The sequence below is a fragment of the Microbacterium sp. AC215 genome (assembly GCF_979258645.1).
On record NZ_OZ409869.1, the window covers coordinates 3,040,988 to 3,151,793 of the forward strand.

109 protein-coding genes and 1 pseudogene (1 of these 110 only partly in view) are annotated in these 110,806 nt (G+C 69.1%); 75 read left to right on the top strand and 35 right to left on the bottom strand.

Features of this window, described 5'->3' with window-relative positions:
- Positions 1-217 precede the first annotated feature (217 nt).
- Positions 218-658, top strand: coding sequence for a GNAT family N-acetyltransferase (locus ACZZZF_RS14740; RefSeq protein ID WP_463499258.1), 441 nt, complete (start codon positions 218-220; stop codon positions 656-658).
- A 73-nt stretch (positions 659-731) separates the two neighbouring features.
- Here ACZZZF_RS14740 and ACZZZF_RS14745 read toward each other — a convergent pair whose 3' ends face one another.
- The 3 genes from ACZZZF_RS14745 to ACZZZF_RS14755 form a co-directional block, all read right to left on the bottom strand.
- Positions 732-1,388 (bottom strand): hypothetical protein, encoded by a 657-nt coding sequence (locus ACZZZF_RS14745; RefSeq protein ID WP_463499259.1) that lies wholly within the window; start codon positions 1,386-1,388, stop codon positions 732-734.
- A gap of 107 nt (positions 1,389-1,495) precedes the next feature.
- Positions 1,496-3,124 (bottom strand): MFS transporter, encoded by a 1,629-nt coding sequence (locus ACZZZF_RS14750; protein ID WP_463499261.1) that lies wholly within the window; start codon positions 3,122-3,124, stop codon positions 1,496-1,498.
- Positions 3,125-3,287: 163 nt separating this feature from the next.
- Complete coding sequence (locus tag ACZZZF_RS14755; protein WP_463499264.1) at positions 3,288-4,655, bottom strand: D-alanyl-D-alanine carboxypeptidase family protein; 1,368 nt, start codon at positions 4,653-4,655, stop codon at positions 3,288-3,290.
- Positions 4,656-4,841: 186 nt separating this feature from the next.
- Between ACZZZF_RS14755 and ACZZZF_RS14760 the strand changes: the two genes are divergently transcribed.
- The 3 genes from ACZZZF_RS14760 to ACZZZF_RS14770 all read left to right on the top strand — a co-directional run bounded on the left by ACZZZF_RS14760 (position 4,842) and on the right by ACZZZF_RS14770 (position 7,167).
- Positions 4,842-5,447 carry a hypothetical protein gene (locus tag ACZZZF_RS14760; RefSeq protein ID WP_463499266.1) on the top strand — a complete coding sequence of 202 codons (606 nt, stop codon included), beginning with the start codon at positions 4,842-4,844 and terminating at the stop codon, positions 5,445-5,447.
- A 130-nt stretch (positions 5,448-5,577) separates the two neighbouring features.
- Positions 5,578-6,420, top strand: coding sequence for a lysostaphin resistance A-like protein (locus ACZZZF_RS14765; RefSeq protein ID WP_463499268.1), 843 nt, complete (start codon positions 5,578-5,580; stop codon positions 6,418-6,420).
- A 30-nt stretch (positions 6,421-6,450) separates the two neighbouring features.
- On the top strand, positions 6,451-7,167 hold the full coding sequence (locus ACZZZF_RS14770; protein WP_463499271.1) for a TIGR00266 family protein: 717 nt from the start codon (positions 6,451-6,453) through the stop codon (positions 7,165-7,167).
- A gap of 29 nt (positions 7,168-7,196) precedes the next feature.
- Here ACZZZF_RS14770 and ACZZZF_RS14775 read toward each other — a convergent pair whose 3' ends face one another.
- Together ACZZZF_RS14775 and ACZZZF_RS14780 are read right to left on the bottom strand one after the other, a co-directional pair.
- A complete protein-coding gene (locus ACZZZF_RS14775; protein WP_187250164.1) occupies positions 7,197-7,550 on the bottom strand; it encodes a hypothetical protein in 354 nt (117 codons plus the stop codon).
- 67 nt (positions 7,551-7,617) lie between these two features.
- Positions 7,618-7,935, bottom strand: a complete 318-nt coding sequence (locus ACZZZF_RS14780) for an NIPSNAP family protein (RefSeq protein ID WP_053097674.1) — start codon at positions 7,933-7,935, stop codon at positions 7,618-7,620.
- Between the two features lie 99 nt (positions 7,936-8,034).
- Between ACZZZF_RS14780 and ACZZZF_RS14785 the strand changes: the two genes are divergently transcribed.
- The 6 genes from ACZZZF_RS14785 (at position 8,035) to ACZZZF_RS14810 (ending at position 20,932) form a co-directional block, all read left to right on the top strand.
- Entirely contained in the window at positions 8,035-8,295 is a 261-nt protein-coding gene (locus ACZZZF_RS14785; protein ID WP_053097671.1) for a hypothetical protein, read from the top strand.
- Positions 8,288-8,761, top strand: coding sequence for a BLUF domain-containing protein (locus ACZZZF_RS14790; RefSeq protein WP_053097670.1), 474 nt, complete (start codon positions 8,288-8,290; stop codon positions 8,759-8,761). The genes ACZZZF_RS14785 and ACZZZF_RS14790 overlap by 8 nt, the downstream gene beginning before the upstream one ends.
- 136 nt (positions 8,762-8,897) lie before the next feature.
- Positions 8,898-11,123 carry a hypothetical protein gene (locus tag ACZZZF_RS14795; RefSeq protein ID WP_463499273.1) on the top strand — a complete coding sequence of 742 codons (2,226 nt, stop codon included), beginning with the start codon at positions 8,898-8,900 and terminating at the stop codon, positions 11,121-11,123.
- Positions 11,009-17,881, top strand: coding sequence for a DUF5979 domain-containing protein (locus tag ACZZZF_RS14800; RefSeq protein WP_463499953.1), 6,873 nt, complete (start codon positions 11,009-11,011; stop codon positions 17,879-17,881). Before ACZZZF_RS14795 ends, ACZZZF_RS14800 begins: the two co-directional genes overlap by 115 nt.
- A 93-nt stretch (positions 17,882-17,974) precedes the next feature.
- A complete protein-coding gene (locus tag ACZZZF_RS14805; RefSeq protein ID WP_463499276.1) occupies positions 17,975-19,849 on the top strand; it encodes an alkyl/aryl-sulfatase in 1,875 nt (624 codons plus the stop codon).
- 72 nt (positions 19,850-19,921) lie between these two features.
- Positions 19,922-20,932, top strand: a complete 1,011-nt coding sequence (locus tag ACZZZF_RS14810; protein ID WP_463499278.1) for an alpha/beta fold hydrolase — start codon at positions 19,922-19,924, stop codon at positions 20,930-20,932.
- A 29-nt stretch (positions 20,933-20,961) separates the two neighbouring features.
- On the opposite strand, the gene ACZZZF_RS14815 is transcribed toward ACZZZF_RS14810, so the two are convergent.
- Complete coding sequence (locus tag ACZZZF_RS14815) at positions 20,962-22,143, bottom strand: 4-hydroxybenzoate 3-monooxygenase (protein ID WP_463499281.1); 1,182 nt, start codon at positions 22,141-22,143, stop codon at positions 20,962-20,964.
- Between the two features lie 88 nt (positions 22,144-22,231).
- Positions 22,232-22,984 carry an IclR family transcriptional regulator gene (locus ACZZZF_RS14820; RefSeq protein ID WP_463499283.1) on the bottom strand — a complete coding sequence of 251 codons (753 nt, stop codon included), beginning with the start codon at positions 22,982-22,984 and terminating at the stop codon, positions 22,232-22,234.
- Positions 22,985-23,102: 118 nt separating this feature from the next.
- On the opposite strand from ACZZZF_RS14820, the gene pcaH reads away from it, so the two are divergent.
- The 10 genes from pcaH (at position 23,103) to ACZZZF_RS14870 (ending at position 32,484) form a co-directional block, all read left to right on the top strand.
- The gene (gene pcaH, locus ACZZZF_RS14825; RefSeq protein WP_187250172.1) at positions 23,103-23,921 is read left to right on the top strand and encodes a protocatechuate 3,4-dioxygenase subunit beta; all 819 of its coding nucleotides are present in this window, start codon (positions 23,103-23,105) and stop codon (positions 23,919-23,921) included.
- A gap of 2 nt (positions 23,922-23,923) precedes the next feature.
- The gene (gene pcaG, locus ACZZZF_RS14830) at positions 23,924-24,484 is read left to right on the top strand and encodes a protocatechuate 3,4-dioxygenase subunit alpha (RefSeq protein WP_187250173.1); all 561 of its coding nucleotides are present in this window, start codon (positions 23,924-23,926) and stop codon (positions 24,482-24,484) included.
- Positions 24,485-24,528: 44 nt separating this feature from the next.
- Positions 24,529-25,836 carry a lyase family protein gene (locus tag ACZZZF_RS14835; RefSeq protein ID WP_463499286.1) on the top strand — a complete coding sequence of 436 codons (1,308 nt, stop codon included), beginning with the start codon at positions 24,529-24,531 and terminating at the stop codon, positions 25,834-25,836.
- Positions 25,833-26,609, top strand: a complete 777-nt coding sequence (locus ACZZZF_RS14840; protein WP_463499288.1) for an alpha/beta fold hydrolase — start codon at positions 25,833-25,835, stop codon at positions 26,607-26,609. Before ACZZZF_RS14835 ends, ACZZZF_RS14840 begins: the two co-directional genes overlap by 4 nt.
- The gene (gene pcaC, locus ACZZZF_RS14845) at positions 26,606-26,998 is read left to right on the top strand and encodes a 4-carboxymuconolactone decarboxylase (protein WP_463499291.1); all 393 of its coding nucleotides are present in this window, start codon (positions 26,606-26,608) and stop codon (positions 26,996-26,998) included. The genes ACZZZF_RS14840 and pcaC overlap by 4 nt, the downstream gene beginning before the upstream one ends.
- On the top strand, positions 26,995-27,762 hold the full coding sequence (locus tag ACZZZF_RS14850) for a 3-oxoacid CoA-transferase subunit A (protein ID WP_463499294.1): 768 nt from the start codon (positions 26,995-26,997) through the stop codon (positions 27,760-27,762). Before pcaC ends, ACZZZF_RS14850 begins: the two co-directional genes overlap by 4 nt.
- Positions 27,759-28,394 (top strand): 3-oxoacid CoA-transferase subunit B, encoded by a 636-nt coding sequence (locus ACZZZF_RS14855; RefSeq protein ID WP_463499297.1) that lies wholly within the window; start codon positions 27,759-27,761, stop codon positions 28,392-28,394. The genes ACZZZF_RS14850 and ACZZZF_RS14855 overlap by 4 nt, the downstream gene beginning before the upstream one ends.
- Positions 28,391-29,560 (top strand): thiolase family protein, encoded by a 1,170-nt coding sequence (locus tag ACZZZF_RS14860; RefSeq protein ID WP_463499300.1) that lies wholly within the window; start codon positions 28,391-28,393, stop codon positions 29,558-29,560. The genes ACZZZF_RS14855 and ACZZZF_RS14860 overlap by 4 nt, the downstream gene beginning before the upstream one ends.
- A gap of 117 nt (positions 29,561-29,677) precedes the next feature.
- Positions 29,678-30,985: a C-glycoside deglycosidase beta subunit domain-containing protein gene (locus tag ACZZZF_RS14865; protein WP_463499303.1), complete on the top strand. Its 1,308-nt coding sequence runs from the start codon at positions 29,678-29,680 to the stop codon at positions 30,983-30,985.
- A 20-nt stretch (positions 30,986-31,005) separates the two neighbouring features.
- Positions 31,006-32,484, top strand: coding sequence for a C-glycoside deglycosidase beta subunit domain-containing protein (locus ACZZZF_RS14870; protein WP_463499305.1), 1,479 nt, complete (start codon positions 31,006-31,008; stop codon positions 32,482-32,484).
- Positions 32,485-32,500: 16 nt separating this feature from the next.
- On the opposite strand, the gene ACZZZF_RS14875 is transcribed toward ACZZZF_RS14870, so the two are convergent.
- Positions 32,501-33,442: a LysR family transcriptional regulator gene (locus ACZZZF_RS14875; RefSeq protein ID WP_187250182.1), complete on the bottom strand. Its 942-nt coding sequence runs from the start codon at positions 33,440-33,442 to the stop codon at positions 32,501-32,503.
- A 230-nt stretch (positions 33,443-33,672) separates the two neighbouring features.
- Here ACZZZF_RS14875 and ACZZZF_RS14880 point away from each other — a divergent pair, with 230 nt between their 5' ends.
- The 12 genes from ACZZZF_RS14880 (at position 33,673) to ACZZZF_RS14935 (ending at position 45,443) form a co-directional block, all read left to right on the top strand.
- Complete coding sequence (locus ACZZZF_RS14880) at positions 33,673-34,974, top strand: ABC transporter substrate-binding protein (RefSeq protein WP_120493749.1); 1,302 nt, start codon at positions 33,673-33,675, stop codon at positions 34,972-34,974.
- A gap of 86 nt (positions 34,975-35,060) precedes the next feature.
- The gene (locus ACZZZF_RS14885) at positions 35,061-36,020 is read left to right on the top strand and encodes a carbohydrate ABC transporter permease (protein WP_187250184.1); all 960 of its coding nucleotides are present in this window, start codon (positions 35,061-35,063) and stop codon (positions 36,018-36,020) included.
- 1 nt (position 36,021) lies between these two features.
- Positions 36,022-36,858 (top strand): carbohydrate ABC transporter permease, encoded by an 837-nt coding sequence (locus tag ACZZZF_RS14890; protein ID WP_187250185.1) that lies wholly within the window; start codon positions 36,022-36,024, stop codon positions 36,856-36,858.
- A gap of 89 nt (positions 36,859-36,947) precedes the next feature.
- On the top strand, positions 36,948-37,742 hold the full coding sequence (locus tag ACZZZF_RS14895) for a TIM barrel protein (protein ID WP_463499308.1): 795 nt from the start codon (positions 36,948-36,950) through the stop codon (positions 37,740-37,742).
- On the top strand, positions 37,739-39,259 hold the full coding sequence (locus ACZZZF_RS14900) for a GMC oxidoreductase (RefSeq protein WP_463499311.1): 1,521 nt from the start codon (positions 37,739-37,741) through the stop codon (positions 39,257-39,259). The genes ACZZZF_RS14895 and ACZZZF_RS14900 overlap by 4 nt, the downstream gene beginning before the upstream one ends.
- A gap of 67 nt (positions 39,260-39,326) precedes the next feature.
- Entirely contained in the window at positions 39,327-39,737 is a 411-nt protein-coding gene (locus ACZZZF_RS14905; RefSeq protein ID WP_187250188.1) for a C-glycoside deglycosidase beta subunit domain-containing protein, read from the top strand.
- Positions 39,734-40,846: a sugar phosphate isomerase/epimerase family protein gene (locus ACZZZF_RS14910; RefSeq protein ID WP_463499313.1), complete on the top strand. Its 1,113-nt coding sequence runs from the start codon at positions 39,734-39,736 to the stop codon at positions 40,844-40,846. Before ACZZZF_RS14905 ends, ACZZZF_RS14910 begins: the two co-directional genes overlap by 4 nt.
- Entirely contained in the window at positions 40,843-41,868 is a 1,026-nt protein-coding gene (locus tag ACZZZF_RS14915) for a sugar phosphate isomerase/epimerase family protein (RefSeq protein ID WP_120493742.1), read from the top strand. The genes ACZZZF_RS14910 and ACZZZF_RS14915 overlap by 4 nt, the downstream gene beginning before the upstream one ends.
- A gap of 13 nt (positions 41,869-41,881) precedes the next feature.
- Positions 41,882-42,298, top strand: coding sequence for a C-glycoside deglycosidase beta subunit domain-containing protein (locus ACZZZF_RS14920; RefSeq protein ID WP_120493741.1), 417 nt, complete (start codon positions 41,882-41,884; stop codon positions 42,296-42,298).
- A complete protein-coding gene (locus ACZZZF_RS14925) occupies positions 42,295-43,503 on the top strand; it encodes a Gfo/Idh/MocA family protein (protein ID WP_463499316.1) in 1,209 nt (402 codons plus the stop codon). Before ACZZZF_RS14920 ends, ACZZZF_RS14925 begins: the two co-directional genes overlap by 4 nt.
- 54 nt (positions 43,504-43,557) lie before the next feature.
- The gene (locus tag ACZZZF_RS14930) at positions 43,558-44,574 is read left to right on the top strand and encodes a sugar phosphate isomerase/epimerase family protein (RefSeq protein ID WP_463499318.1); all 1,017 of its coding nucleotides are present in this window, start codon (positions 43,558-43,560) and stop codon (positions 44,572-44,574) included.
- Positions 44,574-45,443 (top strand): ThuA domain-containing protein, encoded by an 870-nt coding sequence (locus tag ACZZZF_RS14935; protein WP_187250192.1) that lies wholly within the window; start codon positions 44,574-44,576, stop codon positions 45,441-45,443. Before ACZZZF_RS14930 ends, ACZZZF_RS14935 begins: the two co-directional genes overlap by 1 nt.
- A 96-nt stretch (positions 45,444-45,539) precedes the next feature.
- Here ACZZZF_RS14935 and ACZZZF_RS14940 read toward each other — a convergent pair whose 3' ends face one another.
- The 3 genes from ACZZZF_RS14940 to ACZZZF_RS14950 all read right to left on the bottom strand — a co-directional run bounded on the left by ACZZZF_RS14940 (position 45,540) and on the right by ACZZZF_RS14950 (position 48,380).
- A complete protein-coding gene (locus tag ACZZZF_RS14940) occupies positions 45,540-46,544 on the bottom strand; it encodes a restriction endonuclease subunit R (protein WP_463499320.1) in 1,005 nt (334 codons plus the stop codon).
- A 14-nt stretch (positions 46,545-46,558) separates the two neighbouring features.
- Complete coding sequence (locus ACZZZF_RS14945) at positions 46,559-46,969, bottom strand: hypothetical protein (RefSeq protein WP_315985309.1); 411 nt, start codon at positions 46,967-46,969, stop codon at positions 46,559-46,561.
- 139 nt (positions 46,970-47,108) lie between these two features.
- Complete coding sequence (locus ACZZZF_RS14950) at positions 47,109-48,380, bottom strand: ROK family protein (protein WP_187250194.1); 1,272 nt, start codon at positions 48,378-48,380, stop codon at positions 47,109-47,111.
- 130 nt (positions 48,381-48,510) lie between these two features.
- Between ACZZZF_RS14950 and ACZZZF_RS14955 the strand changes: the two genes are divergently transcribed.
- The 10 genes from ACZZZF_RS14955 (at position 48,511) to ACZZZF_RS15000 (ending at position 59,871) form a co-directional block, all read left to right on the top strand.
- On the top strand, positions 48,511-49,551 hold the full coding sequence (locus ACZZZF_RS14955) for a Gfo/Idh/MocA family protein (protein WP_463499321.1): 1,041 nt from the start codon (positions 48,511-48,513) through the stop codon (positions 49,549-49,551).
- Entirely contained in the window at positions 49,548-50,321 is a 774-nt protein-coding gene (locus ACZZZF_RS14960; protein ID WP_463499323.1) for a hypothetical protein, read from the top strand. The genes ACZZZF_RS14955 and ACZZZF_RS14960 overlap by 4 nt, the downstream gene beginning before the upstream one ends.
- A gap of 95 nt (positions 50,322-50,416) precedes the next feature.
- Positions 50,417-51,433: a VOC family protein gene (locus ACZZZF_RS14965; protein ID WP_463499325.1), complete on the top strand. Its 1,017-nt coding sequence runs from the start codon at positions 50,417-50,419 to the stop codon at positions 51,431-51,433.
- A gap of 79 nt (positions 51,434-51,512) precedes the next feature.
- Positions 51,513-52,490 carry a fumarylacetoacetate hydrolase family protein gene (locus ACZZZF_RS14970; protein WP_463499327.1) on the top strand — a complete coding sequence of 326 codons (978 nt, stop codon included), beginning with the start codon at positions 51,513-51,515 and terminating at the stop codon, positions 52,488-52,490.
- Positions 52,490-53,488, top strand: coding sequence for a cyclase family protein (locus ACZZZF_RS14975; protein WP_320490568.1), 999 nt, complete (start codon positions 52,490-52,492; stop codon positions 53,486-53,488). The genes ACZZZF_RS14970 and ACZZZF_RS14975 overlap by 1 nt, the downstream gene beginning before the upstream one ends.
- Before the next feature lie 45 nt (positions 53,489-53,533).
- Complete coding sequence (locus ACZZZF_RS14980; protein WP_120493731.1) at positions 53,534-54,670, top strand: FAD-dependent monooxygenase; 1,137 nt, start codon at positions 53,534-53,536, stop codon at positions 54,668-54,670.
- Positions 54,667-55,671, top strand: a complete 1,005-nt coding sequence (locus ACZZZF_RS14985) for an amidohydrolase family protein (RefSeq protein ID WP_463499329.1) — start codon at positions 54,667-54,669, stop codon at positions 55,669-55,671. The genes ACZZZF_RS14980 and ACZZZF_RS14985 overlap by 4 nt, the downstream gene beginning before the upstream one ends.
- Positions 55,668-56,645 carry a fumarylacetoacetate hydrolase family protein gene (locus ACZZZF_RS14990; RefSeq protein WP_463499332.1) on the top strand — a complete coding sequence of 326 codons (978 nt, stop codon included), beginning with the start codon at positions 55,668-55,670 and terminating at the stop codon, positions 56,643-56,645. Before ACZZZF_RS14985 ends, ACZZZF_RS14990 begins: the two co-directional genes overlap by 4 nt.
- A 129-nt stretch (positions 56,646-56,774) precedes the next feature.
- Entirely contained in the window at positions 56,775-58,265 is a 1,491-nt protein-coding gene (locus ACZZZF_RS14995; RefSeq protein ID WP_463499334.1) for an MFS transporter, read from the top strand.
- Between the two features lie 25 nt (positions 58,266-58,290).
- The gene (locus tag ACZZZF_RS15000; protein ID WP_463499335.1) at positions 58,291-59,871 is read left to right on the top strand and encodes a GMC oxidoreductase; all 1,581 of its coding nucleotides are present in this window, start codon (positions 58,291-58,293) and stop codon (positions 59,869-59,871) included.
- A gap of 37 nt (positions 59,872-59,908) precedes the next feature.
- On the opposite strand, the gene ACZZZF_RS15005 is transcribed toward ACZZZF_RS15000, so the two are convergent.
- The 3 genes from ACZZZF_RS15005 to ACZZZF_RS15015 are packed head-to-tail and all read right to left on the bottom strand — an operon-like array spanning position 59,909 to position 63,722.
- Entirely contained in the window at positions 59,909-61,528 is a 1,620-nt protein-coding gene (locus tag ACZZZF_RS15005) for an MFS transporter (protein WP_463499337.1), read from the bottom strand.
- Positions 61,525-62,259, bottom strand: coding sequence for an ion channel (locus ACZZZF_RS15010; protein ID WP_463499338.1), 735 nt, complete (start codon positions 62,257-62,259; stop codon positions 61,525-61,527). The genes ACZZZF_RS15005 and ACZZZF_RS15010 overlap by 4 nt, the downstream gene beginning before the upstream one ends.
- Positions 62,256-63,722, bottom strand: coding sequence for a DUF2252 domain-containing protein (locus tag ACZZZF_RS15015; protein ID WP_072591803.1), 1,467 nt, complete (start codon positions 63,720-63,722; stop codon positions 62,256-62,258). Before ACZZZF_RS15015 ends, ACZZZF_RS15010 begins: the two co-directional genes overlap by 4 nt.
- 257 nt (positions 63,723-63,979) lie before the next feature.
- Between ACZZZF_RS15015 and ACZZZF_RS15020 the strand changes: the two are divergent.
- The 6 genes and pseudogenes from ACZZZF_RS15020 to ACZZZF_RS15045 all read left to right on the top strand — a co-directional run.
- Positions 63,980-64,876: pseudogene (locus tag ACZZZF_RS15020) on the top strand (ATP-binding cassette domain-containing protein); the annotation flags it as partial.
- A gap of 31 nt (positions 64,877-64,907) precedes the next feature.
- Positions 64,908-65,750, top strand: coding sequence for a hypothetical protein (locus ACZZZF_RS15025; RefSeq protein ID WP_463499970.1), 843 nt, complete (start codon positions 64,908-64,910; stop codon positions 65,748-65,750).
- Positions 65,747-66,937, top strand: coding sequence for a sensor histidine kinase (locus ACZZZF_RS15030; protein ID WP_463499955.1), 1,191 nt, complete (start codon positions 65,747-65,749; stop codon positions 66,935-66,937). Before ACZZZF_RS15025 ends, ACZZZF_RS15030 begins: the two co-directional genes overlap by 4 nt.
- On the top strand, positions 66,934-67,620 hold the full coding sequence (locus ACZZZF_RS15035; RefSeq protein ID WP_463499340.1) for a response regulator: 687 nt from the start codon (positions 66,934-66,936) through the stop codon (positions 67,618-67,620). The genes ACZZZF_RS15030 and ACZZZF_RS15035 overlap by 4 nt, the downstream gene beginning before the upstream one ends.
- Before the next feature lie 93 nt (positions 67,621-67,713).
- Entirely contained in the window at positions 67,714-68,679 is a 966-nt protein-coding gene (locus tag ACZZZF_RS15040; protein ID WP_363520898.1) for a TIGR03885 family FMN-dependent LLM class oxidoreductase, read from the top strand.
- Positions 68,676-70,340, top strand: coding sequence for an alpha-amylase family protein (locus tag ACZZZF_RS15045; protein ID WP_463499341.1), 1,665 nt, complete (start codon positions 68,676-68,678; stop codon positions 70,338-70,340). The genes ACZZZF_RS15040 and ACZZZF_RS15045 overlap by 4 nt, the downstream gene beginning before the upstream one ends.
- A gap of 3 nt (positions 70,341-70,343) precedes the next feature.
- Here the strand turns inward: ACZZZF_RS15045 and ACZZZF_RS15050 are convergent, their stop codons facing one another.
- Genes ACZZZF_RS15050 through ACZZZF_RS15060 form a run of 3 tightly spaced genes read right to left on the bottom strand, consistent with a single transcriptional unit; the run spans position 70,344 to position 72,187 of the window.
- Positions 70,344-71,204: an ADP-dependent NAD(P)H-hydrate dehydratase gene (locus tag ACZZZF_RS15050; RefSeq protein ID WP_463499343.1), complete on the bottom strand. Its 861-nt coding sequence runs from the start codon at positions 71,202-71,204 to the stop codon at positions 70,344-70,346.
- Positions 71,188-71,916: a histidine phosphatase family protein gene (locus ACZZZF_RS15055; RefSeq protein ID WP_463499344.1), complete on the bottom strand. Its 729-nt coding sequence runs from the start codon at positions 71,914-71,916 to the stop codon at positions 71,188-71,190. The genes ACZZZF_RS15050 and ACZZZF_RS15055 overlap by 17 nt, the downstream gene beginning before the upstream one ends.
- Position 71,917: 1 nt before the next feature.
- The gene (locus tag ACZZZF_RS15060; protein ID WP_053097657.1) at positions 71,918-72,187 is read right to left on the bottom strand and encodes a hypothetical protein; all 270 of its coding nucleotides are present in this window, start codon (positions 72,185-72,187) and stop codon (positions 71,918-71,920) included.
- 109 nt (positions 72,188-72,296) lie between these two features.
- On the opposite strand from ACZZZF_RS15060, the gene ACZZZF_RS15065 reads away from it, so the two are divergent.
- From ACZZZF_RS15065 to ACZZZF_RS15075, 3 genes are all read left to right on the top strand, one after another.
- Positions 72,297-72,689 (top strand): hypothetical protein, encoded by a 393-nt coding sequence (locus ACZZZF_RS15065; protein ID WP_463499346.1) that lies wholly within the window; start codon positions 72,297-72,299, stop codon positions 72,687-72,689.
- 17 nt (positions 72,690-72,706) lie between these two features.
- Positions 72,707-73,327 carry a cyclodeaminase/cyclohydrolase family protein gene (locus ACZZZF_RS15070; protein WP_053097655.1) on the top strand — a complete coding sequence of 207 codons (621 nt, stop codon included), beginning with the start codon at positions 72,707-72,709 and terminating at the stop codon, positions 73,325-73,327.
- An 84-nt stretch (positions 73,328-73,411) separates the two neighbouring features.
- Positions 73,412-74,407, top strand: coding sequence for an NADP-dependent oxidoreductase (locus ACZZZF_RS15075; RefSeq protein WP_463499348.1), 996 nt, complete (start codon positions 73,412-73,414; stop codon positions 74,405-74,407).
- A gap of 80 nt (positions 74,408-74,487) precedes the next feature.
- On the opposite strand, the gene ACZZZF_RS15080 is transcribed toward ACZZZF_RS15075, so the two are convergent.
- The gene (locus ACZZZF_RS15080; RefSeq protein WP_463499349.1) at positions 74,488-75,204 is read right to left on the bottom strand and encodes an SDR family oxidoreductase; all 717 of its coding nucleotides are present in this window, start codon (positions 75,202-75,204) and stop codon (positions 74,488-74,490) included.
- A gap of 154 nt (positions 75,205-75,358) precedes the next feature.
- On the opposite strand from ACZZZF_RS15080, the gene ACZZZF_RS15085 reads away from it, so the two are divergent.
- Positions 75,359-75,961: a TetR/AcrR family transcriptional regulator gene (locus ACZZZF_RS15085; protein WP_463499352.1), complete on the top strand. Its 603-nt coding sequence runs from the start codon at positions 75,359-75,361 to the stop codon at positions 75,959-75,961.
- Positions 75,962-75,968: 7 nt separating this feature from the next.
- On the opposite strand, the gene ACZZZF_RS15090 is transcribed toward ACZZZF_RS15085, so the two are convergent.
- Genes ACZZZF_RS15090 through ACZZZF_RS15110 form a run of 5 tightly spaced genes read right to left on the bottom strand, consistent with a single transcriptional unit; the run spans position 75,969 to position 80,631 of the window.
- Positions 75,969-76,496, bottom strand: coding sequence for a hypothetical protein (locus ACZZZF_RS15090; protein ID WP_463499354.1), 528 nt, complete (start codon positions 76,494-76,496; stop codon positions 75,969-75,971).
- Positions 76,497-76,548: 52 nt separating this feature from the next.
- Positions 76,549-77,391, bottom strand: a complete 843-nt coding sequence (locus tag ACZZZF_RS15095; RefSeq protein WP_463499356.1) for a galactosyltransferase-related protein — start codon at positions 77,389-77,391, stop codon at positions 76,549-76,551.
- Positions 77,391-78,398 (bottom strand): glycosyltransferase, encoded by a 1,008-nt coding sequence (locus tag ACZZZF_RS15100; protein WP_463499358.1) that lies wholly within the window; start codon positions 78,396-78,398, stop codon positions 77,391-77,393. Before ACZZZF_RS15100 ends, ACZZZF_RS15095 begins: the two co-directional genes overlap by 1 nt.
- The gene (locus tag ACZZZF_RS15105) at positions 78,395-79,534 is read right to left on the bottom strand and encodes a glycosyltransferase (RefSeq protein WP_463499361.1); all 1,140 of its coding nucleotides are present in this window, start codon (positions 79,532-79,534) and stop codon (positions 78,395-78,397) included. Before ACZZZF_RS15105 ends, ACZZZF_RS15100 begins: the two co-directional genes overlap by 4 nt.
- Entirely contained in the window at positions 79,531-80,631 is a 1,101-nt protein-coding gene (locus ACZZZF_RS15110; RefSeq protein ID WP_463499363.1) for a glycosyltransferase family protein, read from the bottom strand. The genes ACZZZF_RS15105 and ACZZZF_RS15110 overlap by 4 nt, the downstream gene beginning before the upstream one ends.
- A gap of 85 nt (positions 80,632-80,716) precedes the next feature.
- Between ACZZZF_RS15110 and ACZZZF_RS15115 the strand changes: the two genes are divergently transcribed.
- From ACZZZF_RS15115 to ACZZZF_RS15130, 4 genes are read left to right on the top strand one after another with little or no spacing between them, the layout of a single operon-like run.
- Positions 80,717-81,646, top strand: coding sequence for a WcbI family polysaccharide biosynthesis putative acetyltransferase (locus ACZZZF_RS15115; protein ID WP_463499366.1), 930 nt, complete (start codon positions 80,717-80,719; stop codon positions 81,644-81,646).
- On the top strand, positions 81,643-82,617 hold the full coding sequence (locus ACZZZF_RS15120; protein WP_463499369.1) for a hypothetical protein: 975 nt from the start codon (positions 81,643-81,645) through the stop codon (positions 82,615-82,617). The genes ACZZZF_RS15115 and ACZZZF_RS15120 overlap by 4 nt, the downstream gene beginning before the upstream one ends.
- Positions 82,611-83,915: a glycosyltransferase family 2 protein gene (locus tag ACZZZF_RS15125; RefSeq protein ID WP_463499371.1), complete on the top strand. Its 1,305-nt coding sequence runs from the start codon at positions 82,611-82,613 to the stop codon at positions 83,913-83,915. The genes ACZZZF_RS15120 and ACZZZF_RS15125 overlap by 7 nt, the downstream gene beginning before the upstream one ends.
- A 16-nt stretch (positions 83,916-83,931) precedes the next feature.
- Complete coding sequence (locus ACZZZF_RS15130; RefSeq protein WP_053097644.1) at positions 83,932-84,225, top strand: DUF7882 family protein; 294 nt, start codon at positions 83,932-83,934, stop codon at positions 84,223-84,225.
- 10 nt (positions 84,226-84,235) lie between these two features.
- Here the strand turns inward: ACZZZF_RS15130 and dinB are convergent, their stop codons facing one another.
- Positions 84,236-85,432 (bottom strand): DNA polymerase IV, encoded by a 1,197-nt coding sequence (dinB, locus tag ACZZZF_RS15135; RefSeq protein WP_463499374.1) that lies wholly within the window; start codon positions 85,430-85,432, stop codon positions 84,236-84,238.
- A 60-nt stretch (positions 85,433-85,492) separates the two neighbouring features.
- Positions 85,493-86,155 carry an arsenate reductase/protein-tyrosine-phosphatase family protein gene (locus ACZZZF_RS15140; RefSeq protein WP_308418026.1) on the bottom strand — a complete coding sequence of 221 codons (663 nt, stop codon included), beginning with the start codon at positions 86,153-86,155 and terminating at the stop codon, positions 85,493-85,495.
- 116 nt (positions 86,156-86,271) lie between these two features.
- Between ACZZZF_RS15140 and ACZZZF_RS15145 the strand changes: the two genes are divergently transcribed.
- The 4 genes from ACZZZF_RS15145 (at position 86,272) to ACZZZF_RS15160 (ending at position 88,461) form a co-directional block, all read left to right on the top strand.
- Complete coding sequence (locus ACZZZF_RS15145) at positions 86,272-86,532, top strand: DUF6458 family protein (protein ID WP_053097641.1); 261 nt, start codon at positions 86,272-86,274, stop codon at positions 86,530-86,532.
- A gap of 7 nt (positions 86,533-86,539) precedes the next feature.
- Positions 86,540-87,214: a phosphatase PAP2 family protein gene (locus tag ACZZZF_RS15150; RefSeq protein ID WP_053097640.1), complete on the top strand. Its 675-nt coding sequence runs from the start codon at positions 86,540-86,542 to the stop codon at positions 87,212-87,214.
- Entirely contained in the window at positions 87,211-88,023 is an 813-nt protein-coding gene (locus tag ACZZZF_RS15155; protein ID WP_463499377.1) for a DUF1206 domain-containing protein, read from the top strand. Before ACZZZF_RS15150 ends, ACZZZF_RS15155 begins: the two co-directional genes overlap by 4 nt.
- A gap of 81 nt (positions 88,024-88,104) precedes the next feature.
- Positions 88,105-88,461 (top strand): hypothetical protein, encoded by a 357-nt coding sequence (locus ACZZZF_RS15160; RefSeq protein WP_053097638.1) that lies wholly within the window; start codon positions 88,105-88,107, stop codon positions 88,459-88,461.
- Positions 88,462-88,527: 66 nt separating this feature from the next.
- On the opposite strand, the gene ACZZZF_RS15165 is transcribed toward ACZZZF_RS15160, so the two are convergent.
- Both ACZZZF_RS15165 and ACZZZF_RS15170 read right to left on the bottom strand, forming a co-directional pair.
- Entirely contained in the window at positions 88,528-89,553 is a 1,026-nt protein-coding gene (locus tag ACZZZF_RS15165; RefSeq protein ID WP_463499956.1) for a zinc-dependent alcohol dehydrogenase family protein, read from the bottom strand.
- 41 nt (positions 89,554-89,594) lie between these two features.
- Positions 89,595-90,839 carry a multidrug effflux MFS transporter gene (locus ACZZZF_RS15170; protein ID WP_463499378.1) on the bottom strand — a complete coding sequence of 415 codons (1,245 nt, stop codon included), beginning with the start codon at positions 90,837-90,839 and terminating at the stop codon, positions 89,595-89,597.
- Between the two features lie 102 nt (positions 90,840-90,941).
- On the opposite strand from ACZZZF_RS15170, the gene ACZZZF_RS15175 reads away from it, so the two are divergent.
- From ACZZZF_RS15175 to ACZZZF_RS15225, 11 genes are all read left to right on the top strand, one after another.
- Positions 90,942-91,832 carry a helix-turn-helix transcriptional regulator gene (locus ACZZZF_RS15175; protein WP_463499380.1) on the top strand — a complete coding sequence of 297 codons (891 nt, stop codon included), beginning with the start codon at positions 90,942-90,944 and terminating at the stop codon, positions 91,830-91,832.
- Between the two features lie 107 nt (positions 91,833-91,939).
- On the top strand, positions 91,940-93,661 hold the full coding sequence (locus ACZZZF_RS15180; RefSeq protein ID WP_082297877.1) for an MDR family MFS transporter: 1,722 nt from the start codon (positions 91,940-91,942) through the stop codon (positions 93,659-93,661).
- Between the two features lies 1 nt (position 93,662).
- Entirely contained in the window at positions 93,663-94,118 is a 456-nt protein-coding gene (locus tag ACZZZF_RS15185; protein ID WP_463499383.1) for a MarR family winged helix-turn-helix transcriptional regulator, read from the top strand.
- Positions 94,119-94,242: 124 nt separating this feature from the next.
- On the top strand, positions 94,243-94,977 hold the full coding sequence (locus ACZZZF_RS15190; RefSeq protein WP_463499386.1) for an ABC transporter permease: 735 nt from the start codon (positions 94,243-94,245) through the stop codon (positions 94,975-94,977).
- The gene (locus ACZZZF_RS15195) at positions 94,974-95,744 is read left to right on the top strand and encodes an ABC transporter permease (protein ID WP_295104890.1); all 771 of its coding nucleotides are present in this window, start codon (positions 94,974-94,976) and stop codon (positions 95,742-95,744) included. The genes ACZZZF_RS15190 and ACZZZF_RS15195 overlap by 4 nt, the downstream gene beginning before the upstream one ends.
- Positions 95,741-96,688 (top strand): ABC transporter substrate-binding protein, encoded by a 948-nt coding sequence (locus ACZZZF_RS15200; protein WP_053097631.1) that lies wholly within the window; start codon positions 95,741-95,743, stop codon positions 96,686-96,688. Before ACZZZF_RS15195 ends, ACZZZF_RS15200 begins: the two co-directional genes overlap by 4 nt.
- Positions 96,689-96,772: 84 nt before the next feature.
- Positions 96,773-97,246, top strand: coding sequence for a MarR family winged helix-turn-helix transcriptional regulator (locus ACZZZF_RS15205; RefSeq protein ID WP_072591758.1), 474 nt, complete (start codon positions 96,773-96,775; stop codon positions 97,244-97,246).
- A 94-nt stretch (positions 97,247-97,340) separates the two neighbouring features.
- Positions 97,341-97,916 carry an NADPH-dependent FMN reductase gene (locus ACZZZF_RS15210; protein WP_053097629.1) on the top strand — a complete coding sequence of 192 codons (576 nt, stop codon included), beginning with the start codon at positions 97,341-97,343 and terminating at the stop codon, positions 97,914-97,916.
- A gap of 33 nt (positions 97,917-97,949) precedes the next feature.
- Complete coding sequence (locus ACZZZF_RS15215) at positions 97,950-98,585, top strand: DUF1684 domain-containing protein (protein WP_056279558.1); 636 nt, start codon at positions 97,950-97,952, stop codon at positions 98,583-98,585.
- Between the two features lie 62 nt (positions 98,586-98,647).
- Positions 98,648-99,736, top strand: coding sequence for an alkene reductase (locus ACZZZF_RS15220; RefSeq protein WP_082297876.1), 1,089 nt, complete (start codon positions 98,648-98,650; stop codon positions 99,734-99,736).
- A 60-nt stretch (positions 99,737-99,796) separates the two neighbouring features.
- Positions 99,797-100,141 (top strand): cupin domain-containing protein, encoded by a 345-nt coding sequence (locus ACZZZF_RS15225; protein ID WP_053097626.1) that lies wholly within the window; start codon positions 99,797-99,799, stop codon positions 100,139-100,141.
- Positions 100,142-100,160: 19 nt separating this feature from the next.
- Here ACZZZF_RS15225 and ACZZZF_RS15230 read toward each other — a convergent pair whose 3' ends face one another.
- Together ACZZZF_RS15230 and ACZZZF_RS15235 are read right to left on the bottom strand one after the other, a co-directional pair.
- Positions 100,161-101,564: a threonine/serine exporter family protein gene (locus ACZZZF_RS15230; protein ID WP_053097625.1), complete on the bottom strand. Its 1,404-nt coding sequence runs from the start codon at positions 101,562-101,564 to the stop codon at positions 100,161-100,163.
- A gap of 66 nt (positions 101,565-101,630) precedes the next feature.
- Positions 101,631-101,975 carry a DUF7882 family protein gene (locus ACZZZF_RS15235; protein WP_053097624.1) on the bottom strand — a complete coding sequence of 115 codons (345 nt, stop codon included), beginning with the start codon at positions 101,973-101,975 and terminating at the stop codon, positions 101,631-101,633.
- Between the two features lie 192 nt (positions 101,976-102,167).
- On the opposite strand from ACZZZF_RS15235, the gene ACZZZF_RS15240 reads away from it, so the two are divergent.
- Complete coding sequence (locus ACZZZF_RS15240; protein WP_056280245.1) at positions 102,168-103,352, top strand: alcohol dehydrogenase catalytic domain-containing protein; 1,185 nt, start codon at positions 102,168-102,170, stop codon at positions 103,350-103,352.
- Positions 103,353-103,355: 3 nt separating this feature from the next.
- Here the strand turns inward: ACZZZF_RS15240 and ACZZZF_RS15245 are convergent, their stop codons facing one another.
- A complete protein-coding gene (locus tag ACZZZF_RS15245; protein ID WP_463499389.1) occupies positions 103,356-104,180 on the bottom strand; it encodes a lysostaphin resistance A-like protein in 825 nt (274 codons plus the stop codon).
- A gap of 62 nt (positions 104,181-104,242) precedes the next feature.
- Entirely contained in the window at positions 104,243-104,680 is a 438-nt protein-coding gene (locus ACZZZF_RS15250) for an SRPBCC family protein (protein WP_053097622.1), read from the bottom strand.
- A 175-nt stretch (positions 104,681-104,855) separates the two neighbouring features.
- Here ACZZZF_RS15250 and ACZZZF_RS15255 point away from each other — a divergent pair, with 175 nt between their 5' ends.
- Together ACZZZF_RS15255 and ACZZZF_RS15260 are read left to right on the top strand one after the other, a co-directional pair.
- Entirely contained in the window at positions 104,856-106,214 is a 1,359-nt protein-coding gene (locus ACZZZF_RS15255) for a cytochrome P450 (RefSeq protein ID WP_463499391.1), read from the top strand.
- Positions 106,215-106,303: 89 nt separating this feature from the next.
- The gene (locus tag ACZZZF_RS15260; RefSeq protein WP_171821937.1) at positions 106,304-106,465 is read left to right on the top strand and encodes a hypothetical protein; all 162 of its coding nucleotides are present in this window, start codon (positions 106,304-106,306) and stop codon (positions 106,463-106,465) included.
- A gap of 115 nt (positions 106,466-106,580) precedes the next feature.
- On the opposite strand, the gene ACZZZF_RS15265 is transcribed toward ACZZZF_RS15260, so the two are convergent.
- Both ACZZZF_RS15265 and ACZZZF_RS15270 read right to left on the bottom strand, forming a co-directional pair.
- Positions 106,581-107,561 carry a cation efflux transmembrane domain-containing protein gene (locus ACZZZF_RS15265; protein ID WP_295103228.1) on the bottom strand — a complete coding sequence of 327 codons (981 nt, stop codon included), beginning with the start codon at positions 107,559-107,561 and terminating at the stop codon, positions 106,581-106,583.
- Positions 107,558-108,148, bottom strand: coding sequence for a type 2 periplasmic-binding domain-containing protein (locus ACZZZF_RS15270; protein WP_320490499.1), 591 nt, complete (start codon positions 108,146-108,148; stop codon positions 107,558-107,560). The genes ACZZZF_RS15265 and ACZZZF_RS15270 overlap by 4 nt, the downstream gene beginning before the upstream one ends.
- Before the next feature lie 39 nt (positions 108,149-108,187).
- Here ACZZZF_RS15270 and ACZZZF_RS15275 point away from each other — a divergent pair, with 39 nt between their 5' ends.
- Entirely contained in the window at positions 108,188-109,471 is a 1,284-nt protein-coding gene (locus ACZZZF_RS15275; RefSeq protein ID WP_053097619.1) for a hypothetical protein, read from the top strand.
- A gap of 350 nt (positions 109,472-109,821) precedes the next feature.
- On the opposite strand, the gene ACZZZF_RS15280 is transcribed toward ACZZZF_RS15275, so the two are convergent.
- Entirely contained in the window at positions 109,822-110,379 is a 558-nt protein-coding gene (locus ACZZZF_RS15280) for a hypothetical protein (protein WP_320490495.1), read from the bottom strand.
- Positions 110,376-110,806 carry the 3' portion of a hypothetical protein gene (locus ACZZZF_RS15285; protein WP_053097617.1) on the bottom strand. Its footprint extends 271 nt past the window's final position, so the window shows 431 of its 702 coding nt (coding positions 272-702); its start codon lies off the right edge, out of view; the stop codon is at positions 110,376-110,378. The genes ACZZZF_RS15280 and ACZZZF_RS15285 overlap by 4 nt, the downstream gene beginning before the upstream one ends.

A 110,806-nucleotide genomic window follows, 5' to 3' on the forward strand; every position in this document is an offset into this window, starting at 1 on the left:
AAGCCAGCGGATCGCTGAGCTGTCGCCGCACCCAGATCGCACCGTCGGACAGCGCCACGGATCGAGAGGCGGCGCATGATCGAAGAAAAGCTGGGGCCGGCCCCCGACTCTCCGTCGTCGCGCCAAACTGATGTGGTCTCTGTGGCGACACAAAGGCCAAGGCCGGGTCTACCGGCTCGATCGGGTGAAGGAGCAGCGGACTGTGCAGACGCGAAGATTGACCGCAGATGAAGTGCGCAGACACGCGCCGCGCCTCCTTGAGCTTCAGCACGAGGCGTACGCTGTCGAGGCTCGGCTGATCGGTGACGACCGCATTCCGCCGCTTCATGAGACGGCGTCCGACCTGCTTTCGGCTGCCTTGGAGTGGCTGGTCTGCGTCGACGAGAATCACCAGATCGCCGGAGCGGTGGGATACGTGATCGAGAATGACGTCGTCGACCTCGACCGCCTCATGATCGACCCCACCCATCACCGGAAAGGCCTGGGCGCCGCGTTGGTGGGGCAGGTCATGTCGCTCGCGCCCCAGACGGTCGTCGCGACCGGGCGCGACAATGCGCCAGCTCGAGCGTTGTACGAGTCCCTCGGCTTCGTGCACCAGTCGGATGCCGAGCCGATTCCCGGCCTCTGGGTCAGTCGCTACTCTCGCACCCGAGCGTGAGCGAGTTCGAGACGAGACCGACTCACCCTTCGCCTGACGCTCGACTCCGGATGCTCCCGCCTCGCGCCCGCGCTCACGCGCAGGATTCGTATGGCGGCTCGTCGAGGGTCGTCGCCGTCACGCCCCAGATGATGTCGGTTCCGGCGGTATAGGTCAGGAAGACCGAACCGGTGCCGGCTTCCGACTCGATCGCGAGATAGCGGCGATCGCCGACGCTCTCGACTTCGACCGCGTCAGGGTAGACGGCCAGCGCCTGGTCGAGCCGAGAACCGAGACCGATCCCCCCAGCGGTCAGCGGGCCGACGGCCGGCTTGCCTTCGAGGTCGACGGGCGAGGCGGACACCTGCACGAGGTCGACCACCGCGGGGTCCTGTTCCGAGACCTCGGGGCGCTGAACGGTGAGCATGTATCCGTCGGCCTCCGTGGACGCGAGCCACGGGCAGGCGTCAACTGGAGCGGCACCCGCCGCCGCCACGGCTTCGTCGTAGGGCGCGCCGAGTTCCACGTCTCCGATGCCCGATGGGCTGACGCCCGCGGCCGGCGTGGAGGATGCGCTGGGCGACGGACTCGGCGCAGGATCAGCGGATGCCGTCACCGTCTGCGTGACCGTCGGGGTGGGGGACGCGGGGGCTGCGCATCCGGCCAGCAGCGCAGCCGTGACCGCCATCCCGAACAGGGGCGAGAGGATGCGTGCACGGCGAACCTGGGGTCGTCTGGTGTCGATATCCATGCTTCGACGCTATCGGCGCGGTCGTGACCAGCCCGTCGATTCTCACGGGATTCCCAGATGCCCGGCATCCGAAAGGCGCAGGCCTTCTTCTGTCCCCCTGAGCCCGTTCAGCGCTGAGGTCCGGGTCTCCTGCGAGGCGGCGTGGGCTCGGGAAAGTAGTGCACCTCTGTGGGCTCGCCTTCGGTGTGCGCCCGCGCGGTCGCCTGGATCTCACGGTCGCGACCGGTCAGTCTCTGGGTCTGCTGCCGTCGGTACTCTCCCCAGGAGGGGACCATGAAGGACTCGAGCAGCAGGTCCTGCTCTTCGCCGCTGCGGAGGAGAGTCCATCGGTACCCGCCGGTTCGCCGCCGCGAACTCTCCACCAGTCGCATGGATTCTCGGAACGCGTCGATGCTGTCGGGGCGCACGGTGTAGGTGATCTGCACGAGAACGGGGCCGTCGGTCGGCTGGGGGTCGAGGACGAGAGTCGGGGTGGGCCATGACATCGAGACGGTCCGGTCGACGGTGCTGGTGCCCGGCAGAAGGGGCAGCCACATCACACTGGCTGCGATGACGACGAGCAGCGCCGCGGCCACGGCCAGCGATGTCGCCGTGCCGACTGCTCCGGCCAGGGCACCCCAGCCGAACGACCCGACGGCCATCGTTCCCATGAAGACGAGGATGTAGATCGATGCTCCTCGCGATCGCACCCACTGCGGGAGGGTCAATTGCAGTGCGGCGTTCAGCACGGTGAGCGTGCCGATCCACGCCACCCCGGCGAGAACGAGCAGCAGCAGCATGGGGACGAACGGCAGCCATGCCGCGGCGAGCGTGCCGGCTGCGAACAGCACAGCGCTCACCGCGATCACCGCGTTGTCCGAGAACCTCTTGCGGGCGATGGGCAGAACGAAGATGCCGAGCACGGCCCCGGCGCCGAGCGCTCCGAGCAGGAAGCCGTATCCGCTCGCTGTGAGGTCGAGCCGTTTGGCGGTCACGGGAAGCAGCGCCCACAGTGCGCTGGCGGGCAGGGCGAAGAGAGCGGACCTCAGAAGGATGCGGCGCACGAGGTGGGCGGATGAGACGTACCGGACTCCTGCCCGCAGCGCGGCCGTGAAAGGTTCCCTGTCGTCGAGTCCGCTCTGCGGCGGCCGTCGCCACCACAGAAGGGCGACGACTGCTCCGATGAAGCTGAGCGCGTTGATGCCGAAGACGACGGGCGCGCCGAACAGCGACAGCAGCACGCCAGCGAGCGCGGGGCCGACGGCGCGGGCACCGTTCACCGTGACGCCGCCGAGCGCGGAGGACGCGCCGATGAGCGGGCGGGGCACGAGTTCCGGTTGGATCGCCTGCCAGGCCGGGGACGTCAGCGTGGAGGTGATACCGAGCAGGAACGTGAAGCCGAGGATCGTCCACGGAGTGAGCTCGTTCAGGGCGGCGATGACGGTCAGCGCCGCGGCGATCACGGCGCTCGCCACCGACCCCCAGATCAGCAGTCTGCGGCGGTCGAGGGAGTCGGCGAGCACGCCCGCGGGGAGGGAGAACAGCACGGCCGGGGCCAGACTCGCCGTCTGCACGAGGGCGATGATGGTCGCGCTGGCCGCGGCGTCGACGAGGTACCACTGTGCGCCGACGGTCTGCATCCAGGTGCCGATGTTGCTGCCCAGCTGCGCGAACCACAGCACCCGGAATGCCGGGATGGCCAGCGGCGCCCAGGCGGAGACGGCGGCGGATCTCGGTGCCACAGGTCGAGAGGTCATCGGGTCTGCTGACATATCCGGCTGTCCTTCCGCAGAGCACATCGAGCCTGGCGCCTCGATGCAGATCGTATAGCCGGAGAACGCAGGCGGAGGTCGATCGGTCGATCTTTCGACTTTCGTCCGAAGGTCGGCACGCAGCGTTCCTATGCGCGGTCGAGCGGCCTCAGCCCTCGGCGTCCGTCGCGGAGCCGAGCTCGGACGGGTGGGTGAGCCGCCACCACTCGGTGGGCGGATCGATGGTCCCTGCGATGGTCACCGGGGCAGTGACGGTGTTCGGTCCGGCAGTCCAGGTGACGGTCCCCACGGCCGTGCCGTCGCGGTAGGTGGGAGGGGTGTCGATGTCCATCGTCAGCTCGATCGGCGTGTCCGACCAGGTGAAGATCGATGCGTCCTCGCCGATGACCAGGGTGGCGGTGGACCCCCAGGGTGTCGAGATCGTTCCGATCTCCTGGCCCTCGCTCGCGACGGGCACCTGATGGAAGCCGGAGCGGATGCTCTCGAGCTCGGCGATCACGGTGGCATTCACCGACTCGCGCGATGATCCGCCGAGGACGACGCCGGTGATCGCGAGCGGATCGGCCGCGCCCACGTCGAGGGTCGCCGTGTACAGCAGGCTGTGCGTGCCCTCGCCGAGGTTGCCGGTCTTCAGTCCCGTGATCCCGGCGGTGCCGAGGAGGGCGTTCGTGTTGATCAGCTGACCGGCGCCGGGGATCGAGACCGAGGGGGTCGCGACGATCCGAGCGATCGCCGGATGCGCGGCGGCGAGCTTCGCGATGGCCAGCAGATCGGCGGGCGTGCTCGTGTTGCGCGGACTGATGCCAGTGGGCTCGGTGACCGTCGTTCCGGTGAGGCCGTGGGATGCGAGCCAGGCGCGCGTCGCACTGAGGAAAGCGCTCTGCGACCCGAAGATCCGGGAGGACAGCGCGTCGGCGTAGTTGCTCGCGGAGGGGATGAGCATGACGGCCAGGGCATCGTGCAACGACATCGAGGTGCCGGTGGGCATCGGAGCGATGGTCGCACCCTGCACGTAGTACTGGTCGTAGAGGTCGTGATCGGCCTTGCCGAACGTGATGGTCGGTCCAGGGTCGTCTGCGGAGGCGAGCGGTGACGCGTCGAGGATGACGAGGGCGGTGATGAGCTTGGTGATGCTCGCGATCGGGAGCGGCTCGCCCGTCCCCGTCGCCGACCACGTGCCGCTCGCCCCCTCGCCCAGGTACGCGTCGGCGCCGGACACGCTGATCGCCGATGCTGCCGCGGTATGCGTGGCGACGGCAGCCGCGTCGCCGACCGGGACCTGCGGTGCGCGTGCGGTCACGGCCGGCGGACCCACCGGAGCCGTGAGCGCCCACCCGACGTACCCTCCGGTCACGGCCAGCACCAGGACCACGCAGACGGCGGTGATGATGAGTCCTCGTCGCCGGCGTCTTCTGCGCACCGCGGGGTCGACCCGATCACCGCTGAACTCCTGCTCATGCGCCATGAGCTCCACGAAATCGGACAGCCCATCCACCGGCTGCCCGGGTGCCGTCATCGAGAGCCCCTCATCGCGTCCACCCGTCGCTCGCATTCCGCAGAAAAGGCCATCCTCTCGTATGCCGGCATCCTCCGGTATCCGCCGTTCGGGGGACAGCAACCGGTTGAAAGCCGAACGGTGATCCGATGGACTGACGGGATGCGATCGACGACTCCGATGCCGGGCAACCCTTGGCCGCACGACATGTCCATCACCGTGGAGGACAGACCACAGCTCCTGCTCGAGTTGCTCTGGATTCGAGAGGCGCACGATCTGCGTCCTGTCGGCGAGACGCTGCCGCCGAGGCTGATCGAGACGCCCGCGGCTGCGGCGAACCCGGTGGATGCCGTCACCCGCGACCGCTGGTCGGCAGCCTGGTCGCGGATCTGGGAGGACGTGCTCGCTCACGCCGCCGTCGAACCCGACCGGGGGCTGCTCGACGCGGTGTTCAGCTCAGATCTGAGCTCCACGGAGCGGGAGCGCCTTCTGCGCGAGCTCGTCGGGCCGGCATGGCGAGACGAGTTCGGCGGCGATGTCTTCGACGATGAGGCATACCGAGACTGGGAGCGCCGCGGCTTCGATTCTCACGTCGAGACACGACCGACGACGCTCGCCGAGAGTCCCGAGCATCGAGACGTCGAGGCGCTCGCGGATGCCTGGCGTCGCGGCCTGTTGAAGGTAGTGACCATCCCGTGCCGCGAGTCGCACGTGCGACAGATCGGCCCTCACGCGCTGTTGGTCACTGATGAGGTGCGCAGCGACAGCGCGCAGTATCGGTCGGCTCTCGGCTCGTTCGCTCCGAAGGGGTGAGCGATGTCTCTGCGTCAGTCGGCGGACGACGAGCGGAGGGTCCGCAACCCTAGGATTGCCAAGGAGACCGGAAGCTCGCTCTCATGCGGCGCCGACGGGGCGCCGTCCGACGAATCAGGGGAGCCTCAGGATGAAGACCGCAATCGAACGTCCCCGCAGCATCTGGCTCGCCCTCGCGGTCGTGGTGTTCTACGTGCTGTGTGCGTGGGGGCTCGGGAACCTTCTCGGCGGACTGGCCAGCGAGGACGATCCTCTGGCTGAGTTCTCCTTCGGCCACTTCATCCCGCTCGCCGTCGCAATCGGCGGCATCCTGCTGTTCCTGCGCTGGACCCGCTGGGGTGCTGACGTGTGGCGAGAGCGCCCCACCCCGACGCTCACTCCGCGCCGCTGGTGGCTGATCGCCATCCCGGTCCTTGCCGTCGCCATTCCGGTGATCGAGATGTTCGACGTGCCCTGGGCTGAGCGCTCGCTCGGACTCCTGGTCGTGCTGGCGCTCGGCACGCTGATGGTCGGCTTCGGGGAGGAGCTCGCGATCCGCGGTGTTCTTCTCACGGCCGTGCGAGCACGCTTCGGAGAATTCTCGGTGTTCTTGATCACCTGCTTCGTGTTCGCTCTCGCCCACATCCCGGGGTACCTGTTCATCGATCTGCCGCTCTTCATCATCGCCTTCAACGTGATCGCCCTCATGTCCGCCGGTGCGACGTACTACTGGATCCGGCGCGTCACCGGACGCATCTGGGTCGCGATGATCGTTCACGCACTCACCGACTGGGTCCTCTACGTCGGGGACGCGGACGGGCCGCCGTCCGCTTCTGTTCCTGTCCAGCACGCCCCTGCCGACGACTCGGGCGTGGGCGCGCTCGCGTATATAGAGATCCTGCTCATGGTCCTGCTGGCGATCAGCGTGATCAGCGTCATCCGGGAGAGCCGACGCGACAAGCGCAACGCGCTCAGCGACGCGCCGGGGCGCTAGATATCGGTATATCGAGCGTATGTTGGACGCATGAAGCCGACTATCGCGGGAACGACCATGCCGATCCTCGAGGTCACGCTCGAGGCGGGAGAGAAGATCGTCGCCGAAGGCGGTGACGTCGCTTGGATGTCGCCGGGCTTCGAGCTCAACACCTCGACCGTGCATGGAACCGGCGGACAGGGCGGCTTCCTCAGTGGGCTCAAGCGCGTGCTCGGCGGAGCGCAGCTGTTCCTGACGGAGTACACCGCGCCCGCGCAGGGTGGTCTCGTGGCCTTCGCCGCGCAACTTCCGGGCACGATCCGTCAGCTCGACATCGACCCTGCTGATTCCTTCATGGTGCAGCAGGGGTCGTACTCCGCGAGCACGACGGGCGTCGAGGTCTCGGTGGGCCTGCAGAAGAAGCTCGGAGTCGGGATCTTCGGCGGAGCCGGAGTCGTGTTCCAGAAGCTGGCGGGCAACGGTACTGCCTGGGTTCAGCTCGCGGGCGAGATCACGGAGTACGAGCTCGCCGCAGGGCAATCGCTGCTCATCCATCCCGGTCATCTCGCCATGTTCGAGTCGCAGATGGAGCTGGAGTTCACCTCGGTCAAGGGCATCAAGAACAAGTTCTTCGGGGACTCGCTGTTCCTCGCCGAGATCCACGGCCCCGGCCGGATCTGGCTGCAGTCGATGACTCCGGCGAAGCTGGCCGCTGCGATCGAGCCGTACCTGCCCGACCGCTCGTCGAACTCGAGCAGCAACTCCTAGAGCGCGACGTCGATCCCGCGGAGTCCGAGCTAGTCGCGGTCGGCGTCGATCAGCTCGAGGAGTTTGCGCAGCTCGTCGCGGATCTCGGTGTGGTCGTACTGCCCGGCACGGCTCTCACCGGAGATGACTCCCGAGCGGCGTACCGAGCGGAGATCCCCGAAGGGGAAGGAGTACGCCTTCTTCGTCTCGGGGTTCTCGCTCTTGTCGATGCCCAGGTGCCAGTGGGAGAACTCGGTCCATCCGTGCTGCTCGATGAAGCGGTTCTCGTCGTCAGCGCTGGGCGCGGCCTCCGACCAGTCGTCGCGCTCGTCGCGGACGACCTTGCCGTCGCGGACCAGCGAGCGGGCGTGTTCGAGGGCGGGGTGATTCAGTTCGATAGCCATGCGCAGACGCTAGGACGGAGAGCGGCACCGTCGAACCCCCTTGACGCACCGGGCGGGAACATCCTCCTCAGTCGGCGTCGGCCGAGAAGACGGGGCTGAGGAAGCGGCGCTCGTAGCGGCGGATGCATTGGGTCCTGCGCGCGAACTCGAAGGCCTCGATGCACTCGGGGTCGGTCTTCGATGCCGTGCGGTAGACCTCGTACTCGGCCAACGAGGGGAACGTGAACAGCGCGAACGCCTCATCGCTGTCGCCTTCGCTCGGCATGAAGTAGCCGTGGTGGGTCCCGCCGTGCTTCGCCACCAGACGGATCCATGCCCTGCCGTACTCGGTGAAGTCGTCGAGCTTGTCGGGGTCGATCTCGTAGCGCAGGTGAACCGTGATCATGTCCTTGATCCTGCCAGAGCCGGACCGCGCGTTCCGATCGTCACTCCGCCTGGAGGATGATCCGGAGCCCGCCCGGAATCTCGAAGGTACGCTGAGGGCATGGGTGATCAATCGCCGACGCCTGTTCGCCCGCTCTGGGCGAGCGTGGCAGACGGCTTCTACGTGGGCAGCCAGGACGGCTCCTTCCTCGGCTACGTCGACCGTCTGTCCGACGGCGTCTGGCGCGCATTCGACGCGGCCTCGCGTTCCATCGGCGACTTCGCGGACCACCATCGAGCGATGGCGGCGGTGACAGCCACCGTCGAGGTCGGCGCGCATCGGTCGGCTCACCACGGCGGGGACGGGGTGCGGAATGACTGAACAGAATCCGCTCGTCTCGCTCGTCTACTGCAGCAGCGCCACGCAGCCGTTCGGCGAACACGAGCTCGGTGAACTGCTGGCAGTGAGTCGCGCCCGCAACAGCGACCGCGACATCACCGGCATGCTGCTCTACCGCGGCGGAGAGTTCGTGCAGATCCTCGAAGGGCCCAGGGCTGACGTCGAGGCGTTGATGGAGAGGATCGGCCGCGACCCGCGACACACGGATGTCCGCGTGCTGATCGAAGAACCGCTGCACGAACGGCGCTTCCGGGACTGGACGATGGGATATCAGTCCCTCGTCGCTCCCGAGCCTGGAACGGCCTCGGGATATCGCGACTCGTTCGACGATCTCCGCATGGGCGATCACGACATGATCGGTCGCGCGATCATGGAGCTGACGCTGTGGTTCCGAGTGCGTGAGTCGGCCAGCCGGCAGCCCGTCGAGAGCGAAGCTCGGTCGCGCTAGCCGTCATCTGAGGCGGATGGGCACGCTCGCCGCGCCACCACCCGGTGTCACCCGGGCCGGGTGAGGGCGTCCTGTCGGTCTCTTCGGGACCTTCCTACGCTGGCCTGATCCACGCAGGCTCAGGGGGGTCATCGACATGGAACGGCGACGACGGTTTCTCGCAGGACTCACCGTGCTCGCGCTCGCCGCGGCATCCTTGGTCTTCGGAGCGGCGCCGGCCTTCGCGGTGGCGGCGTTCTCGATCCAGAAGTCCGCAGTCGAGGCGGGCCCCTTCGGACCCGGCGACACGGTGACCTATCAGATCACCGTCAATTGCTCGTCGGTGAACGACCCCGGCTGCCTCGACACCGTCATCAGCGACGAGCTCCCGGATCCGCTCCTGTTCAACCCGGCGATCGCGAGTCCGGTCACGGTGCAGATCAACCCGCCAGCCGGACAGCCCGCCGGCGACTACGACCTCGACGTGGACACGGCGGGGAACAGCTTCGTCATCACCCCTGGGCTGGATCTCACCGCAGACCCGGTCATCTGGCCCGCGGGATACAGCATGACGGTGACCGTCAACGCGATCGTCGACCCTGCGGCCGATGGCACGTGGGACGGTGCGACGGTGACGAACACGGCCACGGCGGTCGCCGACAACGCGCCGGCCACGCCGGCGACCGCGGACGTCGTGCTCGCCGTGGACACGACGCTCGAGTCGAGCATCGACAAGACGGTCGCGCCGACGAGCACCCTTCCGGCGGTACCCGGTGAGGTGGTCGACTGGACGGTCACTCCCGGGAACGCCTCGAACCAGAACGTCGACACGATCGTCATCCAGGACCCGGTGACACCCCCGGGAGAGTTCGGCGGCTACCTCGATGTGACCGGCTACGACATCACGCCTCCGGACGGAACGGAGTCGACGACGACGGAGTACTTGGTCGACGGCACCTGGACGACGACAGCCCCGGATCCGATCAGCGAGTCCGGCGGTGTCCGTGTGACCTTCACCGGAACCTTCGCGCCCGGGGCCACGGGAGAGGTCGTCGTCCACACAGTCACGAACGACGCCGTCACATCGATTCCGGATGACACCGACGTGACGGTCGTCAACGATGCGTCGTCGACGGTCGCCCGCGCGGGAGAATCCAGCGACCCCACGACGGACTCGGCGTCCGTCGTGATCGCCCAGCGCCTCCCCGACGTCACGATCGAGAAGTCGTTCAGCGACAACACACTCGTCAGTGGCCAGAGCGCCACCGCCGGCATCGTCGCCACCGTCGGATCCCAGAACGTCCAGACGCTCACCGTCACCGAGCCGACTGCGGGCGCCGCGACCTTCACCGAGCAGGGGCTGCGGTTCGACGGATTCGGCGATGTGGAATGGCCCGTCGCCGCGACCGCTGCCGAGATCACCTATCAGTACAGCGACTGCGCAGCCAGCACGGAATCGACGACCACTCCCGATACGCTGCCCGAGCCCACCGACGGCTGCACGGTCGAGGGATTCACCATCGTCTACTCGGCCGAGGGGGATGCGATCGTCGCCGGTTCCTACGCGGCGATCCCCATCGACATCACGGCGCTGCCGACCGACGACGCGGTGGCGAGCACCAACGCGGTAGACACCGCCGCCGAGAACAGCGCCGGCCAGATCGGCATCGATGACGCGTCGGCCCCGTTCACGATCGACCCCCTCACGCTCGACACCTCCGTGACCAAGTCCATCGCTCCGGACACGATCTGGGGAGTGCCGGGAACCGACGCGGATGTCACGCTGACGGGCAACGTCACGCCGGAATCCACGACGGGATCCGAGCGTCTCGTCATCTCCGACCCGGCGGACCCGCAGGCCGACACGGCGTTCTGGGATGCCTTCACGGCCACGGAGATCACGAACACGGACATCCCGGCATGCACGACTCTCACCGTCCGCTACTGGCAGGAACCGGACGGGCCGTGGACCGACTTCCCGGACGCGACGGAGGTGCCGGGCCCGGAGTCGCTGTGGTCGTACGAGATCCCCGCGGATCTCCAGGACGACATCGGCGGCATCCAGCTCGAATACCTGCCGCTGGATGCGGACGGCTGTCCTGTTCTGCTCCCGCCCGGGTTCACGGTCGCCACGCACATCGGCGTCGACCTGACCGACGCGCAGGACGAGGAGGCGACCTTCGCCAACACCGCGCAGTCGCTCGTCGACAACCCCGATGCCGGGGGGAGAAGACCGCGGACGCATCGGATGACGTCGACGTGCTGCCCATCGACGGCGGGGTCGGACCGGACTTCCTCGACAAGCAGTGGTTGCAGGACGACGTTCCCGCGCTGTCGGGCGAACGCCGCACCGCCCGGCTCCTCTGGTCGACGGAGGGGCTGAACATCAGCAGCATGACCCTCACCGACATCTCCGAGACGGCGGACCCGGCCGATACGGCGGGATCGGTCTACGACGCGTGGAACCTCGTCGCCATCGATCCGATCACGACGACGACCGACCCCCTCATCGCGGGAGACGTCGTCTCCGAGGTCGCGCTGTACCTGGACGGGTCGGGATGGACGGACATCACCGCGCAGGCATGCGCGGCAGGATGTGACGGGGAGTTCGGCGGCTACACGCTCACCGAGGCTCAGAGCGCCGACGCTCTCGCGGTCCGGATCGTGATCTCGGAGGGGACGGACGGCGATGGCGTCGGGTCGTCGTACGAACGCCGTCCCCTGGATCTGCAGTTCCAGGTGCGCGACACGCTGCGGAGCGTTCCCTCGCAGGCGGTGCTGGGCAACTTCCACGACTACACGTACAACACGGGTGAGCCGGGACTCGTCGACAACACCGCCAGCGCCCGCGGCGTCAACGCAGCGACAGGAGTCGACAGCCTCGACGGCGCGGACGACACGATCCTGATCGTCGATCAGCCCATCAACGCCACGCTCACCAAGACCTTCGATCAGGATCAGCTGGGGCTGCCGGCCGTGGATCCGCCTGCGGACCCGTCCGACTATCCGCTCATCAGCGCGACCCTCGTGGCCACGAACATCTCTGCCGCCCGGGTGTCCGGCATGGTCATCGACGACCCGACCGCAGGGGAGGCGCTTGCGGACACCGCGTTCGACACCCTCGATCTTCATGACATCGACGCGATCGAGCTGCCCGCGGGCATCTCCGAAGAAGAGACCGTGGTCACTCTCGCCCGCGGTGCGGGTTCGACGGAATACTCGTATGCCGAGGCCCTCGAGCTCGACTCCACCGACCTCGCCGACGTGACGGGACTCTCCGTCGCGTTCCGCTCGGACGACGGGACCCCGGCGATCCCGACCGGCGCGTCGGGACGAGTCCTGCTGACCTGGCAGCTGCGAGACGTGCTGAGGTCGGACCCGGCACAACCCGTCACCGTGACCCCCGCGGGCGAATCGATCGTCAACGACGCCCATGTGCAGCTCGAGAGCCCGGTGCTGGAGGGATGCGCCGACAACCAGTGCGGCACGGGCATCGCGGATGCCGCTGACGAGTTCGCGATCGTCGCGGCGAGCTATGCGATCGAGACGACCAAGACGATCAGTCCCGAATCCGTCTATGAGGACGAATCGACCACGTACGTCACCGAGCTCGGCGGACGACCGAACGGGACCGCGCGCACCACGTCCTTCGAGCTCACCGACAGCACGCCGACGTTCTGGAACACGATGGACTTCGTGGGCGCGCAGATCGCGGTCCCCGCCCCGGTGAACGAAGTGGCGATGGATGTGCTCGTCGATGACGACGCCGGGCGCGACGTCGAGTACGACGAGGTCGCCGGCGATCTCGTCGCCACCTGCAACGGCGCACCGGTGACGGACGCCTCGCCGTGCTGGGAGACCGGCGAGTGGATCGCATCGCCCACGCCGTCGACCGTTCAGCTCGACCCACCGGCGGGTGTCGACGCGGACACGATCGTGGGCGTGCGCTTCAGCGCGCGTCAGGTGGACGCGGACGGCGAGATCCTGCAGTGGGAGCGTCCCTTCAACCCGCAGCTCACGTTCGCAGTGACCACCGAGCGTCGGGATTTCCTGCGCAGCGACCCCGATGTCCTCGTCTCGACCACCCGACCCGATCTGCAGCCGAACCCCGGCGAGACGGAGCTGGGCGTGATCAGCGACGACGTGCAGTCGTACAGCACGGCGCAGTTCGGTCCCGATCAGGTCTTCGAGCAGGAAGGCCAGGCATCCGATTCGACCGTGGTGCTGCATCGCCCGAACACGGTCGAGGTCACGAAGACCCGCGGATCGTCGGCGCTCGTGAGCGCCTCCGGCACGATCCCCTATGTCATCACCGTCGCCAACACCGGGCAGTGGGACATGACCGGCTTCGAGGTGGTCGACCAGATCGAGACGGATGCCGAGGGCTCGCTGCTCGTCGAACCCACTCCGCCGGCGTATGCCTTCGCGCTCAGCGGCTCCGGTGCCCCCACCGAGGACCCGGGCTTCAGCGCCGAGCTGGATGAGGCCACCGGTCTGCTCACCATCACTGCGCCCGACGACTTCGTGTTCGAGGCCGGCTGGACGCTGACGGTGACCGCGCCGCTGCGGTTCCGCGACGACCTCACCCCGGACACGACCGTCGGCAACACGGTCACCGTCAGCTCCGACCGCCTCTTCGAGACCTGCCAGGGCACGACGGTGATCGACGGTACCGATCTCGCGCCGAAGAGTCCCGAGTCCGGTGTCGCGACCTGCTCGGCCGACACGGAGGTCACGCCGCTCGCCAGTGCGGCGATCTCGGCGAAGAAGTACGTCAAGGGAACAGGCGCGGGCGACCCCGCCACAGCCGACGACGATCTGGGCGTGCTCAATGTCAGCGGCGACGCGGCGGCGTGCGACCCGTCGCTGCCGGGCGTCGTGGACGACGGCTACCACTCGTTCCCGTGCGCCCCTGTCACCCGCCCGGGAGGCGAGGAGTCGTGGCGCATCGACTTCACCAACAACGGCAACACGAGTGCCAGAGTGGTGGCGGCGGTCGACACGCTGCCCACGGTCGGCGACCAGGGCGTGATCGTCGCCGCGGACCGAGGGTCTCAGTTCCCGGTGACGCTGTCGGGCACGCTCGCCGCGAACTTCGCCTCCCTCCAGGACAGCGCGTATGCCACGTACGGCATCTATCTCTCTCCGGCTCAGCTCAGCCAGTCCTGCAACGACAACGCGATCAAGGTGTTCACCGAGGATGCCGCCGTCGAACCCGCCTGCGACTTCCAATGGGAGCTGGCGAGCGATGCCACGCCGCCCGAGACGCTGGCCGCCGCGCGCAGCGTGCTCCTCGTGCTCGAGTACGACAACCCCGACGCCCTCTCGCCGGCACCAGGACTTCGTCCGGGCGAGACGCTGCGACTCACCTACGAGACGCAGACGCCGTATGTGCTGCCGGCGGCGTCGGCCGTGCCGTCGGGTCTTCCCGTCGCCTACAACTCCTTCGCCACCGCATCCCGCTCCAACGCCACCGTCTCGCAGCCCGAGCGGCCCTCTCTCGTGGTCGAACCGCAGAAGGTGGGCGTCGCGGCGGCCACCGGCCAGCTGCTCCTCGCCAAGGACGTGCAGGCGCCGGAGTTCTCCACCGACATCGAGCTGCCGGCGAGCTACCCGCTTCTCGTGACCTGCACCTCCGGCGGCGAGGCCGTCACCCTGCTGCGTGCAGACGGCAGCGACGCGAGCCGTCCGTCGGTCGACGCCGACGGCACCGTGCTCCAGTACAACAGCGAGACCGGACCCGTGAACCTGCCCCTCTTCTCGACCTGCACCGTGGCCGAAGACCCGGTGCTCCCGGGGGTGACGGTGACCGTGGATCCCGAGACCGGAGTGACCGCCGATCGGGACTGGAGTGAAGAGCCGTCGATCTGGGACCCCTACAGCGGTGACCCCGAGCAGGCGGCGATCACCGTCATCAACGACTTCGCCGCCGGTGGGTTCTCCGTCGCGAAGAGCGTCGACAACGGCGGTGCCTCCGACGAGAACGGTGAGCCCGTCGCCTACACGCGCACGTATTCCTTCGAGGCGACGTGCAGCTATCTCGGGCAGGAGGCGATCCCCGAGGCCGACCGGCAGTTCACGCTGCAGGACGGCGACATCCGGACCTTCGCCGACCTCCCTGCCGGATCCGAGTGCTCGGTCTCCGAGACCGACGCGGCCGGCGCGGCGCAGACCACCATCGTCGTCACGGAGGACGGGGTGGTGGGCGATGAGGTCGTCACCGACGAGACCTCCTTCACGATCCTCCCGTATGCGGACGGGTCGTCGGCGGCGCTGACCGTCGTCGGCGTCGAGAACGCGTTCACCACCGGTGCCGTCGAGGTCACGAAGTCGATCGCGGGCGCCGGGGGAGACGAGTGGGGCGGTGCGACCTTCACCGTCGAGATGGTGTGCACGCTCGAGGGTGCGACCCCGGATCCGGTGTACTCGGACTCCGCCACTCTCAGTCGAGACGACCCCACCTGGCTGGTCGAGGATCTTCCCACCGGTGCCGAGTGCACGGTGACGGAGACGGCTGACGGCGGCGCCACTTCGAGCACGGGTCCCGTCGCCGTCGTGGTCGGGGACGACCCGGCGACTCCCGTCGAGGCAGATGTGACCAACACGTTCACGGTCGGCGCCCTCCAGGTGCAGAAGGAGCTCGTCGGCGCGCCGGCCGCGGAGCTGGATCCGGCGATCCAGGACGAGTACCTGATCAGCCTCGCCTGCACACGGGACGTCAACGGCGTCATCACCGACATCGAGATTCCCGGTGGACCCACCCGCATCATCGTCGGCGCGGGCAGCGCGCTCTATCAGGGCCTGCCGACCGGAGCCGCATGCACGGTCTCGGAGCCCGAGGCGGGGCACGCGACCGGCACGACGATCAGTCCGGCCCAACCGGTCATCATCGGCGACGACGTGACGCCCGTGGAGGTGTCCGTCACGAACGAGTTCGACAACGGCTCGGTGTCGGTCGAGAAGACCGTGGAGGCTCCCGACGGGTTCCCCGTGGCTGCGGAATACACCGCGACGGTGTCGTGCGACTGGTTCGGCGCCGCGGTGCCGCTGGTCGATGACGGGGTCGTCACGCTCGTCCCGGGCGCAGCCCCGGTCGTCATCCCCGACGTTCCGGTCGGCTCGGTCTGCACGGTCGCCGAGGACGACGCCGGCCAGACGGCCGCCGTCGTCACTCCCGAGGCCGTCACCGTGACGGCAGCGGATCAGGTGTTCGCGCTCACCGTCGAGAACTCCTACGAGTGGGCGGCGCTCGAGGTCGGCAAGATCGTCGAATCCGACAGCCCGTTCGTGCCCACCGGTTTCGAGTTCGACGTCGTGTGCACCTTCCGCGGAGAAGTCGTGGTGGACGACACGTTCACGCTCGATGCCGGCCAGACCGAGGTGATCTCGCCCATCCCCGCACGCTCGGAGTGCACCGTCACCGAGACGGACGACCGGGGGGCCGACGACACGATCACCGCGGCCGAGGTCGTCGGAGCAGACGGCGAGCTGGCACCGCAGATCGACCAGGAGAGCCGCACGGTGGTGATCCCCGAGCTGCAGCCGGGCACCGACACCACCGTCAACACCGTCACCTACACGAACCTGTACGACGCCACGGCGCTGCTGCTGGTGAAGGATCTCGAGGGTGCGGGTGCCGAGCAGTTCGGATCCGACGAGACCTTCACCTTCACCGTCGTCTGCGTGCTCGCCGGCGAGACGGTGCTGTCGACCTCTGTCGAGCTGAATGCGGCGAACGGATGGTCGACGCCGCTGACGGATGTCGTTCCGGGATCCGAGTGCACCGTGACCGAGGACGACCTCAACGGGGCGGATGCCGTGGTGATCGAGCCCAACGACGGTGCGGACACCTCTGTCGGCATCGGCGTGGTGCCGGTGACCGGCGGCCTCGTCACGGTGACCGCGACGAACTGGTATCTCACCGGCTCGCTCGAGGTGACGAAGACGTTCGCGGGCGACGGCGTCGAGAAGTTCGGCAACGCCGCGTATGAGCTGCGGCTCACGTGCGTCCGTGACGGAGAGGTCGTCGGCATCCCCGACGGGGCAGTGCGGGTCGTCAGCGCCGACTCTCCGACGGCACTGTGGGAGGAGCTTCCGACCGGGTCCGCCTGCCGCCTCACCGAGGTCGATGACGGCGGTGCCAGCTCGACGGCGATCCTGAACTCCGCAGGAGAGGTCGTCGCCGGTGATGGCGAGAGCTACGCGTTCACGGTGCAGACGGACCCGTCGATCCTGAGCGTCGACGACCAGCCGCAGCCGGGACTGGACGTGCAGAACACCTTCGACCTCGCACAGGTCTCTGTGTCGAAGACGGTCGATGGCGGCGGAGCCGTGGCCGCGGACGGCGAACCCGTCGCATACGGACCCTTCGAGGTGACCCTCGAATGCGTCTGGGACGAGCAGCAGGTGCAGGCGCTGGAGCCCATGACCCGGACGATCGCCGATGGAGAGACGATCACGTGGACCGAGCTTCCGCAGGGCGCCGAGTGCGGAGTCACGGAGACCGATCCGGCGGATGCCGACTACACCACCCTGGTCGTGACCGAGGGCGGACAGGCAGGCGACGCCGTCGCGGGAACCGCAGCGGAGCTCGCACCGCTCCCGGATGTGGACTCCGCGGATCAGACGTCTGTGGCGATCACCAACGTGTTCACCACCGGTGATCTCCGCATCACGAAGATCGTCGACGGATCGGGTGCGGACGCCGTCTCCCGGCTCTTCCCGGTGCAGGTGACATGCGTGCTCATCGATTCGTCCCACCCGGACCCCGGCCTCGTCGTCCTCGACTCGTCGTACGAGATCGGTGGACCGGACCGAGCGACGGCGCAGATCGAGGGAGTGCCCTCGGGCAGCGAGTGCGTGGTCACCGAGACGGACACGGGCGGGGCGACCGAGACGAGGATCACGGTCGACGGTGAAGAGGTTCCCGGAACATCGACCACGGTCACGGTCTCCGATCAGACCATCGGCCTCGTCTTCACGAACACGTTCATCGCACCTCTTCCCTCCACGGGACTCGACGCGCGGGACGCATGGCTCGCGATCGGCGTGGGCATCGCCGTGCTCGGGGGCGGGGTTCTGCTCCTCGTCCGGGCGAGAAGGCGACGGCTCGGATGGCAGCGCGCCGGGGCTCACCTCTGATGGGTGAAGCGCCGATTGCACCGCCGGTCCGCAGAAGCGAGGCTGAGTCGCACGACCACCGCGGTGACGCGGTCGCTATCCCAGGAGGAGACGATGGTGCAGAACGATGCGACGGCGGCGATCACGAAGCAGCAGGAGGCGCTGAAGGCGGCGTTGCCGTTCGACGACACCCGTGACTTCGATGCGGCGGACCGCGGTTTCCTCGGCACCATCAGCCCCGCCGTGGTGCACGACGACGAGGGCAATGTGGTGTGGGATGCCGACAGCTACGACTTCATCACCGGCGACGCCCCAGACACGGTGAATCCGAGCCTGTGGCGTCAGTCGACTCTCGTCTCCAAGCACGGGCTGTTCGAGGTCGTCGAGGGCGTCTATCAGGTGCGCGGATTCGACCTGTCGAACGTGAGCTTCATCGAGTCGGACACCGGCGTGATCGTCGTCGACCCGCTCATCTCGAAGGAGACCGCCGAAGCGGCGCTGTCGCTGTACCGCGAGCATCGCGGCGACCGCGCTGTGGTCGCCGTCATCTTCACGCACAGTCACATCGACCATTTCGGCGGGATCTTCGGCATCGTGTCGAAGGAGGACGTCGAGTCGGGTCGGGTGCAGATCATCGCCCCCGAGGGCACGGTGGCCGAAGCGGTGGCGGAGAACGTCTACGCGGGCACCGCGATGGGGCGGCGGGCCGGATACATGTACGGCGCCGCTCTCGAGCGCAGCGCGAAGGGGGCGCTCGGCGCGGGCCTGGGGCAGACCACTTCCACCGGCCACGCTGGAATCATCCCGCCCACGATCGAGGTCTCTGAGACCGGTGAGTCCCACACGGTCGACGGACTGGTCATCGAATTCCAGATGGCGCCCGGCACCGAGGCACCGGCCGAGATGCACTTCCTGTTCCCGAAGTATCGGGCCCTGTGCATGGCGGAGAACGCGACGCACACCCTGCACAACCTGTTGACCCTTCGCGGGGCGCTCGTCCGCGATCCGCACGTCTGGTCGCGCTACCTGACCGAGGCGATCGAACGCTACGGAGATCAGGCCGACGTGGTCTTCACCTCGCACCACTGGCCGACCTGGGGCAATGCTGAGATCCTCGAATTCCTCGGTCTCCAGCGCGACCTCTATTCGTACCTCCACGACCAGACTCTGCGGATGACGAACCAGGGCATGACCGGCGCGGAGATCGCGGAAGAGATCCAGCTGCCGCCGATTCTGGAGAACTCGTGGCATGCCCGGGGCTACTACGGCAGCGTCAGCCACAACGTGAAGGCGATCTACCAGCGCTACATGGGGTGGTTCGACGGCAATCCCGCGCGCCTGTGGCCCCACCCGCCGAAGGCGCTGGGCGAGCGGTACGTGGCTCTGGCCGGCGGGATCGACCGTATCGTCGACGCGGCGCAGGCGGCGTATGACCAGGGCGACTTCCGGTGGGCGGCGACGCTGCTCGATCACGCGATCTTCACCGAACCGCAGAACCCGTCCGTCAGAGAGCTCTACGCGGCCACCCTCGAGCAGCTCGCCTACGGAGCCGAGAACGGCACCTGGCGGAACTTCTACATGTCGGGGGCGACGGAGCTGCGCACCGGCAACTTCGGTACTCCGACGACCACGAACGCCCCGGAGATCGTCGCCCAGCTCACCGCCGAGCAGCTGTTCGACTCCGTCGCCATCTCGGTCGACGGACCGCGTGCGTGGGACCTCGACGTCGCGCTCGACTTCACCCTCACCGACGAGGCGCGCAACTTCCGTGTCACGCTCCGCAACGGGGTGCTCGTCTACATCGAGAAGGCCGCGGACTCCGACACGGCTCAGGCGTCACTGTCTCTGACCAAGCCTCGGCTGCTCGCCCTCGTCGCCGGGGACACGGACAGCCCTGGCGTGAAGATCACCGGCGATGCCTCGGCGTTCGCCACGCTCACCTCGGTGCTCACGGCCGGCGATCCGGCATTCGACATCGTCACTCCCTGAGGTCGTGGTGCCGTTCGCATCTCGAGGTCGGGCGACGTCGGATCGCCGTGTCCCGCGGCTGCTCTGGCTGCCATGACCGACGACACAGGCCGAGCCGTCATCGCGGATCTGTGCCGCATCCCCAACCCCGACGCGATCGATCGCACCGCGTACGTCGAGCTGGGAGGTGTCGCGCAGTTCGTCTCGATCCGAGGTCGGGATGCCCGCAACCCGGTCCTCGTCGTCTGCCACGGCGGACCGGCGCTTCCCGCTCTGCCGTCATCGTGGATCTGGCAGCGCGCTGTCGAGGACTACTTCACCGTCGTCAACTACGACCAGCGCGCCAGCGGCAGGTCTGCGGTCGGCGCGCATGACGGGATGGACCTGAGCGTCGAGCGGTACGTCGACGATCTCGTGGAGCTGATCACGTGGCTCCAGCGCGAACTGGGCGTGCGCAGGGTGGGGGTCCTCGGCCATAGCTGGGGGACGATCATCGGCATCACGGTGGCTGAGCGGCGACCCGATCTGCTCTGGGCCTACATCGGGGTCGGGCAGGTGATCTCCGGCCCCGAGAACGAGGCCGAGAGCATCGCGTTCGCGATGCGCAGTGCGATCGCCGATCAGAACGACGACGCCGTCGCCGAACTCGAGTCGCTCGGCGAGTATCCCGGAGCGCAGCCGCTCACGCTGGAGCGCATCGTGACGTGCAGGAGGTGGGCGCAGCACTACGGCGGGCTGTCTGCCTATCGGTCGGAGTCCGCGTACTTCACGGACTCCGAAGCACTCTCGCCGTACTACACGGAGGACGAGGTGGAACTCATCAGCGTCGGGCAGCAGGTGACCATGCCGCAGGTGCTGCCCGCTCTGCTGTCGTTCGACGCGAGCGACAGGACCGCGTTCGACGTGCCGATGCTCCAGTTCCTCGGACGCCATGACTGGACGACTCCCACGCCACCCGTCGAACGGTGGATCGAACGCGTGTCCGCTCCGTCGACGCACGTCGTCTGGTTCGAGAACTCGGCCCACCTCTGCATGCTCGAGGAGCCGGGGAAGTTCGTCGTGAGCCTCGTGGAGCTGGCACTGCCGCACGCGGTCGTCGCCTGACCCGGCGGGCGGCGCTCGCCGCGGAATGATCAGACCCCGTGCGGCCATCCGGTGTATGCCTCTGCGAGGAAGGTGCGACCTGCCTCCGACTCGACGACCGAGCGCAGCTCCCCGACCTGTCGACGCTGATCGAACGCGGATGCATCCGACGCGGTGTGCAGCATGCTCGTCATCCACCACGAGAAGTGCTGGGCCTTCCAGATGCGGCGCAGTGCGGTGTCGGCGAACGCATCGATGAGACGCGTGTCGTTCTCGAGCAGCAGGGCCCGCAGGGCCCGGTCGAGCAGCACGACATCGGCGACGGCGAGGTTCATGCCCTTGGCGCCGGTCGGGGGCACGGTGTGCGCGGCGTCGCCGACGAGCACGGCGCGTCCGTGGCGTAGCTCGTGCGCGACGAAGCTGCGGAAGCGCAGAACGTCCCTCTGGAAGATGGGACCCTCGGTCAGGGCCGTCCCGGGAACGCGCGCCTGCAGGGTGTCCCAGATCTCGGCTTCGGAGACGGCATGCGGGTCGGCTTCGGGGTCGCACTGGAAGTACATGCGCTGCACGGTCGCGCTGCGCTGACTGATCAGCGCGAACCCGTCCGGGGAGTTGCTGTAGATCAGCTCGTCGGAGCTCGGCGGCGCTTCGCACAGGATGCCGAACCACGCGAACGGGTACTCCCGGAAGTATCCGCCGGAGGAGGAGCCTGTGACAGCGGGGCGCACGACGCTGCGCGAGCCGTCGGCTCCGACCACGAACTCGGCCTCGATGCGCAGATCGGTGCCGTCCGCTGAGGTCGCGGTCACCCAGGGGTGATCGCTCTCGACGTCGCCGACGGCAGTGGCCTCGGTCTCGAATCGGAGATCCTGACCTGCGGCGAGCCGCGCGGCGATCAGATCCTTCAGAGCCTCGTGCTGCGGATACAGCCAGACGCTGCGGCCGGTGAGGGAGGGGAAGTCGATGCGATGACCTTCGCCCTCGAAGTGAAGCTCGATGCCGTCGTGCCGGTTGCCGACCGTCAGCACCCGGTCGCTCGCCCCGGTCTCGCTGAGCACCCGGACGGTCTCCTGCTCGAGGATGCCGGCGCGGATCGTGGACTCGATCTCGTCGCGGCCGCGTCTGTCGAGGATGATCGACTCGATGCCGGCATCGGCCAGCAGGTGCGAGAGCAGGAGCCCGGCGGGGCCGGCGCCGACGATGGCGACGCGGGTGCGGACGGTGATGGTCATGGCGTCTCCTTCGACGGATGTGTCGCCAGCCATTGTGGGCTCCTGGGCGCGGCGCCCAGCGAGTTCTACCGTTGAATGGGATTCCGCGTCAGCGGCGCCCGCCCAGTGCGCGCTCGATGTCCCGCGCCGCCGCGAGCAGTTCGCGCAGTGCCGGCTCGATCGGAGCCTCGCGGCGCAGCACGACCGAGAGCGCCGCCGCGACGCTCCTGGTCTCATCGTGCACGGGCACGGCGACACCCGTGGATACGGCCTCGATGTATCCGGGTGCTGCTGCATGCCCGACCGCCCTGACCTCGGCGAGCTTGCGACGCAGCGCGGCCGGGTCGGTGATGGTCTCAGCGGAGACCGCGGGCAGCGGACCGGCGAGGACGCGCTCCTGCACCGCCCGGTCGGCGTATGCCAGCAGGATGAGCCCCGATGACGACGCATGCAGGGGAAGACGCCCCGCCACCCGAGTGACGTTCGAGCCGGATTCCGGGCTGCTGAGGCGTTCCAGGAACAGTGCTTCGTCCTGCTCCAGGATCGCCAGCTGGGTGTGCTCGCGCACCCGCGACTGCACTCGCTCCATGAAGGGCAGCGCCGCCTGACGAAGACGCAGGGCATGGGACGACCGCGTGGCGAGCTCCCACAGACGCATCCCGATGCGGATCCTCCGGTCGTCGTCGCGTTCGAGCATTCCGGCATCGACGAGCTCGCCCACGATGCGATGCGCCGAGGACGCGGGCAGCCCGGCCCTGCGGCCGATCTCGGCGGCGCTCTGCACGGTGCGCGCGGGCGTGAACGTCTCGAGCACGCGGATCAGTCGTTCGGTGACGGAGTCGCCCGAGGAGGAGTTGGCCATGCGTCGATGATCGCACGCAGCGCGCCTCGTGTCTCATTGGATGGGAATCGGACACCATTCGTCCGCCCCGGGGATCAGGATGCTGTGAACGCAGCCCGCCGTGTCGAAGGAGACACCCATGACCGCCTCATCCGGAACGATCGCCGCCGCGCCCGAGTCGCTGCTCGCATCGCCCGTTCAGGTCAGTCAGGCCGAGATCACGCAGGAGATCGTCGACCTGCACGCGTCACTCGAGCGCCGGGAGGCCGCGGGTGAGGTGCTCCCCGCGACGATGCACGACTTCGCGCCGTATCGCTCGAGCCTGCTGCGGCATCCGACGAAGAACCCGCGCCTCGTCGACCCCGAGACCATCGAGCTGCTGTCGCCCGCGTTCGGACAGCGCGATGTCGCGGCGATCGAGTCCGACCTGACCATCCAGCATGCGGGGGAGCCCCTCGGCGAGCGGATGACCGTGCGCGGGCGGCTGCTCGACTCCTGGGGTCGTCCGATCGCCGACCAGCTCATCGAGCTGTGGCAGGCGAACTCGTCGGGCCGGTACATCCACCAGCGCGATCAGCATCCGGCCCCGCTCGATCCGAACTTCACCGGCGCCGGTCGCGCGATCACCGACGCCGACGGCGAGTACCGCTTCACCACGATCAAACCGGGGCCCTATCCGTGGAAGAACCACGCGAACGCCTGGCGGCCCGCGCACATCCACTTCTCGGTGTTCGGCTCGTCGTTCACCCAGCGGCTGGTGACGCAGATGTACTTCCCGGGCGATCCCCTCTTCGCCCTGGACCCCATCTACAACACGATCTGGCGGCAGAAGGACCGCGACGCCCTCATCGGCGTCTACGACCACGATCTGACATCGCCGGAGTGGTCGACGGGCTACCGCTTCGACATCGTCGTCGACGGCCCCGACGCCACGTGGTTCGAGCAGGAGGAGGCGTGAGCATGTCCGTTCCGACCAGGACCCGCCGACCGACGCCCGGACAGACCGTCGGTCCGTTCTTCGCGTACGGGGTCGAGTACCCCAAGATGCACGAGATCGCCTCGCCGCACTCACCAGGCGCCATCCTGCTCGCCGGCACCGTGCGCGACGGAGCGGGCCACCCGATCCCGGATGCGTTCATCGAGATCTTCGGAGCGGATGCCGACGGCACCGTGCCCCGCGCCCGCGGATCGTTCCGCCGCGACGACCACACGTTCACGGGATTCGGCCGTGCCTTCACGAACGACGAGGGCCGCTACGAGTTCTGGACGCGCAACCCGGGCCCAGCAGGCGCGCGCGCACCGTTCTTCGCGGCGATCGTCTACGCCCGAGGCCTGCCCGACAAGCTGCACACGCGCATCTACCTGCCTGAGGACTCGGCAGCTCTCGATGCCGATCCACTGCTCGCCTCGCTGTCGACGGAGGAGCGTGCGACCCTGATCGCGACGCGCACCCCCGACGGCTGGCTGACACACGACATCCGCCTGCAGGGCGACGGGGAGACGGTGTTCCTTGTCTACTGAGGCGATCGGCGGCGTCGCGCGCGTCGAGCAGGAGGAGGCGAGTCATGACGGCATTTGATGAGGGGCTGCTCTCGCCGGTGACGGCCGGGCACGACGAGGCGGTGAGCGATGCGGCCGTGCTCGAGGCGCTGGTCTGTGCCGAGCAGGCGCTGGTCACGGCCTATCGCGAGATCGGGATGCTGCCCGAGAGCGAGCATGAGGTGATCGTGCGCGCGTTGCGCGGGGATGCTTCCGCGACCGATGCGGTCGATCTGCCCGCCCTCGTCGCGGCGTCGGTCGACGGAGGGAATCCGGTCATCCCCCTCGTCGCGCAGCTGAAGGACCGCGTGCCGGAGCCTCTGCGTCCCTGGGTCCACCGCGGCGCGACGAGCCAGGACATCGTCGACACCGCGATGATGATCATCGCCCTCGCCGCGGTCGAGCGCGTGCGCGAGTCTCTGACCGGGGTCGTCGACGGGTTGCGCGGAGTCGCCGAGCGGCACGGCCGCGATGTCGTCGCGGCGCGCACGCTGACCCAGCACGCTCTGCCGATCACCCTGGGAGCTCGGGTCGCGACCTGGGTGCGAGGCGTCGACCGGGCGATCACCCGACTCGCTGCGCTGGAGTTCCCGGCGCAGCTCGCGGGAGCGGCGGGCACCCGCGCGTCGTTCGTCGAGATCACGGGCTCCGTCGACAGAGCCGAGTCGCTCGTGGAATGGTTCGCGCGGCACGCTCGGCTCGAGACTCCCGCCGAGTCGTGGCAGGTCACACGCTGGCCCATCACCGAGCTCGGCGACGCCCTGGTGCAGACCATCGACGCGCTCGGCAAGATCGCGAGCGACGTGGCGACGTTGAGCCGCACCGAGATCGGCGAGCTGAGCGAGGGACGCGGCGGCGGGTCGTCGGCGATGCCGCAGAAGCAGAATCCCGTCGCATCGACGCTGATCCGCTCCGCCGCCCTGCGGGCGCCGCACCTGGGAGCGACACTGCACCTCGTCGCAGCGCTGGCCGTCGACGAGCGGCCCGATGGCGCATGGCACGCCGAATGGCCGACGCTGCGCGAACTCCTCCGACTCGCGCTCGGCGCCTCGGCGCACGCGTCCTCGCTCGCCCGGAGCCTGCGCGTCGATCCGAGTGCGGCATCGCGGAACCTCGCGCTCACCGGCGCCCTGATCGTCAGCGAGCGGCTCGCGATCGTGCTCGTGCCCCTGATCGGGCGGGCGAGATTCGACGAGCTCATCGCGTCGGCCGCCGAGGGCGCCGATCTCGGAGGGCTCGTGCGGGCGCTGCCCGAAGCCGCGGATCTCGACCTCGACGGCCTGCTCGACCCGACGTCCTACACGGGCGCCGACGGATCGGAGGATGGCCGATGATCGAGCTCTCGTTCACCGAACCGATCGGACCATCCGGCGCCCCGCTGCTCGTCCTCGGCCCGTCGCTGGGCACTTCGACGATCCTCTGGGAGTCGGTCGCCCCGACGCTCGCGACGTCGCACCGTGTCGTCGCCTGGGACCTCCCGGGGCACGGAGCCTCGACCACGGCGACCGTGCCGTTCTCGGTGTCCGACCTCGCGGATGCGGTCGCCGCCGCGGTTCGGGATCGGGGAGCCGACCGCGTCCGCTACGCCGGCGTCTCGCTCGGCGGAGCAGTCGGCCTGGAGCTGGTGCTGCGGCATCCGACTCTCGTCGAGAGAGGTGCGATCCTCTGCTCGGGCGCGGTGATCGGCGAGGCCGCGGCCTGGCGCGAGCGCGCCGCGAGAGTGCGTGCCGAGTCCACGTCGGCCCTGATCATCGCCTCGGCGCAGCGCTGGTTCGCGCCCGGCTCCGTCGCCGCGCATCCTGATCTCACCGGACGTCTGCTGCACGCGCTGCAGGACGCGGACGACGAGAGCTACGCACGATGCTGCGAGGGGCTGGCCGAGTACGACGTGCGCGCGCGACTGCACGAGATCGACGCCCCGGTGCTCGCGATCTGGGGCGAGCACGACCAGGTGACGCCTGAGAGCTCCGCGCGAGAGATCGCCGACGGCGTGCGCGACGGACGGACTGCCGGTGTCGCGTCCGCGTCGCACCTCGCACCGGTCGACGCCCCTGCCGAGATCTCCGCCCTGCTCGATGACTTCCTGAACGAGAGGAGCCGGCGATGACCGGTCTCAGCGATGACGAACGTCGGACCCAGGGGTTCGCGGTGCGGCGAGCGGTGCTCTCGGATGAGCACGTCGACCGTGCGATCGCCGCCACAACCGACCTGACCGCCGACTTCCAGGACTTCATCACGCGCGTCGCCTGGGGCGAGGTCTGGTCGCGTCCAGGGTTGGATCGTCGCTCGCGGTCGATCGCCGTGATCTCGTCGCTCATCGCGCACGGTCATCACGAAGAGCTCGCGATGCATCTGCGCGCGGCTCTGCGCAACGGTCTGACCGTCGCCGAGATCCGCGAGGTGATCCTGCAGTCCGCGGTCTACTCGGGCGTCCCCGCGGCCAACACCGCGTTCCGCATCGCGGGCGAGGTCTTCGCCGCCGAGGGGGCATCGTGATCGACAAGACCGTGCCGGATGCCGCGACCGCGGTCGCCGGAATCACCGACGGTGCCACGGTGATGATCGGCGGCTTCGGGCGCGCGGGGCAGCCGGTCGAACTGATCGACGCCCTCATCGCGCAGGGTGCTGGCGACCTGACGATCGTCGCCAACAATGCGGGCAACGGCGACACCGGGCTCGCAGCGCTGCTCGCCGAGCGGCGGGTGCGCAAGATCATGTGCTCGTTCCCACGGCAGCACGACTCCTGGGTGTTCGACGGCCTCTACCGCGCAGATGAGATCGAACTCGAGATCGTGCCCCAGGGCAATCTCGCCGAGCGCATCCGGGCAGCCGGCGCGGGCATCGGGGCCTTCTTCTCTCCGACCGGCGTCGGCACCCAGCTCGCCGAGGGCAAGGAGGAGCGGTCGATCGAGGGTCGGCGCTACGTGCTCGAATACCCGATCGCGGCGGATGTCGCGCTGGTCAGCGCCCGCGCCGCCGATCGATGGGGCAACCTCGTCTATCGCGAGACCGCCAGGAACTTCGGTCCGGTCATGGCATCGGCGGCAGCTACGACGATCGTCCAGGTCGACGAGATCGTGCCCCTCGGGTCCATCGATCCCGAGACCGTCGTCACCCCCGGTCTCTTCGTCGATCGTGTCGTCGCCGTCGGGCGTCGTGCCTGGCTCGGCGACGCGGGGTTCATCGGCGGTGTCGACATCGAGGGGCGGCCGCTGGATGCCGCCGCCACCGGCACCGCCGGCGAAGGAGGCGTGCGATGACCACCCGCGTCACGCGTGACGAGCTCGCGGCACGGATCGCCGCCGACATCCCCGAGGGCGCCGTGGTCAACCTCGGCATCGGGGCCCCGACCCTGGTCGCGAACTTCCTGCCGGCCGACCTCGAGATCATCCTGCACACCGAGAACGGACTCCTCGGCATGGGGCCTGCGCCGGTCGCGGACCGGATCGACCCCGACCTCATCAACGCGGGCAAGCAGCCGGTCACTGCGCTCCCCGGGGCCGCCTACTTCCACCACGCCGACTCCTTCGCGATGATGCGCGGCGGGCACCTCGACGTCTGCGTGCTCGGTGCCTTCCAGGTCGCCCAGAACGGGGACCTCGCGAACTGGTCGACAGGTGCGCCGGGTGCGATCCCGGCCGTCGGCGGGGCCATGGATCTCGCGATCGGCGCGAAGCAGGTGTTCGTCATGACCGACCTGCTGGCGAAGGACGGCTCGTCGAAGCTCGTGACCGAGTGCACCTACCCTCTCACCGGGGTCGGCTGCGTGACCCGCGTCTACACCGACCATGCGGTCTTCGACGTCGTCGACGGTCGCTTCGTCGTGCAGGAGGCCTTCGGCGAGAACACCGTGGAGACGCTGCGCGCACTGACCGGACTGGAGCTCTCATGACCGCCTCCTTCATCTACGACGCGGTCCGCACGCCGTTCGGTCGAGCGGGAGGGGCGCTGGCGGGCGTCCGGCCCGACGATCTCGCGGCTGTGGTGCTCGCCGCCGTCGTCGAGCGCACGGGAATCGACCCCGCCCGCATCGACGACGTGCTCCTGGGCGATGCGAATCAGGCGGGGGAGGACAACCGCGACGTCGCCCGCTTCGCCGCCCTGCTCGCCGGCTTCCCGACGACGGTGCCCGGGGCCACGGTGAACCGCCTGTGCGGGTCGAGTCTCGAAGCGGTCATCCAGGGCTCCCGGGCGATCGAGACGGGCGACGCCGACATCGTGCTGGCCGGCGGGGTCGAGTCGATGAGTCGCGCACCGTATGTCGTCGAGAAGTCGCCGAAGCCGTGGCCGGCGGTCGGCAACCCGACGATGTGGAACACCGCGATCGGGTGGCGGATGACGAACCCGGCCCTGCCGAAGGACTGGACGATCTCGAACGGCGAATCGGCTGAGAAGCTCGCCACGGTGTTCGGGATCACGCGCGACACGCAGGATGTCTTCGCGCTGCGCAGCCATCGGCGCTCCGCCCAGGCGTGGGCGGACGGCGTCTTCGACGGCGAGATCGTCGCTGTGCCCGGCATCGATCTCGCGCGGGACGAAGGCATCCGCGACGACACGACCCTCGAGAAGCTCGCAGGCCTCCGAGCGCTGTTCGCCGCCGACGGCACCGTCACGGCTGGCAACTCCTCGCCGATCAACGACGGCGCCTCTGCGGTCCTGCTCGGGGCCGAGGGCGTGATCGACGGCGAGCCGCTCGCGCGCATCGCCGGGCGAGGAGTATTCGGCAACGACCCCGATGTGTTCGGCATCGCGCCGGTGGAAGCCGCGAATCGCGCGCTCACGCGGGCCGGGCGCACATGGGACGAGGTCGACCTCGTCGAACTCAACGAGGCGTTCGCCTCGCAGTCGCTCGCGTGTCTGGCCGGATGGCCGGACCTCGACCCCGACCGACTCAACGTGCACGGAGGCGCCATCGCGATCGGTCATCCGCTCGGTGCATCCGGGGGCAGGGTCGTGGCGCGAGCGGCGCACGAGCTCGTGCGCCGTGGCGGAGGCGTTGCGGTTGTGGCTCTGTGCATCGGCGTCGGCCAGGGGCTCGCGCTCGTCCTGGAGCGATGAGTACGGGCCGCTGTCGTTGCTTATGCGCGTATCAGTACTACTTATGACGAAAGCACGCATAAGAGGATAGATTCGTCCTGTCGCGACGACGCGGCACGACAAGGAGACCCAGTTCCGATGCTGCTCGAACGAGACATCCTCCAGGCCACCGGCTTCCGCAACGTCAGCGATGAGAGCGGAGCGACGACCGGATTCCAGATCAGGCTCCGCATGCCGTCGTATCGCGGCATGTCCGCGTCGTTGATCGACGGGGTCGCCGTGCGGGTGGGCGATGTCGTCGATGTCCCTGCCGAGGTGCCGCTGTGGACGCTCGGCGGTGCGACGTACACGCTGCAGCAGCTGTGGGACGGCGACGGGGTGCGCTGGCCGCTCGAGGAGGCCGCGGTCGTGACCGTGCCGCTCGCCGGCGGGCTTCCGGATGGCATCCACGAGGTGTCGATCGAACTGCGTCTGCGAATGTCGTACATCCCGATCGAGCACCAGCCGTCGACCTACCGCGAGACGCGGCACATCACCCTCACCTCCGACAGAGACGGCGGCCCGTTCCAGTACGGCGTCTCGCTCTACAGCTACATGACCGACTTCGGCACCGTGCTCGATCTCGAGACCGCCTTCCGCCACGTCGCCGACGTCGGCGCCACGGGCATCGAGATCCTCGGCGAAGGGCACGTCGCCGGCTACCCGACCCCGTCGACGGCCTGGCTCGATCGCTGGTTCGAGCTGCTCGACACGTATCGCCTCGAGCCGACGAACTACGGATCCTGGATCGACACGCGACTGCACTCGAGCGGCCGCAACGCCCGTGACCTGACCGGTGCGGAGGGCGCCGAGATCCTGCAGCGAGACCTGCGACTCGCGAAGCAGCTCGGCTTCCGATTCGTGCGCCCGAAGATCGGCGTCGTGTCGAGCGATCTGGTGCCGCATCCGGCATGGACCGAATCGGTGGAACGATCGCTCGACCTCGCGGCCGAGCTCGACGTGATCATCTGTCCCGAGATCCACTCGCCCACGCCCATCAAGCATGAGGTCGTCGACGACTACATCGACCTCATCGAGCGCACGGGAACGGCGCACTTCGGCCTGCTGCTCGACACCGGCATCTTCCAGGACCGACCGATCGCGCTGCGCCCCGGTGAGCTGTCGGGCCAGCGTCCCGCCTTCATGGACGGCATCGCCGTCGACCCCGCCGACATCGCCGACATCGCGAAGTACGTCGTGTTCATCCAGGCGAAGTTCCACGACATCGACGAGAACCTCGACGATCAGCAGATCCCGTGGGAACCGGTGCTGCAGGCGCTGAAGGACTCCGGGTACACGGGCTACCTCTCCAGCGAGTACGAGGGCGTCCGTGACCCCTGGCGCTCGATCGAGCAGATCCGCCGCCAGCACTCCCTTCTGCGACGTGTCGTCGCAGGGCTCGACTGACATCTCACGAAGGACGCATCATGCCCAACGGACTCATCCAGCAGGACAGCCTGCGCGCGCACCCCGACGGCGTCGCCCTCGCCCTCACCCTGCCCTGGTACCGCAGCCTCTGGCTGTCGTCGGTCAGCACGATCTCCGTCACGGTGGACGGAGAGGAGGTGCCCGGTGAGGATCTGCGCGTCGAACTCGACGGTCGCACCTATCGGATCGACGAGCTGCCGGAGCAGAGTGAGACGCTCTGGTTCCTGCAGCAGCATCCGCTGCTCGTGGTGTGTCGTCACCGGCCGCTCGCCCTCGGCGAGGCGCATCGCATCGGCATCGCCGGCGACCTGCGGCTGCCGTACATGCAGATCGCGCCCGGCGCGGACGGCGGCCCGGGGATGTACGTGCCCAACGTCGTGCGGCAGTCGCTCGACCTGACCGTGAGGCAGGGGCCGGATGCCGCGCCCGCGCTCGTCTCCGAGGCCGCGCCACCACCGCCGGCCACCGAGTCCGATCCCTTCCGCCTCGGGCTGACGCTGTACTCCGCCAGCGCGGAATTCCGTGCCGGCTGGTTCGACTTCGACGGCCTTCTCGATCGCGTCGCGGAGCTGGGCATCGGCCCCGGCATCGAGATCGTCGCGTCGCAGATGGTGCCCACGTATCCCGTGGTCTCCGACGACTTCCTGCGCACCTGGCGTGCGGCGTTCGATCGCCACGGATTCGACGCGAGCTCGTTCGGCGCCAACCTCGACATGGGCCGCCGACGCGATCGCGACATGACGCCCGACGAGGAGTTCGAGTTCAGCGAGCTCCTGTTCGAGGGGGCCAAGAAGCTCGGCTTCCCGCTCGTGCGTATCCAGAGCGCGAAGCCCGAGCTGCTGCGACGGCTGCTTCCGGTGGCCGAGCGGCTCGAGCTCCAGCTCGCGTACGAGATCCATGCGCCGATGGGTCCGAACTCCGATCCGATCCTCCGCGTGCGCGAGACGTATGCCGAGCTCGACTCGCCGCTGCTCGGGTTCGTGGCCGACTTCTCGTCGACCATGCACTCGATGTCTCCGACCCTGCTCCGAGCGGTGCGACGAGCGGGTCTCGATGACGGGGCGGTCGGACGACTGCAGGAGATCTGGGCGACCGACGCCACGATGCGCGAGCGCCAGGACGAGTTCATCGGCTACCTCCGCGGACGCGACTTCGACCCGGGTCGGCTGGGATCCTTCGCGCACCTCGCCTTCAACATGCACGGACACGTCGCGCCGTCCGAATGGGCCGACATCATGCCGCAGATCACCCATGTGCATGCGAAGTTCTATGACATCGACGAGCAGGGACAGGAGCCGGCGATCGACTATCCCGAGCTCGTGCGGGTGTTCGTCGAGGGCGGCTACCGGGGCTACTGGTCGAGCGAGTGGGAGGGTCATGCCTTCGCCGAGCTCGGTGAGGTGGATCCCCTCATCCTCGTGCGTCGCCAGCACGACCTGATCCGGGAGAGCATGCGCAGCGTCACGGCCGCCGTCTGACGCGCTGCGGGCGCGGTCAGTCGTCGGCGTGCGCGCCGGACTCCACGATGCGTCCCGCCTCCTGGAAGAGCTCCACCATCCATGCGTGCTCGGGGTCGCGAGCATGCACCGGATGCCACCACAGCGCGTGCACGAGCGGAGTGGGCTCGAAGGGAAGCTCGACGATCCGCACACCGCCGAGCCGTGCGGCGAGCGGCGCGAGCGCCCGCTGGATCAGGCCGATGCGACGCGTGCCCGCCACGTAGAGGGGGAGGGCGAGGAAGCTCTCGACGACGGCGTCGACGCGCGGCTCGACGCCGAGCTGCTGGATCTGCCGGCTCGCCGAGGTGAACGCGGTGCGCGACTGGTAGGTCATCACGTAGGGGCGTTCGGCGAGGTGCTCCATCGTCAAGTCGCCGTCGATGCCGTGCTCGCCGTCGGCGACGAGGGCCACCCATTCGTCGCGCCAGAGGTCGGCGTAGGCCAGATCCGAGAGGAACCCGTGGGGGATGATCATCCCGTCCACGGAACGCAGCCGATTCGGTGCGTCCTCGACCACGGTGGGGTTGTGCAGCATGAACCGGAAGCGCACCCCGAGCCCGCGCTCGGCGGCCAAGCGCGAGACCACGGCGCCGATGGTGGCGAAGCCGTAGTCGGACCCGTAGATCGAGAACTCACGCGTCGACTCGGCGGGGGTCCAGGTCGCCTGGCTCTCGAACACGCGTCTGGCGGCTTCGAGGGCGGTCGTGGTGTGCTCGGCCAGACGCAGGGCGAACGGCGTCAGCTCGTACGTGTTGCCGCGTCGAGCGAGGATCTGGTCGTTGAAGTGGGTCCGCAGGCGTGACAGCGAGGCGCTCAGAGCGGGCTGGCTGAGGTGCAGCCGTTCCGCCGCCCTGGTGACGCTGCGCTCGGTGAGCAGAGCGTCGAGCGACACGAGCAGATTGAGGTCGAGTCGGGACAGCAGGGCATGGTCGGTCACCACAGTGTGATCCTTCGGCATCGGGTTGCGTTGCCCCATCCTATCGACCGAATCTATCCGGCAGGGGGCGACCATCGGTGCGCTGGATGGGTTCCCGGCCCCGTTCAGGCGGACTTATGCGATGCATCCAAAGCACTTATGTGTGTTTCTGACCAATCGGGTCGATACTGGCAGAACAGCACAGGACTCAGGCCCCTGAGTCCCCGACAACGTAGTCAGAAAGGCTGGACATGTCACAGCACTCTCGATCTCGCGTCCTCCGCACAGGCGTTCTCGCCGCGGCGACAGCGGGCATCGTCATCCTCGCCGGATGCTCCGGATCCGCCCCCGAAGGCGGCACCGGCGACTCCGGCGGAGACCAGGCATTCAGCTTCACCTTCGCGACCTCGAACAACCTCGAGAGCCCGTACGAGTCCCTCGCCAAGGCGTACATGGACGCGAACCCCGACGTGAAGATCACGCTCAACCCGACGCCGAACGACAAGTACGGCGAGACCATCCGCACCCAGCTGCAGGCCGGCAACGCCTCGGACGTCATCCAGACGACTCCCGGCTCGGGCGATGCGCGCGGTCTCATCCCGCTGGCCGAGGCAGGATTCCTCGAGCCGCTGGGCGACACCGCGACGGGCCTCGTGCCGGCGGGAAGCGAGCCGATCTTCGAGATCGACGGCGAGACCTACGGCCAGCCGATGGACTTCACCATCGCGGCGGTCGTCGCCAGCATGGGCACGGCCGCGATGAACGGACTGGACGAGTTCCCGACCGACGAGGAGTCGCTCTACGCGGCCTGCGACGCCCTCTCGGCCGACGGCAAGTCGCTGCTGGCCCTCGCGGGTGCAGCCGGACCGAACGCGGGACTCACCGCCCAGGGCATCGCGGCCACGCGCGTCTACGCCGAAGACCCCGACTGGAACACCAAGCGCGCAGACGGCGACACGACGTTCGCCGAGTCCGACGGGTGGAAGGACACCCTCCAGACCCTCATCGATCTGAAGGACGGCGGCTGCTTCCAGCCCGGCGCCGAGGGCGGCGGCTTCGACGCCATCACCAACGGTCTCGCCCAGGGCACCTCGGTCGGCAGCTTCATCCCCTCGGGGTCGGCGGTCGAGATCGCGACGGCCGCTCCGGCGGAGGCCGACTTCAAGGTGCAGCCCTTCCCGGCCGCGGATGGCGGAGACCCGTACATCCTCGCCAGCTCGAACTACACGATCTCGATCAACGCGGCCTCGAAGGTGAAGCCCGCGGCGGAGGAGTTCGTCGAGTGGCTCGCCACGGACGAGGCTCAGGAGCTGTACTACGAGAAGTCCGGCCTGCTGCCCATCTCGGGCTACGAGAACCTCGACCTCTCGGACACCATCTACTCGCCGGTGGTCGACCTCATCGCAGACGGCTCGTACGCCACGCTGCCGAACAACATCTGGCCCAACCCGTCGGTCTACGAGGCGCTGCAGGTCGGTGTCCAGGGACTGCTCACCGGGCAGAAGACGATCGACCAGGTGCTCCAGGACATGGACAACGCCTGGGGCGACTGACGACGAGGGCCGTCCGGGTGTCGCGCACGCGCACCCGGACGGCCGCTCCCATAACTCGCACGACGACGTACGAACATGAGGGAATCATGAGCCTGAGGACAGAGTCCGAGACCGAGCTGGTGATCGTGCCGAAGAGCTCGCAGAACGGACGCCGCCGCCCGCCCGCTCCGCGCAGGCCCGGTCTGCTGAAGTTCGGCCACTGGTGGTGGGCGCTTCCCGGGATCATCCTCGTGCTCGCGGTGCACTACGTGGCCACGACGATCGGCGGCTTCTTCGCCTTCACGGACTGGTCGGGAATCGGCACGTTCGCCTGGATCGGGTTCGACAACTTCGTGAAGATCTTCGGCGATCCGACGCAGATCGGCTCCCTCGGCAACACGCTCTTCCTCGCGTTCGTGTCGGTGATCCTCAGCAACATCGCCGGCCTCGCGCTGGCTCTGGGGCTGAACCGAGGCCTGAAGACCCGCTACGCGCTCCGCGTGCTCTTCTTCATGCCGGTCGTGCTCAGCCCGCTCGCGGTCGCCTACGTGTGGAAGTTCATCTTCGACTACAACGGGCCGATCAACGCGTTCCTCCGGGCACTGGGACTCGACGAGTTCGCCCGTGCCTGGGTCGCCGACCCGATGTGGGCGATCTGGACGATCCTCGTGGTGGTCGTCTGGCAGAACATCGGCTTCGCGATGGTCATCTACATGGCGGGCCTCGCCGCGGTGCCGGTCGAGATCGAAGAGGCCGCCGCGATCGACGGCGCCAACCTGTGGCAGCGCTTCTGGCACGTCACGCTGCCGTCGATCCGCCCCGCCGTCGCGATCGCGACGACACTCGGTCTCGTCAACGGACTCCGCATCTTCGACCAGATCATGGCGATGACCGGCGGGGGACCCGCGGGCGCGACCGAGACGCTCGCGACGCAGGTCTACAAGGAGTCGTTCGCCCTCGGCAACTTCGGATACGGTGCCGCGCTCGCGCTGCTGCTCACCGTGATCATCCTGGTGTTCGCCATCATCCAGCAGCGTCTGACCAACGGTCGCCCCGAGGAGGACTGACATGTTCCGCTACACGAAATTCACCGCGCTGCGCGAGGTCCTCATCTGGATCATCGCGATCGTCTTCCTGGCCCCCTTCTACTTCCTGATCACCACGGCGCTGAAGTCCGACCAGGAGGTCATCACCTCGTCGAACCTCGCGCCTCCGACCAGCCCCGACCTCGGCAACTTCGTCGAGGTGCTGACCGCTCAGGGAAACTCGAACGTCGTGCTCGGGCTGGTGAACAGCATCATCATCACCGCGGGGAGCATCCTCTGCCTCGTGCTGCTCGGTGCGATCACCGGCTACGTGATCTCCCGCAGCACCCGCCGATGGAGCCGCACCGCCTACATGCTGTTCCTCATCGCGATCGTGCTGCCGACCCAGCTCGGCACCGTGCCCCTGTACATCGGCGCCCGCACGCTCGGCCTCACCGGATCGCTCTGGGGGATGGTCATCCTCTACACCGGGATGCTGCTGCCGCTGTCGATCTTCCTCTACGCCGGCTTCTTCCGCAGTCTCGGCACCGAGTACGAGGAGGCCGCGACGATCGACGGAGCGTCTCGCACGCAGATCTTCTTCCGCATCGTGCTGCCGCTGATGTCGCCGGCCACGGGAACGGTCGCGATCCTCGCGGGGCTGATCGTCTGGAACGACTTCTTCACCTCGCTGATCTTCCTCGGCGGCTCCGCGAACCAGACCCTCCCGGTCGCGATGTACTACTACATCGGCTCGCTCGTCTCGTCGTGGAACAAGATCTTCGCGATCGTCATCGTGTCGATGATCCCGATCCTCGTGTTCTACCTCTTCGCCCAGAAGCGCTTCATCCAGGGCTTCGCGGGCGGACTCAAAGGCTGACCGCTCGGCGGTGCTCCGGCACTCGCCGTCCTCCACCGACCCCTCTCACCGCCTCCTCTGCACCGACGTCCCGTCGAGAAACGAGCATCATGTACCTTCTTGCGCCCAATATCGAGCTCCTCTTCACCGAGGCCGGCGACTACCACGACCGGGTGAGGGCCGCCGCGGCCGCGGGATTCACCGCCGTCGAGATGTGGGGGCCGACCGGAGTCGACGCTCCCGCCACCCCGAAGAACATCCCCGCACTCAAGGCAGCGCTCGAGGAGACCGGCGTGCAGCTGACCGCTCAGCTGGCCGAGCCCCGCACGCAGTTCATGATCCCGCCGTGGGACCACACCGAGTTCTTCCGCAAGCTCGACGAGGGCGTCGACATCGCCAGGGAGCTGGGCACGCCGCGCCTCGTGGTGGGCAGCGGCACCGGTTTCGGCGGCTGGAAGCGCCAGGTGCAGCTCGACAAGCTGATCGAGATCTATCAGAAGGCGATCGCGCAGATCGACGGGTCGGGGGTCACCCTCGTGCTGGAGCCGGTGAACGTGCGCGTCGACCACCCGGGCTCGCTGCTCGATCGGACGGCCGAGGCCGTCTACGTCGCCCGAGGCGTCGACTCGCCCGACTTCGGGGTGCTCTACGACATCTACCACTCGGCGGTCGAGGGGGAGGACATGGCCGCCGAGCTGGAGAACGCGGGCGACGTCATCAAGTACGTGCAGCTCGCCGACGCGCCCGGTCGGGGGGAGCCCGGCACCGGGTCGCTCGACTGGGCGGAGCGCTTCGGCATCCTCCGGGCCTCCGGATACGACGGGCCGATCGGCCTGGAGTACTACCCGCAGACCGCCTCCGAGGAGTCGGTCCGACTCATCCGAGAGGTCGCGGCGGCAGCATGAACCCGCGTGACTACCCCGCATCGGTCGACGTCGTCATCGTCGGCAGCGGGCCCAACGGCGCCGCCTACGCGCGCATCCTGAGCGAGCTGGCACCGGACGTCTCGATAGCGATGTTCGAGGTCGGGCCGACCGTGTCGGATCCCCCGGGATCTCACGTGAAGAACATCGAGGATGCCGAGCAGCGGGCTCTCGCCCAGGCGCGGTCTGAGGGGCCGGGCGAGCGCGCGGCGACGATCTCCGATCCCGGTGCGGCCAAGTCGGGGCAGCGCCGCGGACGTGCCGGAACCTACCTGCTGCCCGACGGCTATCGCGTCGAGGGCGAGGACGGCATGCCCGTCGCCGCCTTCTCGAGCAACGTCGGCGGCATGGGCGCGCACTGGACCGCCGCGTGCCCTCGGCCCAACGACAGCGAGCGCATCGACTTCCTGCCCGATCTCGACGAGCTGCTCGCCGAGGCGGAGAGACTGCTGGGGGTGACGACCGACGCGTTCGACTCGTCGCCCTTCGCGACCATCGTGCGGGAACGGCTCTCCGCCGCGGTCGACGCGGACCGCGACCACGCCCATCGGGCGCAGCGGATGCCGTTGGCCGTGCATCGCCGCGACGACGGTCGCCTGGTGTGGTCGGGGTCGGACGTCGTGTTCGGTGACGCGACGCGGACGAATCCGCGCTTCACCCTCTACGACGAGTCGCTGGTCACACGCGTGCTGACCGAGGGCGGCGCCGCGTCGGGGGTCGAGGTCCGGGATCTGCGCAGCGGAACGCTGCAGTCGGTCGCCGCCCGGTGCGTGGTCGTCGCCGCCGACGGCCTGCGCACCCCGCAGGTGCTGTGGGCGTCGGGAATCCGTCCGGAAGCACTCGGGCGCATGCTGAACGACCAGACGCAGGTCGTGTTCGCCGCGCGTCTGCGTGACGTGCACGCCGGGCCCGAGGATGCTGTCGCAGCGTCGGGCGCGCTGAGCGAGCAGAGCGGCGTCACCTGGGTGCCGTTCACCGATGCGATGCCGTTCCACGGCCAGATCATGCAGCTCGACGCCTCGCCGGTGCCGCTCGCAGAGGACGATCCGATCGTCCCCGGCTCGATCGTCGGTCTCGGCCTGTTCTGTGCCAAGGACCTGCAGTGGGACGACCGCGTCGAGTTCTCGGACGATGTCGTCGACGGCTACGGGATGCCGGCCATGACCATCCACTACACGCTCACGCCGCACGATCACGCGGTGATGGATCGTGCCCGTGAGGAGATCGCGCGCCTGGGTCGCGCTGTGGGGGACCCTCTCGACGAGCGTCCGTTCACGATGCCGGCCGGGGCCTCGCTGCACTATCAGGGCAGCACGCGCATGGGCCAGACCGACGATGGTCGCAGCGTCTGCTCGCCGGACAGCGAGGTGTGGGGCATCCCCGGCCTCTTCGTCGCGGGGAACAACGTGATCCCCACGTCGACGGCCTGCAATCCGACGCTGACCTCGGTCGCTCTCGCCGTGCGCGGAGCGAGGAAGATCGCCGGATCTCTGCGCTGACTCTTGCTTATGCAGGAAAACGACATTAGTCTGTTTAAATCAAGACAAAGTAGTCAAGGAGAAGCACGTGATCCCCGATCGCATCATCGAACAAGGCACGCTCGCCGTCGACGGCACACGCGCGTCGGTGGAGGTGCGCCTCCCCTGGTACCGCGCTCTGCCCGGCAGCTGCATCGCCGGAGCGACGCTCACCATCGACGGCGTCGAGGCGCCGTCCGACTCGCTGCGCTGGCGCATGAACGGTCGGGAGTTCCGCTTCGACGAGCTCCTCGATGAGACGGGGGAGTGGTGGTTCCCCGTCGACTCGGCGGTGCTCTCGGGCGACCTGCCGATCACGGCGGACGACGAGCACGAGGTGCGGGTCGACCTGACGCTGTACATCCCCTACATCATCATCTCGGACACCGAGACGCTGCACATCGAAGAGCACGACACCAAGACCATGACCGCGCGTCAGGCACAGGAGGTGGCGGCATGACCGCTCAGGGCACACCCATCCAGGGCGTCACGCTGTACAGCTTCACCCGCGCCTTCCACGGTCGCGAATACGACCTCGAGCAGCTGATCCGCAAGGTGGCGGACGAGGGCTACGGGCCCGGTCTCGAGATCATCGGCTTCTCGAGCTTCCGCGGCTTCCCGCACATCGAGGACTCCTTCGCCGGGTGGTTCCGCGACCTGATCGACGAGGTCGGCCTGGTCACCACCTCGCTCGCCGTGAACGCCGACATCGGCATCCATCGCGATCGTCTGCTGACGCAGGACGAGCTCATCGACTACATGACCCTGCAGATCAAGGCGGCGGCGAAGCTCGGCTTCCCGATCGCCCGCGTGCAGATCTCGATCACCCCGGACTCGATGGAGGCGCTCGCGCCGATCGCCGAGGAGCACGGGGTGACGCTCGCCCTCGAGGTGCATGCCGATCAGTACGCCTCGCATCCGCGCATCCTGGCGCTCCGCGACCGCTACGAGAAGGTCGGATCGCCCTTCCTCGGATTCACCATGGACTGGGGCGCCACGGTCTCGGGCTTCGCGCCCTCGCTCATCGAGGCCTACCGCCGGCGTGGTGCGTCAGAGGAGCTGCTGGGCAAGGTCGTCGACCTGTGGAACACCTACTACGAGCAGGGCCCGCCGGCGGATCAGGCGGTGCACGGGCAGCGCTTCGGATCCTTCATCGGACTCGCCGCCCAGAACGGTCGACCCGACCTCGGCATCGACTTCGGCATCAACGGCACCGGCCTGTTCGGACCCGCGCGCGTCGACGACTGGCTCGAGATCATGCCGTGGGTGAAGCACGTGCACGGCAAGTTCTTCGGAATCGACGAGAACGGCGAAGAGCCGTCGGTGCCGGTGCGCGACCTCATCACGCTGCTCGTCGAGAACGGCTACTCCGGTGCCGTGTCGAGCGAATACGAGGGCTGGCACTGGAACCACTGGCAGAGCCCGTTCGAGATCATCGCCGGCGAGCAGGCCGTTCAGCGCTCCGCGGCCGAGAACGCCGGCAGCCGCATGATCACCGACGCGGCCGAGGCGCACCGCGCGCTCGCCGCCCACCTCCCGCACGCTCTCACGAAGGGACTCCGCGCATGACCGACGGAATCGCCGGCACCGGCATCAAGCTGGGCATCACGCTCTACTCGCTCACCTCCGAGTTCGCCGCGGGGCTCTACACGCCCGAGACGCTCATCAAGGCCGCCGCAGACCACGGCCTGGGCCCCGGGATCGAGTTCAACATCGCGCAGATGCTGCGCACCTACCCCGATGTCGACGACGACTTCGTGCGGCTCTGGCGCGACAGCATGGACCGCTACGGGTTCGAGCCGAGTGCGATCGGCACGAACCTCGACATGGGCCGCCGCAAGGATCGCGACATGACCCCCGACGAGGAGCACGACTTCCTGGCCCGACAGCTCAAGACCGCGCACACGCTCGGCTTCAAGAAGGTCGTCATCCGCTCGCACGGCAAGGAGCTGCTGCGCAGTCTGCTGCCGTTGGCGGAGAAGTACGACCAGAAGCTCGGCTACGAGATCCATGCGCCGTCGGGTCCGAACAACCCGCAGGTGCTGCAGATGCGCGAGATGTACGACGAGCTGCAGTCCGATCGACTGGGCTTCACCGCCGACTTCTCGTCGACCATGCACTCGCTCTCGCCCACCCTTCTGCGCACCATGCGGCAGATGGGCATGCCCGAGGAGTACTTCGCCGTCATGGACGAGATCTGGCATGAGCCGACGCCCATGCACGTGCGCAATCAGAAGTTCGAGGACTTCCTGACGTCGGAGAACTTCGACTTCGCGCGCCTCGGACCCTTCACGCGCCTGGCGTTCAACATGCACGGCCTGGTGCCGCCGGAGGAATGGCTCGACATCATGCCGCAGATCTTCCACGTGCACGCCAAGTTCTACGACATCGGCCCCGACGGGGAGGAGCCCGCGATGGACATCCCCCGCATCGTGCGCCAGTTCGTCGAGGGCGGATACCAGGGGTACCTCTCGAGCGAGTGGGAGGGTCACGCGTTCTCGGACCTCGGCGAGAGCGACCCCATCGACCTCGTCAAGAAGCAGCACGACCTCATGCGTCGTGCGATCGAAGAGACCGCAGTCGCGGTCTGAATCGGAGACACTCATGGCCACTCACAACTCCCTGTTCTCCGAGAAGGACGTCCGCCGCACCGACACCGGCATCGCCGTCGCGGTGCAGCTGCCCTGGTACCGCAGCCTCTGGCTGTCGGCCGTCGACGGCGTCGCCGCCCGTGTGAACGGCGTCGATATCCCGACCGAGTCGCTGCGGTTCGAGCTCGAGGGGCGCACCTACCGCGTCGATGAGCTGCCCGAGCAGCACGAGACGCTGTGGTTCGTCGCCGAGCGCCCTGAGGTCCTCATCGACCTCGACCCGGTGCCGCAGGCGGGCGACGCCCTCACCGTCGAGGTCGTGCTGACCATGCGTCTGCTCTACATGCAGATCATGCCGGGCGTCGACGGCGGCCCCGGGCGCTACGTCACCAACCGCGTCCCGGTGCAGCGCGAGGTCGTGCTCGCATGACCCGAGAGCCGGCGACCGGCCGCACGCTGCGTGTCGCGATGATCGGCCACGGCTTCATGGGCGCGGCCCACTCGGTGGGCTGGCGTCAGGCGCCGCGGATGTTCGACCTGCCTGATGACGTGGAGATGGCCGTTCTCGTCGGTCGCACGGCCGACTCCGTGCAGCGAGCCGCCGAGCAGTGGGGGTGGGCCGAGACGTCGACGGACTGGCGCGAGGTCATCGCCCGGCCCGACATCGACATCGTCGACATCGTCACGCCCGGTGACTCGCACGCCGAGATCGCGATCGCCGCGCTCGATGCGGGCAAGCACGTGCTCTGCGAGAAGCCCCTCGCCAACACGGTCGAGGAGGCTGAGGCGATGGCGGATGCCGCCGCACGCGCGGCCGAGCACGGCGTGGTCTCGATGGTCGGCTTCACCTATCGGCGCGTCCCCGCTGCCACCTTCCTGCGCGATCTGATCGCGGAGGGGGTGATCGGGCGCGTGCAGCAGGTGCGGGCCGCCTACCGGCAGGACTGGCTCGTCGACCCCGAGATGCCGCTCGCCTGGCGTCTGCAGAAGGAGCACGCGGGTTCCGGGGCGCTGGGAGACATCGGCGCCCACATCATCGACCTCACGCAGTTCGTCACGGGGCAGACGGTGGAGGCCGTGACCGGCGTCACCGAGACGATCGTGTCTCGACGTCCGCTGAGCGCGGGGGGATCCGGGCTGTCCGGCACTGCCGGGGCGGGCTACGGCGACGTCACCGTCGACGATCTCGCGCTGTTCACCGGCCGGCTCTCGGGAGGGGCGCTGGCCTCTTTCGAGGCCACGCGCTTCGCGACCGGCCGCAAGAACGCGCTGACGATCGAGGTGTCGGGAGACCGGGGCGCACTGGCGTTCGACCTGGAGGACCTCAACAGTCTGCAGTTCTACGACCGCACCCTTCCCGACGACCGACAGGGCTTCACGAAGATCATCGTCACCGAGGCGGCGCACCCCTACGTCGCCGCGTGGTGGCCCGCGGGCCACATGCTCGGCTACGAGCACGGCTTCACGCATCAGGTGGTCGATCTGGTGCGCGGGATCCACGACGGCACCGCACCGCATCCGAGCTTCGCGGAGGGTCTCGGAGTCCAGCGGGTGCTCGATGCGGTCGCGCGCAGCGCGGCTGACGATGCGGCCTGGGTGCGCGTGCGCACCGAGGCGCCGGTCGGCATCCGCTGAGTCCTCCACCCACCGCAGTCACACATCGCCATCCGTTCTACGAAGGAGTCGTTCATGGCACGTCCGATCACGTTGTTCACCGGTCAGTGGGCCGACCTCCCGTTCGAGGAGGTCGCGCGTCTGGCGGGGGAGTGGGGGTACGACGGACTCGAGATCGCCTGCTGGGGTGATCACATCGACGTCTCCCGCTGGGACGACGACGCCTATGTGCAGAGTCGTCGCGACATCCTCGAGCGCAACGGCCTGGGGGTATGGGCGATCTCGAACCATCTCACCGGGCAGGCGGTGTGCGACGATCCGATCGACGTGCGCCACCGCGACATCCTGTCGGACCGGGTCTGGGGTGACGGAGACCCCGAGGGCGTGCGTCAGCGGGCCGCGGAGGATCTGAAGGACACCGCCCGGTTCGCGGCGAAGCTCGGCGTCGCCACGGTGAACGGCTTCACGGGATCGAGCATCTGGAAGGCCGTGGCGATGTTCCCCCCGGCATCCGACGAGTTCATCGCCGCCGGATACCGCGACTTCGCCGACCGCTGGAATCCGATCCTCGATGTGTTCGAGGAGGTCGGGGTGCGCTTCGCTCTCGAGGTGCACCCCTCGGAGATCGCCTACGACTACTGGACCGCGAAGGCGACCCTCGACGCGATCGGGCATCGCACGAGCTTCGGGTTCAACTTCGATCCTTCGCACTTCGTCTGGCAGCAGCTGGACTCCGTCGCGTTCGTGCTCGACTTCGCCGAGCACATCTTCCACGTCCACGTGAAGGAGTCGATCACCAACCTCGACGGCCGCAACGGCGTGCTGGGCTCGCACCTCGCGTGGGCCAACCCGCGCCGCGGCTGGACGTTCGTGTCGACCGGCCACGGGGCCGTGAAGTGGGAGCCGCTGTTCCGTGCGCTCACCGCGATCGGCTACACCGGCCCGACGAGCGTGGAATGGGAGGACGCCGGCATGGACCGCCTGCACGGCGCCCCGGAGGCGCTCGCGTTCGTTCGCGGGCTCGCCGCGATCACGCCTCCGGATGCCGCCTTCGACTCGGCGTTCTCCTCGAAGGTCGAAGAGACCGCCTGATGGCCGACGTTCTGAACGTGCTCATCCTCTCGGGGCACATGACGATCGAGCACGACAACGAGCACCGCAGCTTCCGCACCCACAATCAGTGGCTGACGACGCTGCTCGAAGACACCGGGCGCTTCCGCGTGCGCGTGATCGAAGATCCGCGCGGCCTCGGCGCCGAGATCATCGACAAATACGACGTGATCATCGTCGTCTTCGAGGGGCGGGACGGCTACCACGACAGGGCCGTCGGCTTCGGGCCGGAGACGGATGCCGCGCTGCTGCGATTCGTGCACGACCGGGGCAAGGGCATCGTGTGGTTCCACGGCTCGGCGGTGCAGGAGGATGACTGGGGCTACCCCGAGGAGTACAACGTCATGCGCGGTGCGAAGCTCAGCGTGCCGACCGGCATCCGTCCCCGTCCGTGGGGTGAGGCGCTGCTGCGCACGACGGAGCCACGTCACGCGATCACCGACGGCATCACCGAGACGTGGACCGTGACGGGCGACGACATCCTCGTCGGGGTCGAGCTGTATGAGGGTGCGCAGGTTCTGCTGACGACCTTCGACGATCTCGAGTCGTACGAGAAGGCGCCCGTCTGGCCGATGTCGCACTATCCCGTCGCGATTCCCGCGGAGGGCATCGCAGCGCTGCCCGGGATGAACACCGATCAGCCGATCGCCTGGATCAACGACTACGGCTCGGGCCGCAGCTTCACGATCACCATCGGTCACGACATCGACACGTTCCGGCGCATCGAGTTCATCAGGATGTTCCCGCGCGGCGTCGAGTGGGCGGCCACGGGCGAGGTGAGCCTCGAGGGGCCGGATCGGCGCGGCGACCGTCGATTCCTGCCTTGGCCGTACTACAACCGCGAGGGCTGACCGCGACCTCGAACAGGCGACGGCCTCGAGCATCCGATCCGGAGGCTCGAGGCCGTGTTCGTGCGCCGTGTTCGTGCTCCTGTGTTCGTGCGCCGGTCAGACGCGGGCCGACGAGACGCCGATCCCGAGCGCCGTGCGGGCCAGTGCCAGGTGCGCGCGGGTCATCTCGGCCGCGTCGTCGTCGAGCCATTCGAGCCCGCCCCACTCGCTCGTGAAGGTGCCGCGGAAGTCGCGCCCCGCCAGCTCGGCGCCCAGAGCCCGGATCGGCGTGGAGATGCGGTGGTCCGCGTCGTCCAGATCCCAGAACTTCAGATGGAAGGCACCGACGAGCGGAAGGATGCCGCGCAGCTCCGCGGCATCCGAACGCCCGAAGCGCACGAGCATGTCCATGTAGAGCGTGTGCACCGGGCCGGGCACGCCGCCCGACCGCAGCAGATCCATCACGGCGTCATGCGTCTCGGCCTCGCGCCAGTCGTGGGTGAGCCGGGAGATCAGCTCGGGCGGGATCCCGCCCGAGCTCAGGCGCTCGAGGTAGGTCGTGGGCAGCGCCGGCATGAGCATGCTGATGTCGATCAGCAGCCGAACGCGAGGGTCGTCGATCGCCGCGACGGTGTCGTAGTCCGCAGTGTGGGCCGAGGGGGTCTGGCGGCCCTGCGCTTCTTCGAACAGCACGAGGTCGAGCTCATGGAGGTGCGGCAGCAGGTCGGCCAGCAGCGCGGGACCCGCCTGTCCGATCGGCAGACGGAGTCCCGAGGCGCCCAGTCGATGCGCGGCCCGCAGCTGAGGCAGCAGGAACGCGAGTCTCTCGGCGTCGCTGAGCCGTCGGGCAGGCAGGTCCCAGTCGTCGATGCTCGCGCCGACGATGCTCACCCGACCGCCCACTGCGGCGAGCGACTCGCGCAGCGCTTCGGCCTCGGCGTCGGTCGGCACCGGATAGGAGCGCCACAGCTGGCCCAGCTCGACCTCGATGACCGAGGCGATGCCCTCCGCCACGATTCCGATCGCGATGTCCGGAGCGGTGCGCTCTGCACGCACGATCTCGGAGGACCAGTTGAAGGCGCTCGCAGAGAGCGTCCAGTCGGAGGGGAGTGCGGTCGTCATGTGCGGTCTCCGGGTCAGGCGACGTCGCGTGCCGCATCGGCGCTGGCGCCCGGGGTCACGGTGTCGAGGTCGCGGGCGAAGTGGAAGGGAAGGATCAGAGGACCGTCCGGGCCCGTCTGCAGGTAGGGGACGGCCAGACGGAAGGAGACCCGCACCGAGTGCGTGCCCGCGGAGAGACGCCGTCCGAGCCGCAGCGCGAGCCGGTCCTGCACGAACCACCAGCCGTCCTCGTGCGCGAGGTCGGCGGGCGCGATGTCGCGCTGACCGAGAACGACACGGAGGTGCGGAACCGGCACGCCGTCGATGTGCACCTCGACGTCTCGCACGGCGGCGAGGGGCAGCGCCCGGATCCACGGCAGTGCGAGCCTGAGGACAGCGCCGGTCGCATCCTCGACGAGCGAACTCGCCGTCAGCGCGTCGAGCACGGTGCGCCTCTGTGGTCTGCGGCGGCATCCGAGCACTCGCCCGGCATGGCATGCATCATCTTCGACGCCTCTCGTTCGACTTCAGTTCAGAACATACCTGCTTATGTCTGAAATAGGAAGAAGTGCGAGAGTGAGGGACTCAGTCCACCGAGTGGATGCGCGCGACCGTCGGCGCCCCGTCGGCGAACCACCGGGGGAAGGTCTCGTCGAACAGCTCTTCCCGAGCGAGCGCGGCGCCACCGCGCAGGGGCTCGCGCTGGTCGTTGAGCGAGTTCACGATCGACAGGTCGCGCGTCGCGAGAGGCAGGGAGAGCTCGTAGACCCGCTGCCGCACCTCCGCCAGGAAGAGCTCGCCCGCGGCGGCCACGGCGCCGCCGATCACGATGATGCTCGGGTTGAACACGTTGACCAGGGTCGCGATCGATTCGCCCGCCACCCGCGCGGACTTGCGGATCAGGGAGATCGCGAGGGCGTCGCCGCCCTCGGCGGCGCGGGAGATCGACTCCGGCGTGATTGCCTCTCCGTCGGCGACCCGCTTCGCCAGAGCTCCACCGCCGCCCTCGTCGAGCGCCCGCTGAGCGTCGCGCACGAGCGCCCAGCCCCCGGCCACGGCCTCGAGGCAGCCGACCTTGCCACACCGGCACAGCTCTTCGGAGTCGAGGACGCGCACGTGACCGATGTCACCGGCCGCGCCGTTCGCGCCGCGATGCACGCGCCCACGAGAGAGGAGCCCGGCGCCGATTCCCGAGCCGATCTTGCAGTAGATGAGGTCGATGCTGTCGTTCTCGCGACGCTCGCGCTCACTGAAGGCGAGGATGTTCACGTCGTTGTCGACCCATGTCGGGGCGTCGAAGCGCTCCTCGAACCGGGTGCGGATGTCGAAGCCGTTCCAGCCGGGCATGATGGGCGGCGCGACCGGGCGGCCGGAGGTGAAGTCCACGGGGCCCGGAACGCCGACGGTGATGGCCCAGACGGGCGTGCCGGGCGCGGCGTCCTCCGCGACCAGGCGGTCGATCATCGACATCGCCTCGTCGAGGGTCTCCTCGGGTCCCCGGGCGATGTCCCAGGCGCGATGCGAGTCGGCGAGGATCGCGCCGTCGAGGTCGGCGAGACCCACGTGGATGTGCAGGGCTCCGAGCGCGCAGACGATCACTCGCCCGCGTTCGGCGCGGAAGCGCAGCGTGCGTGGCGCTCTGCCGCCGGACGACGGCGCGAACTCCCCGTCCTGCAGGAACCCGACTTCGATCGCGTGGTCGACCCGCTGGGCGACGACGCCTCGCCCCAGTCCGGTCAGGCGACCGATCTCGGGTCTGGTCACCGCCTCGCCCGTGCGAACGAGGTTGACGATGCGCAGGAGACTCGTCATCTCATCGGTCTGCGCGCCGAATCGGAGGGTGGACTCACTAGCCATACCCGATTTTCACACAGGGTCTGCCGGATTCCGCGTTCATCGCGTCATCTATTGTCGTGCGCGGACAGACTTAAGTACAGTTTCAACATAAGCTGATGGAGGCCTGATGCTTCCCGAGAGGAACGATCTCATGACGAGAGGCGTCGGAATCATCGGAGCGGGCCCGGGGGTGTCGGCCCTGCATCTGCCCACCCTCGATCGCCTCCCGGAGCTGTTCCGCGTCGTGCACATCGCCGACGGCGGCAGCGGACGAGCCGAGGCCCTCGCCGAGCGCACAGGAGCGCGGTACTCAGCGGGCACGGCGGCGCTTCTCGCCGATCCCGAGGTCGAGGTGGTCGCGATCTGCTCGCCCCCTGAGCAGCATGCGGCTCAGATACTCGATGCGGTGGCCGCCGGCGTGCGCGCGATCCTGTGCGAGAAACCCATCGCGCTCACCAGAGACGACGCTGATGCCGCGATGGACGCATGCCGTCGAGCCGGCACGGCGCTCGTCGTCGGGACGAATCACCTCTTCGATCCGGCATGGGGCAGGGCTCGGCATCACATCGCCGCCGAGCAGGCTCCGGTGCGCGCGGTCTCGATCACCGTCGCGCTGCCGCCGAACGGCCGATACCACGACGTCGTCACGGAGTCACTGCCGGGTGCCGCACCTGCCCGACCCGCGCCGGACTGGAAGGATCCGGGGTTCTCCTCGGCCGTGGTCCGGCAGCTGATCCTCGGCCTCGGCATCCACGATCTCCCCCTGCTGCGAGACCTCGCGCCGCGTGTCGATCGGGTGGTGTTCGCGCGTCCCGTCGCCCCCATCGGGTACTGCGTGGGATTCATCGCCGGCGACGTGCTCGTCCGCCTCACCGCGGTGATGCTGCGCGAGGGGGCGGAGGCGCTCTGGCGCTTCTCGGTCGCGACCGGACGCGATCTGATCGACATCGAGTTCCCTCCGGCTTTCGTGCACGACGGCAGCGCGCGAGCACGAGTGCGCCATGTCGACGGCCGGGTGTCGGAGTACCCGCCGCTGCCCGATGACGGCTATCTGGCCGAGTGGCGGGCGATGGCGTCGCTCGCCGCGGGCGCCGACGCGGTCGAGTACGACGAGATGCTCGCCGATGCGCACTACGCGATCGACCTGGCGGATGCCGCAGCCACCGCCGTGCGCGAGGGGATGACGCGATGATCGGGGTCACCGGAGCGACGGCCGGATATGCGGCGGCACTCGCCGAGCTGCCACTGCGAGCGCGTGCGACCTCCACGGCCTCCGGTGCGGTCGTCGTGGTCGACGGCGCCTCGGGGTGGCCGGGGCGGGCGGTCGAGGCCGTGCGCCGGGGCGCGGTCGCGGTGCTCGTCGGGAATCCGGTCCCGACGGATCCGGCGGAGATCGGCGATCTCGAGGCTGTCGCCGAGGGCGCACCGGTGGTGCTGGACCGTCCGTGGCTGCGGGCCGACGTCGTCGCCGACGCGGCGGTCGCCGTCCCGGCGCGTCAGCTGACCGTCGATGCAGCCGGAGCGGCGCCAGCGATGGGCGAACTGACGAGGGATGCGGTCGGCTGGCTGCGGGTGCTCGGCGGAGGCGATCTCGTGCTGCGGACGGTAGCGGCGCTGCCGCACGGGCTGATCGCCCTGCTCGAGGAACCGACGTCGGGAACGGCGGCCGCGCTGACGGTCTCGGCGCTGGTCGGCCGAGGGCGACCGCGGCTCCGGGCACTCGCCGTCGGAGAGACGCGCATCGAGGTTGATCTCGACGCGGCGACCGATGTGAGAAGCGTGGAGTCGAGCAGCGCCGACGGCGTGCTGCGCCTGCCTCGGCGGCATGAGTCGGGTGAGCGGCTCGCACTCCGTCGAGCGATCGACGCAGCGCTGCAGGGCACGCTTCCGGCGGATGTCCGGGAGTTCCGGCACGACGTGCAGCTCGCTGAGGGGATGTGGGGAACGGATAAACGAGGCTGATTCCGCGCATAGCCACATCGGGATTCCTGAATAGCCGATATCCGACAAAAGTAGATCGCGGGGCAGGTCCCAAAGCCCCCACGAAAGGATCGAAGATGATCAAGCTGCTTTCCCACCTGTCCTACGTGGCGATCACGACGCCGGACGTCGAGGCATCGGTGGAGTTCTACAAGACCCAGGTCGGTCTCACCGAGGTGGCCCGCGAAGACGGTCGCGTCTACCTGCGCTGCTGGGGTGACTACTACGCCTACTCGGTGGTCGTCGTCCCCGGAGACGAGCCGTCTCTCGAGACCATGGCCTGGCGCACGTCCAGCGCCGAGGCGCTCGAAGAAGCCGCGAAGCGCATCGAGGCCGCGGGGATCCAGGGCGAGTGGATCGACGGATTCAAGATCGGCCGTGCCTACCGCTTCACCGGTCCCTTCGGCCACGACATGACCCTCCACTGGGACGTCGAGCGCCACCAGTCGACGACGGACGCCGCCTCGATCTACCCCGACCGTCCCGAGAAGCGCAGCAAGATCGCCGGCGCCCCGCGTCAGCTCGACCACGTCACGGTGGCGACGAGCGATGTCGACGCCTTCGTCGCCTGGTACGTCGACGTGCTCGGCTTCCGCTTCATGGCGCGCACCGTGCTCGACGAGGCGCCGATCTCGGTGTTCTCGGTGCTCACGACCAACGAGAAGTCGCACGACCTCGGCGTCGTGCTCGACGGATCCACGCGCGCCGGTCGGGTCAACCACTACGCGTTCTGGGTGGACACCCGCGAAGAGCTGCTGATCGCCGCCGACACCCTGATGGAGAACGGCATCCCGATCGAATACGGCCCCAACATCCACGGCATCGGGGAGCAGACGTTCCTCTACTACCGCGAGCCGTCGACGCTGCGCATCGAGCTGAACACGGGCGGCTACCGCAACTACGTCCCGGACTGGGAGGCGAACACCTGGAAGCCCTCGCTCGGCTCGAACAACTTCTACCGCAACGGAGCGATGCCGATGTCGATGACGGAGTCGTTCCCGCCCGCGGACGGCCCCTCCGCCACCGAGGAGGGCGTGCCCGACGAGATCAAGGAAGCGCTCTTCAACCCGTACGCCAAGCACGGCCAGGGCTGAGCGCCCGTCCGGGGCGGACGTCGACGTCCGCCCCGGAACCTCCGTGGAGCCATACTGAACGACAAAGGATCGACCGACGATGACGACGACGACAACAGCACCCGACGCACCCTTCGCACTGGCGCGCTATCGCGACGACGAGCGCGTGCGTCTCGGCCTCGCGGTCGGCGAGCGCATCCGCCCGCTCTCGTCCGAGGAGCTCGGAGCCGACGGGCTCAACCAGTTCCTCGCGGCCCCCGACTGGGACAGACTGCACGCGATCGCCCGGAGCGACGGGCCGTGGATCCCGCTCGCGGAGGTCACCCTCACCGCTCCCGTCGAGCCGCGTCAGGTGCTGCAGACCGGCGCGAACTACCGCGAGCACGTCATCGAGCTCGTCGCAGCCGGCCTGACCCAGAACTCCGATCGCACGCCCGACGAGGCGCGGGAGTTCGCCGCCACCATGATGGACGACCGCAAGGCGAACGGCGAGCCCTACTTCTTCATCGGCCTGCCCGCCGCGGTCGTCGGGGACGACGTCCCCCTCGTGCTGCCCGCGTACAGCGAGGTGCACGACTGGGAGCTCGAGCTCGCCCTCGTGATCGGCAAGGAGGCCTTCCAGGTCTCGCGCGAGGACGCCTGGGAGCACATCGCCGGCTACACGATCGTGAACGACGTGACGACCCGCGATCTGGTCTTCCGCAAGGACATGAAGGAGATCGGCACCGACTGGTATCGGGCCAAGAACGCACCCGGATTCCTGCCGACCGGTCCGTTCCTCGTACCGGCACCGTTCGTCTCGGCGAGTGACGCGGCGGTGCGCCTCGACCTCAACGGGCAGACGATGCAGGACGCATCGACCAGCGATCTGCTGTTCGACATCCCGGCGCTGCTCTCGGCCGCGTCGCAGACCCACCCGCTGTACCCCGGTGACCTGCTGCTGACGGGCAGCCCTGCCGGCAACGGCCAGCACTGGCGGCGGTTCCTCCGCGACGGAGACGTCATGACCGGCACGATCGCCAACCTCGGCACCCAGGTCGTGCGCTGCGTGGCCCAGAAGACGGACGGGGCCTCGTGATGGGGACGCCCTCCGAGAATCCGGCCGATCTCGACCGCGCCGACCCCGAGTCCGAGATCGCGGCCCGGGCGACGGCCTATCGCAACTGGGGGCGCTGGGGGAGCGACGACGTGCTCGGCACCCTCAACTTCATCGACGACGCCGTTCGAGTGAAGGCCGCGTCGCTCGTGTCCTCCGGCCGGGTGGTCTCGCTCTCGCAGCGCTTCGACACCGACGGCCCGCAGAAGGGGTGGCGCAGGCGTACCAACCCGGTGCACACCATGACCGACACCGGTGTCGACGCCGAGCGCGGCAACCAGGGTTTTCCGCACGGCATCGGCGGGGCGGACGACGTGATCGCGATGCCCCTGCAGTGCTCGACGCAGTGGGACGGCCTCGGCCACATCTTCGACCACGGCAACGCCTGGAACGGGCGACGGGCGGGCGACGTCGTGACCAGCGAGGGCGACCTCGTCACGGGCATCGAGCACGCGGCATCCGTCATCGTCTCGCGCGGGGTGCTGCTGGACGTCGGCCGACACCTGTTCCCCGAGACCGGTGAGCTGCCGGACGGTCACGCCATCACGGTCGCGGATATCGAGGCGACGATCGCCGCGCAGGGCGCTTCCAGCGTCGTGGGGCGCGGCGACATCGTCGTGGTCCGCACCGGACAGTACGCACGCACCCGCCGCGAGGGCTGGGGCGACTATGCCGGGGGACCGGCGCCCGGACTGTCGCTGACCACCGCGGGGTGGCTGCATCGCACGGAGATCGCGGCCATCGCGACCGACACCTGGGGGTTCGAGGTGCGTCCGAACGAGTTCGACGTGCCGGCCTTCCAGCCGCTGCACCAGGTCGTCATCCCGAACCTCGGCCTGACGATCGGCGAGATGTGGAACCTCGATGAGCTCGCCGAGGCCTGTGCCGAGCGCGGCCGGTGGGACTTCCTCCTGTCGGCGCCGCCGCTCCCGATCACGGGGGCCGTCGGCTCGCCGGTCAACCCCGTCGCCATCCTCTAGTCCACTCACACCCGCACGATCACCCAGAACAGAGAGGTTCTGCTCATGACCGCAGTTCGCAAGGTCGCGATCGCCGGCACCGGCGTCGCCGGACTCGCCGCCGCCATCCAGCTCGCCAAGGCCGGCGTCGAGGTCGACGTCTTCGAGGCGAAGGACGCGCCGTCCACCCTCGGGTCCGGCATCTCGCTGCAGGGCAACGCCCTGCGCGTGTTCGATGCGCTCGGCGCGTGGGACGACATCCGCGCGGCGGGATTCCCGTTCGAGGGACTGAATCTGCGCGCACCCGGTCCCGGCGCCCCGATCGTGGCGGCGCTGCCGGACGTCAAGACCGGAGGCCCCGACTACCCGGCCGCTATGGGCATGCCTCGCGCCGAACTGACGAGCATCCTGCTCGAGCACGCGCGCGCGGCCGGAGCCGACGTGCGCTTCGGTGCGAAGGTCACCGGAGTCGAGCAGCATGGTCCCGACTCCGTCGAGGTCGTCGTGAACGGAGGGTCGGCAGGCGAGTACGACCTGCTGATCGGCGCGGACGGGCTGCACTCCGCCGTGCGGGACCTCGTCGGGATCGAGACCAAGCCGGAGCCGACCGGGATGGGCATCTGGCGCGCGTTCGTCTCGCGCCCCGCCGACGTCGAACGGTCCGAGCTCTACTACGGCGGGCCCATGTACATCGCGGGGTACACGCCGACCGGTGAGGACACCATGTACGCGTTCCTCGTGGAGGACGCGCAGGATCGCTTCGGGGTCTCCGGCGAGGAGGCCACGCAGATCATGCTCGAGGCGTCGCGTGCCTACGACGGTCCGTGGAACTCGATCCGCGCCGATCTCGAGGCGGGCGCCGTCGCCAACTACACCTGGTTCACCCAGCACGTCGTGCCCGCGCCGTGGAACCGCGGGCGGGTGATCGTGATCGGCGACGCCGCGCACTCCTGCCCTCCGACTATCGCCCAGGGCGCTGCGCAGGGGCTCGAGGACGCCTTCGTGCTCACCGAGCTGCTGACGACGCGGGATGCCGTGGACGACTCGCTGTTCGACGAGTTCCACGCGCGTCGCCTGCCTCGCGCGCAGGCCGTCGTCGAGGCCTCGGTGCAGCTCGGCCGCTGGCAGCTCGAGCACGATCGCGACGCCGACGCCGGCGGACTCATCTTCGGCATCGCGCAGAAGATGGCGGCACCGGCATGACCACCGACGTCCATGCTCACGTCCTGCTGCCGTCGCTGCAGGCCGAGGTCGAGCGACGCGTGCCCGACCTCGTGCGCGAGGCCGCCGCACTCGAGCTGACTCGGAACGGTGCCGAGAGCCTGGCTGTCTCGGGCCCGATGGTGGGCGCGCGCATCCCCCAGCTCACGTCCGTGCCGGTGCGTCTCGCCGACATGGATGCGCAGGGCGTCGACGTGCAGTGGGTCAGCGCCTCACCCAACCACTTCTACCCCTGGGCTCCCGAGGGGCTGGCCGTGTGGGCGGCGAACGAGGCCAACCGACTGGTCGCCGAGCACGTGGCGCAGGCGCCCGAGCGGCTCATCGGTCTCGGACTCGTTCCGCTGCAGCACCCGGAGCGCATCGTCGAGTGCCTCGACGACGCGGTGCTCGGCCGGGGTCTCGCCGGTGTCGAGATCTCGTCGTTCGCCGGCGACGTGGAGCTCTCGGATGAGCGACTCGAGCCGTTCTGGGCACGGGCTGCCGAACTGGGCGCCGTCGTCTTCCTGCATCCGTTCGGCTGCAGCCTCGACGAACGACTCGATCGGTTCTACCTGTCGAACACCGTCGGGCAGCCGGCCGAGAACGCCGTCGCGCTCTCGCACCTGATCTTCGCGGGTGTGCTCGACCGGCATCCGCAGCTCACGATCGTCGCGGCCCACGGCGGCGGCTACCTGCCGCTGTCGATCGGGCGCTCGGACCGCGCATGGACGGTGCGTCCCGAGGCTCAGCGCTGCGCGCACGCGCCCTCGACATATCTCTCGAAGATCTGGTTCGACACCGTGGTGCACGACCCCGACGCGCTGCGGCGACTCATCGAGGTCGCGGGGGAGTCGCGCGTGCTGCTCGGCAGCGACTATCCGTTCGACATGGGGCTCGACGACCCGGTCGACTTCGTGCGGGGGTCGGGGCTCGAAGCCGCGGTCGTCGACCGCATCCTCGAGGAGAACGCCGCACAGCTTCTCGGGCGGCGGGTGCGGGCATGAGGATCGCCCGCTGGAGCATCGACGGCGAGGTCGGCGAGGGCTTCGTCGAGGGCGATCGGGTGGTCTCCTTCCCGCGCCGGCTGCGTGTGGCCGATGTGCTCGCGCTCGGGCTGGACGCCGCGCGCGACCTGCACCGCGAGGTCGAGGGCGAGATGGGAGCGGCGCTCGCCGAGGTGACCCTGCTCGCTCCGGTCGTGCCCGCGTCGGTGCGCGATTTCGTGGCCTTCGAGGAGCACGTCGAGGGAGTGAGTGCCGGCGTCGAGGGCAAGAGCGACGTGGCGCCGGAGTGGTACGACGCGCCGACCTTCTATTTCGGCAACCCGCACACGATCCTGGGGCCCGCGGAGGTGCTGCATCCGCCGGTGACCGAACGACTCGACTTCGAACTGGAGGTCGCGGTCGTGATCGGAGGCGCCCCGGGGGTCGGGGAGTCGAATCTCGACGCCGGGGCGGCGGCCTCGCTGATCTTCGGATACACGATCATGAACGACTGGTCGGCCCGCGACCTGCAGGCCCGCGAGATGAAGGTGCGCCTCGGTCCGTCGAAGGGCAAGGACTTCGGGATGAGCCTGGGGCCGTGGATCGTCACGGCCGATGAGCTCGAGCCGTATCTCGACGACGACGGTTTCCTCGCGATCCGCGCCGAGGTCTTCGTGAACGACGAGCTGATCGGCGAGGACCTCGTCTCGAACGCCGGCTGGCCGTTTCCCGAGTTCGTCGCCTATGCCTCGCGGAACTCGCGGGTCGTGCCGGGCGACGTCCTGGGCAGCGGCACGGTCGGCAACGGCGGGTGCCTGGGCGAGCTGTGGGGGCGCAACGGCGCGCTCACGCCACCTCCGCTCGTCGACGGCGACGTGGTGCGCATGGTGGTGGAGGGGATCGGTGAACTCGTCGGGAGAGTGGGCGCGCCCGTCACCGCGCCCGCGGTGCCGCGTGCCAGGAGCCGATCCCGTGCGCGTCGGCGTGCACTTTAGTTGAAAACCGACTAAAGATCCCGTATGCTGAACTCGGCGCCGGGGTTCCTCGAACCCGTTCCCGCTCGTGACGTTGCGAGCGGGGCACACGAAGTCGCGTCGACTGCCCGATCGATCGGGTCATCGGTCATGCCTCCACTCTCGACGCTGCGTCTGCGTCTCCTCGTCGTCTCGCTGCTCACCGTGTCCTTCCTCGGTGCGCTCGACCACACGATCGTCTCCACGTCCCTCGCCACCATCGCCGGTGAGCTGGGCGCCCTCGAACACATGGGGTGGGTGGTGGTCGGGTACACGCTCGCGAGCACCGTGCTGCTTCCGGTGCTCGGCAAGCTCGGCGACGTGGTCGGCCCCCGAGCGGTGTTCCTCACCTCGCTCGTCGTGTTCCTCCTCGCCTCACTCGCCTGCGGCTTCGCGCAGACGATGCCCTGGCTGATCGGGGCACGAGTGCTGCAGGGCATGAGCTCCGCCGGTCTGCAACTGATGTCGCAGACGATCATCGCCCAGGTGACCTCGCCGCGGGAGCGTCCGAAGTACATGGCGGTCATCGGGGCCGCCTTCCCCATCGCGATCCTCGTGGGTCCCGTCCTCGGCGGGCTCATCACCGATTTCTGGGGCTGGCAGTGGGTCTTCTGGGTCAACATCCCCGTCGGTGTGGCGGCCCTCGCGCTCGCTCTCGTCGCGGTGCCGCGCATCGCACCGGGCGCGCTGCGCCGGTTCGACATCGCCGGCGCCGTCTCTTTCACGACCGCGCTCGTGGCCCTCGTGCTCGCCGTCTCGTGGGTGGCCGACCCGGCGCTGCGCACCGCCACGGTCGTCGCCTTCGCCGCGGCCCTCGTCGCCTTCGCCGCGTTCCTGCTCGCCGAGCTGCGGGCGGAGGAGCCGATCGTGCCGCTGCGCTTCTTCGCGAATCGGACGATCGCGGTCGGCACAGCGCTCTCGGCGATCATCGGCGTCGGCCTCTTCTCGATCACCGCCTACCTGCCGACCTACGTGCAGATGGCGTACCAGGCGACGGCGACCGTCTCAGGGCTCGTGCCCATCGCGACCGTGTTCGGGATGCTGCTGAGCAACCTGGCATCCGGCTTCCTCGCGAGCCGCACCGGCCGCTACCGGGTCTACCCGATCGTCGGCACCGCTCTGGGGGCCGCCGGCCTGACCGTCATGGCGCTGCTGCCGGTCGGCCTGCCGCTGTGGGCGCCGATGGCCGTCATGTTCGTGGTCGGCATCGGCACCGGCGCGTTCATGAGCCTGATCGTCACGGTCGTGCAGAGCGCCGCACCGCGCAGCGCGACCGGCACCCTCACGGCGACCGTCAACATCGTGCGACAGGTCGGCGCGACTGTGACCACCGCCGTCATCGGCGGCGTCGTCGGCTTCGGCGTCGCAGCGCTCCTGCCGTCGGGGCTCGACGCGACAGCGCTGACCCCGCAGCTGGTGCAGGTGTCGGACCCGGCCCTGCAGATCGAGGTCGCCGGCATCTACCACGATGTCTTCGCACCGGTGTTCGCCGCGCTCGCCGTCGCCTACGCCATCGGATTCGTCGTCGCGCTGCTCATGCCCCGAGGACGTCTGGCCGACGAGCACGACCCCATCGCCTCCGTCGAATCCGTCACCGCCTGAATCCGCACGCACCGGGAGAACAACCATGTCTGAGAACACCGCCTCCGAGCATCCGACCGTCGCGATCGTGGGCAGCGGACCCATCGGCTCCGCCTACGCGCGCGTGATCCTGCAGAGTCATCCGACCGCGCGGGTCGTGATGTTCGAAGCAGGACCGCAGATCACCGAGCGGCCGGGCGCCAGCGTCCGCAACATCGCCGATCCCGAGGAGAAGGCTCGCGCGCGTGAGATGGCGCAGGGTCCGCAGGCGGGCGCCTTCCGCGAGTCTCTGGGCATCCCCGCCGGAGTCGTCGTCGAGGGCATGTTCACGGCGCGGCAGGGGACCCACCTGCTCGACTTCGGCGGAGAGGGATCAGCCCACGCCCCGACGTTCCCGGCTGTCGCGGCGGCGACGAATGTCGGGGGCCAGGGATCGCACTGGACCTGCGCGATCCCGCGTCCGGCATTCAGCGAGAAGCTCCCGTTCATCGACGACGAGGAGTGGGAAGAGCTGATCACGACGGCCGAGGAGCTGCTGCATCACCAGGGTGCGGCCTTCGCCGACTCGCCGATCGGCAGTGCCATCCGCGCATTGCTCGAGGGTGAGTTCGCCGCCGAGCTCCCCGACGGATACGGCGTGAGCACTCTGCCCATCGCCGGCGACCCCCAGCCCGACGGCACGATGGTGTGGGCGGGCGCCGACATGGTGCTCGGTCCGCTCATCGAGCCGGGCACCGACGAGAGCGCCCGTTTCGCACTGCGCGACCTCTCGCTGGTGCGGCGGATCGAGCACGACGGGAGCCGCGCGACCGGAGTCGTGGTCGAGGACCTGCGCACCCGGCAGACGTCGTCCTTTCCCGCGGACCTCGTCGTGGTGGCCGCCGACGCCTTCCGTTCGCCGCAGCTGCTGTGGGCATCGGGCATCCGCCCCACGGCCCTCGGCCGCTATCTCACCGAGCACCACGTGGTGATCTCGACCGTGTCGCTCGACGGCGACCGGATGGCCGACCTCGTGACGGACGACGAGCTCGAGCGCGAGCTCGCCCGCCGCGCGACGAACCCGGCGGATCCCGTCGCCGCCGTGAACCGCATCCCGTTCTCGGAGCCCGACCATCCCTTCTCGCTGCAGGTGATGTATGCCGAGAACCCGCCCTTCCCGCTCGACGCGTCGCACCCGCACGCAGGCAACCGCTGGGGATACGTCAACATGGGGTACGGAGTGCGCAAGCATCCGCGGATCGAGGACGGGGTGCGCTTCGACGACGACGAGCTCGATTACCGCGGTCTGCCGAACATGACGATCGAGTACGCCCTCACCGACGTCGAGGAGGCGGAGATCTCGGATGCCACGGCGCATCTGCGTCGCGCCGGTGCGGCCCTGGGCACGTTCATCGCCGAGCCGCGGCTGCTGCCGAACGGGTCGAGCCTGCACTACATGGGAACCATGCGAGCGGGCACCGACGACGACGGCACCAGCGTCGCGGATCCGTATTCGAGGGTGTGGGGCTTCGACAACCTCGTGGTCGGCGGCAACGCTCTCATCCCCACCGCCAACACCATGAATCCGACCCTCACCAGCGTCGCGATCGCGGTGCGCGGTGCGCGGGAGGCGGCGTCGCGGCTCTGAGCGCCGGCGATGACCGTGCGGTCTGAGGACCGCCCGGTCATCCGTCGACGACCCTGTCTTCGCGTCGTCGACGGACCTCGATCTCCTGAGGGATGCCGCGCGAGAAGAACAGCGCCAAGAGGCTGATGAGGATGAGTCCGAAGAACGCGACACGCAGCGAGGAGAGCTGCGATTCGCGGTAGATCTCGGCCAGTGCTTCTGCGTCGTCGGCGCTGAGCCCCGCCTCCTCGGCGATCGCGGGAACGGCCGACGCGGGGACGATCGTGACGCCGTGCTCGGTCGACGCGGCCACCGAGGCGCGGGTCGTCGCGGAGAGGTCGCTCGCGGCGACTCCGGAGGCGAACGAGGTCGACAGGGCCCCGATCAGGATCGACCCGATGAGTGCGGTGCCGAGCGATGATCCCAGATTCTGGAAGACCCCCTGCAGACCGCCCACCTCGCTCGTCTCCTTCGCGCTCACGCTCGACATGTTGACGTTGCCCAGCTGCGAGGCGAGCAGCCCGAGAGCCGCACCCGAGAGGAACATGCCGACGGCGAAGAGGCCGCTGCGCAGGTCGCTCGTCGCCGATCCGAGCAGCACCAGCGCGCTGAAGACCAGAAGGAGCTGACCGATCCGCACGATGGTGCGAGGGGACATCCGCTTCGTGAGGGCGGTGCCGACGATGGAGAACAGCACCAGGGCCACCGAGAGCGGGAAGATCCTGATACCGGTCTGAAGGGCATCCAGCCCGAGTGTCATCTGCAGGTACACCGGCACCATGAAGAAGAGTCCCGCCGTCACGGCGTACTGCGCGCCGAGCACCGAGAGACCGCTGCGAAGAGAGCTGATCCGGAACATCTCGACGGTGACGAGGGGCTGACGCCCGACGCGCACGAGCATCCGCTGCCTGGCGATGAACAGCGCGACGAGCAGCACGCCGACGACGATGAGCCACGCCGCGAGCGAGATGCCGAGCGGCGCGACCGGCACGCCCCCGATGACGGGGATGCGCAGGGGCACGATCCATCCCCACACCTTGCTCTGCAGCATCCCGAAGACGACAGCGACGAGGCCCGCTGACGACAGCGCGACGCTCAGGAGGTCGATGCGGATGCGGACCCGCTCGGTGGCGTCGGTGATGATCCGGGCGTACAGCACCACCCCGATCATGATCACCACCTCTGCAGCGAACACGTAGCGCCAGTCGAAGTACGTCGTGACGAAGCCCCCGATGAGCGGACCGGCGGCCACCGCGGCCCCGGAGACCGCGCCGATGACGGCGAACGCGGTGACCCGTTCGCGTCCCTGATAGTTGTCGGCGACGAGCGCGGCGATGGCGGGTATCACCAGCACGGCGCCGAGCCCCTCGATGACCGACCAGCCGAGGAACAGGGTCTGCACGTTCGGGCTCACCGCCGTGACCAGCGAGCCGACCGCGTACACGCAGGATCCGATCACGAAGGCTCGCCGCCGACCCCACACATCGCCGAGCTTCGCTCCGAGCAGCATGAAGGCCGCCATCGTCAGCGTGTAGAACGTGATCGCGCCCTGCATCGCGGCCACGGTGGTGTCGAGGTCGTCCACGACCGTCGAGATCGACACGTTCATGACGGTGCCGTCGAGCACCATCACGAACTGCGCGCTGCCGAGCACGATGACGACGTTCCACCTCTTCATGACGCCTCCTGGCGAGAGTCGGGCCGGGTGGCCGGTCGAAGACTGCGGTCGCGCATGATGCGCGCGACCGCGGTGATGAGGAACAGCTGGCCCGTGATCGCCTCGGCGACGGCGACCGCCTGGCTGCCCGATGTCACCGGTGCGAGGTTGCCGTATCCCGTCGTCGTCAGCGTCGTGAAGGAGAAGAAGAGCTGATTCGACAGCGAGTCCTCGCTCCCGTCGCCGAACATCGGAGCGCTCGACACGAGCGACACGAGGTTGAAGACGAAGGTGAACAGCATGCCGACGAGGAGGTAGGCGGTGATCGTCGCCATCAGCGCTTCGAGATTGAATCCACGCCGCCGCGCCTGGTGAGCCACGATCGCGGCCGGAGCGACTAGAAGAGCGGCGATGGATGCGGCCGAGAACATGACGTCCAGGATCCGCCCTTCCGCCCCGACGAGCGTGGCGACGATCGTCGTGACGCCGGCGGTGGCCAGCACGATCCACGCGACGTGCTGGATGACGGCTCGCACGGCGGTGATGTGGAAGACGACGGCGACCGTGGCGAGGATGAGCAGGAAGGCGGACGGACTCGGGTTCGTGGTGCGCTGGACGGCGCAGAGCCAGTAGGAGAGGGTCAGCAGCACGAGGGCGGCCACGTAGCCGGGGACGCCGTGCCTGCCGCGCAGGGCTCTGCGTCCCGCGGCATGCGCAGCGACCGGGCGCCTCGTCTGAAGCGGAGTGCTCATGGCGCGGGTCGTTCGAGATCGGCGGCGGCGAGCCTCCCGGAATCCAAAGCGGCGCGGAACGAGGCGAAGTCCCGTTCGTTCTGGTCGGCGTAGGTGTCGGCGAACGCGATGATGGCGCTCTCGAATCCTCGGCCGCGCCCGAGATATCCGGCGATCTCGAGGCGGTCGCCACTGCGGGCGTGGGCCCGGGCGAGGGTCTCACCGCACACCCGTGCGTAGAGCGCGGCGCCTCCGGGAGTCATCGCCTCGGGATCGATCCCGCCCTTCCAGTCCTGGAGCTGGCGGATGTAGAAGTCCCTGGTGACGCCGTCGAGGCTGGTGACGCGCTGCCATCCGAGGAAGATGTCCGAGGCCGCCTGCATCAGTCGCTGCCCGCGAACGACTCGTTCGCCGGCGTGATCGAATTCGCTGGGACCGAGGAACTGCTCCAGCACCGACGGCTGCGCCTCTTTCGCCTGCAGGAGCAGCGGATCGTCGTCGTCGCGTCCGCTGAGGAGGATCACCCACGCGCGGGTGCCCACGCTGCCCACCCCGACCACCTTGCGCGCCATATGCCGGTAGCGGTACTCGGAGAGGGGATGGCGACCGCCGGGCAGAGTCCGTCGGTACTCCTCGAGCAGTTCCCGCATCGCGCTCACGTCGTCGAATCCGTCGTAGCCTGCGGCGAGCTCGTCCACGGGCACGATCAGCGGCGGATTCCCCCGGATCCGCAGCTGCCCGTCCTCGCGGTCCACGAGCTTCGAGAACGACTTCGCGTGATCGCGCTTCCGCGCTCTGGCGAGTGCGGCGTCGAGCCGATCGACCGTCTCGTCGTCGGACCGCCCCTTCCGCCTCGCGGAACGGATGCGCCGCTGCGCGCGGTCCGCGTCGAATCGGTCGTACCAGGCGTCGAGGACCGACGCGTCGGCAGCGCGGCTCATGGCGATCCGATATCCGCGCACCGCAGCTTCGACGCAGTCGTGGATCTGCGCGGCGGTGAAGCGCCGTTGGCGTCCGGCCACGGCGAAGCTCGTCGCCAGTCTTTTGATGTCCCACTCGAACGGCCCGGGCAGCGTCTCGTCGAAATCGTTCATGTCGAAGATGAGCTGGCGCTCCGGCGTGCCGAACAGCCCGAAGTTCGACAGGTGCGCGTCACCGCAGATCTGTGCGATCACACCGCTGTGAGGTGTCGTCGAGAGATCCGCGGCCATGAGCAGCGCGCTGCCGCGGAAGAAGGCGAACGGAGAAGCCGCCATCCGAGAGTGCCGCACAGGCACGAGCTCTTCGACCCGTGAGGCCGCCTGGCCTTCCAGCAGCCCGATCGGATCGGCGCGATCCGTCGGTGTGATCCACGGCCCCTGGCCCGATCTGGGGGCGCGGATCCGGGCATCCCTTCCTCGACTGCGCCGCAGGACGAAATCAGGTGCGACCGGGTGCGGTGCTGCAGGTGCTCCCGGTGCGTCGGACGAACGGGTCTTCGCCATCTCGCTCCTCATCTCGGGTGGAACCGGCACGTGAGAAGGCGGTCATCGAGATTCTGCGCTCAGTATCGCAGTGCGCGCACCGGTCGGCCAGAGAATGTGCGATCGGCTCATCCGAAGCGGGTGAGGCCGATTCGGGCGGGATCACCGGTGGCATCCCTCTGTAGACCCAGGTACTGCCCGCTCGCCCTGTTCAGGACCGCAGCCCGATGTGCCCGTGCGCAGCCGTTCGTAGCGTCGAAGATGACGAAAGGCGCGACATGATCCGAGTTCAGTCTCTGACCAAGCACTATGGCGAGCGGGTGGCGGTGAACGGAGTCGACTTCACGGTCGAACCGGGTACGGTCACCGGATTCCTGGGGCCGAACGGGGCCGGCAAGTCCACGACCATGCGAATGATCGTGGGTCTGGACAGGCCGACGGCCGGCACGGCGGAGGTGAACGGTCGCCCCTATGCCGATCTGCCCGCGCCGCTGCGCGAGGTGGGCGTCCTGCTCGACGCCCGGTCGGCCCACAGACGCCGCACCGCCTACAAGCATCTGCTCGCGATCGCCGCCACGCACGCGATCGGTGCGGCCCGAGTGCGGGAGGTGATCGGGATCGCGGGTCTGGATGCCGTGGCCGACAGGCGAGTCGGGGGATTCTCGCTCGGCATGAACCAGCGGCTGGGCATCGCCGCCGCCCTGCTGGGGGATCCGCAGACGATCATCCTCGACGAGCCGGTGAACGGTCTCGACCCCGACGGCATCCTGTGGATCAGGGCTCTGCTGCGGCAACTGGCGGGGGAGGGGAAGACGGTGCTGCTGTCGTCGCATCTGATGAGCGAGATGACCCAGACGGCAGACCATCTGCTCGTGATCGGGCGAGGATCGATCCTCGCCGACGGACCTCTGCACGAGGTGGTCGCCGGTGCGACGCGCTCTGTGGTGCGCGTCCGGACGCGGGAGGCGGACCGACTGGCGGCCCTCCTGACGGGGCCGGAGGCGACGGTCGCGTCGCAGGTCGACGGCGCGCTCGAGATCGAGAACCTCGACGCGGAGGACATCGCTCGCAGGGCAGCCGACGCGGGGATCGTGCTGCATGAGATCGCCACCATCGAGGGGTCGCTCGAGGACGCCTACCTCGCCCTCACCGCAACCGACACCGAATACCGCGCGGGGCGCAGCACACCGAAGAAGGAGCACGACGATGACCATCACGACGAGTCCCCGACGAGCGGATGCCCGCACTTGCCGCCCCGCGTTCCGACACGTGCTCCGTTCGGAGTGGATCAAGCTGTTCAGTCTTCCCTCCGCCGCGCTCGCCCTGATCGGGATCTTCCTGATCGGCATCGGCGGCAGCCTCTTCCTCGGCGTGACGCTGGAATCGTCGGGGGCGCCGTCGGTGCCGTCGATCGAACGCACCATGGCCGACGTCACCGTGCCGACCGTCGTTCTGGGGCAGATCATCGCCGGTATCCTCGGAGTCATGCTGATCGGGGCCGAATACGCATCGGGCTCCATTCAGCCCACCTTCGTCGCCGTGCCCGACCGGCTGCGAATACTGCGCGCGAAAGCGCTCGTCGCATCCTCCGCTGTCACGGCTGTCGCCCTGATCACGGTGTTCAGCGCGTGGGCGCTCACCACACCGATCTACGCGCAGTTCGGCCTCGCGGCACCGCTCGCCGCGCCGGGAGTCGTGCTCGCCCTTCTCAGCTCGGCCGCGTACCTCGGACTCTGCGCGCTGTTCGGCGTGGGAATCGGGGCACTGGTGCGGTCGACGACCGCAGGCGCGATCATCGTCTTCCTCGCCACTCTGCTGCTTCCCGTGCTCACGTCGCTGCTTCCCTACGGCCTGATCTCCCGCATCCTGCGAATCGGACAGCTGGGCAACGCGGGCGACGCGATGAGCCGTGTCGGTGCGGAGGGCGGACCGTTCCTCGACCTGTGGGCCGGACACATCAGCGTCGGCGCTGGCTGGCTCATCGCCTCGATCTGGGCAGCGGTCGCGCTCGCCGCGGGTGCGCTCGATCTGCGCACGAGAGACGTATGAGTGGGCGGAGATCAGACCTCGCGATGCTCGGGGTCTACGCGGCCGTCTCGCTGGTGCTCGGCTATCTGTCTGTCGAGTCCTCGCTGACGACTCCGGCGTGGGCGCTGGTGGCGCTCTTCGTCGCCGGCGTCGCAGCGGTTCTCGTGTCGCGACGGCATCCGCTGGCGGCCTTCATCGTCGTGCTCGTGCTCCTGCCCCTGTCGTTCGCCGGCGGCTCCGGTGCCGAAGCGGTGCTGGTCGTCGGCGCGCTGTACCGCAGCGGCGTCGTCGCCCGCCCGCAGCGGGCGTGGCTGGCATTCGCCGCCGCGGCGGCGGCCGGGACGATCGCTGCACTGGTGCTCGCGATCCGGGTGCGCGTCGGTCCGCCCCTGCTCGGGCTGGCGCCGCGGGTCGACGTGGACGCCTGGCCACTGGACTGGCTCGGGATCAGCGCGGTCGTGATCGCCGTCGCATTGATCGCCACCCTCGTCGGACTCGACGTCGGCCATCGGCGACGCGAGCTGCAGGCACTCGTGGAGAGCGCGGAGCAGATGCGCCGAGAGCGGGACCAGGAAGCGCACATCGCCGCCGTCCTCGAGCGCGAGAGGATCTCGCGGGAGATGCATGACGTGATCGCCCACAGCCTCGCCGTGATGATCGCCGTCGCCGACGGTGCGCAGGCATCCGCGGAATCGCGCCCCGAGGAATCGCGTCGTGCGATCGGACGTGTCGCCGAGACCGGGCGCCGCACCCTCGTCGAGATGCGTCGCCTGCTCACCTCCGTCCGCGGTGAGACCGACGCCGTCGACCGCCAGCGGGTGCAGGCCACCATGGAGCGCATCCCCGCCCTCATCGCCGAATCGCGCAGCGCAGGACTGCCGGTCAGGTTCGAGCAGGTCGGTGCCATCGACCCCGATGCCATGGTCGGGCTCACGGTGTACCGCGTTGTGCAGGAGGCGCTGACCAACGTCCTCCGGCACGCGCGCGAGGTGCAGGACGTGCTGGTGAGGATCAGCGTCGCCGACGACGGACTGTCGATCCTCGTGGAGGATCGATCCGCGCCGGTGGTGCCGATCGCCGATCCGGGCCGCGGTCTGGTCGGCATCCGCGAGCGCGCCGCGTTCTATGACGGACACGTCGAGGCGGGGCCCCGACCGGGCGGCGGCTGGCGCGTGTTCGTGCGACTTCAGACGGAGGCAGCGGGATGACCCCGGACACACCCACCGATCGGATCCGCGTGCTGATCGCCGACGACCAGGAGCTCGTCCGCTACGGCCTCCGTCTCGTGCTCGAGGCGGAGGACGACGTGCACGTGGTCGGCGAAGCGGCCGACGGCGCCTCCGCCGTCGAGGCCGCGATCGCGCTGACCCCCGACGTCATCCTGATGGATGTGCGGATGCCGGGGATCGACGGAATCCGGGCCACGCAGGACCTGGCCGCGCGTCTGCCGCGGACCAGGGTGCTGGTGCTGACCACGTACGATCTCGACGAGTTCGCCTTCGGAGCCCTGCAGGCCGGGGCCGCCGGGTTCCTGCTCAAGAACACGAGACCGGCCGAGCTCGTCGCCGCGATCCGCACGGTCGCCACCGGGGATGCGGTGGTCGCACCCCGCATCACCGCGAAGCTCATCGAGGTCGCCCTGCCGCACCTCGCGCCGCCGAACCCCGGGGCCCGTGAGGGCGCGCTCTCGGCGCTGACCGAGCGGGAACGTGACGTCTTCCTGCAGGTCGCGCGCGGCCTCACCAACAGCGAGATCGCGCAGACGCTGCATCTGAGCGAGTCGACGGTCAAGGCGCATTTCGGCCGCATCCTGGTGAAGCTCGATCTACCCAGTCGCGTCCAGGCGGTGATCCTGGCCTACGAACTCGGGATCGTGAGCCCGGGCAGCTGAGACCGCGGGCCGGTCCGGGCGTCGCATCTTGCCAGACTCCTTCCGGAGTGTCCACCACTGCCGCCGCGCGCTGTTCGTTGCCAGACTCGGCGCATGGTGTTCATCGGTTTTCATGCATCGCACGAGCAGATCCCCCCGAGCGCCCTGCTCGAGGCCGTGGTCGAGGCGGAGCGCGCAGGGTTCGACGGGGCGATGTGCTCCGACCACCTCGCACCGTGGACCACGACTCAGGGCGAGTCGGGTTTCGCCCTGAGCTGGATCGCCGCCGCGCTCGCCCGCACCCGCTTCTCGATCGGCATGGTCAATGCTCCGGGTCAGCGGTATCACCCGGTGATGATCGCGCAGGCGTTCGCGACGCTGGAGGAGATGTTCCCCGGCCGCTTCTGGGCGGCGATGGGCAGCGGCGAAGCGGTCAACGAGCACGTGACGGGCGACGGATGGCCCGACAAGAGCATCCGCAACGACCGACTGCGCGAGAGCGTCGATGTGATCCGCCGGCTGATCGGGGGAGAGGAGGTGGACCACGACGGTCTGGTGCGGGTGCATCGCGCGCGGGTCTGGAGCCGACCGGCTGAACCGCCGCCGCTGTTCGCGACCGCTGTGAGCGCCGAGACGGCGGAGTGGGCGGCCTCGTGGGCGCAGGGCCTCGCGACGGTCGCGCAGGAACCGGCCGCACTGCAGCGCGTCGTCGATGCCTACCGGGGTGCAGGAGGCACGGGTCCCTGCATCCTGCAGGTGCATCTCAGCCTGGCCGAGAGCGACGACGCGGCGTTCGGGATCGCGCGCGAGCAGTGGCGGAACGGTCTGCTCGCGCCTCCGGTCACCTGGGATCTCGAGCAGCCGGAGGACTTCGAGGCGGCGCTGGTCGGGATCGATGAGGAGGGGCTCCGCAAGGCCGTCCTCATCGACCACGACGCGACCGCACTGGCCGACCGCATCGCGGATCTGGTTCGGATCGGGTTCGACCGCGTCTACCTGCATCACGTCGGCTCCGAGCAGTCCCGATACCTCGACGCCGCAGCATCTGAGCTCATCCCCGCCTTGAAGGAGCGACTGTGAAGATCACCGACACGAGCGACCTCTGGTGGAAGACCGCAGTCATCTACTGCCTCGACGTCGAGACGTTCCTCGACTCGAACGGCGACGGCGTCGGCGATCTACAGGGCCTTTCCCAGCGCATCGACTACCTCTCGCAGCTCGGCGTCACCTGCCTGTGGCTGATGCCGTTCTATCCGACGCCCGACCGCGACGACGGCTACGACGTCAGCGACTTCTACGGGATCGACTCGCGACTCGGCACCCACGGCGACTTCGTCGAGGTCATCCGCACTGCACGGGACCGCGGGATGCGGGTGATCGTCGACCTGGTCATCAACCACACCTCCGACCGGCATCCGTGGTTCCTCGCCGCGAAACGGAGCGTGGATTCGCCGTATCGCGACTACTACGTGTGGCGTGACGACGCACCTCCGAAGGGACAGAAGAACGCCGTCTTCCCCGGGCAGGCGAACGGCATCTGGGGCAAGGACGAGAAGTCGGGGCAGTGGTACCAGCACAGCTTCTACGAGCACCAGCCCGACCTGAACATCGCCAACCCTCGGGTGCGTGACGAGATCGCGAAGGTCATCGGCTTCTGGTTGCAGCTGGGCATCTCCGGCTTCCGCGTCGATGCGGTGCCCTTCCTGCTCGAGATCCCCGAGGGCTCCGGCATCCCCGAGCCCCACGATCTGCTGCGCGACATCCGCCGCTTCCTGCAGCGCCGGTCGAGCGAGGCGATCCTGCTCGGCGAGGTCAACCTGCCCTACGACCAGCAGGTGCAGTACTTCGGCGGTGATGATGAGGACGAGCTCACCATGCAGTTCGACTTCGTCGGGATGCAGTCGCTGTACCTGTCGTTCGCCCGCAAGGACCCCGCTCCGCTGATCGAGGCGCTGCGGGCTCGACCCGTGCTCGGATCCGAGGTGCAGTGGGCGAACTTCCTGCGCAACCACGACGAGCTGACCCTCGACAAGCTCAGCGACAGCGAGCGTCAGGAGGTGTTCGACGCCTTCGCGCCCGATGAGCGCCAGCGCGTGTTCGGGCGGGGCATCACCCGCCGCCTTCCTCCGATGCTCGAGGGCGACCCTCGTCGCATCCGCATGGCCTACAGCCTGCTCTTCACCCTGCCCGGCACCCCGGTGCTGTTCTACGGCGAGGAGATCGGCATGGGGGAGAACATCGAGATCCCCGGCCGCGAAGCGGTGCGGACGCCGATGCAGTGGTCGGTCGACAAGAACGGGGGATTCTCGGATGCCGCGCCCAGCCGGCTCGTCGCTCGGCCACCGTCCGACGGGTACGCGCCGGAGCACGTGAACGTCGCCGCGCAGCTGGGTGACCGCGAGTCGATGCTGTATTTCGTGCGGGCGCTCACCTCGGCGTATCGGATCTCGCCGGAACTCGGCTGGGGAACGCTCGAGATCATCGACCAGCCGGCCGCCTCGCTCCTCGCGCACTCGCTCGCCGCGGACGTGGGCAGGATGATCGCCCTCCACAACTTCGCCGAGGTGCCGGTCACCACGTCGTTCCGGGTGGAGGACGAGCCTGAGGGCACGAGGCTCGTCGATCTGCTCGATCCCGCCCAGATCGCGCTGGGGCCGGACGGCGAGGTCGAACTGGAGGTGCCGGCGTACGGCTACCGCTGGCTCCGGGTCTCGCGACCGGGCGACGGACGCGTGACCTGAGGCTCAGTCGACGTCGCCTCGAGCCCCGTCGACGTCGAGCACGGCGGCGGGGAGTTCGCGCACCAGCTCGCGGGCGAGGTAGCCGAGACCCCTGCGCTCGGCGAGTCGGTCTCCTGCGCGGGCGTGCGCCCATGCTCCCCAGACGGCGGCGCGTTCCGGGGCGAGTCCTCGGGCGGCGAAGCCGGTGATGGCGCCCGCGACGACGTCGCCCGATCCGGCCGTGCCGAGGCCGGGGCCGCCGTCGTCGAGTCGCCATGCGGCGCCCGAGGGTGAGACCACGGCGGAGTAGCAGTGGATCACGGCGTCGAGCTCCTGAGCGAGTCCCGGCAGCTCCGAGAAGAGGTCGTCGACGGGGCGGCCCAGCAGGAGCTCGGCCTCGTCGAGATTGGCGTTGACGATCAGGCACGCCGGAAGATCCGAGCGCGGCACGTCGCGCAGTGCACCGACGGCGAAGGCGTCGACCACGAGGCACGAGATGTCGTGGCCCGCCAGCCGCCGCAGCCACCCGAGGGCATCCTCGGGGTCGTCCAGCCCGGGCCCGACCAGCACCGCATCCGCTCCTTCGCAGGCGCTGCGCAGGTCGTCGGTCATCGGTTCGCCCGGGCCGGGCGATTCGTGGACCCCGGCCTCGGGGAACGCGATCCGCACGACATCCGCGACCGAGGCGTCGGTCGTGACCGCGACCTTGCCCGCTCCGACGCGCAGCATGGCCTCCCCGCCCAGCACGACCGCGCCGGCCGAGAGAGACGAGCCGCCGATGATCACCGCCGTGCCGCGGGACTTCTTAGAGTCGCCGGGGTCGGGCAGACCCCACTCCTGCAGCAGCTGCGGCGTCACCCGCGTCGGCTCATCCCGGGCCGACATCGGGGCTTCCCGGGTGCACGGTGATGTCGGCGCCCAGCTGCGCGAGGTGGCGCACGTCGGAGAAGTCCTCGAGCTGCCACTGCCGGCCGTCCAGGCGCAGCCGCGTCACCGAGGCGTTGAGCACCGGGTTCGTCGAGGCGAACTGCATGAGGCGCGTCTCGTCCATCCCGGTCAGCAGTGCGACCAGCAGCATCACGACCGCGTCATGCGCGACGACGAGACCGACGCGGGCGTCGTCGGCCAGTGCGTCTCGCAGGAACGACCGCAGACGCAGGGACACATCGGCCCACGACTCTCCTCCGGGCGGCCGGTGGTAGTACTTGCCCAGTCGCGCCCGACGGTCGGCCTCTTCGGGATGCCGGGCGGCGACGCCCCACCGGGTCAGCAGATCGAGGATGCCGAGCTCTCTGTCGCGCAGCCGTTCGTCGGTGAGCACCCGCTCGACGCCGGCGACGCCCTCCACGCCCTCCATGCTGAGCGCGAACGTCTGCTGGGCCCGCACGTACGGCGACAACCAGGCGACCTGGGGCGTGACAGGGCCTCCGTGCAACGCGGTCGCCAGCGCTCGCGCCTGCTCGGCACCGGTGGTCGACAACGGCACATCGGCGTCTCGGGTCGCGAGGTCGATCACCTCGGCGCGGGCGGTCTCCGCGGCTGTCGCGGCGACGTTGCCGACACTCTCTCCGTGCCTGACGAGCCACAGCTCCTGCACGTCACATCTCCCAGTCTTCGAACGGGAGGTCCCATGAGGCGTGGTCCGGCTCGATGCGTCCGGTCGTATCGACGTGCGCCGCCTTCTCGACCGAGATCACCACGCGCGTCGTGGGGCGGATGAGCACGCTGATGCTGCGGTCGTCGCCCGACAGGGTGATGAAGGTCGGCGCTGCGGATGCGGCGGCCTCGATCTCGTCCATCACCTGCCTCAGAGGGCGATCGTCACGCAGCACGAAATTCCGGCCGTCGATCTCGATGTTCGTGCTCATTGTGCGCTCCTCCCTCTCGTGTGGCCGACGCTATGCGATCGAAGCGAGTGTGCCGAGGGCCTTGCGTCAGAGGCCGACGAGGGTTAACCGAACTCTCTACGATGAGATCATGCAGATGCTCGACACCCTCGCGCTCGTCGGCGAGGTGCTGTCGTGGGTCGGTCTCGGGCTCGGTCTGCCGATGCTGCTGATCGGCGTCCTCATCCGGACGATCGAGGGGCCGTGGCTGCCCGCAGAGATCGCCGTCATCGAGCGCGACGGGGCGTTGCTCGCCCGCTGGTTCGCCGGCGGAGATTTCCACGAGCGACCGCTGAGCCGGCAGGAATCGGCGACCGCGGAGGCGGGCTGGGCCGACGGAGTGGTCAGCGCGAACAACCCCTCCCACGCGCGGGTGGGGGAGCCGCCGCATGCACGCCGCGTCGTCGTCACCCTCGGGATCGTGTTCGCCGGCGTCGGGTTCGTGGGTCTCGTGGTGTCGCTGCTCCCGCTGCTCTGGTCGTAGCTCGTAGGGTGACGGTCATGGAGGACTCCGCCGACATCCCCGCATCCACCCCGATGGACGACTGGTTCGACGCGCTGAGTCGTCCGACCGGTTCTCCCGGGGGAGGCGCCGCGTCGGGAGTGATGCTCGCGATCGCCGCCTCGCTGATGAGCATGGTGGGCGGGTACTCCGATGACGACCCTCGAGCATCGGAGCGCCTCGATCCGCTCACCGGGCGACGCGTCGAGGCGCTGCGGGCCGTCGAAGCGGACGGCGTCGTCTCGGCACGCTTCGGGGCTGCTCTCGCACTGCCGAGCGACGACCCGTCCCGCGACGAGCGCGTCCGCGAGGCGGCCGTCGAGGCGGCCGAGTCCGCGGCGCAGGTCGGTGGCATCGGCGTGCGGATGCTGCGCGACGTGCGGGTGCTCGTCGAGGCGGGCAACCCTCACATCGCCGTTGATCTCGCCGTCGCCGCAGAGGCCCTGGGCGCCGGATTGTCGGGGGCGTCGCTGAACATCCGGGCGAACCTGCAGATCGCACGCCGTCACGGATCGTCCGACACCGCGCTCGCCGGCCTCGACGCGGAGATCGAACGGTTGGCGGATGCGCGACGCGAGGTCGCGCAGATCATCGAGGAGCTGTCCTCTCGACTCGACTGAGAGCATCTCGCCGTTGACAATAAAACTGAGTGCGCTCATAATAGAGTTCAGTCGTTATTCTGCGACGGATTCCGGAGATCACCCATGAGAGCTTTCGTCCTCTCGAAGTACGACACCGCCGTGCACGCGGCCGACGTGCCCGAGCCCTCCGTGGGCGAGCGCGACGTGCTCGTCCGCGTGCAGGCGGCGGGTGTCAACCAGCTGGATGAGAAGATCCGCGCCGGCGAGTTCAGAGCGATCCTGCCGTACCGTCTGCCGATCGTCCTCGGGCATGACGTCGCGGGCACGGTCATCCGCGTCGGCGCCGGCGTGAGCCGTTTCGCGATCGGCGACGAGGTCTACGCGCGTCCACGCGATCGTCGCATGGGGACCTTCGCCGAGCGGATCGCGATCGACGAGAGCGACGTGGCGCTGAAGCCCGCGTCGATCACGATGGACGAGGCGGGGTCGCTGCCGCTCGTCGCGCTGACGGCCTGGCAGGCCCTGGTCGAGATCGGCGAGGTGCGGCGGGGCGACAAGGTGCTGATCCATGCGGGAGCCGGTGGCGTCGGATCGATCGCGATCCAGCTCGCGAAGCACCTGGGCGCGGAGGTGGCGACGACCGCGAGCGGCGCGAACGCCGACTTCGTGAGGATGCTCGGCGCCGACCATGTCGTCGACTACCGGTCTGAGGACTTCGAGGAGGTCCTCAGTGGATACGACGTCGTGCTCGACAGCCTCGGCGGCGAGAACCTCGAGAAGTCCCTGCGCATCCTGCGGCCGGGAGGCAGGGCGGTCGGGATCTCGGGTCCGCCCACACCCGAGTTCGCCCGCGCAGCCGGCCTCAATCCACTGCGCCGACTGGCCATGGCCGTGCTCAGCCGCAAGGTCCGGGCCCAGGTGAAGCGCCTGGGCGTCGCCTACACGTTCCTCTTCATGCGGGCGAGCGGCGAACAGCTGCGCCAGATCGCAGAACTCGTCGACGCGGGAGCCATCCGCCCGATCGTCGGTCGCGTGCTCCCGTTCGAGGAGGCCGCCGACGGCATCGCGTCGCTGACCCGGGGCGGAATCTGCGGCAAGGTCGTGATCAGGGGAGCCTGAGTCCTGATCGCTGCAGAGCATCCGGACGCACGAAGGCCCCGGGAGCGATCCGATCGCTCCCGGGGCCTTCGCCGTGTGGACTACTGCTCCGAGGTGCGCGCCAGCTGCGGGTAGAGCGCCTCGAGCGGGGCGCTCAGGGCGGCCCTGACCTGCACCGAGGTGTCGTCGGCGAGCACCTCGTACTCGCCCGCCTCCGTGGCATCCAGCACCTTGGTCACGAGCACGGCCGGGTCGAGCTTCGGGTCGGTGACGTTCGCCGCCATGGCCGTGTCGACGTATCCGACGTGCACCCCGACGACGTGCACCCCGGCCGGGGCGAGCTCGAGGCGCAGCGAGTTCGTCGCCGACCACAGCGCCGCCTTGGTCGCGCTGTAGATGCCGGCGACGGCGTACCAGCTCAAGGCCGAGTGGATGTCGATGAGCGCCGACTGCGGCTGGGCCGAGAGGATCGGCGCGAAGGCGCGAGCGAGGAACAGCGGGCCGAGGAAGTTGGTCTCGACGTTCGCGCGGATCTCCTCGTCGCTGTGCGAGAGGATGCCGGGGCTGGAGGGCGAAGCGCCGGCGTTGTTGATGAGCACCGTGACGTCGGGTGCGGCCGCGACGGCTGCGGCGATCGATGCCGGATCGGTGACGTCGAGGGCGAGCGGCACGATGCGCTCGTCATCCCACTCGCGGGGCGTGCGTGCGGAGGCGTAGACCTTCGAGGCGCCGCGCGCGAGGGCTTCGCGGACGAAGTGCGTGCCGATCCCTCCGTTCGCGCCGGTGACGAGGACTACTGCTCCAGAGAGAGAAGGCATGAGGGTGGGCTTTCTGTGGGAGGGATCGAACGGATGCCGTCACGGCTTCACCGTGGATCGATGAGGCGCTCGTGGGAGAATGGGCGGACCCAGCCCACGCCCTGGTGACTATGATCAGAACTGAGCGTGATCATTATTTATTCCGAAGGACGCCATGACTGTCGACTCCCGCCCTCTCGGTCGACGTGAGCGCAACAAGCTCGACAAGCTCGAGCGCATCACGACCGCTGCCGGCGAGCTCTTCGCCGAGCGAGGGGTGGACGACGTCACGACGCAGGAGATCGCCGATCGCGCCGACATCGGCACGGGAACGCTCTTCCTCTATGCCAAGACCAAGGGCGAGCTGCTGCTGCTCGTGCAGAACTCGATGTACGCCGAGGCGCTCGGGCGCGGACGCGCCGCCGCCGCCGACGCGGACGGTGTTCTCGAGGGTGTGCTGGCGGTGATCCGGCCGGTCATCGAATGCAACCGCACCCAGATCGACAACGGCCGCACCTACCTGCGTGAGATCGTGTTCGGCGACCCCGAAGAACCGCATCACGGTGAGGCGCTCGCCCTCACCGGGCAGACCGAGCAGCTGGTCGCCGACGTCATCGCCCGTGATACGCGGGTCTCGGCCGACGAGGCCGCGGCGCTCGCCCGCATCGTCTCGGCCGTCATGTTCCTGACCATGTCCGCCACGATCAACATCGCTCACTCGGTCGAGCAGATCGTCGACGAGGTCGCCGCGCAGATCAGAGTGATCCTGCCGGCCTGACCGGACGTCAATGCACGAACGCCTTCAGCACGACGAAGGCCACCCCGAACAGCGCTGTGCCCAGCGCGCCGAGGATGCGGACGGGGATGGAGCTGCCCCGACGGAGGAAGGCCACGTAGCCGAGGAAGGCCAGGATGACGGTTCCTGACCACAGGGCGACGTCGTTCGCGGCATCGTCGGGAATGACCCGCGTCGTGCCGGCGACGAGGATGAGCGCGGGGATCCCGGCCGAGCTCAGCATCCCGAGTGAATGGCGCACCGAGCGGCCGACGGCCGTGCGCACGCCCATCTGCTCGGGATCGTCGCGGCCGAGCCGGGCGACGGCACCCGCGTAGACGTGGGCCGCCCAGAAGACGATGACGGTCACTCCGACCGACAGGAGCACCGCGGCAGACGTCTCTCCGTGTGCGGACGAGACGGCGATCAGTCCGCTCACGAGGATCGTTCCGTAGACCGCCGCTTCGGTGCCGAATCCCGGACGCAGGGTGCGGTGCGCGCGAAGCAGCGGGTGCTCATCGGGGGAAGACGCCGTCATGCTGCCGAGCGTAGTGCGGATTCCCCGGCATCCGAACCTCCCGTCGAGCGGTTCAGCGACGGGATGCGCTCGCGCGATCGACGCGGCGGAAGCCGCCGCCGTGAGGTTCCACGGCACCGCCCTCGACGAAGCTGTCTATCCAGCCGCGCATCGGCCACTCGCCCCATCGCTCGGCGAACAGAGCCCCGTTGCGCAGGATGTCGTCGAGGTGGCGCCAGGGCGGAGAGCCGGCCGGATGCCACTGGTGGTAGGCATGCGCGCCGCCGACCCAACGCAGCCCGATGCCACGAGCCCGTGCGCGTCGACCCAGGTCGGTGTCTTCGGCTCCGTAGCCCTCGTACACCTCGTCGAATCCGCCGAGACGCGTCCAGGTCTCGGGGGTCACCGCGAACGAGAGCGACCAGAACAGGTCGAACTCGTCATCGGTCGCCGCGACGACGGCGTCGCCCGCGGGCAGCGGGCGAGCCGGGTGCGGACGGGTCAGGATGCCGAGATCGTGCGGTGTCGAGGGGCGCTGCACACTGTGGAGATAGGTCACCGGGCCACAGAGGAGGTCCTGCGGGTGCGTTCGCGCGGCACCGATATATCGCTCGACGAGTCCCGGTCCCGGCAGGCAGTCGACATCGAGGAACACCAGCAGGTCGACGTCCCGAGCGAGCGCGAGCGCGGCCGCCGCGTTCCGCGCCGCGCCGACGCGCATGCCGTGGTCGCCCGGCGGCACATGCACGAACAGGGCCGGGGGCTGCACGGGCGGGGCCTCCGCATCCAGCCACGCCTCGATGCGGACGATCTCGACGCCGGGCGTGCTCACCTCGTCGAGGAACCGCCGCTGACGCTGCAGATGGTCGAGACGGTTGATCGAAGCCGGCGTGATGACGGCGACGCGGACGCTCATCACGCCACCTCCTCGATCGCGCTCGCGGCGCGGGCGGCAGCCCCGTGCACCTGCCACGCGTGCCAGCGGGGAGCGGTCTCAGAAGCTCGGCGGATGCCGTCCACGACCTGGGAGGGCTCCGCATCGACCGGAAGACTCTGGGCGAAGCCCTGTGCGGCGAGCACGCGGGCCATGTCCTCCTGCTCGCCGAAGGGCCTCTCCTGGGCGATCACGACGGCGCGGACATCGGCGGCGGCGAGGTCGGCGATGCTGTTCTGGCCCGCCGCGCTCACCACGACCGTGGCGCGGCACAGCAGGGGCCAGACGTCGTCGACCCGATCGTCGTCGTTCGCGCCGGCGCTCTCGACGTCCCACCCGTCCGCTCTGAGCAGCTCGACGGTCTCGGAGAGCCCGTCACGGTCGAGAGCGCGGCCCAGGAACAGCACGCGACGGGGGTGCTCATCGCCGGTGTCGACGCGGGCTCGGCCGTCATAGCGAGACACGCCGCCGACCGCTCGCACGCGCTCGCGGCCGACGAGCGCCGTCGCCTCGATCGTTCCCTGCGGCCACGGCGTCACGATGAGGTCGGCGAGGTCGTATCCGAGCCGGTGCGGGGCGTCGGTGCGCTCGCCCGGTTGAGCGAAGACGATCGTCGGCACGCCCATCAGGCGGGCGAGCATCGTGATCTCGACGCTGACGTCGACGACGAACGCCGCGGTCGGGTGGACGGCCACCCAGTCGGCGATCACCGAGAGGCGAGCCTGATGCCCGGGATGCCCGAGGGGTGCCCAGTGCAGGCTGCCGTTCGCGGTGACATCGCCGAGCTCGTGCGCCTCTCGGCGCACTCCGTCGGCCCCGACGACCGGGTCGGAGTCGGAGGGCAGCTGAACCCATGTCGTCCGCGGTGCCAGGGACTCGGGCTCAGGCAGGCTCGAGAACACCGTGACCTCGTCGGCGAGGTGCGGGCGGATCGCCTGCATCCGCGTCAGGTGGCCCCACCCGTGATGGTGCACGTACCAGGCGATCATGCTCCGACCGCCTCCACGAACTCGTGGGCGGGCATCGCGCTCTGAGCGGCGACGGTGAGGACCCGTTCGATCTCGCGATGCCGATGGTCGAGCGAATGCCGCGCGGAGGCGGCGTCGCGCACATCCCGTCGGCGCAGTCCGCTGCGCGACTGCGCGACCAGGTTCGTCGCGGCGCGCGCGAGCGCCTCGGTGTCGGCGGACGGCACCACGGCGGTGCCGGGGATTCCGGCGAGCACCTCACTGGTGCCTCCCGAGTCGAACGCGGCGACGGGCGTGCCGGTCATGAGCGCCTCGGCCATCACCAGCCCGAAGGGCTCCGACCACACCGGTGTCACGAGGGCGACCGATGAGGCCCCGACGAGCGCGGCGAGCTCGGGCTGTCGCAGCGCGCCGACATAGTCGATGCCCCGGCCGAGACGCGGGCGCACCTCGCGGTCGAAATAGGCGGCGTCGCCGACGCGGCCCGCGAGCTTCAGGCGCGCGCCGGCGCGTCGAGCAGCGTCGATGGCGAGATGGGGTGCCTTCTCGGGCACGATCCGGCCGAACCACACCCAGTCCCCTCCGCCCGATCCCAGACTCCACTGTGCGGTGTCGACGCCGTTGGTGAAGACGAACGCCTCGACGCCCTCGGCCGACCACGCGCGCGCCGTGTACTGGCTGACCGCGAGGAACCTGTGCGGCGACGAGCCGTCGAGAGCATTCGACGCGATCACCATGTCGGCGAGGGGAGGGGTGTGCAGCGTCGTGACGACCGGAACCCCGATCTCACGGCTCCACAGGATCGGATCGCCGTGGAGGCTGTGGTTGTCGACGACATCGACGCGGGTCTCCGGCGCGTCGAGCCGATCCCGCACTCGGGCGAAGGCGTCGGTCATGAGACGGCGGTGCCCCTCGGGGAAGTCGGTGTCGGACGCATCCCGCGCCCGGTGCCACCGCGGACTCGGCAGGTGCAGGTCTATGTCGGCGTCGAGGAAGTCCGATCCCTCCGCCGCGCACAGCTCCACATGGTGGCCGCGGCTGCGCAGCCAGCGCACGCGGTTCCAGACCACGGCCTCCAGCCCGCCCGCGTGCGGTTGGCGAAGAGGATGACGTTCGGGCGCCACGACCAGCACCCGCAGCTGCTCGCGACCCATCATGCGCGGACCCCCTCGGTGACGCGCGCACATGCCTCGGCGTACAGCCGCGCATGGGCGGTGCGCACCTCCTGCCGCTCGGCCAGCCTCTCGGACCTGCGCGTGTCCATCGGCGGACGGGGCGGCGCGTCCGCCGCGTGCGACACGGCCTCGGCCAGCGTCCGCGGGTCGTCGAGCCCGATGATGAAGAAGTCGTCGGGATGCTGCGAGCCGATGTGCCCCACCTCGGTCCCGGCCACGGGGACCCCCAGGTCGTGGCAGAGCTCGACCCATCCCGAGTGGGTTCCGTGCAGGTACGGCAGGACGAAGAGGTCGAGGCCGCCGATCCACGCGGCGATGTCCGCGTCGCTCAGCCGCGGGGTGCGCCGCACGTGCACCGACGGGTGGTCGGCCGCGGCGGCGACCACGCGGGCTGCCGCCTCGTCATCCCGCGTGCGCTCGTTCAGCAGGATCTCGAAGTCGACGGCGCGACCCGCCTCGGCGAGCTGCCCGGCCGCGTCGACAGCCGTGCGGACCGCACGCTCCGCGTCGATGTTGGGACGCAGGTCGCGCAGGTGGATGCCGACCCGCACGGTCGCGTCGCCCGAGCGCCCGATCACGGGCGCATCGTCGAGCAGGGTGGGGTGCGCCAGCACCTCGCTGCTCCGGTGCCACCGTCGTTCGATCTCGGCCGCCGCCGTCGCGGTGAGCGTGACCAGGTGATCGGCCGACGGGATGATCACATCGAGCAGCTCTCGATACGGCGCCTGGTCGACCAGCTGCGGGTTCTCGAGGTCGTGCACGGTGTACACGACCGGGCGGCCGAGCCGGTGCGCGGTCTCGAGCGCCTCGCGCAGTTCGTCGGGCGAGAAGGATTCGAGGCCGAAGTGCACGTGCAGCACATCGAACTCATCTGCGTGCGACACCAGCCACTGCGGGGTGAGAGCCACCGGAGGCCACCAGACGCCCGCAGCTGCGCCGAGAACGGGCGGATCGGGGAGGACCTTCACTCGCTCCGTGTCGGCGATGGCGCGCACGTAGGGATGGGTGGCCGGGATCGAGGCGACGCGGATGAGGGCGGGTTCGGTGACGATGTGGTTCTCCGTGGGCGGGCAGAGCATCGACGTGCGGGGTCGCGATGACGGGGGTGACCGCACAGCAAAGGGGGCGCACGACTGATGCGATCGAAGGGGGTACGTTCGAATCATGAGCCACGATCCCGAACCGCGCACGGGCGTTGCGCCGACCGGCTCCGTGGTGCTAGCGCGTCAGAAGCACTACTCGGAGTTCTACGGGCTCACCCCGCTTCCCGAACGATTCGGCGTCGTCCTCGGCAACTGCCAGGCCGAGTCGCTGCGCGTGGTGATGGATGCGCCGGAGCACCGATTCGTGCGCGTCCCCGCCGTGCACGAGATGACCGCCGCCGACGCCGCGCGCCTGCACGAGATCGCCGGCCTCGCCGACGTCGTGGTGAGCCAGCCGATCCGCGACGACTATCGCGATCTGCCGCTGGGGACGCAGCAGATCGCCGCGGTGACCGATGCCCGGGTCATGACCGTGCCCCCGGTGCGCTTCGCCGGACTGCATCCGTTTCAATCCGCCTTCCGGGTTCCTGGCGTCGAGGGAGATCCGCCCGTCGTGGCGTACCACGACGTGCGCACTCTCGCCGCCGCCGCGGGCATCCCCGTCGTCGCCGCGCTCGCGCCCGCTGAGGTGCGGGCCGTGGGACAGACGTCGATCGACACGCTGCGCCTGCGCGAGCAGACCGCCGACGTGGCGGTCTCCGACCTCTTCGACTCCGTCACGGCCGATCACATGCGCACGGTCAATCATCCGGGCGATGCGGTGTGGATGCCGTTGGGTGCCCGCATGCTCGAGATGCTCGGCCATACGGGCGGCCCGACCGACCCCGGGCGCCCGCTGCTGAACTCGGTGCGCGCGCCGTTGGAGCCGGAGGTCGTCGACGCGTGGGGGCTGGCGGACGAGCCGCGCGCGCACTGGATCGTCGACGGCGTGGCGGTCGACGACGCCGAGGTGCGTGCCGCTCACCGCGAGTGGTACGCCACGCACCCGGAGTTCGTCGACGCCGCCGTGACCCGTCTCGCGCCCCTTCTCGACGTCTGGCGAGCACGATGAGCGTCACCCCGCTGCTGCTCGTCCACCCTGGAACGCACGGCGTCGCCATGTACGGACGGCAGATGGCCGATGCGGTCCGCGTCGCGGATCCGTCGATCCGCACCGTGGAACCGCACGACCTGGATGCGGACGACGACCGCGCCCCGTTGCACGTGCACTTCACCGACCGACTCTGGGGGCGCTCTCCCGGGGAGGCGGCGCAGGCGTTCGGAGACCTCGCCGCCGGGCGCGCGATCAGCGTCACCCTGCACGACGTGCCGCAGGCGTCGGACGGCGAGCGCAACCTGCCCCGGCGGCGGGCCGCGTACGCGGCGGTGGCGGCGGCGGCGCGTGGAGTGGCGGTGAACAGCGACCATGAGCGTGCGCTGCTGCGCGAAGAGCGGGTGTGGACGGGCCCGGCGGTGAGCATCCCGCTGCCCGTCGAGCTGCGGCCCGAGGTGCCGCGGACGCCGGCTGACGCGTCGATCGGAGTGCTCGGCTACTTCTACCCGGGCAAGGGACACGACGAGGCGGCCCGCGCAGCCGCGTCCGCGGGCATCACGAGGATGACGGTTCTCGGCCGGGCGTCCGACGGCCACGCCGCGGAGCTCGAGGAGTTCGTCCGTCGCGCGGGCGCCCTCGGGGTCGAGGTCGACGTGACGGGCTGGCTCGACGACGAGGAGATCGCCCGGCGGGGACGCGTGGTGTCGGTGCCGGTGATCGCCCATCGCCATGTGTCGGCGTCGGGGTCCCTCGCATCGTGGATCGGCTGGGGGCGCCGTCCCGTCGCCGTGCGCAATCGCTACATGGACGAGATGGCGGCGCTGCGTCCGGGAACCGTGCAGACCGTCGACGGATCAGAGCTCGCCACCGCGGTGCGGGCGGCGTTCGAACGACCCGAGACGACCTGGCACGGACTCACTCGGCTGCCGATGTCGTGGCCGGACGCGGCGGAGGCCTACGTGCGCTGGTGGGGCGGGCTGGCGTGGTGACACGGCGCCCGTGGGTCGTCGGCAACAGGTGGGACTCGCTCGACGGGGTCCGGCCGCAGACGCTGCCGAAAGTGTCGGTGATCGTCGCCCACTACGAGCAGCCCGGGGAGCTCGCCCGCACGCTGTCGGCGCTGTCGACGCAGGACTATCCGCGCGAACTCCTCGAGATCGTCGTCGCCGACGACGGCTCCGCCGGGGATGTCCTCGTGCCGCCGGGGGTCACCCTCGTGCGGCAGGACGACCGGGGCTTCCGCCTCGCCGCTGCACGCAATCTCGGCGCACGAGCGAGCACCGGGGACGTGCTCTGCTTCCTGGATGCCGACACCGCCCCGGAACCCGGGTACGTGCGGGCTCTCACCCGTCTTCCGGCGCTGCTTCCCGAGGCGGTCACGGTCGGGCGGCGTCGCCACGCCGACTTCTCGGGCATCGATGCGGAGACGCCCGTGATCGAGGCGGTGATCGGTCGTGAGCTCCCGGAGCCGGCCTGGCTCGCCGAGGAGTACGCACGCAGCCGTGACCTGCTCGACGCCGATGACCGCTCGTACCGGTTCGTCATCGGCGCGGTGATCGCCTGCTCGCGTCGCCTGTTCGAGGAGACCGGCGGCTTCGACGAGTCGTTCTCGACCTACGGCGGGGAGGACTGGGAGTGGGCGCATCGGATGTGGCAGGCCGGCGCCGTGCTGGCGCACGTGCCGACGGCCGTGGCCTGGCACGACGGGCCCGAGTGGGCCGAGCGCACGGATTCCGGGCTCGAGCGCGCGAACGCCCAGACCATGACACTCGTCTCGTCGATCCCGGTCGACGGCTCGGCTCCGCGGGGACTGCTGTCGGCGGTCCCGGATCTCGTCGTCCGGCTGCGCGGCACGCACACCCGGGAGGCGCTGTTCATCGCGGTGGACTCGATCCTCACCGCGTTCCCGCGGTCGCGCGTGATGCTCGATGCGACGTCCGGACTCGACATCGACGACCCGCGCATCGTGATCGACGGCGACGAACCCGAGGCCAGGGTGCTCTGGGAGCTCGACCGCCCGGTCGTGGTCCTCGAGTCGGCAGGGATCGCCGAGCTCGTCGCGGGCCTCGGTGCGGGTGACGTCGGCACCGTCGATCTCGTCGACTCCGCCGGCTCGTCCGCCGGTGTGCTGCACTCGCGACGAGCGCTGCGGCGAGCCGCGCGATGGGGCACGGCAGAGGGATTCGAGACCCTGACCGTCCGTGCGGAAGGCGTGCATCTGCTGCGCTCGAACCCGCACGTGGAGTCATGGGTCGGAGGGTGGGGCGGTCCCGATCGGTTCCGCTGAGCGTACAGTTCTCATCATGGGGAAATTGGAGTACAACAGCTCGCGGCCCGCGATCGAGATCGAGGACGCCACTCTGGCGCACGTGAAGATCGTGATCGGCACGAAGCTGCGCCGCAATGAGAGCTTCATGATGACCTGGCTCTCGAAGCCCGAGGCATCGTCCGGCCGCATGACCATCTGGGTGCACCCCAGCATCCCATTGGTGCTCGAGTTCGATGACCCGACGATGCCCGCGATCGACCCCAAACGGGTCGCCCACATGATGGATCAGCTGAACTCGCGCGGCGAACTGGTGCTCGACCAGCTCTGACGTCGAGCGCTCACTCGTGCTCGGGGAGGATCGGACTCGACCACCCCGGGTCGCGCCCCAGCTGAGCGGCGCGCGAGACGGATGCCGCGCCGAAGCGACCGCGCAGGGTGTCGAGCACCGTGTCGAGTCGTTCATCGTCGCCCCAGTCGATCGGCAGTTCGGGTGGCGCGTTCTCGGCGCGGTCGAGCTGCGACAGCGAGATCCCGATGAGGGTGATGCCCCGCGCCTCGATCTCGGGCCAGGCTGCGGCGAGCAGGGTCCGCGCGACGTCGAGCAGGATCGCGGTGCGATCGGTCGGCGCCCGGAGAGAGCGTGATCGGGTCGCCTTGGCGAAGTCCCCGTAACGAAGGCGCAGCACGACCGTGCGGCAGACGCGCCCGCCGTCGCGGAGCCGGCGGGCGAGCCGGTCGATGATCTGCGTGAGGAAGAGGTCGAGCTCGTCCGCTGTGCGGGCGCGCGAGCCGAGGGCGCGCTGCGAGCCGATCGAGCCGCGGCGCCGGGTCGTGTCGACCGGGCGCGGGTCGCGCAGGCGGGAGAGGGCGTGCAGGTGCGAGCCCGCAGCCTTGCCCAGCACCCGCTCGGCCGTCGCCGGCTCGAGCTCCGCCAGCTGACCGACCGTGTGCACCCCGTAGCGGTGCAGCTTCTCGGCCGTCACCGCCCCGACGCCCCACAGGCGCTCGACCGGCAGCGGCAGCAGGAACTGCTCTTCCCGGTCGGGTTCGACCACGAGAAGCCCATCGGGTTTGCTGACCGCGCTGGCGACCTTGGCGAGGAACTTGGTGCGCGCCACGCCCACCGAGATGGCGAGGCCGACCTCTGTGCGCACCCGATCCCGCAGCCGCACTGCGACCTCTTCGGGGGTGCCGACGATGCGCCTCAGCCCACCGACCTCGAGAAAGGCCTCGTCGATCGAGAGGCCCTCCACGAGCGGGGTCGTGTCGCGGAAGATCGCGAACACGTCCTTGCTCGCCGCCGAGTACGCCTCCATGCGCGGCGGGACGACGACGGCATCCGGGCAGAGCTCGAGCGCCTGGCGGCCGCCCATCGCAGTGCGCACCCCTCGGGCCTTGGCCTCATAGCTCGCCGCCAGCACCACGCCTCCGCCGACGATGACGGGCCGGCCGCGCAGAGCGGGCGCATCGCGCTGCTCGACCGAGGCGTAGAACGCGTCGAGATCGGCGTGCAGCACGGTGGCTTCGCCCCGCATCGTGTTCTCCCGTCGACGTGCAGATCGTCGCACGGGCCGGGGACATCCGGGCCGGGGCTGTCAGGCCGCGATCAGCCGCGACGACAGCGCGCGGATCCTCTGGCAGAGCGTGTCGAAGGCGCTCTCGAAGGCGGCGGCCGTGCCGACCCTGGCAGGATCCCGCACCGACCAGTGCAGGTCGTCGCCCGTGAGCATCCGCTCGTGCGCGTCGTCGCACACCGTGATCACCAGGTCGTCGTCGGTGCGCACCTCGTCGACGTGGCGGGGTGGCCGGGCCGGGTCGATGATCAGCCCGTGGCGTTCGGCTGTCGCCAGCGCCTCGGGGTTCACCGCGGAGGCGGGCTGGGTGCCGGCGGAGGCCACGTCGATCGCGCTCACGTCGCGCCAGATGACCTCGGCGAGCTGCGATCGGGCCGAGTTCGCGGTGCACACGAACAGCACCCGGCGCGGGGGAGCGACGCTCGGCGGTGCGAGCGTGTCGAACACCTCGGGGCGGAGCCCGATGTAGCTGCGCCGCCTGTCGAACTCCGAGCGCGTGCGCGTGATGATGCGCGCGGACTCGAGGACGCCGAGATGGTGGGCGATCAGATTCGATCTCAGGTCCAGCGTCGTGCCGATCTCCGACGACGAGAGGTCGCCGAGTGTGAGCAGGTCGACGATGCGCAGGCGCGTCTGATCGGCGAGTGCGGCGAAGATCGCCACGCGGCGTTCGAGATCAGTCATCGTTCCCATCCATATCACGGGATGACGGACGTGTCCACGGGTATTGACTCAATCGGTGTTGACCATATTCTGGTCGTCGCGAGACCGCGGACGCGGTCTCGGAGAGGAATGGACATATGGGCATCGGCAGCGGCATCGCGCTCTTCGTCATCGGAGCGATCCTGGTCTTCGCACTCAACATCGACACCGGCGGCTACGTCGATCTCGATCTGATCGGCTACATCCTCATGGGCGCAGGAGTCGTCGTCTTCCTGATCAGCCTCATCCTCACGATGCGCAGCCGTCGCACCGAGACCGTCGACCGCACCGCCGTCGACCCGGCGACCGGCGACCGCGTGACCCGTCGCAGCATGCGCGACAACGAGCCCCTCGCCTGATGTCGGCGTGACCGAGGTGCAGCGCGGCACCGGCGCGATCGTCGTCGGTGTCGCGGCGACCCTCGCCTTCGTCGTGCTGCGGGCGGTGGTCGCCCTCGGCGGTCACGAGCCGCTCGCGATCGACGTCTGGTGGCACGACCTCATGGTCGCGCTGACCAGCGACATCTGGGTCGTCGTCGCCTGGGTCCCGGCGGTGGTCGGCGGCACCATCGGCATGATCGTCGTCGGAGCGCTGCTGATCGCCGCGCTCATCTGGCGCGGTCGGCGGTGGGATGCCGCGACGCTGGCGATCGCCATGGTCGCCGTCGTGGCGATCGGCGCGACCATGGCGGCAGTGATCGGGCGCACGCGACCGGCGGACTCGCTCGCCGAGAGCGTCGCGACGTCCTTCCCATCCGGGCACACGGCTGTCGCCACGACCGTCGTGGTCGTCCTCGCACTCGTGCTCCGTCGTCGATGGGTCTGGGTCGTGGGCGTCGTGTGGGTGCTCCTCATGATGTGGAGCCGCACCTACCTGCATGCCCACTGGCTCAGCGACGTCGTCGCGGGAATGCTCGAGGGCGTTGCCGTCGCGACATTCGTCTGGGCCTGCATGGAGGCGATCCGTGCGCGGCGCCTCGCGTCTGCGACCCCCACTCCCGACATCTCCGAAGAACCGATCGAAAGCACCGTGAACCCATGAACACTCGCGACTCGGCCGCCTCCACCGCGAGAGCCGCCCAGGACTCGACCGCCTTCCGCGTCCTCGCCCGCGTCGGCTACGTCGTGCTCGGCATCCTGCACATCCTCATCGGGGGCATCGCGATCTCGATCGCGACCGGCGGCGGCGGCGAGAACGCCGATCAGGGCGGTGCCATGCAGCAGATCCAGGAGTCTCCCGCCGGCGTGTTCCTGCTGTGGCTGATCGTGCTCGGCCTTCTCGCTCTCGCGATCTGGCAGATCGCCGAGGCGGTCGTCGAGCGCGATCCCGATGCGAAGAAGAAGTGGGCGCACCGGGCGAAGTTCGTCGGCACGGCTGTCGCCTATCTCGCGATCGGCGCGACGGCTCTGGTCTATGCGCTCGGGGGCCAGTCGCAGTCGTCCGAATCCTCCCAGTCGTTCAGCGCGAAGCTGCTCGCGGTGCCGGCCGGCGTCGTGCTCCTCGTGCTCGTCGGGCTCGGAGTGGCGGCCGTCGGCGTCGCCTTCGTCGTCCGGGGCATCACTCGCGCGTTCATGGAGCATCTGTCCGTGCCGTCCGGAAAAGCGCGATCCGGCATCGCCGCCTTCGGAACGGCCGGCTATGTCGCCAAGGGCATCGCGGTCGGGGTCGCGGGTGTGCTGTTCGTCATCGCGGCGCTCACGCATGACCCCGAGACCGCCGGCGGCCTGGACTCGGCGCTGCGCGCTCTGGCCGGACTCCCGTTCGGCGCCGTCATCCTGTGGGTGGTCGGTGCCGGCCTCGCTCTGTACGGCCTGTTCTGCTTCGCCCGCGCCCGCTACGCCCGGATGTGAGCTGACCCCGCCCGCATATCGAACCGTGATCCGCCGCGCAACCCTGCACCGCGGATCGGCCGAGTCGGCCAGGATGGATCCATGAAGATCGTCTCGTACGCAGGCCAGCAGCTGGTGACCACGGATGACGTGGCGGACTCTCTCGTGACTCTCGCCGCAGCCGTCGCCAAAGAGGGGGAGGCCGACGCCGTCGAGATCCCCATCCTCGTCGGCGGGCGCGAGGACTGCGCCGACCTCGTGATCGGCGTGGGGAACGACCTGCTGGTCGGTCCGCACGAGTTCGATGACGACGAGCCCGACTTCAGCGAGCACGCGGCGAAGCTGCAGGCGCACCGCCTCTATCCCGATTCTCCGGACTCGGGAGAGCACGGCGGCCACAGCGACTGGTACGTCGATGTGGACCTCGACCTCGACGGCTCGGCCGCGGCGGCACGCTGACCGCGAGGTTCCTTCGCCGACGGCGGAGGGCACGAGAAAGGCGCCCGCCGCCGTCGGAGGTTCTGATCAGTCGGTGGTGAGCAGCACCTTGGTGGCGCGGCGCTCGTCCATGGCCTTGTAGCCCTCGGCCGCCTGCTCGATCGGCAGCGTCAGATCGAAGACGGCCCCCGGATCGATCTGATCGGTCATGATGAGGTCGATCAGCTGGGGCAGGAAGCGGCGCACCGGCGCCGGCCCGCCCAGAAGGCTGACGGTCGAGAAGAACAGGTCCAGGCCGTCGAGCTCGACGCCGTGGCTCACGCCGACGTACCCCACGTGTCCACCCGGACGCGTGGCGTGGATCGCCTGCATCATCGACTCCTGGGTGCCGACCGCCTCGACGGTGGAGTGGGCGCCGTACCCTCCGGTGAGCTCCTTGATCTTCGCGACGCCTGCGTCGCCGCGCTCCTCGACGATGTCGGTGGCCCCGAACTTCGTCGCCAGAGCCTGACGGTCGGCGTGGCGGGACATCGCGATGACCCGCTCGGCTCCGAGCTGCCTGGCCGCGAGGATCGCGAGCAGGCCGACGGCTCCGTCGCCGACCACGGCGACGGTCTTGCCCGGCCCCGCCTCGGCGGCCACGGCGGCGAACCATCCGGTGCCCAGGACGTCGGATGCCGCGAGCAGGCTGCGCGTCTGCGCGGGGGTCGGATCGCCCTCGACGGCGACGAGAGTGCCGTCGGCGAGAGGGATGCGGGCGTAGTCGGACTGGGTGCCGACGCCGCCCATCATGACCTGGTGGATGCAGCGCGACTGGAATCCCGCCTGGCAGATCTCGCACGTGTTGTCGGACGCGACGAACGATCCCACGACGAAGTCGCCGACCGCGATGTCACGGACCTCGTCGCCGACCTCCTCGACGACGCCGATGTACTCGTGACCCATCGGTGTGGGGTGGTCCACCGGCTCGATGCCGCGGTAGGGCCAGAGGTCCGAGCCGCAGATGCAGGCGGCGGTGACGCGGATGACCGCATCCGTCGGCTCGACGACGGAAGCGCGGGGGACCTCCTCGACGCGGACGTCTCCGGGGGCGTGCATGACGACGGCGCGCATGGTGCGGGTGCTGACGGTGTCTGTGCTCATGATGTTCTCCTTCAGTGGGTGAGGGCGGCGGATGAGGTCGTGTGCGGCGAGTGCCGTGGCGTGCGCCCGCGTGCGGTGCCGATCAGCACCAGGGTGACGGCCGCGAGCACGGTCGCGGAGACGGTGACCACGCCGAGCGGCAGGATGCTCAGGGCCCCGGCGACGCCGACGAGCGGGGCGGCGATGCCCCCGAAGCCGAACCGCACCATCCCGAGAAGCGACGAGGCGGTGCCGGCGATCTGCGGGTATCCGACCAGAGCGAGGGTCGTGGCCGGGGGAGACGAGATGGAGACGCCCGCGGCGAGAGCGAACAGCGACGCGAGCACGACCCACAGCGGCATCGTCGTGAGTCCGGCGGCGAGCAGGCCGAGAGCGCCGGCGGTCGCGACCACGACACCGGCGGCGAGGACGGCGTGCACGTGCCCTCGTTCGGAGAATCGGCCGGCCAGGTGGCCGAAGACCATGAATCCCGCGGAGTTCGCGCCGAACGCGAGGGCGTAGCCGAGGGGCGACAGGCCGTAGATGTCCTGCAGCACGAACGTCGCGCCGGACAGGTAGGCGAAGAGCGCGGCGTACATCAGCCCCTGATTCAGGACGGCGCCGACGAAGACGCGGTCTCGCAGGAGCGTCCGATAGTCGCTCAGGGTGCGGGTCAGACCGCCGGTCGTCCGTGCCTCGATCGGCAGGGTCTCCCCGAACCGCGCGAGCGCGATGATCAGGATGGCGGCGCCGATGACGGCGAGGAAGACGAAGAGTCCCCGCCAGTCGATGATCGTGTTGAGGAGGCCCCCGAGCAGCGGGCCGACGATCGCCGCGAAGCCGCCGACGACGGTGAGCCGCGCGTAGAAGCGGATCAGCGTCCCGCCGGAGAAGACGTCACGCCCGGCCGCCTGTGCGATCACGATGCCGACGCCGCCGGCGAGTCCCTGCACGAATCGGGCGGCGATCAGCAGCTCGACCGTCGGACTGATCGCGCACAGCATCGACGTGAAGATGTACGCCACGATGCCGATGAGCAGGACGCCGCGGCGGCCGTATCGATCCGACACCGGCCCGGCGATGAGCTGACCGGCCGCCAGACCGATGAGGCAGGCGGTCACGGTGAGCTGCGCGACCGACGTGGCGGCGCCCAGCGCTGCCGTGAGAGCCGGAAGAGCGGGCAGGTAGAGGTCCATCGAGATCGGCCCGAAGACGGTCAGCAGAAGCAGCAGGGCGGGGAGCACCCGGTCGACGGAGGGGCGGGCTGCGGATGTCATGCTGTCCACTCTGCGCCTGTCGGGTGCTCCGAGGGAGTCCCTGTCGAGGGGTGTACTGCGAGAACCTCCCTCCGAAGCACGGTCGGGGGTAGCGTCCTGAGCATGGACAACAGATCCGAGGTCCGCGAGTTCCTGATGACCCGCCGCGCGCGTGTCGCGCCCGAGTCGGTCGGCATCCCGGCCGGCGGGAACCGACGTGTCGCCGGCCTGCGGCGCAGTGAGGCCGCAGCGCTCGCCGGAGTCAGCGTCGAGTACTACGCGAAGCTCGAGCGCGGCGCGATCGCCGGCGCCTCCGCCGCGGTGCTCGACGCGCTCGCGTCAGCCCTTCGACTCGACGACGCCGAGCGCGCGCATCTGCTCGATCTCGCCCGCGCCGCCGACGGCATCCCGTCGAGCGGCCGCTCGCGTCGCCGGTCGGCGAAGCCCGGGGCTGCACGACCCAGCCTGCAGTGGGCGCTGTCGTCGATCACCGATGCGATCGCGTTCGTCCGGGACCCCCACCAGAACCTGGTCGCCACGAACGATCTCGCCCGAGCCTTCTATTCGCCGGTGATCGGCGACGGCGGCCGCACCCCGAATCTCGCGCGCTTCCAGTTCCTCGACCCGGCAGCGCACGACTTCTATCCCGACTGGGATCTCTTCGCCGAGATGTGCGTCGCGATCATGCGAGCCGAAGCCGGGCGGGATCCGCACGACAAGGGTCTGCAGGATCTCGTCGGCGAGCTGTCGACGCGCAGCGAGACGTTCCGCCGGCTGTGGGCGGCGCACGATGTGCGCATCCACGGCGCGGGCACGAAGCGGTTCCGGCATCCGCTCGTCGGCGAGCTGACCCTGGCGTATGAGGAGCTCGCGATCACCGCCGAGCCGGGCAACGTGCTGCTGATCTACTCGGCCGAGCCGGGCTCGCCCTCGGCCGAGCGTCTCGCGCTGCTCGCGTCGTGGTCCCTGGGCCAGCGCGTCGTCGAGCCGACCAAGGACGAGAGCCGCGGCTAGCGTCCCACTCCATCGACAGATGGTTGCCTCCGGTCTACAGTTGCACTTTCGCAACCAATAGGCGTATAGTTGACTCTTATCAACTTTCTACACAGGAGCTCTCCACTGTGACACACATCTCACCCACCTCCTCAGGCGACGCGGTGCGCTCGCCTCGCGAGGTCTTCACCGCGATCTCGGGCCTCGTCGTCGGCATGTTCGTCGCCGTGCTCTCGGGCACCGTGGTGTCGACCTCCATGCCGGTCATCATCGCCGACCTCGGCGGCACCCAGTCGCAGTACACCTGGGTCATCACCGCCAGCCTCCTCGCGACCGCCGTCTCGACCCCCATCTGGGGCAAGCTCGCCGACCTCGTCGATCGCAAGATCCTCGTGCAGCTGTCGCTGATCATCTTCACGGTCGGCACCGTGATCGCCGGCTTCTCGACCGACACCAACATGCTCATCGCGGTCCGCGTGATCCAGGGCATCGGCGTCGGCGGACTGATGTCGCTCGTGATGATCGCGGTCGCCCTCATCATCTCGCCGCGCGAACGCGGCAAGTACATGGGCGTCGTCGGCGGAATCATGGCCCTCGGCACCATCGGCGGCCCGCTGCTCGGCGGACTCCTCACCGACGTCTGGGGCTGGCGCTCCAACTTCTTCGTCGGCGTGCCCTTCGCCATCCTCGCCCTCGTGCTGCTGCAGTTCACCCTGCACCTGCCCAAGCCCCAGCGCGACCGCAAGGTGTCGATCGACTACTTCGGCATCGTGCTGCTCGCGGTCGGCGTCTCGACCCTGCTCATCTGGGTCTCGATGGGCGGCAGCCAGTTCGACTGGGACTCCTCGACCAGCATCATGCTCGCCGTCACCGCGGGTGTCGCGATCGCCGCGTTCATCACCGTCGAGTTCTTCGTCAAGGAACCGATCGTGCCGATGTCGCTGTTCCGCAACCGCACCTTCACGCTGTCGGTCATCGCGTCGATCGCCATCGGCGTCTCGATGTTCGCGACCTCGGTGTTCCTCGCCCAGTACTTCCAGCTCGCCCGCGGTGCCACACCGACCGAGTCCGGCCTCATGACGATCCCGATGATCGTCGGACAGATGGGTGCGTCGATCATCATCGGCCAGCTCGTCAGCCGCTTCGGCAAGTGGAAGGGATGGATGCTCACGGGCTCCGTGCTGACCACGATCGGCGTCAGCCTGATGGCGACCCTGCGCTACGACACCCCGTTCCCGCTGGTCGCGACCTACATGTTCGTGCTCGGCGCAGGTCTCGGCATGGTCATGCAGAACCTCACGCTCATCGTGCAGAACGACACCGCGCCGCAGCAGCTGGGCGCCGCCTCGTCGAACGTCAACTTCTTCCGCACGATCGCCGGCACCATCGGCGTGACGGTCATGGGCGCTTCGCTCTCGACCAGCGTCGGCAACTACATCTCCGACGCGCTCGAGGGATTCACTCCCACGACGCCCGATGAGATCGACGCGCTGAAGCACCTCGCCTCTGGCGATGTGCCCAAGGTCACGCAGCTGCCCGACACGATCCGCACCATCGTCGAGGGAGCCTACGGCCACGGCATCGCGGATGCGTTCATCATCGCCATTCCGCTCGCAGTGATCGCCATCATCGCGATCGCGTTCATCAAGAACAAGCCGCTGTCGACGAAGAACGCCGCCGAGCAGCTGCGCGAGCAGGCCGAGGAGTCCGTTCTCGAGGTCTCCGAGGCCGAGGTCGGCGCCACCATGTCGACCGGAGCCATCCGCATCTCGGGCACCGAGTCCGCCTCACCCTCGACCGGCTCGGTGACGACCGTGCTCGAGCGCGACGAGCGGGAGTCGGGGCGCTGACATGGTCACCTTCGAAGCGGCGGCGCCCGCCGACGTCGACACCGCCCTCGGCGACCTCCAGACGCATCTGAACCTCATCTTCGCGAGGACTCGGACGCTCTGGAGGGAGTCGGCGGCGCGCATCGACCCCGAGCTGCAGGTGGGCGGCTACAAGCTGCTGACCTTCATCGATCGGGCGGGCTCCGCCAGCGCTCACGAGCTCGCCGAGCGCTTCGAGATGGACAAGTCCGTCATCAGTCGCCAGGTGCGGATGCTGGAGGAGCTGGGCCTGATCGAGTCGAGGCCGGACGAGCGTGACGGCCGGCTGCGGGTCCTGACGGCGACGCCGTCGGCCTGCTCCGCCCTCACCGAGCTGCGCAGCGACCACGCCTCGCGCCTGCGCACGGTCGTGGCCGAGCTCACGCAGGACGAGATCCACGCGGCATCCAAGGTGTTCCGTCTGCTCTCAGAGGTCTGACCGAGAGCCCGGGCCGATCACGCGACGTGTCGGCCCGGGTTGTCGAGAGCGATATTCTGTGGTTCAGTCGAATGTCTTGACTTCGCGATTCGGCGTCCCAAGACCGTAAAGAACGGTACTTCGGATGAACTGGATCGCCTCCAACCTCGGATTGATCGTCGATCTGACGATCAATCACGTGCGTCTGGCGATCATTCCGATCATCCTCGGCTTCCTGATCGCGGTGCCGCTGGGCTGGGTGGCCAGCCGCAATCGCGTCGCCCGGACGTTCATCATCACGACGGGCAGCCTGCTCTACACGATCCCGTCCCTGCCGCTCTTCGTCATCCTGCCGGTCATCCTCGGCACCCGGATCCTCGATGACACGAACCTGGTCGTGGCGCTGACGATCTACGCGGTCGCGATCATGCTGCGCTCGGCAACCGACGCCTTCGGATCGGTCGATCGGTCGATCATCGAGTCGGCGAAGGCCATCGGCTTCTCGCGCAGCGGCCGGTTCTGGCGCGTCGAGTTCCCTCTCGCCGGCCCCGTGCTGATCGCCGGCCTCCGCGTGGTCTCCGTGTCGACCATCGCCCTCGTCTCGGTGGGCGTGATCATCGGCTCGGAGAATCTCGGCTACCTCTTCCAGAACGGCAAGCAGCGCGGCATCCTCGAGGAGGTCGTCGTCGGGATCGTCATGAGCCTGCTCATCGCTCTCGTCTTCGACCTGATCCTCGTGGCGATCGGGCGGGTCCTCATGCCCTGGAGCCGCGCCGCCGGCGTGCGCGGCAAGAGCGGCGCACCGACCGACCCCGACCCCGCGACCGACGGTGTCAGCACCCGTCGGGTGCTCGCGCCCCCGGGGGCCGGTGTCCGATGAACTTCTTCCTCGACGCCATCGCCTGGATCCTCGACCCCGCCAACTGGGTGCCGGGCTCGCAGAGCCCGCTGCCCATCGGCGACCGACTCGTCGAGCACCTCATCTACTCGGGCGTCTCGCTCGTCATCGCGATGCTGATCGCTCTGCCGCTCGGCTTCTACATCGGGCACACCGGGCACGGTCGCCAGTTCGTGATCGGCTTCACCGGTGCGATGCGCGCTCTCCCGACGCTCGGGCTCCTGTTCTTCCTCACGATGGTGCTGCGCTCCGGTCTCAGCACCACTCCGGCCGTCCTCGTCGGCTCCGTCGTCGCTTTCGTGCTGCTGGCGATCCCGTCACTGCTCGCCGGCGCCTACGCCGGGCTCGAGAGCGTCAGCCGCGAGTCGATCGATGCGGCGCGCGCGATCGGGATGACCGAGATGCAGATCCTCCGCAAGGTCGAGATCCCTCTCGGGCTGCCGGTGATCATCGGCGGGGTCCGCTCGGCCACGCTGCAGGTCATCGCGACCGTGACGATCGCGTCGTACGTCGGACTCGGCGGCCTCGGGCGGATCATCTCGTCGGGCATCGGCCTCAACGACTACACCGTGATCCTCGGCGGGGCGCTCCTGGTGACCGTTCTCGCGCTGAGCGTCGACGGCGTCTTCGCGCTCCTCCAGCGCCTCACCCGTACTCGGGGGCAGACGAGCCGTCCCCTCCGCAGTGTGCAGCGAAACAGGTCGGATGCCGCTGTGGCGCCGATCGTCGACGAAAGGACCCCCGCATGACCTCTCGAGCCCGTAAGACCTGGCTGACGGCCTGCCTGCTCGCCGTCAGCACCACCGTCGCGCTCGCCGGCTGCGCGACCGCCGACCCGACGTCCTCGGGCGGTGACGCCGCCGAGGGCGACGCGATCGTCGTGGGCTCCTTCGCCTTCCCCGAGAGCGAGATCCTCGGCGAGATCTACGCGCAGGCGCTCGAGGCCGAGGGCTTCGACGTCTCGACCAAGTTCAACATCGGTCCGCGCCAGCAGACGATCCCCGCGCTGCAGGACGGGTCCATCAACCTCATCCCGGAGTACAACGGCAACCTGCTGGCCTACTACGACACGGCGTACGAGGAGCGGACGACCGAGGACGTCGATGCGGCGCTGCCGGATGCGGTGGGCGCGGACGACCTGCAGGTGCTCGACTCGGCCGAGGCCGAGGACAAGGACGCCTACGTGGTGACGAAGAAGACCGCCGAGGACAACGACCTGACGGCCATCGGCGACCTGAAGGCTCTCGAGCCGTTCTCCCTGGCGTCGAACCCGCAGTTCGGCGAACTCGGCTACGGGATCCCGGGGCTGCGCGACGTCTACGGCGTGGGCGTCGAAGCGGGACAGGTCACGTTCGTCCCGTACGAGGACTTCGGCGGTCCCGACACGGTGCAGGCGCTCGTCGACGGCACGGTGCAGGTGGCCGACATCTACACGACGTCGCCGGCGATCAAGTCCGAGGACCTCGTCGTCCTCGAGGACCCGGAGAACATGATCTCGGCGCAGAACGTCATCCCGCTGCTCTCGAAGGACATCTACACCGACAAGCTCGCCGAGGTGCTCAATGCGATCTCCGCGAAGCTCACCACCGACGACCTGATCGATCTGCGCGAACGGGTCGAGGGCGACGAGAAGGCGTCGGCTGCGACCGCGGCGGAAGAATGGCTCACCACCGCAGGTCTGCTCGACAAGTGATCGTGCGGACGGATCACGAGTCGGTGATCTGATCGAAGCCCCGCCGGCACAGCGCCGGCGGGGCTTCATCGTAAGCTGGCGAGCATGAGTGCCTCGTCCGACGAAGTCGCCCCGATAGACGGCGCCGCAACCCCTGACCTCGATCAGGCGATCTCGAGGGTCGAGCACGAGCTGGGCAGGCTCTTCGCCCGCATCCGGGTGAGCTGGCGCGAAGCCGCGACCACCGTGCATCCCGACCTGCAGCCTCTCGGATACCAGGTGCTCACGTCGATCGCCACCGGCAAGGCGACCTCGGCCGGCGCCATCATCGAGCGGCTGCAGACCGACAAATCGGCCGTCAGTCGGCACGTGCGCCAGCTCGAGCAGCTCGGTCTCGTCGAGAGCGTCCCCGACCCGGACGATCGCCGCGCGCGGGTGCTCGTCGCCACGGAGCTGGCGCAGGAGCGGGTGGCCCTCGCCCGCGCTCGGTACGAAGAGCGCCTCGGCGAGAGGCTGCGCCGCTGGACGGCTGAGGATCTCGACCACTTCGCGGAGCTGCTCGCCGCCTTCGGCGACTGAGCCGAAGCGCGGCGGACCGCTCGACACGGGGGGCTGGACGCAGACGCGAGCCCGGACGAGACTGATCTCACGACTACGGGAATGAGGAACAGTCATGGCATACAGGGTCGGATACTTCGTCGGAAGCCTCTCGTCCACCTCGATCAACCGCATCCTCGCGACGGCGCTGATCAGGCTGGCGCCGGATGATCTCGAGTTCTTCGAGATCCCTATCCGAGACCTCCCTCTCTACAGCCAGGACTATGACGCCGACTACCCCGCGGTGGCCGTCGATCTGAAGGAGTCCATCGCCTCGGCTGATGCGGTGCTCTTCGTGACACCCGAGTACAACCGCTCGATCCCCGGCGGCCTCAAGAACGCGATCGACTGGGCGTCGCGGCCGTGGGGGCAGAACTCCTTCGACCACATCCCCGCCGCGGTGATCGGCGCCTCGGTGGGCGCGATCGGCACGGCGGTCGCCCAGCAGAGCCTGCGCGGGGTGCTGAGCTTCTGCAACGCCCGTCAGATGACGGCGCCCGAGGCCTACATCCAGTTCTCGCCCGACACCTTCGCCGATGACGGGACGGTCCACAACGAGGGCACCGCGACCTTCCTCCGCGACTACCTGGTCGAGTTCCGAGACCACATCGAACGCGTGCTCACGGTGCTGCCGCGCGACACCGACGTGTGAACCCGGGGGCGCGAGCCGCGTAGCCTGAACCACATGACGCTCACGAAAGCCCGCACCGCCGCAGAGGTCGTCGACTGGCGACGCCGTGTCTTCGCCCTCTACGACGCCGTGCGTCGGGCGGACTCCGCCGAAGACGCGCACGAGCTCTGGCGCATCGAGCGCGACGACCTGCTGCTGCACCATGCGGCGACCCCGCTGATGGCCGACGATCGACCGCTGTTCGAAGGGCTCCCGATCGCGTCGTACGATCCGCAGTGGCGCTTCGAGCTGCCGATCCTCGAGGCCGAGCCCGGGGGCTTCGAGTTCGCGACCGGCACCGACGGCGTGGTTCCCTTCGAGCGCATCGGCAGGGTCGAGGTCCCCGACACCGGGTCGCTCGACGTGTGGCGTCTGACGACCTACGGCGGCGGGATCTTCATCCCCGTGCGCGACGCTCTCGCCGGTCGTCCGGGAGGAACCTACGGAGGCGGCCGCTATCTGATCGACACGATCAAGGGCGCCGACCTCGGGTCGGATGCCGAGCGCGGCACGATCGTGCTCGACTTCAACTTCGCCTACAACCCCTCGTGCGCCTACGACCCGGCGTGGGCCTGCCCGCTCGCCCAGCCGGGCAATGTGCTCGAGGTCGCGGTGCCCGTGGGGGAGATGTACGGCCGCGTCGCCGACTGAGCATCCGGTCTGCATATCTCCGCAGGGGAATACTCGGCACCCCAGGGCGCTTGTCCCTGAGCGTGACCCTCTTCGAATCGGCCGTCTTCGGCGCCCTCCCGCTGTCCAACCGCGTCGTCATGGCGCCGCTCACCCGCACCCGTGCGGATGACGACGGTGTGCCCACCGAGACGATGGTGGAGTACTACCGCCAGCGCGCGGGCCAGGGTCTCATCATCTCCGAGGGCACGTGGCCGGCCGCCGAGGGCAAGTCGTACTCCGGGCAGCCCGGCATCGTCACTCCCGCGCAGATCGACGGATGGCGGCGGATCGCCGACGCCGTGCACGAGGCCGGCGGCACGATCGTCATGCAGCTGATGCACGGCGGCCGCGTCTCGCACCCCGAGATCTCCGGTGAGCCGCGTGTCGTGGGCCCGAGCGCGCTCGCCGCCCCCGGCCAGACGCACACCCCGGTCGGCAAGGTCGACATGCCGGTCGCTCACGCTCTCACGCTCGACGAGATCCCGATGGTCGTCGAGCAGTTCGTGCAGGCCGCACGCAACGCGATCGCCGCGGGCTTCGACGGCGTCGAGGTGCACGGCGCGAACGGCTACCTCGTGCAGGAGTTCCTCTCGCCGGTGTCGAACATCCGTGACGATCAGTACGGCGGATCGCCCGAGAACCGCGCGCGGTTCGCGATCGAGGTCACGTCGGCGGTGGCTGAGGCGGTCGGGGCCGACCGCACCGGCATCCGTCTGTCGCCGCAGCACAACATCCAGGGCGTTCTCGAGGAGGACGACGCCGACGCACTCGCCACCTACCTCGCCGTCGCCGAGGGCCTCGCACCGCTCGGCCTCGCATTCATCGACGTGCTCAGCGCCGTGCCGACCAGCGAGCTCGTGCAGCGCATCCGCCGCACGGCCGGTGCCCCGCTGATCGTCAACTCCGGATTCGCCGCGCAGACCACCCGCGACGAGGCTGAGATGCTCGTCTCGGAGGGATGGGCCGACGCCGTGGCAGCGGGTCGTCCGGTGATCGCGAACCCCGACCTCGTCGAGCGCTGGCGTCAGGACGCCGAGCTCAACGAGCCGCGCCCCGCGCTGTTCTACGGACGCACGGCCGAGGGATACACGGACTACCCGTCGCTCGAGACCGTGCGCGCCGACGCCTGACGCGCGCAGCTGCGCGAAGTACCCCTGTCGGCGCGGAATATCGGAGCGTACTGTGACCGCATGGTCACCGACGATCCCACTGTCACCAACCCCGATCACTACCGCACGCTCTGGGAGAACGATCTCGTGCGCGTGCTCGAGTACACGGATGAGCCGGGCGACCGCACGACTCCTCACGATCATCCGAACAGCGTGATGGTGACCCTCAGCGATTTCTCCCGCCGTCTGTCAGCGGGGGAGCGCACCTTCGACACGTCGTTGACCGCGGGTCAGGCCGTCTGGCTGCCGGCCCAACGCCACTGGGGAGAGAACACGGGCGCGACGTCGACGCACACCATCCTCGTCGAGTTGAAGGGCGACGCCGCGGGGGAGCCCGGCGGCGGCGCGCTCGGACCCCAGGTCTGAGTCGCTCGCGTCGTTCGGCTCAGCGCCGGACGACGCGCGCCCGGTTCTTCGCGACGCTGCTGAGGGTGGCGCGCACGGGCGTTCCCAGATACAGGCCGAGCGATGCGCCCGAAGCCAGTGCGATTCCGATCACCGCCGCATCGACCAGTGAGCCGCCGATGCCGACGACCCCGGATGCCGACCCTGCCGCGTGGATCATCTCGAGCAGGCCCTGGAACACCGCGACACCGGGCACGAGCGGCACGATCGCGGCCGTGGTGACCGCGACCGACGGGACGTGCAGCTTCACCGCGATCAGCATCCCGATGAAGCTCGCGAGCAGGGCGCCGATCGCGCTCGCCGCAGCCGGATGCAGGTTCAGACCGACCATCGTCGAATAGCCGGCGATGGTGACGGCGCTGAGCAGCGCGCTGACGAGGATGATCCGAAGACCCGCGCCGTTGAAGACGGCGACGGCGATCGCGATGATGATCGCCCCCGCGAACTGGTTCAGGAGCGGACCGAACGGGGCCGGGTCATCGGGCAGACCCATCGTGAAGCCGAGCACGCTGCCGAGTTCGAGGCCGACGAGGATGCCGATCACGACTCCGAGCGTCTGCATCGTCAGATCGAGGATGCGTCCGCCTGCGGTGAGCGCGAATCCGTCGATCGCATCCTGCGCGGCCCCCACCACGGTGAGTCCGGCGAGCATGAGCACGATTCCCGACGCGACGATGATCGATGGTCGGATGCCGACGAAGGGCTCGATGCCGGCGGCCCCGAGGGCCGAGACGGCGACCGCGACGACCGTGGTGACGAACCCTCCGGCGATCTGACTGAAGAACAGCGGAACGCGCACGCGCGCGAGGCCGGCCTGGGTCAACGCCGCGCAGAGGGCCGCGATGAACGTGAGACCGACGATGAGCGGCGAGGCCCCGAGCATGATGCTCACTCCGACGGCGAGCAGCGCTCGTGCCACGATGACCACCGGCTGCTGGTAGCCGAAGGGCACGCGCCGCAGGGCACGGAACGTCGAGCGGGCCGATTCGAGATCCAGTCCGTCGTCGATGTCGGCGACCAGGGCCTGCACTCTCTGCAGCTTGGCGTGGTCGGGGGCGGCGACGCGCACGACCCGCACGAGCGTCTCGGGCCAGACCTCGCCGCTCAGGTGGAACGAGACCGTGATCGAGTTGTAGGTGACATCGACCTGCACGTCCCGCATGCCGTACGCGGCGCAGATGCGGGTGATGGCGAGCGTGACCTCGTGCGCCGAGGCGCCGACCCCGAACATCGATTCGCCGATGCGGGTCGCGAGGTCGAGCACACGCGGCACGGTGCGTTCGTCGATGATCGGCATCGCCTCGGTGTGGGCGACGGATGAGGGGTCGGTGTGCAGGATCCTGCGCACGGAGGCGAGCAGTCGCCGCTGGGGATTCGGGGACACGATCCCATTCTTCCTCCTCGCGACCGGTGCATCCGACGCCGCGAGGACTGGGGAGGAGAAGATCCGTCAGGCCTGCGCCGGAACCTCGACGCGCTCGACCGGCGGCGCCGTGCCTTCGGCCGGCTCGCTCACCAGGCGCAGACCGCCGGGGGCGTTCGCCGTGAATGCCAGCGCTTCGATCCACGCGCGGTTGATCTGCGGCTGACGGCTCCCGCTGTACTTGAAGACGAGGGAGCTGCCGGCGTGCACCCAGACAGTCGTCCGACCGCCGCCGACAGCCATGTCCTCGCGCCAGGAGAACGAGAAGGGCTCGCCTCTCCTGAGCTTCGCCGTCATCACGAGCTGCAGGTGCGTGAGCGCCCTGTCCTCGATGTCCGATTTGACGGTGCCCTCGTAGATGAACTTGCCCATGATGATCTCCCCAGTACGCCACAGTGCCCGCGAGACGAGGCGTATCGAATGATCACCGATGGTGGATCCAGTTTCCCATATTCCGATGTGCACCGCGCCTGTCGAACGTTCAGGAACCGCCTGTCAACCCTCTGTCACTTCGCGCGCCGTCGATGGAGGGTGGCCGTTCGACACGTAACGAGGAGGATGACGATGAAGGCACTCACCTGGCAGGGAACGCGCAACGTGGCGGTCGAGGAGGTACCGGATCCGACCATCGAGCACGCGACCGATGCGATCGTCCGGATCACCTCCTCGGCGATCTGCGGTTCCGACCTGCACCTCTACGAACTGCTCGGACCGTTCCTCGACAAGGGTGACATCCTCGGCCACGAGCCGATGGGGGTCGTGGTGGAGGTGGGCAGCGGTGTGCGCGACCTCGCGGTCGGCGATCGCATCGTCATCCCCTTCAACATCTCGTGTGGGCACTGCTTCTTCTGCCTGCGCGGCCTGCAGTCGCAGTGCGAGACGACGCAGGTGAAGGAGTACGGCAGCGGCGCCGCGCTGTTCGGCTACACCAAGCTCTACGGCCAGGTGCCGGGCGGGCAGGCCGAGTACCTGCGCGTCCCGCTCGCCGACTACAACCACATCAAGATCGCGTCCGATCTCCCCGATGAGCGGTATCTGTACCTCAGCGACATCCTGCCGACGGCCTGGCAGGGTGTGGAGTACGCGAACGTGCCGGAGGGCGGGACGCTCGCGGTGATGGGGCTCGGCCCCGTCGGGCAGTTCGCAGCCCGCATCGGAGCGCACCGCGGATACCGGGTGCTGGCCGTGGACCCGGTCGCGGAACGCCGGGAGATGGCGGCACGCCACGGAGTCGAGGTCTTCGACCTCACGGATGACGTCGTGGCCGAGCTGCGGGACCTCACCGACGGACGCGGCGCGGATTCCGTGGTCGACGCCGTGGGCATGGAGGCGCACGGCAACGCCGGCGTCGCCCTCGTGCAGAAGGCCGTCGGACTGCTGCCGGATCCGGCCGCCCGCGCCGTGTTCGACAAGGCCGGGATCGACCGACTCGCCGCCGTGTACGCATCGATCGACGTCGTGCGCCGGGGCGGCATGGTGTCGCTGAGCGGCGTCTACGCGGGCGATGCCGACATCCTGCCGATGAAGACCCTGTTCGACAAGCAGATCGGCATCCGTATGGGCCAGTGCAACGTGAAGCGCTGGACCGACGATCTGATGCCGCTCGTCGAAGACCTCTCCGACCCCCTCGGCGTGATGGATCTGATGACGCACGATGCCCCGCTCGAGGATGCGCCGGAGCTCTATCGCACCTTCCAGCGCAAGGAGGACGGCTGCATCAAGGTCGTGCTGCGACCGTCTGCCGCGTGAGGGTCAGGCGGCGGCCCCGACACCCGGGGCCGCCGCCTGCGTCTGCTCGACGCGACCGCGGATGAAGAACAGGCAGATCACGCCGACGACGATCACCACGATGTTGCCGAGGTTCGCGATCGAGCCGAACGCGCTCTCCGCCGGGTAGGTCGTGTGCAGGAAGATGCTCGGGTCGGTGCTGGCGTGCAGCAGGATCGGCGCGACGATGGTCCCGGTCACGCGCATCGCGAGGTACATGCAGATGCCGAACGCGAAGGTGTAGGCCAGCTGGATGAGGGTCGCGAACAGGGACTGGCCGGTGAGCAGATTGCCGGCGTGGAGCAGGGCGAACAGGGCCGAGGAGATCACCGCGACGACGAGCTCACGCTGACCCGCCTTGCGCAGCAGGTTCACCACGAGGCCGCGCGTCAGCACCTCCTCGGCGAAGCCGATGAACAGTCCGGCGAGGAGCCAGGTCGCGACGACCTCGAATCCGGCCGCTCCGTAGTCGATGGCGAACAGGTGGAGCACGTTGAAGAGGAGCACGACGGCGATCGCGATCCACATCCATCCGCGTCCGCGGATCGGCTGCGGACGGAAGATCTCACCCAGCCAGCCGACGGATGCCGCGAAGCCGATGAGCAGCAGGCAGCCGACGAGAACCGGGATCGCGTAGAACACGAGGATCCCCGCCGCGCTCTGCGGATCCTCGATCTGAGCCGCGAACGGGGTCAACAGCAGCGACAGCCCGTTGTAGAGCACGAAGTAGACGACCACGAGGATGACGGCCCGCCACCAGCCGCCCTGTTCCCAGAAGCGTCGCCAGGCGGACTGCGTCACATCGGTCATCGTCCATCCCTCCGCATCCGCGGAGGTCGCGGCTCACAACCCAATATATGGGCAGGAGCGGGTCAGGACGCGCGCCCCTCCGCGAGGTAGGCGAGGCGGTGCAGGGTCTCGGAATTGCGCCAGCGCAGCAGGGGAGCGGTCAGCAGACCGGGCAGCAGCGTGGCGGGGCCGTTCACGGGTTCCTCGTCGATGCGCACCATCGTGCCGCCGTCATACGACCGCACCCGCAGAGTGACGCGGGCCTCGCCGATCGGCCAACCCTTCGCGCGCATGACCATGCGGTTCGGCGGCGACCATTCCTCCACCACGGTCGTGTCGTCGAGCAGAGCGGGCCAGACGCCGACCGAGTGATGCAGCTCAGCGCCCGGCTGCGGCCACGACTCATCGACGTCGCGCATGCGCGAGGCGCCCACCACCCACGCCGGGTACAGCCAACCGTTGCCCAGCACCCGGAAGACATCGTCGGGCTGACAGTCCATCGTGCGCACGTTCTTCGCCATGTCGGAACTCCTCTCGCGTCGTGACGATGATCGCGTGGCTTCCGATTCGCAGACAGGGGGTTGACGACCGCGCGTGGGGGAGTGCGGGTCGCGCGGCACGAGTGAGGCACTAGCACAGAGGCCCCGCTCGCGCCTCCCCCTGGTTCGGCGACCACGTCTCTGCGAACGTCGCAGCATGGCACTCATCGACATCCCCGCGCGTGCGGCGCGAAAGCTCGGCGCACTGGCACAGGACGACGCTCCCACCCTGCTGACCCGCGGCTACGGGTTCGGGGCACGGATCTGGCGACGGGTGCCGCCGGGTGCGAGATCGGCGCCGATGCGGCTGCTCGGCAGTGACGCGGTCTTCGTCAGGGGAGTGGAGGGGGTCGAGCTCTTCTACGACGAGACCCGCATCGCGCGCTCCGGAGCCATGCCCGCGATCGTGCAGGAGAGCCTGTTCGGGCACGGCTCCGTGCACAGCCTCGACGGCACAGCCCACCGGCACCGCAAAGCCGCCTTCGTCGGCGCCCTCTATGAGGACGAGCAGGTCGCACGACTCACGCCCTGGCTCGAGCGCGAATGGCAGAGCGAGCGCCGGGCGTGGTTCGACGGCGGCACCCGCAGCGCCTACGACGCGGCCGTCGGCGCGCTGGGCCGGGCGATCATGGGCTGGGCGGGTGTGCCGGGCACGCCGGCGGCCCAGACCCGATGGGCGGCGCGGCTCGCCCAGATCGTCGACGGCTTCGGCTCGCCGTACTCGCCGGTGTACATCGCCGCCCTGGCGAACCGGTGGTGGTCGGACCGTCATTCCGCTCGGCTCATCGAGGCGGTGCGGCACGGCTCGCTGCGCGCCGAACCGGGCACGGCGCTCGAGGTGTGGGCGCATCACCGCGACGAGGACGGCGAACTGCTCCCGGCGCGCGTCGCCGGTGTCGAGCTGCAGAACAGCATCCGTCCGATGATCGCAGTCGCCCGGTTCGTGGCCTTCGCCGCGAAGGAGCTGCACGAGCGTCCCGACTGGCGCGAGCGCATCGCGGCCGAGGCCGTCGAGCGCGGGTCGCTCGTCGGCGGACCGCTGTCGATCATGTTCGCGCAGGAGATCCGTCGCACCTCTCCCTTCGTGCCGATGCTTCCCGGCTGGGCCACCGCGGACATCGCGATCGACGGTCAGACGGTGGATGCCGGAGGACGCGTCGTCCTCGACCTGCAGGGCACCAACACGGACGACCGCTTCTGGGCGCGTCCCCAGCGCTTCGACCCCGAGCGCTTCCGTGACATCGAGGACTACGAAGCGCTCGCCGCCTTCGTTCCTCATGGTGGCGCCGACGTCCCGACGGGGCACCGCTGCCCGGGCGAGAAGCTCGCGATCGCGGGGCTGGCCGCGGCGGTCACGGTGCTCAGCGACCCCGACCTGCGGATCCTCGACCAAGGACTCGACGTCGACCGGCGTCGGCTGCCCACCAAGCCGCGGTCCGGTGGTGCGGTGCGCTCGGTGGCATCCGTATCGGCATCGTCATCGGCACCCGCGTCCCGTGGGTGCCCCTTCCACTGAGTGGGTGAGCGCGTTCTGTCAAGGGGCGCGCATCGGCTGCTCCGCCCCGGCATGCTGACCGGACTGCCCACACCGACGAAGGGAGCACCATGTCAGACATCGAATCCACCCCCGACGACGGGCGATCCGAGGCGGACGAGACGCCGATGATCCCCGACGAGCTCGCGCCGCGTCAGCAGTCCGAGGACCCGGTCCCGAACGATCCGGACGCCGCGGGCTCGGAGGACGGCGACGACGAGGACGACCTCTGACGCCTGCCGAGAGCGGCCGGTCGCCCCGAGCGATCGGCTACGGCGCCCGCCGCACGGACTCCCCCTAACTGGTGCGGTGGGCGTCCTGCCGTCCGGGGTCTCGCTCCGAGCACGGTCAGTCGCGGCCCGAGGTGTCGACGCCCTGGGGGAGCTCCTCCACCGGGACGACGACGACATCCTGCACCTTCCAGTCGAGGTCGGTGATGCGCGTCGCGAGGTCGGTGACGTCGCCCATCGACACCTTTCCGCGATGCGGCACGACGAACGCCTCGATGTGGAAGACCTGCCCCTGATCCCGCATCCGCACTCCCGCATCCGTGACCCAGGGGCGGGAGCGCATGGTCGAGATCACGTCACCGGCGAGCGGATGCGGGTGCTTGCTGTCGTACGTCCTGGCGCGCTGGTCCATGAGATCGATCACGGCGGTCTTGGTGTTGCGCCAGCCGTCCCACACGATCCCGAGCGAGATCACGAGAGCCGCAGCACCGTCGAGCCACCACACGCCGGCACCCACACCGAGCACGCCGACGATCGAGGCGACCGTGGTCTGCCAGTCGGCCTTGGCCATGTCGGCGTCGGCGAAGAGCAGCTTGTTGTGCAGCACGGGCGCGAGCTTCGCCTTCGCCGGTCCGTAGAAGAACACCGGCCCGACGATGACCACGGCCATCACGGCGACCATCAGCCAGCCGAGCCAGATCGTCTGCCCGAACAGCTGCACTGTGCCGATGGTCGGGTGCTCGCGGGCGATGAGCCCGGTCACCGCTTCGACCGCCAGATTGAGTCCGACCGCCAGCAGGGCGACGCCCGCCACGAGGTGTCCGATTCCCATCACGCGGTGCAGGCCGTAGGGATGCTTGACCGAGGGGCGCTTGCGGATGAAGATCAGCGCGACGAGGAAGGCGATCTGCGGGATCAGCGACAGCATGTCCTCGATCCACGCGGTGCGCATCGCCTGCGAGTTGCCGACGACCAGGGCGATCACCGCGATCGTCACTGACGTGTAGGCGATGGTGAACCATTCCCACCCGATCGCTCGGCGGAGCGCTGCGCGCTGCTCGTCCGGCAGCTCGGTGCGGCCGATCCGCTGCACGGTCATCGCGACCCCACCGCCTCGTCGAGGTGACGTTCGAGAGCGCTGAGGAACGCGTTCTCGCCGAGCGGCACGAGCATCACGATCTCGCGACCGTCGGCTCCGTCGATCTCGGGATAGCCGCGGGTGACCCCGGCCTTGTCGATCCAGGGGGTGTCAGAGGTGAAGCCGCCCGCCACGAGGTCGAGGTCGCCGCGCTCGAGCATCCCGACCAGCGTCTCCTCCGACCCGTAGGTCCAGTCGATGTCGGCATCGATGCTGTCGGCGAAGCCTGTCACGAGGTCGGCGATGCTTCCTGTGGGGGTGTCCCGATCAGTGTCGACCAGCCCGGGATCGGCCGAGACGCCGACCCTCAGGTCAGCGCCGGTCGCCGACGCGAGAGTGCCGTCCGGGTCGGCCGGGATGGTCAGGCCGCAGCCCGAGAGTGCGGCGGCGAGCAACAGCGCCACTGCGGCCGAGACCGCGCGGCGGGGAGTCCACGTCGATGCGTTCACGACGCCATGGTGCCCCCGCAGGGCGGCGGTGAGAACCGGGTTGACGCCCGATGTGGCGCGGAGTATGCCGCTGGCGTGAGCCGGGGTCGGTGTCCTCATGCCGCTCGACGACGGTGATCCACCGGTACGGTAGGGCACATGTCACAGGCCCTCCGCACGTTCGGGCGCATCCTCGCCCGACACTGGCCTGCGCTCATGGCCTGGTATCTCGGGGGCGAGGCGCTGCATCGCGTACTGATCGAGCTCGCCGGCTTCGTCGGCGGTCACACCACGCTCGGGGGCCTGCTGCTGCTGCCGCTGGCGGTCGCCGCCCGACTCGTCGCGTACGTCGCGATGTATCTCACTGTGCGACCCTCCTTGCCGCACAGCCGGAGGGAGGATGCCGGTGGCCTCCGCGAGTTCGCCTCCGCGACTCTCGCCGCGATCCTGCCGTTCTTCGCCTTCTACACCGCGTGGGGTCTGCTCGACGCCGACCAGATCGAGTTCTTCCAGATCGCGAGCGCGATCGCGCTGGCCGATTCCGGGTACGACCTCGTCCAGATGGGCGATCGCGGTGGTGTCATCGCGGTCGGCGTGCTGCCGGTGACGGTGCTCGTGATCGCGTTGATCGCACGACTGCTCTTCACGCGCTTCGCCGACCGGCTGCCGCGGTGGACGATCATCCTGGCCACCTATGCCGAGGTGCTGTGGACCTTCATGCTCTTCACACTCGTCGCACGGTGGTGGGTCAGCGTCCTGGACTGGTTCGGTGAACGAGAGGCGGCCGGGTGGCTGCAGAGCCTCGGCGACTGGTTCTCGGTGAACATCGAACCCATCGCCGCCGTATGGGAAGGGGCGACCTGGCTGGCGGGCATCCTCGTCGCCGCACTCCTCGTCCCCGCGGCCTGGCTCACGGTCGCCGGTGTGATCTTCGGCACGACCTTCGACTCGACTCCGCCGTTCGCACGCGTCGGCGGGGGAGCGGCGCGAGGGGCGGCCCTGAGCATCGCGCGCACGCTGGTGATGCGACTCGAAGGCCTCTGGGCTGCCGTCGCGGTGATCTGGCGTGGCGGGCCATTGCTCTTCGGCGTCTACGCACTGGCCTACGCCGCGTGGGGCTTCGCCGAGCAGGCGGGCACCCGGGGAGTCCTGCTCCTGATCGGGGGCCACGAATCGTCGTTCTGGGCGGGGTTCTTCCCGCTCGTCACCGTCGCCATCGGTGCCGTCGCCGAACCGCTCAGGGTGGCGATCGTCGCCACGGCCTATGACGCCGTCATCGGCCGGCCCCGGTCTGGCCTCGACACCCGCCCGTCAGGGCTCGATACGGAAGCGGGCGAGGTCGTCGTCACTGCCCTCGATGTCGAGCAGGAACGGGCCATCGGCGTCGTCGGGAAGCAGGAAGGTCAGCAGGATGCGGTACGACGCCGGCTCGGCGATGCATGAGCTCTCGCCCTCGTCGTAGGGCACATCGAGGTCTGCGCGAGAGCTGAGCCAGGTGCGATCGGCGTCGATCTCTGTGAGCGTCGTCTGTCCGCAGAGCGATGCCGCGGATCCGCCGCTCGACGACAGTCGGACGCTGAGCGTGCGGCTCCCCGCAGGCGCCTCGAACTCCGCCCATTCCGTGGGCCCGAGCGTGAGGGTCTGTCCGGCGATGTCGACCGTCGTGTCGGCGTCGATCACCCGATCCGTCGGCCGGATGCTCGGCGCGATGTCGAGCCATGCCGTGGCGCCCACCATCGCGACGGCCGCGATCGCCAACGCGATCAGCCCGGTCCGCTGCGTCCGCCACCAGCTCATGGGATCCGCAGTTCGGGGTCATCGAGCTCGAGACTCGGCGTGCGAGGAAGGTCGTCCAGTTCGAACGGGATGGCGATCACGTCGTCGAGCTCGGCGGTGAAGTACGAGGAGATGAGACGCAGGTCCGCCTGCCCCGATGTCAGATCCGGTGGCAGCTCGAAGGCCAGCGTCCCGACCGTGTCGATGCCGAGTCGCAGCGGGGTCGACGTCAGCGTCGCGTCGGGTCGCTCGCTGGCCTGGAACACGCGATCGTCGATCGTCAGCGTCGCGAGCTGGATGGCGGCATCCACCTCCGTGCGGGGCGCCGAGGCGATCACCGTCACGACGAGCCAGTTCCCCTCCGCGCTCCAGTCGCCACCGGACACCGCCACCTGGTCCGCGAACGTCGCGTCCGTCGCTGCCGCGATCAGAGTGCGGGATTCGACGGGGTCGCCGAAGGCGCCACGCACGACGGTCGGACCGATGACGTCGTCATCGGTCGGGGTGACGGCGGTCAGCGCGCCGGCCGCGACCACCAGCGCAGCGCCGACCAGCCAGGGGGTCGCGCGTCTCATCGTGTCTCCTGGGCGGTGACCGAGATGCGTGCGCTGAGGGCGGCAGGGCGCCACGTGACCGCTCGTGAGGAGAGGATCACCGCTCCACGCTGGATCTGCACCTCGTGCACGTCGAGCGCGACAGAACCGTCGAGGAACGCGTCCTCGGGTATGGTCCAGGCGAAGGTCACCTGGCTGGGGACGCCCGGCTGCAGGATGACCTGGCCGGATGACCCGTCCGCTCGCCAGACCGCCACCGAGTCACTCGCGGGGACGCCTGCGAGGTCGAGAAGCGGACGGCCGGTGTTGACGAACCCGGTGCTTATGCGGTCGACGGTGGTGCCGACTCCGATCGGAGCATCCGAGAGATTCTCCATGCGCGTGCTCATCACGAGCAACTTCTCGCCGGGCTCCGCCTCGAGATACTCCGACTCGACCTCGGTGGCGA

What these genes read in the sequence shown, in the direction of transcription:
- ACZZZF_RS14745 (WP_463499259.1), bottom strand. Translation starts at nt 1,388, where the DNA reads ATGGATATCGACACCAGACGACCCCAGGTTCGCCGTGCACGCATCCTC.
- ACZZZF_RS14750 (WP_463499261.1), bottom strand. Translation starts at nt 3,124, where the DNA reads ATGACCTCTCGACCTGTGGCACCGAGATCCGCCGCCGTCTCCGCCTGG.
- ACZZZF_RS14755 (WP_463499264.1), bottom strand. Translation starts at nt 4,655, where the DNA reads ATGACGGCACCCGGGCAGCCGGTGGATGGGCTGTCCGATTTCGTGGAG.
- ACZZZF_RS14760 (WP_463499266.1), top strand. Translation starts at nt 4,842, where the DNA reads ATGTCCATCACCGTGGAGGACAGACCACAGCTCCTGCTCGAGTTGCTC.
- ACZZZF_RS14765 (WP_463499268.1), top strand. Translation starts at nt 5,578, where the DNA reads ATGAAGACCGCAATCGAACGTCCCCGCAGCATCTGGCTCGCCCTCGCG.
- ACZZZF_RS14770 (WP_463499271.1), top strand. Translation starts at nt 6,451, where the DNA reads ATGAAGCCGACTATCGCGGGAACGACCATGCCGATCCTCGAGGTCACG.
- ACZZZF_RS14775 (WP_187250164.1), bottom strand. Translation starts at nt 7,550, where the DNA reads ATGGCTATCGAACTGAATCACCCCGCCCTCGAACACGCCCGCTCGCTG.
- ACZZZF_RS14780 (WP_053097674.1), bottom strand. Translation starts at nt 7,935, where the DNA reads ATGATCACGGTTCACCTGCGCTACGAGATCGACCCCGACAAGCTCGAC.
- ACZZZF_RS14785 (WP_053097671.1), top strand. Translation starts at nt 8,035, where the DNA reads ATGGGTGATCAATCGCCGACGCCTGTTCGCCCGCTCTGGGCGAGCGTG.
- ACZZZF_RS14790 (WP_053097670.1), top strand. Translation starts at nt 8,288, where the DNA reads ATGACTGAACAGAATCCGCTCGTCTCGCTCGTCTACTGCAGCAGCGCC.
- ACZZZF_RS14795 (WP_463499273.1), top strand. Translation starts at nt 8,898, where the DNA reads ATGGAACGGCGACGACGGTTTCTCGCAGGACTCACCGTGCTCGCGCTC.
- ACZZZF_RS14805 (WP_463499276.1), top strand. Translation starts at nt 17,975, where the DNA reads ATGGTGCAGAACGATGCGACGGCGGCGATCACGAAGCAGCAGGAGGCG.
- ACZZZF_RS14810 (WP_463499278.1), top strand. Translation starts at nt 19,922, where the DNA reads ATGACCGACGACACAGGCCGAGCCGTCATCGCGGATCTGTGCCGCATC.
- ACZZZF_RS14815 (WP_463499281.1), bottom strand. Translation starts at nt 22,143, where the DNA reads ATGACCATCACCGTCCGCACCCGCGTCGCCATCGTCGGCGCCGGCCCC.
- ACZZZF_RS14820 (WP_463499283.1), bottom strand. Translation starts at nt 22,984, where the DNA reads ATGGCCAACTCCTCCTCGGGCGACTCCGTCACCGAACGACTGATCCGC.
- pcaH (WP_187250172.1), top strand. Translation starts at nt 23,103, where the DNA reads ATGACCGCCTCATCCGGAACGATCGCCGCCGCGCCCGAGTCGCTGCTC.
- pcaG (WP_187250173.1), top strand. Translation starts at nt 23,924, where the DNA reads ATGTCCGTTCCGACCAGGACCCGCCGACCGACGCCCGGACAGACCGTC.
- ACZZZF_RS14835 (WP_463499286.1), top strand. Translation starts at nt 24,529, where the DNA reads ATGACGGCATTTGATGAGGGGCTGCTCTCGCCGGTGACGGCCGGGCAC.
- ACZZZF_RS14840 (WP_463499288.1), top strand. Translation starts at nt 25,833, where the DNA reads ATGATCGAGCTCTCGTTCACCGAACCGATCGGACCATCCGGCGCCCCG.
- pcaC (WP_463499291.1), top strand. Translation starts at nt 26,606, where the DNA reads ATGACCGGTCTCAGCGATGACGAACGTCGGACCCAGGGGTTCGCGGTG.
- ACZZZF_RS14855 (WP_463499297.1), top strand. Translation starts at nt 27,759, where the DNA reads ATGACCACCCGCGTCACGCGTGACGAGCTCGCGGCACGGATCGCCGCC.
- ACZZZF_RS14860 (WP_463499300.1), top strand. Translation starts at nt 28,391, where the DNA reads ATGACCGCCTCCTTCATCTACGACGCGGTCCGCACGCCGTTCGGTCGA.
- ACZZZF_RS14865 (WP_463499303.1), top strand. Translation starts at nt 29,678, where the DNA reads ATGCTGCTCGAACGAGACATCCTCCAGGCCACCGGCTTCCGCAACGTC.
- ACZZZF_RS14870 (WP_463499305.1), top strand. Translation starts at nt 31,006, where the DNA reads ATGCCCAACGGACTCATCCAGCAGGACAGCCTGCGCGCGCACCCCGAC.
- ACZZZF_RS14880 (WP_120493749.1), top strand. Translation starts at nt 33,673, where the DNA reads ATGTCACAGCACTCTCGATCTCGCGTCCTCCGCACAGGCGTTCTCGCC.
- ACZZZF_RS14885 (WP_187250184.1), top strand. Translation starts at nt 35,061, where the DNA reads ATGAGCCTGAGGACAGAGTCCGAGACCGAGCTGGTGATCGTGCCGAAG.
- ACZZZF_RS14890 (WP_187250185.1), top strand. Translation starts at nt 36,022, where the DNA reads ATGTTCCGCTACACGAAATTCACCGCGCTGCGCGAGGTCCTCATCTGG.
- ACZZZF_RS14895 (WP_463499308.1), top strand. Translation starts at nt 36,948, where the DNA reads ATGTACCTTCTTGCGCCCAATATCGAGCTCCTCTTCACCGAGGCCGGC.
- ACZZZF_RS14900 (WP_463499311.1), top strand. Translation starts at nt 37,739, where the DNA reads ATGAACCCGCGTGACTACCCCGCATCGGTCGACGTCGTCATCGTCGGC.
- ACZZZF_RS14910 (WP_463499313.1), top strand. Translation starts at nt 39,734, where the DNA reads ATGACCGCTCAGGGCACACCCATCCAGGGCGTCACGCTGTACAGCTTC.
- ACZZZF_RS14915 (WP_120493742.1), top strand. Translation starts at nt 40,843, where the DNA reads ATGACCGACGGAATCGCCGGCACCGGCATCAAGCTGGGCATCACGCTC.
- ACZZZF_RS14920 (WP_120493741.1), top strand. Translation starts at nt 41,882, where the DNA reads ATGGCCACTCACAACTCCCTGTTCTCCGAGAAGGACGTCCGCCGCACC.
- ACZZZF_RS14925 (WP_463499316.1), top strand. Translation starts at nt 42,295, where the DNA reads ATGACCCGAGAGCCGGCGACCGGCCGCACGCTGCGTGTCGCGATGATC.
- ACZZZF_RS14930 (WP_463499318.1), top strand. Translation starts at nt 43,558, where the DNA reads ATGGCACGTCCGATCACGTTGTTCACCGGTCAGTGGGCCGACCTCCCG.
- ACZZZF_RS14935 (WP_187250192.1), top strand. Translation starts at nt 44,574, where the DNA reads ATGGCCGACGTTCTGAACGTGCTCATCCTCTCGGGGCACATGACGATC.
- ACZZZF_RS14940 (WP_463499320.1), bottom strand. Translation starts at nt 46,544, where the DNA reads ATGACGACCGCACTCCCCTCCGACTGGACGCTCTCTGCGAGCGCCTTC.
- ACZZZF_RS14950 (WP_187250194.1), bottom strand. Translation starts at nt 48,380, where the DNA reads ATGGCTAGTGAGTCCACCCTCCGATTCGGCGCGCAGACCGATGAGATG.
- ACZZZF_RS14955 (WP_463499321.1), top strand. Translation starts at nt 48,511, where the DNA reads ATGACGAGAGGCGTCGGAATCATCGGAGCGGGCCCGGGGGTGTCGGCC.
- ACZZZF_RS14960 (WP_463499323.1), top strand. Translation starts at nt 49,548, where the DNA reads ATGATCGGGGTCACCGGAGCGACGGCCGGATATGCGGCGGCACTCGCC.
- ACZZZF_RS14965 (WP_463499325.1), top strand. Translation starts at nt 50,417, where the DNA reads ATGATCAAGCTGCTTTCCCACCTGTCCTACGTGGCGATCACGACGCCG.
- ACZZZF_RS14970 (WP_463499327.1), top strand. Translation starts at nt 51,513, where the DNA reads ATGACGACGACGACAACAGCACCCGACGCACCCTTCGCACTGGCGCGC.
- ACZZZF_RS14975 (WP_320490568.1), top strand. Translation starts at nt 52,490, where the DNA reads ATGGGGACGCCCTCCGAGAATCCGGCCGATCTCGACCGCGCCGACCCC.
- ACZZZF_RS14980 (WP_120493731.1), top strand. Translation starts at nt 53,534, where the DNA reads ATGACCGCAGTTCGCAAGGTCGCGATCGCCGGCACCGGCGTCGCCGGA.
- ACZZZF_RS14985 (WP_463499329.1), top strand. Translation starts at nt 54,667, where the DNA reads ATGACCACCGACGTCCATGCTCACGTCCTGCTGCCGTCGCTGCAGGCC.
- ACZZZF_RS14990 (WP_463499332.1), top strand. Translation starts at nt 55,668, where the DNA reads ATGAGGATCGCCCGCTGGAGCATCGACGGCGAGGTCGGCGAGGGCTTC.
- ACZZZF_RS14995 (WP_463499334.1), top strand. Translation starts at nt 56,775, where the DNA reads ATGCCTCCACTCTCGACGCTGCGTCTGCGTCTCCTCGTCGTCTCGCTG.
- ACZZZF_RS15000 (WP_463499335.1), top strand. Translation starts at nt 58,291, where the DNA reads ATGTCTGAGAACACCGCCTCCGAGCATCCGACCGTCGCGATCGTGGGC.
- ACZZZF_RS15005 (WP_463499337.1), bottom strand. Translation starts at nt 61,528, where the DNA reads ATGAAGAGGTGGAACGTCGTCATCGTGCTCGGCAGCGCGCAGTTCGTG.
- ACZZZF_RS15010 (WP_463499338.1), bottom strand. Translation starts at nt 62,259, where the DNA reads ATGAGCACTCCGCTTCAGACGAGGCGCCCGGTCGCTGCGCATGCCGCG.
- ACZZZF_RS15015 (WP_072591803.1), bottom strand. Translation starts at nt 63,722, where the DNA reads ATGGCGAAGACCCGTTCGTCCGACGCACCGGGAGCACCTGCAGCACCG.
- ACZZZF_RS15025 (WP_463499970.1), top strand. Translation starts at nt 64,908, where the DNA reads ATGACCATCACGACGAGTCCCCGACGAGCGGATGCCCGCACTTGCCGC.
- ACZZZF_RS15030 (WP_463499955.1), top strand. Translation starts at nt 65,747, where the DNA reads ATGAGTGGGCGGAGATCAGACCTCGCGATGCTCGGGGTCTACGCGGCC.
- ACZZZF_RS15035 (WP_463499340.1), top strand. Translation starts at nt 66,934, where the DNA reads ATGACCCCGGACACACCCACCGATCGGATCCGCGTGCTGATCGCCGAC.
- ACZZZF_RS15040 (WP_363520898.1), top strand. Translation starts at nt 67,714, where the DNA reads ATGGTGTTCATCGGTTTTCATGCATCGCACGAGCAGATCCCCCCGAGC.
- ACZZZF_RS15050 (WP_463499343.1), bottom strand. Translation starts at nt 71,204, where the DNA reads ATGTCGGCCCGGGATGAGCCGACGCGGGTGACGCCGCAGCTGCTGCAG.
- ACZZZF_RS15060 (WP_053097657.1), bottom strand. Translation starts at nt 72,187, where the DNA reads ATGAGCACGAACATCGAGATCGACGGCCGGAATTTCGTGCTGCGTGAC.
- ACZZZF_RS15065 (WP_463499346.1), top strand. Translation starts at nt 72,297, where the DNA reads ATGCAGATGCTCGACACCCTCGCGCTCGTCGGCGAGGTGCTGTCGTGG.
- ACZZZF_RS15070 (WP_053097655.1), top strand. Translation starts at nt 72,707, where the DNA reads ATGGAGGACTCCGCCGACATCCCCGCATCCACCCCGATGGACGACTGG.
- ACZZZF_RS15075 (WP_463499348.1), top strand. Translation starts at nt 73,412, where the DNA reads ATGAGAGCTTTCGTCCTCTCGAAGTACGACACCGCCGTGCACGCGGCC.
- ACZZZF_RS15080 (WP_463499349.1), bottom strand. Translation starts at nt 75,204, where the DNA reads ATGCCTTCTCTCTCTGGAGCAGTAGTCCTCGTCACCGGCGCGAACGGA.
- ACZZZF_RS15085 (WP_463499352.1), top strand. Translation starts at nt 75,359, where the DNA reads ATGACTGTCGACTCCCGCCCTCTCGGTCGACGTGAGCGCAACAAGCTC.
- ACZZZF_RS15090 (WP_463499354.1), bottom strand. Translation starts at nt 76,496, where the DNA reads ATGACGGCGTCTTCCCCCGATGAGCACCCGCTGCTTCGCGCGCACCGC.
- ACZZZF_RS15095 (WP_463499356.1), bottom strand. Translation starts at nt 77,391, where the DNA reads ATGAGCGTCCGCGTCGCCGTCATCACGCCGGCTTCGATCAACCGTCTC.
- ACZZZF_RS15100 (WP_463499358.1), bottom strand. Translation starts at nt 78,398, where the DNA reads ATGATCGCCTGGTACGTGCACCATCACGGGTGGGGCCACCTGACGCGG.
- ACZZZF_RS15105 (WP_463499361.1), bottom strand. Translation starts at nt 79,534, where the DNA reads ATGATGGGTCGCGAGCAGCTGCGGGTGCTGGTCGTGGCGCCCGAACGT.
- ACZZZF_RS15110 (WP_463499363.1), bottom strand. Translation starts at nt 80,631, where the DNA reads ATGCTCTGCCCGCCCACGGAGAACCACATCGTCACCGAACCCGCCCTC.
- ACZZZF_RS15115 (WP_463499366.1), top strand. Translation starts at nt 80,717, where the DNA reads ATGAGCCACGATCCCGAACCGCGCACGGGCGTTGCGCCGACCGGCTCC.
- ACZZZF_RS15120 (WP_463499369.1), top strand. Translation starts at nt 81,643, where the DNA reads ATGAGCGTCACCCCGCTGCTGCTCGTCCACCCTGGAACGCACGGCGTC.
- ACZZZF_RS15130 (WP_053097644.1), top strand. Translation starts at nt 83,932, where the DNA reads ATGGGGAAATTGGAGTACAACAGCTCGCGGCCCGCGATCGAGATCGAG.
- dinB (WP_463499374.1), bottom strand. Translation starts at nt 85,432, where the DNA reads ATGCGGGGCGAAGCCACCGTGCTGCACGCCGATCTCGACGCGTTCTAC.
- ACZZZF_RS15140 (WP_308418026.1), bottom strand. Translation starts at nt 86,155, where the DNA reads ATGACTGATCTCGAACGCCGCGTGGCGATCTTCGCCGCACTCGCCGAT.
- ACZZZF_RS15145 (WP_053097641.1), top strand. Translation starts at nt 86,272, where the DNA reads ATGGGCATCGGCAGCGGCATCGCGCTCTTCGTCATCGGAGCGATCCTG.
- ACZZZF_RS15155 (WP_463499377.1), top strand. Translation starts at nt 87,211, where the DNA reads ATGAACACTCGCGACTCGGCCGCCTCCACCGCGAGAGCCGCCCAGGAC.
- ACZZZF_RS15160 (WP_053097638.1), top strand. Translation starts at nt 88,105, where the DNA reads ATGAAGATCGTCTCGTACGCAGGCCAGCAGCTGGTGACCACGGATGAC.
- ACZZZF_RS15165 (WP_463499956.1), bottom strand. Translation starts at nt 89,553, where the DNA reads ATGCGCGCCGTCGTCATGCACGCCCCCGGAGACGTCCGCGTCGAGGAG.
- ACZZZF_RS15170 (WP_463499378.1), bottom strand. Translation starts at nt 90,839, where the DNA reads ATGACATCCGCAGCCCGCCCCTCCGTCGACCGGGTGCTCCCCGCCCTG.
- ACZZZF_RS15175 (WP_463499380.1), top strand. Translation starts at nt 90,942, where the DNA reads ATGGACAACAGATCCGAGGTCCGCGAGTTCCTGATGACCCGCCGCGCG.
- ACZZZF_RS15185 (WP_463499383.1), top strand. Translation starts at nt 93,663, where the DNA reads ATGGTCACCTTCGAAGCGGCGGCGCCCGCCGACGTCGACACCGCCCTC.
- ACZZZF_RS15190 (WP_463499386.1), top strand. Translation starts at nt 94,243, where the DNA reads ATGAACTGGATCGCCTCCAACCTCGGATTGATCGTCGATCTGACGATC.
- ACZZZF_RS15195 (WP_295104890.1), top strand. Translation starts at nt 94,974, where the DNA reads ATGAACTTCTTCCTCGACGCCATCGCCTGGATCCTCGACCCCGCCAAC.
- ACZZZF_RS15200 (WP_053097631.1), top strand. Translation starts at nt 95,741, where the DNA reads ATGACCTCTCGAGCCCGTAAGACCTGGCTGACGGCCTGCCTGCTCGCC.
- ACZZZF_RS15205 (WP_072591758.1), top strand. Translation starts at nt 96,773, where the DNA reads ATGAGTGCCTCGTCCGACGAAGTCGCCCCGATAGACGGCGCCGCAACC.
- ACZZZF_RS15210 (WP_053097629.1), top strand. Translation starts at nt 97,341, where the DNA reads ATGGCATACAGGGTCGGATACTTCGTCGGAAGCCTCTCGTCCACCTCG.
- ACZZZF_RS15215 (WP_056279558.1), top strand. Translation starts at nt 97,950, where the DNA reads ATGACGCTCACGAAAGCCCGCACCGCCGCAGAGGTCGTCGACTGGCGA.
- ACZZZF_RS15225 (WP_053097626.1), top strand. Translation starts at nt 99,797, where the DNA reads ATGGTCACCGACGATCCCACTGTCACCAACCCCGATCACTACCGCACG.
- ACZZZF_RS15235 (WP_053097624.1), bottom strand. Translation starts at nt 101,975, where the DNA reads ATGGGCAAGTTCATCTACGAGGGCACCGTCAAATCGGACATCGAGGAC.
- ACZZZF_RS15240 (WP_056280245.1), top strand. Translation starts at nt 102,168, where the DNA reads ATGAAGGCACTCACCTGGCAGGGAACGCGCAACGTGGCGGTCGAGGAG.
- ACZZZF_RS15245 (WP_463499389.1), bottom strand. Translation starts at nt 104,180, where the DNA reads ATGACCGATGTGACGCAGTCCGCCTGGCGACGCTTCTGGGAACAGGGC.
- ACZZZF_RS15250 (WP_053097622.1), bottom strand. Translation starts at nt 104,680, where the DNA reads ATGGCGAAGAACGTGCGCACGATGGACTGTCAGCCCGACGATGTCTTC.
- ACZZZF_RS15255 (WP_463499391.1), top strand. Translation starts at nt 104,856, where the DNA reads ATGGCACTCATCGACATCCCCGCGCGTGCGGCGCGAAAGCTCGGCGCA.
- ACZZZF_RS15260 (WP_171821937.1), top strand. Translation starts at nt 106,304, where the DNA reads ATGTCAGACATCGAATCCACCCCCGACGACGGGCGATCCGAGGCGGAC.
- ACZZZF_RS15265 (WP_295103228.1), bottom strand. Translation starts at nt 107,561, where the DNA reads ATGACCGTGCAGCGGATCGGCCGCACCGAGCTGCCGGACGAGCAGCGC.
- ACZZZF_RS15270 (WP_320490499.1), bottom strand. Translation starts at nt 108,148, where the DNA reads ATGAGGACACCGACCCCGGCTCACGCCAGCGGCATACTCCGCGCCACA.
- ACZZZF_RS15275 (WP_053097619.1), top strand. Translation starts at nt 108,188, where the DNA reads ATGTCACAGGCCCTCCGCACGTTCGGGCGCATCCTCGCCCGACACTGG.
- ACZZZF_RS15280 (WP_320490495.1), bottom strand. Translation starts at nt 110,379, where the DNA reads ATGAGACGCGCGACCCCCTGGCTGGTCGGCGCTGCGCTGGTGGTCGCG.